A 114,835-nucleotide genomic window follows, 5' to 3' on the forward strand; every position below is an offset into this window, starting at 1 on the left:
CTGGCGGGCGGGGAGGCCGCCGGCGGGCGCGCCGGCGCCGTCGCGGCGCTGGTGCGGGAAGCCGCCGCGGCGCGGGACCTCGCGGCGGCGACCGTCGCCGCGCGCGCCCTGGCGTCGTTGTAGCCAGTCCGAGGGCCTTTCGGCCCTCGGTCGGGGAGGAGGAGGGGGCGGCGCCCCCTTGCAACCGTCAGGCCTGCGCCGGCACCGCGCCGCGGCCGAGCAGCCGCTTCGCGTCCAGCGCATGGGCGCCGGCGCCGAGCCCGGCCTGCACCAGCAGCGCGACCGTCCAGAAGGCCGGGAATTCCCAGCCGCCGCCCTGGCCGCTGAACATCCAGCCCGCCGGCCAATGCTGGATCGTCGCGCCGATCAGGATGGGCAGCGCGAGCAGGCTGACCACGCGCACACCGACGCCGGCGATCAGCGCGATGCCCGCGCCGATCTCGGCGAAGGTGACGATGGCGCCGAAGACCGGCGGATAGCCGAGCGAGCCGAAGAACCCCATCGTGCCGGCGAGCCCGAAGGTGCCGAGCTTCAGCAGCGCGCCATGGGCGAGGAACATCACGCCCAGGCTGACGCGAAGCAGCAGGGCGGCGTAGGGGGTGGTGGTGCGGGTGTCGAGCATCGTTCGTGTCTCCGTTGCGCGGCATCGTGCCGCTGCGATGGGCGGACCATGCGCCCGGGTCCGGGGGCGCTTCCAACGGAGCCTCCGAACGTCCATCATCACGCCTGCGAATGGCGGACCTCTCCACCCTCGACCTGAACCTGCTGCGGGTCTTCGACGCGGTGGCGCGCGAGCGGCACGTGACGCGCGCGGCGCAGCGGCTGAACCTGTCCCAGCCCGCGGTGTCGAACGCGCTGGCGCGGCTGCGCGCGGCGCTGAACGACGAGCTGTTCCTGCGCCGGCCCGGGGGCGTGGAGCCGACGGAGCTCGCCCTCGCCCTGGCCGGCCCGGTCGCCGAGGTGCTCGACCGGCTGCGCGACACGCTCGCCGCCCATGCGCCCTTCGATCCCGCGACGAGCGACCGCGTCTTCACCCTCGCGCTGAGCGAATACGCCGAGGCGGTGCTGGTCCCCGCGCTGCTGGAACGGCTGGCGAAGGACGCGCCGGGCTGCCTGCTCGCGGTGCGGCATGCGGACCGCACCAACTGGCAGGCGCTGCTCGACCGGGGGGAAGCGGAACTCGCCATCGGCGTGCTGCCCGAGCCGCCGGCGATCTACACGCGCATGCGCCTGCTGCCGGAAGGCTTCCTGACGCTGATGCGCCCGGACCATCCGCTGGCCAGGGGCGTGCTGGACGAGGACCGGCTGATCGCCTTCCCGCACCTGCTGCACTCGCCGAACGGGTCGCGCGACGGGGCGGTCGACGTGGCGCTGGCCGCGCGCGGGAAGAAGCGGCGGCTTGGCGCGGTGGTGGCGCATCTGTCGGCGGTGCCGGAGATCCTGCTACGGACCGACATGGTGATGACGCTGTCGGCGCGGCTGGCGCGGCTGCTGTCGGCCGCGCATGGGCTCGCACTGCGCGAATCCCCCTTCGGCATGCGCCACACGCGGCTGTCGATGATCTTCCACCGGCGCCTCGACGGCGATGCGGGGCATGCGTGGGTCCGGCGCACCATCCTCGCCATCGCGCGGGACGTGCCGGCGGTGGAGGTGGGGGAGACACCGCCGGGCGATGACGACTGACACCTTCGACCATGTGATCGTCGGCGCCGGCAGCGCGGGCTGCGTGCTGGCCAACCGCCTGTCCGCCGATGGACGTGCGACCGTCGCCGTGATCGAGGCCGGCGGGCGCGACCGCCACCCCTACATCCACATCCCCGCCGGCTATGCGCGCATCCTCGACCATCCGCGCCTGACCTGGGGCTTCCGCACCCAGCCGGATGCGGCGACGGGCAATCGCGCGCTCGACTATCCGCGCGGGCGGGTCTGGGGCGGGTCGTCCTCGATCAACGGGCTCGGCCATGTGCGCGGGCATCCGTCGGACTATGACCTCTGGGCGCAGAAGGGCTGCACGGGCTGGGGGTGGGACGACCTGCTGCCGTACTTCATGCGCCACGAATCCTTCGCCGGCGGCGGGGAAGGGCGCGGCACGGCGGGCCCGCAGCCGATCGAGCACCTGGCGGAGACGCCCGCGCTGCTCGACGAATTCGCCCGCGCTGCGGAAGCGATCGGCTTGCCGGTCAACGCCGACATGAACGGCCCGCGGCGCGAGGGGTTTTCGACCTTCCAGCAGACCCGGCGGGGGCAGCGGCGCGTCTCGGCCGCGCGCGCCTATTTGGTGCCCGCCCTGTCCCGCCCGAACCTGACCGTGATCGACGAGGCGCTGGTGCTGCGCGTGATCGTCGAGGAAGGCCGCGTGACCGGCATCGCCATCCGCCGCGGTGGCCAGGAGCGGGTGCTGCGCGCGCGCTTCGGCGTGGCGCTCGCCGCCGGCGCGATCGGCTCGCCGCATCTGCTGCAACTGTCGGGCATCGGGCCGGGGGAGGTGCTGGCCGCGCAGGGCATCGCGCCGCTGCTCGACGCGCCGGGTGTGGGGCGCAACCTGCAGGACCACTACATCGCGCGGCTGACCTTCCGCCTGGCCGATCACCGCTGGTCGGCGAACCGGCGCATCGTCTGGCCGCGCCTTGCGGTCGAGGTGCTGCGCTGGGCCTTCACCGGCAAGGGCGTGCTGACCTGGTCGCCGGGGATGATGTCGCTGTTCGCCCGCACCGAGGAGGGGCTCGAGGCGCCGGACGTGCAGATCAATGGCGGGCCCTTGTCCTGGCAGGACGGGCGCATCGGCGTGCCGGAGACGGAGCCCGGCTTCACCCTGGGCGTGTGGCAGTGCCGGCCGCAGAGCCGCGGCACGGTGACGCTGCGATCCCCGCGGGCGGAGGACGCGCCCGCGATCGCGCCACGCTTCCTGACCGAACGCGCGGACGAGGCCTGCGTGGTGCGCGGCCTGCGCCTGGCCCGTCGCTGGATGGCGGCGGAGCCGCTGCGCGGGATCGTCGCGCATGAGGTCCGCCCCGGCCCCGATGTGGACAGCGACGCGGCGCTGCTTGACTTCGCGAAGGCCACCGGGGGGACGGTCTACCACCCCTCCTGCACCGTGCGGATGGGCGGGGATGCCGCCGCGCCGCTCGATGCGCGGCTGCGGCTGCGCGGGATCGACGGGCTGCGCGTGGTGGACGCATCCGTCTTCCCCGACATCCCGGTGTGCAACATCAACGCGACGGTGCTGTCGGTCGCGGAGAAGGCGGCGGATCTGATCGCGGAGGATATGCGGGGGTGATGGTCGGGGGAGGGGATGCTCCCCCGCTTCGCCCGTGAAGGCTCACCGCCAAGGTGACAAAGGATGTTGAGGCGGGTTCGGGGGGCCTGGATCCCTCTATACCGAACTCGAATCTCCGCCGCTAAGCACTCTTTAGCCCCATGACAGGATCAAATCGGGGACACGCATCGGCTTATGCCGAACACGGCTGGGATGACATTGGGCAAGACGCGTACGCTCGCCTCGAACGCCCACCGGTCCGCCAGTTGCCATGCGAGGCGTGCTCTCCGCTAGACCGACCGCCGCCCTGAGTGGCAGGTTTCCTGGGGTTTTCGGGGCGGACCTGTTGACTGGCTGGACGCGGAGACGCCCAGAAATCGCTCTCCGGAGGCCAATTCTCTCCGCCCCCCGACTTGGGCGCTTTAGTACGGAACTCAAAAACCTAGGTAAAGGAACGGTTTCAGCGAGGTCGACTCTTGCCGTGGTTCGAACCCCACTTGCCCGAATCCGTACTTCGAGAGCGAACACTTTGGTACGGCGGAGGCAACGGTCAGCGGCGCGCTGATAGTCACCGACATCGACACGGGCGATCCGCTGCTGAAGACGATCCGGCGCACCCCGGCGTCAGCGGCCAGTGTGAGCAGGAAAACGGGCCAAGTCCTGGTTGAGACCATCTGAAACCATTGACGGATCCGCGCTCCGCGTTTTCGTCACCGAGGCTACCTCTATGACTCTCTGCCTTGCCAATGTGCATGTGCTCTCCCCAGACGCTGAGCCGGCCGGGTCACGGTGCCGACGGGCTACAGCGGTCTGGGGAATGCGAGCCTCCGGACGACCCATTGACCCACAGCGATGGTGAGCAGCCACATGCCGAGGACCACGATGTCGGCGGTCAGCCCCGTGGGTGGCTCTCCACTGATCAGGTAGACCGGGAACATAACCGGCGCGACGGTTCCCGACCCCATGCCGATGGCATATGCGCGGATCATCCAAGCGCGGTGTTGAGGCGTGGCGCGCGCCCGCGCCGCCACCACCCCCAGCACGAGCATTGCGATCAGCGCCAGCCCAAAGACCCCGCGTGCGGCATCCAGAAGCCCGGTCGCGATGCTTGACCTGACCCCCTAGAAGCGGTCCGCCGGTGATGTAGTCCGGCGGCAGCGATGGGAGGTTGTGGGATGGGGCGGAAGAAGGCGCACACGCCTGAGGAGATCGTCGCGAAGCTGCGGCAAGCGGAGGTGCTGGTCGGCCAGGGCAAGACGGTGGCCGATGCGGTGCGCGCGATCGGCGTGACGGAGCCGACCTACTATCGCTGGCGGACGGAGTTCGGCGGCCTGAAGCTGGACCAGGTGAAGCGGCTGAGGGAACTCGAGCGGGAGAACGCGCGGCTGCGCAAGGCGGTTTCTGACCTGACGCTCGAGAAGGTCATCCTGAAGGAAGCCGCGTCGGGAAAATGGTGAGCCCCGCGCGGCGGCGGGCCTGCGTCGAGCATGTGGTGCGCGAGATCGGGATCTCCGAGCGCAAGGCCTGCGCGGTGCTGGGGCAGCACCGCTCGACGCAGCGGAAGGCGCCGCGCGGGGCGGACGACGAGGCCCGGCTGACGGCCGACATGATCGAACTGGCGAAGCGGTACGGACGATACGGCTATCGCCGGATCACCGCCTTGCTGCGGGACGCGGGCTGGGCGGTGAACCGCAAGCGGGTGGAGCGGATCTGGCGCCGCGAGGGGCTGAAGGTGCCGCAGCGGCAGCCGAAACGCGGCAGGTTGTGGCTGGCGGACGGGTCCTGCATTCGGCTGCGGCCGGAGCGGGCGAACCACTTCTGGGCCTACGACTTCGTCGAGGACCGGACGCGAGAGGGGCGGAAGTTCCGGATGCTGTGCGTGGTGGACGAGTTCACGCGTGAGGCGCTGGCGATCCGGGTGGCGCGCAGGCTGACCTCGTCGGACGTGATCGACGTGCTGGCGGAGCTGTTCCTCGCGCACGGGACGCCCGCATATATCCGCTCGGACCAGGGGCCGGAGTTCATCGCCGAGGCGGTGAAGGCGTGGATCGCCGGCGTGGGCGCACGGACGGCCTACATCGAGAAGGCGAGCCCGTGGGAGAACGGGTACGTCGAATCCTTCAACGGCAAGCTGCGCGACGAGTTGCTGAACGGGGAGGTGTTCAACACGCTGAGGGAAGCGCAGGTGCTGATCGAGGAATGGCGGCGGCACTACAACCAGGTCCGGCCGCACTCGTCGCTGGGTTACCGCCCGCCAGCCCCCGAGACGCTGCCAATGGCCAGGTCGCAGATCAGCTCAGGAGCAGGCGCGGCTGGGATGGCCCACTAAAATTCCGCCTGGATCACTCGATGGGGGCTGGTCAATCACGCAGCAGGACCTCACCGGCGCGGCGACCGAGGCACCGACGCCCGCGGATAACCTCGTCGACAGCGGCGTCATCCGGTTCTCCGACGCGGACCTGGCCGACGTCCACCTAGTCTCGGCGGCGGGCACGCCCATCGGCGTCGTCCTCGGCGCGCTCGCGCTCGCGAAGGACAGCGACACCACCGGCAGCGGCACCGGTGGCCAACTGACCTGGACCTATTCCGTGGCCGCCTCGGCGGTCGAATACCTCGCGGCCGGCCAGACCAGGGTCGAGAGCTTCACCGTCACGCTCGACGACCAGCAGGGCGGGGCGGTCACCCGGCAGGTCGACGTGACCATCACCGGCACCAACGACGGCCCCGTGATCACGTCGCAGGACCTCTCGGGCGCGGTGACCGAGCAGGGCAGCCCGGCCGGGCTCATCCAGGACGTCGGCACGATCGGCTTCGGCGACGTCGATGTCTCGGATGTGCACCTCGTCTCCAGCGCGCCCGTCGGCACCACGCTCGGCACGCTCACGGCCGTCAAGGACAGCGACACCACGGGCAGCGGCACCGGCGGCCAGCTGTCCTGGACCTATTCCGTGGCCGCCTCGGCGGTCGAGTACCTCAAGGCCGGGGAGACCAGGGTCGAGAGCTTCATCGTCACGATCGACGACCAGCAGGGCGGCGTGGTCACCCGGCAGGTCGATGTCACCATCACCGGCGCCAACGACGCCGCCTCGATCACCGGCACCGCCACGGGCGCGGTGGCGGAGGACGGCGTGCAGGCCGCCACCGGCACGATCATGGTCGACGATGCCGATGGCGGCGAAGCCCGCTTTGCCACGCCCGCCTCGCTGGACGGCACCTATGGCAGCTTCGCCCTCGACGTGAACACGGGCGAATGGACCTACACGCTCGCCAACGGCGCGGCGAACGTGCAGGCGCTGGCGCTGGGCACGACGGCGACCGACACGCTGACCGTCGCCTCGCTCGACGGCACCGCGACCCAGTCGATCTCCGTCGCCATCGCAGGCACGCTGGACGGGCCGCGCATTGAGGTCGAAGGGGCCAGCGGCACGGCCGCGAGCACCGCCATCCCGCTTTCGATCTCGGCGAGCCTCGTCGATGTGGGCGGAAACGCCACGCTGCAATCCTTCGTTATCACCGGCGTGCCCTCCGCCTATGTGCTGTCGGCCGGCGTGCAGGACGAACTCGGCAACTGGGTGCTCACGCCCGCGCAGCTGGTGGGTCTCGCGCTCCTCCCCGCCGATGGCGCGATCGGGCTGGCCGGCGACTTCGATCTGCAGGTGACGGGAACAACTCAGTCGGGCGCCGTGCTCGCCTCGGCCACGGTCGAACTGCCGGTCAGCATCGCGCCCGCCGCCGGCCAGCAGAGCGGCCAGGTGATCGACGGCTACATCGCCGGCGCCACCGTCTTCGCCGATGCGAACGACAACGGCATTCGCGACCAGGGCGAGGCCTTCACCACCACCAATGCCGATGGCAGCTTCACGCTGACCGGCGGCAGCGGCCAGCTGGTCATGACCGGCGGCATCGACACGTCCACCGGCAGGAGCTTCGCCGGCACGCTGACGGCGCCCGCGGGGTCCAGCGTCATCACGCCGCTCACCACGCTGATCGCGGCCATCGCCGGGCCCGGCGCCAGCGCCACCGACATCGCCAACGCGCAGGATGCGGTGCGCGACAGCCTCGGGCTCGCCCCGGGCGTGGACCTGACGAGCTTCGACCCGGTCGCGGCCGCCGTGGCCGGCGATCCGGACGCCATCGCCGTGCTCGCGGCCGGCGTGCAGGTGCAGGCGACCATCACGCAGATCGCCGCCGCCACCGGTGCCGGCGCCGAGGATGTCGTGGCCAGCCTGGCGGGCGCGCTTGCCGCACCCGGCACGGTCGACCTCACCTCGGCGGCGACGCTCGGCGCGCTCGTCACCGATGTCGCGCCTTCGGCCGACCCCGCCGCCATCGTCCTGGCGAGCGAGGTGATCGCCGCGGCGAATGCCAGCGTGGCCGCCGCCGCGGCCGAGCCCGACGGGCTCACCGCCATCGCCCAGGCCGCGCAGGTCGCACTCGGCAGCACGACCCAGGCCCTCGCGACATCCGGCCTCGATGCCGGCGCGCTCACCACCGTCGCCGCGGATTTCACCGGCACCGCGCTGGACAGCCAGGTGGATGCGGCGACGGTCGGCGACGTGAATGGCCCCACCCTCGGCACGATCGGCGCCGACACGCTGACCGGCGGGGCGGGCGTCGATGCCATCGACGGTCTCGACGCCAACGACCTGCTGGACGGCGCCGGCGGCGACGACCTGCTCTATGGCGGCAATGGCCGGGACACGCTGATCGGCGGCACCGGCGACGACGCGCTCGATGGCGGCACCGGGCTCGATACGGCGTCCTACCGCCTCGCCACGGAGGGGATCGTCGTGGGCCTCGCAGCGGGCAGCGTCACGGGCGGCGCCTCGGCCGGGACGGATGCGCTGCGCAGCGTCGAGGCCATCCGCGGCACCGACCTCGCCGATACCTTCAACGCGGCCGGCTACACCGCGACCACGGGCTACGCCACGGGCGTGAACGACCAGGGCAGCTTCAACGCCTTCCAGGGGCATGGCGGCGACGACACCATCACCGGCAACGGCTTTACGCTGCTGAGCTATACCGAAGCCGCCTCCGGCGTGTCGGTGAACCTCAGTGTCGGCGTTGCCAGCGGCATCCTGGCTGGCGACGTGGCCGGCATCGGCACGGATACGCTGCTGGGCGGCATCCTGCAGATCCGCGGGTCGGCCTTCGACGACAGCCTGGTCGGTTCGGCCAACGGGAACACCGGCGAAGCCTATGAGGGGATGGGCGGCAACGACTTCATCGACGGCGTGTCGGGCTTCGACCGCGTGCGCTACGACAACCTGAACTTCGGAAGCCTCGGGATCGACGTGAACCTGGGCGCGGGCACCGTCACCGGCCGGGACGCCGCGGCCACGGCGCTGGCCGGCACGGACACGCTGCGCAGCATCGAGGCCATCCGCGGCACCAATGCCGCCGACAGCTACAACGCCGCGACCTTCACCGCCGCCGCCAGCGCCAACAACGGAGGCGACCAGGGCACCTTCAACGAATTCGAGGGGATGGGCGGCAACGACACCATCACCGGCAATGGCAGCACGCGCCTGAGCTTCGGCAATGCGACGGGCGGGGTGACCGTGATCATGTCCGGCCCCGTGGCGGGCGCCGGGACGGCGACGGGCGATTCCTCCGTCGGTACCGACACCTTCACTGCCGTGAACGCCCTGCGCGGGTCGGCCTTCAACGACAGCTTCACCGGTTCCGACAACGGGCAGTTCGCCACCGAGGCCTTCGAGGGCTGGGGCGGCGATGACCTGATCAACGGCGGCCTCGGCTTCGACAGCGCGCGGTACAACAACAACGGCCTGAACGGCGTCACGCTCGCAGTTGGCATCAGCGTGCAGATGGCGGCTGGCACCGTCACCGGGCGGGACGCGACGGCGCTGCTGGCGCACGGCACGGATACGCTGCGCGCGATCGAATCCGTGCGCGGCACCAATGCCGCTGACATCTACGACGCCACGGGCTTTGCGCAGGCGGGCGCGCTCAACATCGGCAACAGCGGCGCCGCCGGCGCACTCGGCGGCACCCTCAACGAATTCGAGGGGATGGGCGGGGACGACGCCGTCACCGGCAGCGGGACCACGCGCCTGTCCTTCATCAGCGCTACCGGCGCGGTGAACATCAGCTTCACGGGCCTGGTCCCGGGCCTTGGCGGCGCCTCGGGCACCGCCGCGGGCGGCGCCTCTGTCGGGACGGACACGTTCACCGGCGTGAATGCCGTGCGCGGGTCGAACTTCGGGGACACCATTTCCGTCGGCGTCACCCAGGTGCTCACGCTCGAGGGGCAGGGCGGCAACGACACCATCGATGGCGGCGCCGGATCCGAGAACATCTCCGGCGGCGCCGGCAACGACGCGATCAACGGCGGCGGCGGAACGGACATCGCCATCTTCGCCACGAATCGCGCCGCCGGCACCCTCACCTTCTCGGGCGGCGCCGTCACGCAGGTCGTAAGTTCTGATGGAACCGACGCGCTGACCGGCGTCGAAGTTCTGCGCTTCAACGACGGCGTCGTGCTGGGCGTCTCGACGCTAAGCCTCGTCGGCTTCTTCGGCATCCCCAACGGCAACGGAATCTTCGGTACGGACAATGCCGAGACGGTGACCATCGGCAACAACCTGCCCAATAGCCTGTTCAACCTGGGCGGCGGGGCCGACACGATCGTCCTCGGCACCGCCGGCACGGGCTACACGCTCAACGCCGTCAATGTGGAGGCGATCACTGGCGCCGCCGGCAATGAGAACCTGATCCTCTCCTCCACGCAGAACGGCACATCGATCGACCTCGGCGCCGGCGCGGACACGCTGACGCTGAACGGCATCAACAACACCGTGACCACGAGGAACGTCGAGACCCTGACCGGGTCGGGCGGCAACGACATCGTCACCCTCTTCCAGACCGTCGGCGGGCCGGCGGCGACGATCAGCCTCGGCTTCGGCGTTGACTCGCTCACGCTCGGCGACAATGGCGGCACGGGCAACATCGTGTCGGTCGGTAGCGCAGAGACGATCATCGGATCGTCGCTGGACGACAGCGTCAGCCTGGTCGCGCTGGCCAGCGGCGCGTTCACCAACATCGACCTAGGCGGCGGCACCAACACCGTGACGCTGGCCATTTTCGGGGCGAACACCTACAGCCTGGCCCTAGCGAATGTGGGCTTGGTCACCAACTTCGGGGGCGGCTCCGATACCCTCAATCTCATCAACGTGGCGAACGGCCTGGCCGTGGACCTCGGGACCGGCGTCGACTCGCTGAACCTCGCCACCGGCAACAACACGATCACGGTGTCGAACACCGAGAGCCTGACCACCGGGGGCGTGGGCAATGACGTGGTCAACTTCACGGTCGACCCCGCCATCGTCAACCAGAGCATCTACCTGGGGCTCGGCACGGATGTGCTGAACCTGGTCGGCGATGCGACGACCATGTCGATGTCCATCGGCGGCGGCGGCGGCTCGGGCCTGACGGTCAACCTCGCGACCACGGGCGGCAACGAGGACCTCAACCTGCTCAACCAGCAGTCCAACGCCACCTACGATTTCGGCGCGGGCAGCAACGACATCCTGCGCCTCGCCAATATCGCCGGCAATGCCGTCACCGTGCGCAACCTCGAGAACCTCTTCGGCTCGGGCGGAAATGACGGCGTGGTGCTCCACCAGGACCCGACCGGCGCGCGCGCCATCGTGGACCTGGGCTTCGGGACGGACACGCTGACGCTGATGGGCGGCGGCGCCGCGGCCAATTTCGTCACCGTCGGCAATACCGAGTTCATCACCGCCTTCGCGGCCGACGACGTCGTCACCCTTTCGACCACCGGCATCGCCACACTGAACCTGGGCGGGGGCACGAACACGGTCTCCCTCGAAGGCGGCGGCGGCACCTACAACCTGACCCTCGTCGACGTCGCGTCGGTGACCGCGATGGGGGCGACGGCGGAGACGATCTTCCTCGGCGATTCGGCGATCGGCCTCTCGATGGATCTCGGGGGCGGCTCCGACACGGTCAACCTGTCGGGCCTCAGCAACGTCATCTCGCTCACCAATGTCGAGGTGGTGAACGGCACCGCGGGCAACGACGTGGTCAACCTCGCCGTCGATCCGCTGCTGTCGAACCAGGCAGTGAGCCTCGGGGCCGGGACGGATGCGCTGAACCTTGTGGGCATCGACGGCACGATGGCCCTGTCCATCGTCGGCGGCATTGGCGGCAGCCTGGCCGTGACCGTGAACACGGCGCAGGTGAATGACGACCTCACGCTGCTCAACGTGCAGTTCGGCACCGTCTTCGACTTCTCGACGGGGGCGAACGACACGCTGCGCCTCGCATTCGACGGCGTCGGCAGCAACGTGGTCACCGTGCTCAACACCGAGAACGTCATCGGGACCGCTGGCGCCGACACCATCACCATCGGCGGCAGCAACCCCAACGTCACCACCGTGACGGGCGGCCTGGGCGCGGACATCATCGGCGCCGGCGTCGGCAGCGACCAGTTCCGCTTCACCGCGATCCAGGATTCGGCTGTCGGACCGGGGAGCGACCAGGTCACGGGCTTCGATGCGGCGGCCGACGTGCTCGTCTTCCAGGGCATTTCCGGCTTCACCGGGCTGGTTGCCTACGTCGGCTCCGATGCCTTCGCCAACACTGGCGCGTCCCAGGCGCGGCTGGACGGCGCAGGCATCCTGCAGATCGACGTCAATGGCGACGGTGCCATGGACGGCAACGACATGGAGATTCGGCTCGCCGGCCTCACGGGAACGCTGACGGACACGAACTTCCTGGTGCTGTGATTCGTTCGATGACTTGCCGCCCGAATCCTGGACCGCCCTTAACTGGAGAATTCCAGTCTAGAGTTGGGCCGGGAGACGAAGGGGTGGCGATGAAGAAGTCGAAATTCACGGATGCGCGGATTGCGTTCGCGCTGCGCCTCGCGGAGTAGGGGACGGCGACTTCGGAGGTCTGCCGCAAGGCGGGCATTTCGGAGGCGACGTTCCAAAATTTGCGCAAGAAGGACGGTGGCCTGATGCCCTCGGAAATGCGGCAACTGAAGTAGCTCGAGCGACCTGCCCCTGGTCGGGAGTCCAAGGGCCATGAGAGAGTTGGTCTACGTGGTCCTGACTCCGGCTCTGGTCCGGGGTCTACGCAAGTTCTCGAGTTGGTTGACCTTGGTTGGCGAAAGCCGTCGTGGTCAAGTTGCCGAAGCCTGAATGCGGTCGCTCCTCGTTGTAGTGGCACCTCCATTCTTCGATGCGTTGCTTGGCGTTGGCCACCCACGCAACGATCAGGAAGGCGAAGCACCCCATGAGAGGCATCGCGCGTCGGTCCGCCATCACCCTTGGCTTCGACTTGGCCGGCGATCCCCTCCGTCCCGCCCGTGCGCAGGAGCCGCCGGCCTGGCCGAGCCGGACGGTTCGGCTTCTGGTGGGCTTCGCGCCCGGCGGGTCGCTCGATTTCGCGGCCCGCGCCGTGGCCGAGCGGCTCACCCAGCGGCTCGGGCAGTCCTTCGCCGTCGAGAACCGGGCCGCTGCGACGGGCAACATCGCCGCCGAGGCGGTCGCCAGCGCCGCTCCACCGCGCGACGGGCATCTGCTGCTGATGGGCAACGTGCAGAACATCGCGGTCAACGCCGCGCTCCAGCGCGACCTCGCCTTCGATCCCGCGCGCGACCTACTGCCCTTGGCGCAGGTCGCCACGGTGCCCTACGTCCTCGTCGTGCCCGCCGAATTGCCGGTCCGGTCAATGGCGGAGCTGATCGCTCTGGCGCGGCGGGAGCCGGGCCGACTGAACGCCGGGACGCCCGGCATCGGCTCGCTGCAGCATCTCGCGCTGGAACTGCTGAAGGCGCGCGCGGGTGCGCTGGACATCACGCATGTCCCGTTCCGCGGCGGCTCCGAGGTGGCACGCGACCTGATTGGCGGCCGACTGCAGATCGGCATCGACACCTTGGTGAGGTTCGGCCCAGGCATCGAGGCCGGGCATATCCGCCCGCTCGCGACGCTGCATACGGAACGCCTCCCGGGACGCCCCGGCCTGCCGACGATCGCCGAGACACCGGGTCTTGAGGGCGTGGAGGCCGCCGGCTGGATCGGCATCGCCGGCCCGTCCGGCATGCCGTTCCCCGCGCTGGCGCTGCTCGAGGCGGCGACCGCCTGGGCCATGCGCGAGACGGACCTGCCCGCGCGCATGGATACGCAGGGCCTGCTGGCGCGCTTCGCCGACGCCGAGGCCTTCGGCGCGCTGGTCGCCGGCGAGCGCGAGAGATGGGCGCGCGTCGTGCGCGCGGCAGGCATCACCCTGGCTGAGCGGCAGGGGGCCGCCGCGCGCTCGTCCCAGAATGCACGCGAGACCGCGGGCATTTACGATCGCTCCGGGTCGAAGGCGGTCGTACGGCAGCATTGACACGGTTCGGCAAAGGCCGATGCCGGGTCTCTGGAAGGGGTTGATTTGCCGAGAACTTCAGGATGCGGGGACGCGCAGCCACCGAGGGGCACCCACTATGCTCAGGGCGTGAGGCGTACACGAGATAGGTGGACATCGCGTTCCAGCCGACGGGCAAGATTGTCCCCTTAGGAATTACCGTCTACGTCGCTCTCCCAGTGCGTCGCTAGTGGTATTCGGCTTCGTAGGAGAGTGCTTTTGCCTTCGATAGCCGAGCTGCGGATAGACACCGGGAGCTAGCGAACTGTGGGCTTCCTGAACTGCCACCTCGGATCGATCGGGCACGGTCGCTGGTTCCCGTTGGGGGTTGGCCTGCTACCCATCTCCGGACGGTCCAGGCGGGCGTCTTCCAATTCAGCGCGATCCAGAAAGCGGGCCGCAGGTCAGGGTGGCGACGGCACCGTCTACGGTCGCCGCGGGGTTGATGCGGTGTCAGGGGGGGCACGCAACGACCTGATCGATGGCGGCTAAGCGGAGACGTGTCGGTTACGTCCACAGCCACCTGAACGACGAGAAAGGCAACGACACGCTGATCGGCGGTTTCGGCCGAGAGAATGTCAACGGCGGTACCGGCAACGACTCGCTGTTTGGCGGCAGCAATTTGAACCTGGCGGACTCCGTGCTGGACGCCGGCGATGGTGCCCACCAGATCACCGCCTGTGGCACGGGAGCGTCAACGCTGACCGGCGGCAACGACGCAAACCGCTTCGTCTTTGGTTGAAGTGGACACGGCTCTGTGGACACCCCGAGGCTCGAGATGGAGGTGTCCGAGATGATCAGGTTCAGGGCGCGCTAATCACCAGCTTTTCGGCGGCAGATATGGCGGAGTTGGCCCGATAGGCGCGAATGCTGCAGGACCTCGCTCAAAAGTTCGAGCCGAGTGCGCAATAGTTTGCATCGGGTTCAGCGGATGGGGCGGAATGCCCGTCAGCGCCGCGATAGCGCCACGGTCATTGCTGAGAGCAAGGTGTCTGGGGGGCCTGCGTGAAGACCTGCAAGCGCGACTACGTCCGTCGGAAGTTAAGGTGCGACGCAATCTCCGTCTTGCGGCGCATCGCCGAACGGTTCGACGACGACAACCCCATCCCCACTCGAAGCGGCTTGCGCATGCGCTAACACCTGAGTTCATCGCTACGCAGTCATTAACCCAAGCCGCATTTCTGGTTTGATGGGGGCAACTACGCCTCCGTCACATCGTTCTTTCCGGGGCGGCGGCCGCACGACTGGCGCGATCGTCCGGCATTGCCGCGATGCCGTTCGGATTTCGATCATCGGACGTGGCGAAGTGCTGGCGCCGGCGCCCTTGGGACAGAACTGCGTGGGCGATACGACCGTATAGGAAGATGAGGAGCCATGATGTCGTCCGACTCAGCGCCGCGCTCCTCAGCCTCGGAGCATGATGGCGCTTTGCTCCCACGGACAGCGGTGACGGCGACAGCCGCGACGGGAAGCCTCGTGGATGGCCCGCCGACGGAGATTGTGGTGACGCCCCCGCGCATCGGCAGGCTCGTCGGCGTGCGGCTGTGGAGCTGGCGTTGGCGTATCGTTGCCCTTCTGGTGCTGCTGGGCGCGGGCCTCTACCTGGCAATTCCCTGGTTCCTCGGGCCAATGGTCGCTGCGCACCCTGTGGTCCGCGGCGCGCTGGTGCAGAGCGTCGTGGCAAGCGGCCGCATCGCGACGCCACACCGCGTGAATATCGGCAGCCAGATCACCGGCACCGTCGCCTCCGTTCCCGTTACAGAGGGCCAGGCGGTCGCGCTCGGCCAGGTTCTCGTCACGCTCGAGGACAGCGAACTGCGCGCAAGCGTCGAACAGGCGGAAGCGGCGACGGCCCAAGCGGCGGCCCGCCTGCGCCAGATCGTCGAGGTGACGCTCCCCGTGGCGCAGGAGAACCTGAGCCAGGCGCAGTCGACGCTGCTCAACGCGCAGCAGCAATACGCCCGCGCTGAAAGCCTGCGCTCGGGTGGCTTCGAAACGCAGGCGCAACTCGAGAACGCCCGGCGCGCCCTCAACATCGCGCAGGCGCAGGTACGGGCCACGCAGGCGCAGGTTGCCGGCAACGTCCCTGGCGGGACCGAATACGTCGCTGCAGAAGCCACGCTGCGGCAGGCGCGCGCAAGCCTGCTCGTGGCGCTCTCGCGGCTCGACTACACGCAGATCAGGGCGCTCGAAGCCGGCACGCTCATTGCCCGGAACGTGGAACGCGGCTGGGTCGTGCAGCCGAACCAGGTCCTCATGGTGCTGTCACCGATCGGGCAGATCGAGATCGTGCTGCAGATCGACGAGAAGAACCTCGGCCTCATCGTCATCGGCCAGCAGGCGGTCGCCTCCGCGGACGCCTATCCGGATCGGCGCTTCGCCGCGGAGCTCGCCTACATCAACCCATCCGTCGATCCCGATCGCGCCGCCGTCGAGGTGAAGCTGCGCGTGCTGGCCCCACCGGACTATCTGCGCCAGGACATGACGGTATCGGCGGACATCTCCGTGGCCCAGCGCGCGGATGCGCTTGTCCTGCCGGTCTCGGCCGTGCGCGACGCGGCGGGCGCGGCGCCCTGGGTGCTGCGCATCGAGGACGGGCGGGCACGACGCCGCCCCGTCACGATCGGCCTGCGCGGTCCGCAGCGGGTCGAGATCCTGGATGGGCTGCGCGAAGGCGACCTGGTCGTGCCGTCCGGCGCGCCGGTCGCCGATGGCGGCCGGGTTCGGCCCGTGGCAGCGCGATGAGGACCTGGCTGCCCTTCGAATGGATCGCTGCCATCCGGTTCCTGCGCGACGGGTGGATGCAGACGATCTTCATCCTCGCCGGTGTCTCCATGGGCGTCGCCGTGATCGTGTTCATGTCGGCGTTGCTCACCGGCATCCAGGCGAATTTCCTCAATCGCGTCCTGAGCGCGCAGGCACATCTTGTCCTGCTGCCGCCGGACGAGGTCGCGCGACCGCTGCGCGCCGCGGAAGGCGTGATCCAGGATGCGGTGGTTCAGCGGCCGCCGCAGCGTATCCGCTCCATCGACCAGTGGCAGACCGTATTGCGTCAGATGCGTGACCTGCCGCAGATCGCCGTGGCGACGCCTGTCGCCGCCGGCGGCGCGCTTGCGGTACGCGGCGAAGCGAGCCGCTCCATCACGCTGACCGGCGTCGAGCCGGAAGGCTACTTCCGCATCGTCAAGCTGCCGGACAATATCGTGGCGGGACAGCCGCGACTGACCAGCGAGGATATCGTCATCGGCACCGACCTCGCGGTCGAACTCGGCGTAGGCGTTGGCGACAAGCTGCGGGTGACGACAGCGACGGGTCGCGATGCGACGCTTACGGTGACGGGCCTCTTCGACCTCGGCAACCGTGGCGTCAACGAACGCAGCACCTTCGTCGCCCTGCGCACGGCGCAGAGCCTGCTCAGTCTCACCGGCGGCGTGACGAGCCTGCAGGTGACGCTGCACGATCCCTACGCGGCGGAGATCCTGGCTCGGCTTGCCCATGGCATGACCGGCATCCGCGCAGACAGCTGGATCAGGACGAATCTCCAGTTCTTCACGGCGGTCAACGCGCAGCAGACATCGAACACGGTGATCCGGCTGTCCGTCGGCCTGTCCGTGGCGCTCGGCATCGCGAGCGTGCTCGTGGTGTCGGTCGTGCAGCGCTCGCGCGAAATCGGCATCCTGCGCGCAATGGGCGCGCGGCGCGGGCAGATCCTGCGGGTGTTCCTGATCCAGGGCGGCGTGCTCGGGCTGTTGGGTTCGCTGATCGGGTCCGCCGCAGGCGTCGGCGCGCTGGTGGCGTGGCATGCCTCGGTGCGCCAGGCGGATGGGAGCCCGCTGTTTCCCCTGATGATTCAGCCGCAGCTCTTCGTCATCGCGGCGGTCGTGGCCGCATCGACCGGCGTGCTCGCGGCGATGGCGCCCGCGTTGCGCGCCGCGCGGCTCGATCCCGTCGAGGCGATCCGTGGCTGACGCCCCCGCGCCGGATGAGCCCGAGGTCCTCCGCCTCGAAGGCGTGCGGAAGTCGTTCGGCACGAGTACGCCGCGCGAGGTCGAGGTGCTGCACGGCATCGACCTGGTGCTGCGACGCGGTGAGTTCTGCGCCCTGATCGGTCCCTCCGGATCGGGCAAGAGCACGATGCTCAACCTGATCGGCCTGCTCGACCGGCCGACGGCGGGAACGCTGTTCATCGAGGGGCGCGATACGCGCGACATGGACGACGCCTCGCTGACGCAGTTGCGGGGCCGCAGCATCGGCTTCGTGTTCCAGCATCATCACCTGATCGGCGCCTTCACAGCCGCCGAGAACGTCATGATGCCGCTACTGCTCTACCGCAACCGCCCGGACGTGGCGATGCGGCGCCATGCCGAGGCCCTGCTCGACCGCGTCGGCCTGCTGCCCTGGAAGGACAGCCGCGTCGGCAACCTTTCCGGTGGCCAGCAGCAGCGGGTCGCGATCGCCCGCGCGCTCGCCATGTCCCCGGCGCTGGTGCTCGCGGATGAGCCGACCGGCAATCTCGACACGAGGTCCGCCGATGGCGTCTTCGACCTGCTGCGGGAGATGAACCAAACGAGTCGCACCACCTTCCTGATCGTCACGCACGACCCGCGCCTGGCGCAGCGCTGCGACCGCATCATCGAGGTGGTGGACGGACAGATCGTCGCCGATGAAGCGGTGCTGGCTCCAGGACGGATCGGCACGGCGTAACGGATGCGGCGCGACGCCGCGTGACACGAGGCCGCGTCTCCCGCCCCGATGTCGCGAAGACTGTCCGCAACGGAGATGGCTCGTCCGCTGCCGTCTACGAACTGCCGGCAAGCATGGCCCCATTCCGCCCGGCTGGCGGAACGCTGCCGCGCGGGCGAGCCGTACCGGCTTGGCCGCGGACCATTCCGTCGGATGGCGTTGAATCAACATCGCAACCGAGGTGCCGATCGGGCGTCACCGCGGACGGCGTGACACCGTCGATGGATGGCCGTGCGCATTTCGCGACGCTGGACGAGATCCCTTGCCGCGGAACCTTCCGGGCGACGGATGCCGTACGCCCGCAAGGAAGGACCGGTCATGAACAACATCGTCTACATCGTCGGCGCCGTCGTCATCGTGTTGTTCATCCTGGGCTTTCTCGGCTTCCGCTGACCTCAATACCATCCGTCTTGCCGCGGCGAAGGCTTGGCGCCGCCAGGCACAATGCTGTGACGGGCACGATGCGGAATGCGCGGCATCGCGGCGGAAGACGCTCCGGTCCCGCGCACGGGACGTGACGGCTCGCACGCACGCGAAACTCATTCGACCGTCGCGCGTTATCGGTCGGAGTGGCAGGGCTCCGCCTTGCCCATTGCGTGGTTCGGCGCGCCACAGGCAAGGAGGCCATCATGACCGAGACTACCCGGCGCCAGATGCTTCCCTTGGGCGCGGTGATCGCCAGCGCGCCCACCATGCTTGCTTTTGCGTCACGCGCGGCCCTGGCCGTAACGCGGGCGGAGATCGACGGCGAGGTGGCGAACGCGCTCAGCGCGCTGCGGACGCTGGACATCACGCGGCCGCTGTTTGCTGGGGCGAAATCCATCCTCATCTTTCCGCGCATCCTCAGCGGCGGCTTCATCGTGGGTGGCCAGTACGGCCAGGGTGCGCTCATCGCCGGTGACCGGGCGGTCGGCTACTACAACATCGCCGGCGCATCCTTCGGCTTCACGATGGGCGCGCAGGTTGCCGGCCTCGCCATGTTCTTCATGACGGATGCGGCCTGTGCGGCGCTCGACGCCGAGAGCGGCTGGGAGATCGGCACCGGTCCGGCGGTCGTGGCACTCGACCAGGGCATGCAGGCCGACATCACCTCGACGACGCTGGCAGCGCCGGTCTACGCGATCAGCTTCAGCCAGCAGGGGTTGATGGCGTCGCTCTCGATCAATGAGTCGAAGATCACGCGCATCCAGCCGGAGTGACCGCGCACGCCATGCCGGCACCGGCATGGCGTATTCCCCGTTAGGCGCCTTTATGACTGGAGATGTCCATGACCAAGCTTCCCGAAGCCCCCAGCGCAGACGTGGCGGCGGACCTGGCCGCCCTCCGGCAGGATGTGGCCCGCCTGGCGGACTCCATGACCGCGCTGATGCAGGGCCAGGCACAGGGCGCAGCACAGCGCGTCTCGGATATCGTCGATGATGCAAAGGCCAAGGTCACGAGCACCGCGGCCGACGTCAAGTCGCGCGTCAATGCGGCCGGGGGCGAGATCGAGGCCAGCATCGAACGCAACCCGCTCACCGCCATGCTGATCTCCTTCGGTGTCGGGATGGCGCTCGGCATGATGAGCCGCTCGCGGCACTGACAGCCCATGTTCCGCGGGCTGCATCGCCTCCTGGTCGCCGCGGCGGATTGGCAGCCGCGCGACTTCCTGATGAGCATGATCGGCGCCGAGGCGGTGACGCTGCTCGCCGCCGTCAGCCTGGGCTTCGGAACCTTTGCCGCCTATGCGCATCTCAGCGCGGTCGAGGGGCCGGTCTTCGCGGCGGTCGTTATCTCTACGGCCTATGGCGTCGTTGCCGTCGTTGCGGGCGTCGCGCTCGCTCGTTGGTATGCGGGTTCGTCCAAAGCGCGCCCTGCCGAGGCGCCATCGGCCGAGAACCTTGAGGCCCTGCTGCGATCCCTGGCCGCGGCCGGCACCCCACAGGATCAGATGGCGCTGATCGCGGCACTCAAGGTGGGGCGAGACCTGTCACCAATGGAGCTGCTCGCGATCTCGCTGATCAGCGGTTTCTTCGCAGGCAGAACTGCGGGAAAGTAGGCTCCGCCGCGTACAAGCCCCGGGGCGATGGGCGCGCTACACCTGATCTCCATCACCCACCGACCAGCGCATGATCGCAACGCGGAGAACCGCCTGAAGCGGAGCCGCAAGCGCGATGCCGACGGCACCGAACAGCGTTCCCATCAGCATTTGCATGCCGAGGGCGTGCGCGGGTTGGATATGGACCGTGCGTCGCTGGACGAGAGGCGTAAGCACATACCCTTCGACGATCTGGATCACGAGATAGATCGCGATCACCCAGACGACCATGGTGCTGCCTTGGGAGGAGGCGGCGATCGCGATCGGAACGGCGCCGACGAAGGCCCCGAGGTAAGGAATGAAGTTGAGAAGACCCGCCAGGAGGCCAAGAACTAGGGCTCCCGGCGTACCCAGGGCCATCAGCGCGAACGCGATCGAAAGTGCTACGACAACGATGGTGACGACCTGGCCGACAAGCCACCACCGCAATGTCTCGGCCATGTCGTCGAAGACATCGAGCACGAGGTCGCGGCGCTCGCGCGGCAGGATGCTCCCGAGCCCGCGGCGATAGGCGGCTGGATTGAGACCGACGAAGAAACCGATGAAGAGCATGAGCAGGACGTCGCCCGCGGTGCCGAGCGCCGAGCGCGCCTGACCGAAGAGACCGGCGGGATCCGGCAGGAGGATGCGAGCGATCTGTTCGTCGGTGATGCGCCCTCCGCGCGGACCGGGCGTCTGCACGCCCATCTCGGCAAGCCGGTTCCCGATGTTCTCCAGCTGGCTGCGAAGGACGTGATGCAACTCATCCCATTCGTGGACGATCGTGTACCCGCCCCAGGCGACTCCCATCAGGATCAAGCCCGCCGACAGCGTACAGACGATGGCGAAGCAGACCCCGCGGCCAAGGGGAAGCAGGTGCTGCAGCCCACGCGTCGCGGCGTCGAGAAGTGCGGCCAGAAGTAGACCGCCGAAGATCATCAGCAGCGTGCCGGCCGTCTGCCACGCCATGAATGCGCCCGCGGCCAGGGCGAGCGCGACGAGCAGGAGGCCATACTTCGAGCGCGCGCCGCGCTCCGCTGATCCACCGCCCGGCTGATCGACTACGGCCATGATGCTTCGAGAGCGCGGCGCCTGCCGGACTGCCGCTGGCCGGCCGGCAGGCGGCACTCCCGAGGACCTCTACTGCGCCCGGTGCGGCGCGGCAGGATTGTTCGGATCGAGCCCGAGCGCCTGCAGGGTCGCCGGGTTGACCTGGCCAGTCGTCTGGAGGCCTCTGCCTTGCTGGAAGCGCTCGATGGCGTTCTGCGTCCCGGGTCCCCAGAGGCCATCGACCGCACCGCGATAGAATCCGAGCGATCGCAGGTGCTGCTGGACGTTCCGCACCGCGCCGGCGCTCAGTGGATCCGGCACGGCCGCGCCGGTCGACGCTGCCGCGGGCGGCGGCATGGTCCGCGCCGCGAGCAATTCACCGGGCGCCACGCCGAGCGTCGCGACCGTCGCCTCGTTCAATTGGCCAGTGACCTGGAGATTGCGCGTCTGCTGGAAGCGTTCCAGCGCCGCCTGGCTGTCAGGGCCCCAGATGCCGTCGGCCTGGCCAGCGTAGACGCCCGCCTGCTGCAGCCTGCCCTGGATCAGGACCGTCGCCGCGGGCGACAGGGCCTGGGTGTAGAGCAGGATGGTTGGGGCTTGTGCGTGAAGCGGCGGCGTCCCCAACGGCATGGCGAGGATCGATCCGACGAGAAATGCGTGTGACCGCTTCATCCTTCGCGCTCCCTGACGGCATGCTGCATGCGAAGAACGTCGAAGCCGCCGCGTGGTTGCATGGCGTTTCTCGTCACGCGCCACTCAGGCGGACTGCCCTGCGACCTGCTTCAGCGCGATCCCCAACCTCTACTCGCTGCCGCCGACTTACCTCATGGGCGGAGCGGTTCTGCGGGGTCATGGCTAAATCGGCCGACACATCCGGAATCGTCGACAGACGCAGAAGGATCCCTTGAGTGGCCGGGTACACCGTCGGCCGAACGACGAAGGTGCCGTCATTGTCCAAGATGTTCCGGACCTGCGCATCGTCGAGCAGGCGACCCGGGACGCGGTCCAGGCACGCCTTGTCCGGGATGCCACCCCAAGGATGGACCCGGCGCGGCCGCACTTCTGGGACTGCCGTCGTCCCCAGCATCTTCTCACCGGCAAGGTCGTCTGCGCTCGCTGCGGCGCGCTCTTTGCGCCGACCGGCCCGGATTACCTCGCCTGCTGAGGTTGTAAGGTCGGCGGCTGCTGGAACGGGGCTTCGGTTCGAAGGGACCCTCTTGAGGGAGAGGTCCTGGAAGCGTTCAGCAATCGGCTCGTGGGCCCGGAACTAGTCGCGAGATTCGCGGACGAATTCGTGGCGACATGGAAGCGTCCATCGAAGGAGCAGTCGGGGGCGTCTGAGGCACATCGGACGGAACTGGCCGCGGTGGAACGCAAGATCGCGAACCTCGTCGAGGCGCTTGCGGAGGGCGTGGCTCGGGGAAGCCAACCTTGTCTGGGCGGCTTCGCAGGTCGCCCATCAGCGCCGTCTCAATGCAAAACGCCAAGGCTGCGGGCAAGCATGTATCCCGCAACCGCGAAAATGAGCCCGGCAAACACACGGGTCAGCGCCCCACGACGCCGCGACAGCGCCCGACCGGCGCGCGCACCGACCAGCCCGCCCAGCACTCCGCCCGCGACGAACACCGTCGCCAACGGCCAATTCACCAAGCCGGCGGCGGCATAGGTTCCGGCTGTTGTCACACCGAATGCGGTGACGGCGACGAGTGAGGTGCCGATCGCCTGCAGCATCGGCATGCCCGTCGCGAAGATCAGACCTGGCACGATCAGAAACCCGCCGCCGATCCCGAAGAACCCGGACAGCGCACCGACGCCGATCCCGGTGCCGACCAGCGCCGGCGCATTGCCGCGGTTCAGGCGGACCCTTCGATCCACGCCGTCATCGCGCCGCCGCAGCATCAGCACGGCCACAACCACCATCAGCATCGCGAAGGCGGCCAGCAGCGCCTCGCCATCCACCCGTCGACCCAGCGCCGACCCCGCAAAGGCTCCCCCAACTCCAGCGGAGGCGAAGACCGAAGCACAGGGCCAGCGGACATTCCCTGCGCGGGCGTGGCCCACGACGCTCGCCGCGGCGTTAACCGCGACCGCGACCGCGCTGGTGCCGATCGCAACATGGGCATTTGGCACACCCACCAGATAGACCAGCAGCGGCACCGCCAGGATCGACCCTCCACCGCCCACCAGGCCCAGCGTGAAGCCGACCAGCGATCCGGAAGCACCACCGAGCAGCGCCTGCAACATTGAGAGATCGAACATGACGTGGCGCCCGGTGAGCTATTCTGCGCCTACGACGTGAGATGCGGCCGGCACACGGTTCCAGGGCATCATCCGGAGCAGTCGCGCCATGCCGCAAGTGCCAGTCGCGCCGGCGAAGACAAGCCCGGCGCCGACGAACCCGGACAGCGCGTAGAGCCACGGTGAGACCAGCGCACCGAGCACGACGCCAAGAACCACCAGGCTGCCTGCGGCGATCTGCACCTGGCGCATCAACTCAAGCGGCTGGCGGCGATCGGCTGCGACCGGAAGGCCAGCCTGCTTCCAGGCATCCAGCCCGCCCTCGACGATATAGGCCTCGCACACACCAACCTTTGCGCTCAGCCGATCTGAATGTCCGGCGGTGCGGGCACCGCTGCGGCAGTGGAACAGCACCGGCTTGCCGTCGTGCACGGCCAGTTCCGCCTCCTCCAATCGCGACAGCGGCAGGCTCCGCGCGCCGGGGATCCGCTCGCGCGCATGCTCGTCCGGCTCGCGCACATCCACCAACGTTGCCCCGCCTTCGCGTAGCAGGGCGGCTGCGGCTGCGGGAGAAATCGTCTTCAGCATGGTCGTCGTCCTTTCGCGATCAGGTCAGTGGCCGGGTGGGCAGTAGAGGTCGCGCAGCAGCGCCAGGACGCTGACAGCCTTGGGATCGGCCAGGCGGTAGAACACCGCCTGCGCCTCCTTCCGGGTCGCCACCAGGCCATCCTCGCGGAGCATGGCGAGATGCTGGGAGAGGGCCGGCTGGGAGAGGCCGACAGCTTCCGCCAACGCGCTCACCGTCATCTCGCCCTCCCCGACCAGGTGACAGAGCAGGAGAAGGCGATTCGCATTGGCAAGCATGCGCAACAGCCGCGCCGCTTCCGTCGCCTTCTCCTGCAGGGCCCCGAGATCGCCGGGCGCTTCCATGGTTGCTGCACTCATCTCCGTGACCACTTTCAATAAGCTTGTGCTAATTAAGGGATACGTTATATGAAGTTCAAGCCCCGATGTTCGAGATCACGGAGGACACCATGCAGACCCCTGAGATCCGCGCTTTTTTCGACGAGCCGACCAACACCGTCAGCTATCTCGCCTGGGACCCTGCGACGAAGATCGCTGCCGTCATCGACCCTGTGCTCGACTGGGATCACAAGTCCGGTACCGCCGACACGGCCTTCGCAGACCGCATTCTGAAGGCTGCCCAGCAGGAAGGCCTCGCCATCCGCTGGGTGCTGGAGACGCACGCGCATGCCGATCACCTGACGGCGGCGCCCTACATCAAGGCGAAGACCGGCGCGCCGATCGGCATCGGCGAGCACATCAAGGACGTGCAGCGCATCTTCCGCCCGGTCTTCGACGCCCGCGACGTCAAGCCCGAGGGCGGCGATTTCGACCGCCTGTTCAAGGACAACGAGCGGTTCATGCTCGGCTCGCTGGAAATCGAGGTACTGCACGTGCCCGGGCACACCCCGGCAGACGTCGCGTACCGCATTGGTCAGGACGTCCTCGTCGGCGACACCATCTTCATGCACGACTACGGCACGGCACGCGCCGACTTTCCGGGTGGCGATGCGCACCAGCTCTGGCGCTCCATCCAGCGCCTGCTTGCGCTGCCGCCGGAAACCAGGCTCTGGATCTGCCATGACTACAAGGCGCCGGGCCGCGACCAGTTTGCGTGGCAGAGCACCGTAGCCGAGCAGCGGGCTCACAACCCGCACGTAAAGGACGGCACGACGGAGGCCGCATTCGTCGCCTTCCGCCAGCGGCGAGACAGCACGCTGGCCGCGCCGACGCTGCTGCTGCCGTCAATCCAGGTGAATATCCGTGCCGGCCGCTTCCCGGAAGCGGAGGCGAATGGCGTTCGCTACCTGAAGATCCCTGTGAAGACGAAGGCGGGACACCCGGCAGTCTTCGGCGAGGAGCCGGCACGATGAACGGCAGATTCCAAGTGCTTTGCCCGGGGTGCGATGCCAGGAACCTGGCATCCGGCCCAGCACGGGATCGGTCGGCGACGCCTACCCTTCGGCATCCACCCCGACATGCGCCTTGAAGCCATGCACCGAGGGGCGATTGGGATGCTTCACCCAGCGCGGGGTGAGCAGCCCGGAGACCGGGTGTCAGTCGATCAGAAACGATAGGCGCTCCAGGGCCGCGCCGCTTCGCGAGGTACCGTCCGGCGCCAGGGCCTCCTGGCCGATGGTTCGATGTGCCATGCCCCCCGCTTCCTGCCTTGTGAAGCACAGAGAATCGCCCAGTACGCCACGCGACAAGGCTTCCGCATACAGGTCTCATCATTGGTCCGCGCCGGCCAGCGGGCTTCCGGCGCCTTGATCAAGCGGGGCACGGCCATGCCGTACACCCGGCTGCGCCCGCGCCGGCAAGTCGGCCCACTTACCTAGCGCAGGCTGCGTCTGCCCGACCTACGGGTTCATGGCTACTTCGGGCCATGCCCCAATGAGACGACGCGTGCCGACCGCCACGGACACAGCTAAACGCCAGCGCGCCACCGGCGGGGGCAGGTTGCCGAGGGAAGAACGACGCGCGGTCCGATCATGAGGCCGCCCAGAGGCGAACTTGCCATGGGCCCGACGAAGAAGAGGCCGGTCTCGGGATCGGCACGCAGGAAGTCGAGAAGCATCAGGCCGCCGGCCCCCGCCCGGTCATCCACACAACGAGCATGGCGAAGCCCACCATCAGCGGCAGCCCGAGCACCACCATGATCGCCGCCTGCTGGTCAGGCTCCGGCACGGCCAGCAACGGCGCGATGGCAGCCCCGATGTTGCGCGTGGTCAGGCCGATGCTGAGCACGATCCTCTCCTCGTGCGGCAGGCCGAAGGCCAGCAGGTAGGTCACCGTGGCGACGGTCGCGAAGAACAGGCACTGCGCGGCAACGGCGAATGTGCCACCCAGCCCGAGCAGGCCATTGCCATAGATGACGACGCACAGCACCACCACGACCAGCGTCGCGACGCCGGTCACCTTCTTGACCACCGGCTGCAGCGTGCCGGCGCGCGCGACCGATGCACGACGGATCGCCATGCCGATCATCATCGGTATCAGCACCATGACCAGCAGCGGCCTGGCGACCGACCAGGCGCTCACGGTCAGGCCGGAGGTCAGCAACGGCACCGCCACGGGCATCACGATGACGGTGCCGACCGCCGTCAACAGCATGAAGGCCGCGGTGGAACCAAGGTCGCCATGGCCCTTGGCGACCAGCATCGGCACGAAGGGCGCGCACGGCGCCAGCCCCATCAGGATCAGGCCGAGCGCATAGGGCGCGTCGAGCGGCATGGCATGGGCGATGCCATAGGCCAGCCCGGGAATGAGCAGGAAGGCCCAGAGCAGCGTCAACACGACGAAGCGCAGGTTGCGCAAACCCCGCAGGGCGTCCGCGATCTCGAGCCGCAGCCCCATGTCCATCAGGTTGCCGGCCATGAAGATCACCAGCGAGATCTTCAGGGCGGGCATCAGCAGGTCTGCCATCGCATGTCCTCGCCGCGGTCAGGATGTCGCGGGGTGTCGCCCCCATCGCGGACGGTCGGCCCGGTCACGCGCGCAGGCCTGGCAGAGCTCGCGATCGAGCAGCGCCGCCATATGCTCGGGCAGGCGCGCGCGGATGAAGTCGCGATGCGCTGGCGTGCGCGTCGGCGCGCCGCACTCCACGCAGGTCAGCAGCGGCTGCGCCTTCACCACCGTGCCTGTGATGATAGTACGGCGGATGCCGTCGCGATCTTCGATCCGGATCGCCCCGGTCGGGCAGACCTGGGTGCAGGCGCCGCAGCCGATGCAACGATCCTCGGGCCGCTGGAAGTCGAAATAGGCGAGCCGCCCGGCGCCGGTGTCGCCAAGGCGCAGCGCCTCGATGCCCATCTCGCTGCACGCCGCCATGCACAGGCCGCAGCCGATGCACATGTCGCAGCGCAGGCAGCGGCGCACCTCGTCCTGTGCCTGGGCGACGGTCAGGCCCTCCTCGATCCGGATGTAGTTGCCTTCGCCGAGCACCTCCTCGACGCTCTTCGAGGCCATCACGGCGCGGGGGCCATGGCTGCGATCGGCGGCGGCGACCGGAAGCGGCGCCACCTCGCCGCGGCGGACGGGCCGGGCGACCGAGCCATCGGCGCTGCCGCCGCGCAGCCAGGCATCGATCCCTGCCGCGGCGATCTTGCCGGCGCGGATCGCCTCGACGACGGTGCGCGGCCCCTGCTGCGCATCGCCGCCGGCGAAGACGCCCGGGACCTTGGTCATCAGCGTCTTCGGATCGGCGACGATGTAGCCGCGGGTATTCTCGACCGCGCTGCCTTCGAGAAGGCCGAGATCGGTGCCCTGGCCGGCAGCGAGGAGCACGTCGTCCGCCGCGAGCGTCATCGGCCGCGCCGTGTCGAAGACCGGGGCGAAGCGGCCCGCCTCGTCCTTCACGCGCTCGCAGTAGTGGAAGACGACCTCGCCCTCCGCCTCGATACGGACCGGTCCCCAGCCGGCGCGCAGATGCACGCCTTCGGCGACGGCCTCCTCGATCTCGTGCGGGCTCGCCGGCATCTCGCGCCGCTTTTCGAGGCAGACGAGGTCGACATGCGTGGCGCCCTGGCGCAGCGCGGTCAGCGCGACGTCGATCGCGACGTTGCCGCCGCCGATCACCACCACGCGCGGCCCGACCCGAACCTTTTCCCCGCTGCGCACCGCCCGCAGGAAGTCGATGCCGCCGCGCACGAGGTCATGGTGCACGCCCTCGATCGGAAGCAGCCGCGCCATCTGCGTGCCGAGGCCGAGATAGACGGCGTCGAATCCGCCTCGGAAATCCTCGAGGCTGCCGATCTTCGCCCCGGTGCGGATCGGGATGCCAAGCCGCTCGATCTCCCCGAGCTCCTGGTCCAGCAGTTCGGGCGGCAGCCGGTAGGCCGGGATGCCGTAGCGCAGCATTCCGCCGGCCTTCTCCTGCGCCTCGAAGACCTCGACCTGGTGGCCGTGGGTGCGCAGGTAGTAGGCGGCCGTCAGCCCGGACGGGCCCGAGCCGATGACGCCGATGCGCTTGCCCGTGTCGGGCGCGATCTCCGGCAGCGGATATCCGCCGTTCGCAAGGCAGTGTTCCGCCGCCGTCGCCTTGAGCGGCCGGATGAAGACGGACCCGTCATGGCTGCCGCGGACGCAGGCGGATTCGCAGGGCGCCGGGCAAACCAGCCCGCAGGTCAGCGGCAGCGGATTGTCGCGCCGGATGACCTCGATCGTCGCGCGATAATCGCCATGGCCGAGATGCGCCATGAAGCTCGGGATGTCGATATTGGCCGGGCAGGTGCCGTGGCAGGGCGCGGCGGGCAGCGACAGGCACGCGCCCTCGGGGCAGGATTCCCGCCGCGCGTGGCTTTCCCACTGCGCCCGGAAATGCCGCAGCGAGGAGGCGAGCGGCCAGGCCGCGGCGAGCCCCTGCGTGGCTAGCTTCAGCGCGAGTTCGTCGAGCGCCTTCAGATGCCCGGCATCGCCGCGGCCGAGCGTGACCTCGGTGGCGAGGCGTGCCGCGCGCGCGAGCATCCCCCGTACCGGCGCAGCCTCGTCCTCCGCCAGCTGCCAGTGGCGATAGAGCGCGCGCCGCGTCTGCTTCACCATGCAGGTTCCTGGCGGCAGCACCATCGCGGTAGAGGGCACCGGCACGATGCCGGCCGCCGCCAGGGACAGCGGATCGGCGGCGATATCGGTGGCCGAGAGCGGCAGCGTGCCGCCGAGGCCGTCGTCGAAGACCAGGATAGGATCCTCGCCCTGGCCCTTGATGCCGCCGGTCCAGGACTCGATCTGCCGGCGCAGATTACTCGTGCGATCGAGTTCGACCAGGCCGCGCTGCTTCACGCCGCGCCGCAGCGTCAGCAACGATCCGTCGCGATCGCCGGCGCCGGCGAAGAGCCGGGCGATGCGGCACCATGTCTCGGGCGTGTGCACCAGGCGCGATGCATCGCCGTCTGGGCCTTCCGCCCAGCAGCCCGGCTTGCGGTCCCGAAGCACCTCGATGCGCTTGCGGGGGCCGGAGACCTGCGCCAGCGCGCGGATCGCATCGACGGCGTTGAGGAAGGGCGCTTCCCTGCCGGTGAGCTCGGGCGGCACGCGCAGTTCGATCGTGCCGCTGTCGCGCAGGCCTGCGGCGATCAGCAGCCCCTCGGCCAGCAGCCAGGGCGCGCGGGCGAGGACGGTCGCGGCGGCTTCGGCGCGTTCGTCGAAGGCGGTGGCGTCCACCACCAGGGTCGAGGGGCCATGGCCGCGCAGGAAGCGACGCCATTCCAGATGCACCGGTTCCCCGCCGCCGCCACATTCGGCCAGGGACGCCCCCTGCAGCACCTGCAGCCGCTGCAGCGGTGACAGCGCGCGCGCATGCGCATAGCCCGGCAGCGCCGCATCGAGCGTGGGTGCCGGCGGCGCGGCGCCGGACAGGCCGGCATCGCCGGCGGCGAGCCAGGCCGGCAGGGACGGCAGGTCGCTCATCGGGTCATCCTCCGCGCGATGCGCCAGGTGCTACTCGCCACCGAGGCCATCCGAAGGCTCGGCCAACAGCATCCTCGCGTAGCGTTCGCGGCGCGGATCGGGCAGTTCGGTCGCAGGGCCGAAGGACAGGCAGCCGGTCACGCATTTGGTGACGCAGGCAGGCTTCAGCCCGGCATCGACGCGGTCCATGCAGTAGTCGCACTTGACCACCTTGTTGGTGGACGGATCCCATTGCGGCACGCCCCAGGGGCAGGCGGCGATGCAGCTCTTGCAGCCCACGCAGAGGCTCGCCTCGACATGGACGATGCCGTCCTTCTCGCGCTGCTGCATTGCGCCCGTCGGGCAGGCCCGGACGCACCACGCATCCTCGCAGTGGAAGCAGGGCATGAAGACGTGGCGCATGCGCGGTTGGCCATCGACATCCACGGGGCCGAGCGAGATGATCTTGCAGGGCGACGGGCCGGGTCCGAGGTCCTTGTTCGTCTTGCAGTGTACCTCGCAGGCCTGGCAGCCGATGCAGTTCGCCTCGTCGTGTCGCAGCGCGTACTTGCTCATCGCTCAGGCTCCTTCCGCCGCGGCGGGCCGGACACGGACGATGGTCTCGGTCAGCGTGCAGCCGCCGCCGGCCGGGTCGAAGGCGTAGAGCTTGCCGTGCTGCAGGCGCTGGTCGGCCACGCCGACGCCCCTGGCGCGCGTCGCGACCGGCACGGTGGCGCCATAGCCGTGCAGCATGAACACCGCGTCCGGGTGGATCCAGGGCGTGACCTTCGCCGGCAGGCGCCCGACATAGGCGCCCCCGCCGCTGACCTCGACCTCCTCGCCGTCGTTGATCGCGAGCGCGGCCGCGCGGTCGGGATGGATCCACAGCTCCTGTCTCGGCGCCGCTTCCCGCAGCAGCGGATTGTTCAGGGACTGGCCATGCGCCAGCGTCGCCGGCCGGCCGAACAGCAGGGTGAAGCTGTCGCCTTCCGGCGCGGCCTTCGGTTCATAGGGCGGCATGAAGGGCAGGTCCGCCTGCCGAAGAACCGCGCTGTCGATCTCGATCTTGCCCGAAGGCGTCGGGAAGCGCAGCGCGTCGCGCGGCATCAGCTTCGGCGCGGTGGCCAGGGCAACCACGCCGGCCTTGCGCATCTCCGCCACCGTGACGCCGGTGCCTTCGAGCTGGTAGTTCCAGATTTCCTCGACAGTCTCGAAGTCGAGCGCATCCTTCACGCCCATCCGGCGCAGGATCTCGCGGAAGATCCACCAAGCGGGCCTGCTGTCGAAGCGCGGCGCGACCGCTTGGTCGCGCATGAGGAAGACAGGCACCGGGCCGGGCATACCGGCGAGGATGTTGGCGCGTTCGAGATAGGTGGATTCCGGCAGGATCACATCCGAGTACCAACCCGTCTCGGAATAGCGGACGTCGATCGAGACCAGCAGGTTCAGCTTGTCGAGCGCGCTCTTCAGTGCTTCGGCATCGGGCAGGCTGGTGATGGGATCGTGCCGGTAGGCGAAATAGGCGCCGACGCCGTAGGGCTGGCCGGTCTCCATGGCGGCAAAGAGCTGGTGCACCATGCCGATCGACGGATCCCAGGACGGGCGCGTCGTGCCGGCGCCGTCCACCCGAGCCTCCGTCACCTTGGGCACGCGGGCGGATAGCGGCTTGAGGCTCTCGCGGCCAAAGGCCTCGGGCGACTTCGCGATGATCAGGCCGCCCGGTACCTCGATGCTGCCCATCAGCGCGTTCAGGATCAGCGCCGTGCGGGTGACGTGGAAGGATTGCCGGTGGCGCGCCGTCATCCAGCCCGGATGAAAGATCACGCGCGGCGCCTGGGCCGCGATCTCCCGCACCAGCGCGCGCAGCTCGGCGGCGGGTACGCCGGTATGCTGTTCCTGCCACTCCGGCGTGGTGTCCCGTACCGCCTCCCGCAGCACGTCCATGCCGCTGACGAAGCGCGCGACGAAGTCCTTGTCATGGACGTCCTGGGCCAGCACCTCATGGATCAGCGCGAGGTTCAGCGCATAGTCGCTGTTCGGCCGCACCTTCCAGTAGCGGGTCGCCTTGCAGGCGGTGCCGCTCGCGCGTGGATCGATGTAGGTGACGCGCAAGCCGTTGGCCACGGCGTCCATGAACGCCTTGGCTTCCTTCACCATCAGCGATTCGACGATGTTGCGCCCGTAGAGCACCAGGTGGCGCGCATTGCGGTAGTCCGGGATCAGCCCCGCGTGGCTGAAGCCGAACATGCTGCGCGCCGCGTTGTGCGCGTTCCCGCCGCAGGTTGCGTCATGGTTGAAGTAGTTGGGCGAGCCCAGCGCCGCCAGGAACGTCTTGGTCAGATCCGAGAAGGGGCCGCCGCGGTCCGACAGGGCGATGCCGCGCGGGCCGTGCGCATCGATCGTCTCGCGCAGCCTGTCGGCGATGTGGTCGAGCGCTTCCTCCCAGGACACGCGCCGCCAGCGGCCGCTGCCGCGTTCGCCGATGCGCATCAGCGGCGTCTGCGGCCGCTCGTCATCGGCGTATTCCAGCGGCAGGCCGGCCGACCCCTTGGCGCAGAGGCTCGCGCCGATCGCCGCATCGTGCCGGTTGCCCTGGATCCAGGTGGCCTTGCCGTCCTCGACCGTCACTTCGATCGGGCAGCGGACCGAACACATGCCGCACATGCTGTAGACCGTGCGCCGGCCGGGCGTTCCGACTCCGCGGGCGTTGGGTGCCGTGGTCGCGTTCATTGCGATCTCCCTGCGCGGGCTCCGTGCGCTCGCCATCCAGTAGGGCCCGCGGCCCGGCGCCGGCGATGATCTGCGTCAAGCCGACGCACCGCGCCGCATGGATCCCGCGCAGCACATGCTGCTCCCTTGCCGCTCGGACGACGACGGACGACGACGCACCTGGCATGTCATGCGGCGCGTTCTGGCGCGGGCCCGACAGGCCGGTCGCGGCGGAACGCCTCCAGCACATAGAGCGCGAGGATCGCGTAGATCGCCGCCATGCCGAGCTCGCCGAGCCGATCGACGAAACCCGCGCTGGCATTCTCGTCCGTGGGGCTCATCGCGCCCCCGAAAAGGATCAGCATGACGCTCAGCGCCGCGCCGGCGAGCGGCGCGACCCTGGTGCCCGACGTCATCACGCGCGCGAAGACCAGATGCACCGGGAGCATCAGCGCCGCCAGGAAGACGAACAGCGGCACCATGGCGACCAGCTCGTAGAGCAGCAGCGCGATCACGCCACCTGCGACGTTCGCTGCCAGGATCGCGCCACTGATCGAGAGGGTGCGCGCCAGGCTGAGATGCAGCGCGAAGATCGCGATGTAGAGCGGCGTGTGGATGTTGGTCCAGTCGAAGGCGAAATAGGCGACGCTGTAGGACCAGGTGATCAGCGCGACCTGCCAGCCGCGCCAGGCGGCCTCCTCGGCCGGCAGCGGTTCCCGCGGCCCGGGCGCGGCCTCGCCGGGCGCCGGCGGCATCAGCGCGAACATCGCAGACGCGACCACCAGCGAGAGCCCGATGTTCCACACGAAGGACGCCGCGAGCTGCCGCGCGACCTCCGGCGCCACCTTGGCACCCAAAGGCACCAGCAGCACGGCGCACAGGATCACCACCACGATCAGGGTGTTGCCTCCGCGCAGATGGGTTCGAAGGGTCCAGACCAGCACCGGCAGCAGGGCCGCCATGAACAGCACCGGGTAGATGCGCGCGACACCGCCGGCCAGGAGGCAGGCGAGGGCGATGAGGCACGTCGCCGCCATTACCCCCGCGGCTTCCCGCAGCGTCGGCGCGCGCGACCCCTGCAGCAGCGGCGCGGCGAAGACCGGCGCGAGGTAGGCCAGCAGCCAGTTGATGTAGATCGCCACCAGGAAGACGACGGTGATGCCGAAGCCGAGCCGCAGCGCGCGCCGGTCGGCCAGCCGCGGATCCGGCGAATCAGTAGGCATAGGAGATCCAGCTCATGAAGCGGATCCAGGCGGCGGCGAGCCCGTTCAGGACCGCATTGCCGCCGGTATAGACGACGACATCGGCCTGGCCGTTCACCTGGCGCCGGATGTCCGCTGCCTCGCTGCCACCGCCATAGCCTTCCATGCGTATCCGAACCGGGAAGCGCTGCGGGTCGCGCATCCAGCCCGAGACCTCGGGCGGCTTCGGCAAGCCGTCGGAGGACGTGCCCGCATGCGGTGCCGCGGCGGCGATGGTGATGCTGGTGACGGTGCCCTGGAAGATCCGGCCCGGATAGACGTCGAGCGAAAGCTCCGCCGCGTTGCCGACGGCGATGCGGCCGAGGTTGTTCTCGGTCATGTAGGCCTCGACCCAGACCTCCTCGAAGGAGACGAAGGTCATCAGCCGCTGGCCGGCCGGTGCGAAGGTTCCTTCGGTGATCTGAAGGTCCACCACGGCACCGCGGCCAGGCGCGCGCAACTCGGTCCAGCGCAGGTTGATCTCGGCGAGGCCCAGCGCCGCGATGGCCGCCTGGATCCGCGCATTGTCCGCCCCTGTGGCGCCAAGCTGCTGGCGCGCGCGCTCCAGCTCCGCCTCGGCGGCCGTGACCCGGCCCTGCGCGCTCAGCAGCTGCGCCTGCGCCTGGTCGGCGGCGGCGCGTGTTGCGATGCCCTGGCGCGCGAGTGTGAAGGTGCGTTCACTCTGCGACTGGGTGTTCTCGAGCTGGGCGCGCGCCTGCGCGAGTTCGGCCTGCGCCGCCTCAACCTGGGCGGAACTCGCGCCCACCTCCTGCGTCGCGAGCTGGAGATCCGAGCGCGCCTTCTCGACCTGCAGCAGGAAGGGTTGCGGGTCGATCCGCGCGAGCAGCTGCCCGGGCTCGACAACCTGCCCGTTGGTCACCGGCACGGCGGAGACGTAGCCCGCGACCTGCGGCACCATCGCGACCACCAGCGCCTTCACGCGTGCATTGCCCGTGTAGGGCGTGATGCGGTCGGCGACGATGTACCAGGCGAAGATGGCGATCGCGACGGCGGTCGAGATTCGGATGGCGGTCTTCATGGCGGCTTTGGCCTCGAGGCGTGCGTCGGCTGGGTGATCGGCAGGCGAAGGCCCGACTTTATGGGAAGGGGTCCGCTGATGCCGCTGCGTTCGCCACTGTAGCGCGAACCGACACGTGTTCCTGATAGCGTTAGGGGCGGCGTTGCTCGGGCGGCGCTGCGCTGCTCCTGCCATTGGCCTTAGCGAGCGTGTCCGTCGGCGTCTCCCCGAAGAGCGTACGGTATTCCCGAGTGAATTGCCCAAGGTGCCAGAAGCCGAGGTCGAGCGCAGTGGTCTTGACCAGCGCGGTCGCGCCCTGCGGCCCGGCCAGCGCGCAGCGCACCAGGTTCAGCCTGCGGACGCAAAGATAGCGATGCACGCTCATGCGATAGACGGCGGCGAAGGCAGACGTCAGGAACCGTTCGCTGACGCCGAGCGCGGCAGCAATCTCCTGCGTGTAGACGGCGCAGCGGAGCGCGGCCGAGAGGACATCCTCCGCCGCCTTGACTACGCGCACGCGGCGGTGGAGCAGCAGGGCGCGATGCCGACCCTGCTCCATACGGCAGGCACGCATTGCCGATGACTTGGCCCAGGGCCTCGATCAGCGCATCCGGCACCGTGCCGGCGCGCGCCGCAGAAGGTCCGGCAGGGCGAAGAACCCCGCCTCGGCGCGGAGCCAGGCCTCGCCGCCGAAGGCCGCGAAGGCATCGTCGTCCATGATGATCCCGGACCAGCGCTGGGGGCCGTCCATTGTCACATGCATTTCCGCCCCGGGCTTCACGAAGACGCCCTGTCCTTCGGAGAAGGCAAGGCCGTTCACCCGCAGCCCCGATGTGAGGCTACCCCAGGGAAACAGGATTCCGCAGGCGCGCGGGAGCATCGCGCCGCGCGCAATATGCGCGTCGTCCGTTGCGTCATGGACCCGGAAGCGGCCGAGATCCACGAAGGCGAGACGGCTCCGGTAGCTGTCGTCCCGCGCGATGGGGATCGATTCGAGATTCGCGTCGCGTTGCGCTTCGGCCATGTCCTCGGGGCAGGTGAAGCGGCCCGCCCAGACGCTGGGCGCGGGCGGCAGGGAGTACGCCTCTCTGGATGAGATCACTGTCGAGGTCATGTCTGTTGAGTGTAGCGGTTGCCGCGCATCGGCAGAACGGCGTCACCAGAATATGCATGTGACCGAGGCATCGGTGGCGTACGGCGCGCTCAGCCCGACCGGGTGATCAGGCCGATGATCTGCACCGCGATCAGCTTCACGATGGTGGCCGAGGGGAAGATCATTTCGCAGCCGATGTACGGCTGCTCCGTCGGCGCCATCCGTGTGGCAAATACGAGGATGGCCGGGTTGCCCTTCGCCCCGGAGGCGACGCCGAGAATGTTGTCACAGGGCAGCCGCAACAGGTAGTCGCCGATGCTGAGGATGATCACCGCCGTGGTCAGCACCACCAGGGCGAAGATGATCAGCAGCAGCGGCCCTTGCGAGGCCACGGTAGTGACGAAGGTCTGCATCGATTTGATGTCGGCAAGGGCTATGGCGGCGGGCGGATGAATGTGCGCGACGCCGCCCTGCTTGGCCTGCTCGCCGCGCATGCGCCCCGTATCCGCTCCATCGCGGCGATGGAGATCGGGTAGCACATCCGGCGCACCGATACCGGCTACCAGATCCATTTCGGCGAGCAGGACACGAAGACCGAGGGGTACGTGACCTACGACATGCACCCCGAGCTTGTTCCAGTGTTCGATCGCTACCTCTCGTCCGTTCGCCCGACCCAGCCGGGCAGCGCCTGCACCGCCGCGCTCTGGATCGGGACCAGGGGCAAGGCGCTGTTCACGCTCGACCTCGGCAAGGTTGTCCGTCGCCGAACGAAGCGCTGGTTTGGGCGCGCGGAGGGGCCGCACTGGTTCAGGAAATGCCTCCGCACGACGGCCTCCATGCTGTCTCCGGAACTGGCGCTCGATGCCGGTGTTGCCCTTGGCCACAGCCCTCAGGTCTCGATCGACCACTACCTCAAGTCGCGCGGCACGGAGGCGCTTCGCCGTCATGGCGCACGGATCTCTCGGCTGCGGCGCGAAACGCGCGTGCTCGCCGAGCGGTTCTACCGGGAACGCGACGACACCAACGGGCAGCGGGTGGGGCATGATCGGCCCGGGCGAATCGTCAGAGGGGCTTCGCCATGAGTCAGCACGTTGCCATCTACGCCCGGTACGCTCGGAGAACCAGCGCGAGGCCTCGATCGAGGACCAGTTGCGCATCTGCCGCGCCCGCGCCGCGCGCGAGGGCTGGACCGTCGTGGGGGAATTCTCCGACGCGGCGATCTCAGGCACCAAGGAGAAGCGCCCGGGTTTCGTCGCCCTGCGGGATGCCGCCCGCGCCGGCAAGTGCGACGTCATCCTCGCCGAGAGCCTCGACCGCTTCTCCCGCGACCTCGAGCACGTCGCGGCCTTCTATAAGCAGGTGACCTTCTGCCGCGTGAAGCTCGTCACCCTCGCCGAAGGCGAGATCTCCGACTTCCATGTCGGGGTGAAGGGCGCCATGGGCGCGCTCTACCTCAAGGACCTCGCGGCCAAGACCCATCGCGGCCTGGAAGGCAGGCTGCGCAAGGGACACTGCATCACCACGCCCGCCTACGGCTACCGCGTCGTCCGGCGAACCGGCGCATCGTCTGGCCGCGCCTTGCGGTCGAGGTGCTGCGCTGGGCCTTCACCGGCAAGGGCGTGCTGACCTGGTCGCCGGGGATGATGTCGCTGTTCGCCCGCACCGAGGAGGGGCTCGAGGCGCCGGACGTGCAGATCAATGGCGGGCCCTTGTCCTGGCAGGATGGGCGCATCGGCGTGCCGGAGACGGAGCCCGGCTTCACCCTGGGCGTGTGGCAGTGCCGGCCGCAGAGCCGCGGCACGGTGACGCTGCGATCCCCGCGGGCGGCGGACGCGCCCGCGATCGCGCCACGCTTCCTAACCGAACGCGCGGACGAGGCCTGCGTGGTGCGCGGCCTGCGCCTCGCCCGCCGCTGGATGGCGGCGGAGCCGCTGCGCGGGATCGTCGCGCATGAGGTCCGCCCCGGCCCCGATGTGGAGAGCGACGCGGCGCTGCTCGACTTCGCGAAGGCCACCGGGGGGACGGTCTACCACCCCTCCTGCACCGTGCGGATGGGCGGGGATGCCGCCGCGCCGCTCGATGCGCGGCTGCGGCTGCGCGGGATCGACGGGCTGCGCGTGGTGGACGCATCCGTCTTCCCCGACATCCCGGTGTGCAACATCAACGCGACGGTGCTGTCGGTCGCGGAGAAGGCGGCGGATCTGATCGCGGAGGATATGCGGGGATAGTACGGCGTCTAGCGCTGGCCCATTCGCCGAAGCCCGTCCGGTTCGCGGCGGCGGCGGCGCAGCGTGACAAGATCGCCGGCGGCGAACCATCCAGTCAGTGCCGCGATCAGTGCCCCGCCGAGGATCAGCCCGACGCTTCCCTCGCGCAAGCCCACCATCGCGACAAGAAGCATCAGCGTGGTGACGAGAACCAGCATGGCGAAGCGTCCGCGGATGACGCGCTTCCCGAGCCTCGGCATGCCCGGCGCATCGGCGTCCAGCGGCGTCAGCAATTCGCTCACGCGCGAGGACCGTGCCGTGGCAAGCGAAGCCATCAGCGCGGGCCATTCCAGCACGGCCCAGGCGAGCGCGAAGCCGATACCCGCCCCGCTCGCCACCACGTCGCCGCTCAGCGGCGCGGGATCGACCCAGCGCCAACCCGCGACCCAGACGCCGGTCGCGGTGGCGCCGAGGATGCCACCCAGCACCGCGCGCACCTGCCGGGTCATCGGGCCCTCACTCGTCGAACCGCAGCCCCTTCGCCCGGATCAGCGCGCTCCACTTCTCCGCCTCGGTGCGCATATGCGCCTGGGCCGTCGCGACGTCCGAGCCATCGGTCCCGACGAAGCCGACTTCCGCGACCCGCGCCTTCACGTCCGGCTGCGCCAGGGCGTGCCGCGCCGCGGCGTTCAGGCGGTTCACGACCGCGTCGGGGGTCGCGGCGGGCACCCACCACATCACCCAGGAATTCGCCTCGAAGCCCGGGGCGACGGTCTCGGCCATGGTCGGCACGTCGGGCAGGGCAGGCACGCGCTGCGGCGTGTTCACCGCCAGCGCCTGCAGCGCGCCGTCGCGCACTTGGCCCATCGTGGCCGGCATGTCGGCGAACATGAACTGGACAGACCCGGCGCGGATGTCGGTCAGGCCCGCCGCGGTGCCGCGATAGTTCACCAGCGTGAAGTCCGCCCCGCGCATGGACTGGTACAGCACGGCGGCCAGCTGGTGCGGCGTGCCCGGCCCGCCCGTCGCGGCCGAGAAGCGGCCGGGATTGGCGCGCACGGCCGTGTCCCAGGCGCGCACATCGGCGAACAGCCCCGGCCGCGCCACCAGCACGAAGGGCGTCGTCGCCAGCAGCGAGACCGGCTTGAAGTCCGACAGCGCGTAGCCCGGGTCGCGCATCATGAAGGGCGCGATGACGGAGGAGATGGGCGCCAGCAGCACCGTATGCCCATCCGGCGCCGCGCGCGCGACGGAACGCGTGCCGACCGCGGCCCCCGCGCCGGGCCGGTTCTCCACCACCATGGGCTGGCCGAGGAAGGCCTGCATGTGCGGCGCCATGACGCGCGCGAGGATGTCGGGCGACCCGCCGGGGGCGAAGGGGTTGATCAGGCGGATCGTCTCCCGCGGCGCCCAGTCCTGGGCGCGCGCGGCGAAGGGAAGCGTGAGGCCGGCGGCGAGCGTCGCGCGGCGCGTGGTGCGGATCATGCAAACATCCCCGGATGGACGTGAAGCGGTGCGGGCGTTCTTGGCCGGGCGGCCGGCGGAGCGGACTTTGGCATGGCGGGGGCGCGGGACAAGACGGGGCGGCGCCCCTCCAGACCAGGACATCACCTGGAGGGGCTCCGCCCCTCCAGACCACCGGGCCGCGGGCCGAAAGGCGCTCGGAACCCGATACACGGCATCGCGCCGGATCGAGCGGCGTGATACGCCTGCGATCAATGCCCCGTGCCGTCGCGCCGCGGGCGCGGCGTGCCCCCTCCGCCGTCCCTGCACGACCCGCACCCCCCGCCCCCGCGCGACGCCGCCAGGCGCCGCGCCTGCTGCGTTGGGGCATCTCCCTGCTCGTCTGGGGCATGGTGGCGGGCTTCGCCGCGCTGCTCTGGTTCGCCTGGGACCTGCCGCGGCCGGAAGAAGCGCTGGGGGCGACGCGCCGCCCTTCCATCACGCTGACTGCCGCGGACGGGTCGCTGCTCGCGACCAGCGGCGACCTGTATGGGGAGACGTTGCGCCTGGCCGACCTGCCGGCGCATGTGCCCGCCGCCTTCATCGCCATCGAGGACCGCCGCTTCAGGGACCATGGCGGGCTTGACCTGGTCGGCGTGGCGCGCGCCCTGGTGGCGAACGTCACCGCCGGGCGCGTCGTGCAGGGTGGCTCGACCCTCACGCAGCAATTGGCCAAGAACCTGTTCCTGACGCCGGAACGCAGCCTGCGGCGCAAGGTGCAGGAAGCGCTGCTCGCGCTGTGGCTCGAATACCGCTTCAGCAAGGACGAGCTGCTGACCATCTACCTCAACCGCGTCTATCTCGGCGCCGGGACCTTCGGCGTGGATGCGGCGGCGCGGCTGTATTTCGGCGTCTCGGCACGGCGGCTGACGGCGGGGCAGGCGGCGGTCATCGCGGGCCTGCCCAAGGCGCCGTCGCGGCTCAATCCGCGCGTCAATCCCTCCGCCGCCGTGGCGCGCGCGACCGAGGTGCTGGAGGCGATGGCCGAGACCGGCGCGCTCAGCCCCGCGGCCGCGATGCAGGAAGCCGAGCGCCTGCGCTTCCCGCCCGCCCCGTCGCGCGACGCCGGCTGGTTCGCCGACTGGGTGCGGGACGCGATCGGCGACCGCGCCCCGCGCCATGCCGACCTGCTGCTGCGCACCACGCTCGATGCGCGGCTGCAGGCGGCGGTGGAAGCGCGGATCGACGCGCTGCTCGCCGGCCCCGGCCGCGCGGCGGGCGTCGCGCAGGGCGCGGTGGTGGCGCTCGATGCGCAGACCGGCGCCGTGCGCGCCATGGCCGGCGGGCGGGACTACCGCAGCAGCCCCTTCAACCGCGCGACCCAGGCGCGGCGGCAGCCGGGCTCGGCCTTCAAGCCCTTCGTCTTCCTCGCCGCGATCGAGGCCGGCGCCCGGCCGGAGGACATGGTCGCGGACGGGCCGATCACGCTCGGCGGCTGGTCCCCCGGCAATGGCGCCTGGCGCCCGCGCGGGGAGATCACGCTGGAGGACGCCTTCGCGCAATCGGTCAACACCGCCGCGGTGCGCCTGCTGCAGCGCGCCGGCGGGCCGCGCCCGGTGGCGGCGGTGGCGCAGCGGCTCGGCCTGCCCGGGCCCTTCCCGCGGGAGGCCTCGCTCGCGCTTGGCACCACGGAGGTGACGCTGCTCGACCTCGTCGCCGCCTATGCCGCCTTCGGCAATGGCGGGCATCGCGTCACGCCGCATGGCGTGGCGGAAGCGCTGGCGGAGGGGCGCGCCATCCCCTGGGCGGCGCCGCCGCGCGCGCAGGCGATGGCGCCCGAGGCGGCGGAGGCGATGCGCCGGATGATGGCCGCGACGGTCGCGCGCGGCACCGGGCGCGCGGCGGCGGTGCCGGGCCTCGCGGTGGCGGGCAAGACCGGCACCACGCAGGACAATCGCGACGCCTGGTTCGTCGGGATCGCCGGCGGGCTCGTCATGGGCGTCTGGCTCGGCAACGACGACGCGACGCCGATGGACGGCGTGGCCGGCGGCGGCCTGCCCGCGCGGCTGTTCCGGGAGATCCTCGAGACCGCGCGGGCGCGCTGAACCTCGTGCCGAGGCCGCGAAGGCGGCCCGCCGGTTGCCCGGCGAAGCCAAACAGCCTGGGAGTTCGCGCCCGGCCTTCGAGGGCACGAAAAAACAGGCCTACCGGCGGTCGATGCGGTCGACCACCGGCCTCAGTCGATCTGCGCGCCGGAGGCACGGACCACCGGCGCCCATTTCGCCACTTCCTCCCGCATGAAGGCGTCATAGGCGGCGGGGCCGAGCGGCCAGGGCTCGGCGCCGTAGTCGCGGACGCGCTGGGCGATGGCGGGGTCCTCCAGCGCGTTGACGATCTCCGCCCCCAGCCGCTCGCGGATCGCCTGGGGCACGCCCGACGGCGCGACGACGCCGTACCAGGACGCCACGTCGAAATCCGGCACGCCCTGTTCCTGCAGCGTCGCCAGTTCCGGCATGGTGCTGGCGCGCCTGGCGGTCGAGACGCCGAGCGCGCGCAGCATCCCCGCCAGCACCTGCTGGCGCGAGGCTGGGGCGTTGTCGATCGCGAACAGCACCTCCCCGTTCAGCACGGCGGCCATGGACGGCGCGGTGCCGCGATAGGGCACATGCGTCACCTCGACGCCGGTGCGCATCCCGAACAGCAGTCCCGAGAGGTGGGAGGATGTGCCCGACCCGGCCGAGGAGAAATTCGCCCGCGCCGGATTGGCGCGGCAGAAGGCGATCAGCTCCGCGACCGTCTTCACCGGCCCGTCGCCCTTGACGATCAGCACGTTCGGCATGGCGGCGATGCGCGCCACCCCCGGCAGGTCGCGCAGCGGGTCGAAGGACAGCCGGCGATAGAGCGTCGGCCCGATGCCGTGGGAGGCGATGTGGTTGACGTAGAAGGTGTAGCCATCGGCCGCGGCGCGCGCCGTCACCTCCGCCCCCACCATGCCGCCGGCGCCGGGGCGCGGGTCGATCACCATGGGCTGGCCGAGCCGCTCGCGCAGCCGGTTCTCCATCATGCGCAGGAAGATGTCCGAGACGCCGCCGGCCGCGCCGCCGATCACGTAGCGGATGGGCTTGTCGGGCCAGCCCTGCTGGGCGCGGACGGCGGGCGCGGCGAGCATCGCGCCGGCGGCGCCGGCAAGGGCGCGTCGGGTGATCATGGGCGTGTCCTCCTCGGCTCTGCGGCCGTCGGGGGAACACTAGGCCCGTTCGGCGCCCGGACGGAACCGGGACCCGCGCGGTCAGGGGGCGGCGAGCAGCATCCGGTTCACCCGCTCCATTTGCCGGGCGAGCGCCGCGATGTCGCGCGCGAAGGCCTCGCGGGAGACGCCGTTGGCCGCCAGCTCGTCGCCGATCGCGCCGATGCTGCGCCGCCCGTCCACCCGCGCGAGGATCGCCGCGGCGAGGCGCGGCAGGGCCAGCGGCACCTTGAGCCCGTCGAAGGCGATGCGCAGCACGCCGTCGGGCGGGATCTGCGCAGCGACCTTCGCCCCGTCGAGCTCGCGCAGCACGGGCACGGCGGCCGGATCCTCCCAGGGCGGGGGCGGCGGGGCTTCGCCGGCGCGCACCACATAGGCGATGTGGATGCCCATGTTGCCGCAGGCGGCCTCGGCCAGCGCGGCGCGCTGCACGGCATCGAGCCCGGCGATGCGCTCGCGCAGCCTCGGGTCGGTGAAATAGGCCTCGGGGTCGTAGCGCAGCGGCTCGACCAGGCAGCGGATCTCGAGCCCCGCGGCGGCGAGCAGGGCGGCGAATTGCGGGACGGTGAAGGCGACGTCGCGCGGGTTCAGCAGCAGGTCGTACAGCCCGGCATCGCCGCCCTGCACATGGTCCGTGATCCAGGGATTTCGGCGCAGCCAGGCGGTCTCCGGCGCCTGGCGCCAGACCCGCTTGGCGATCTCGACGCGCTGCGCCGGCGGCAGGTCGGCCGGCGCGACCAGCCGCAGCGCGTCCTGCATCATGTAGACGCCGGTCCGCCCGTGTGGCGCATAGACCATCAGCCCCAGCCCGCCCCCGGGCGCGAGGACCGAGACGAGCGCCTTCAGCCCCGCCAGCGGGTCGGGCAGGTGGTGCAGCACGCCGCAGCAATCGATGTAGTCGAAGGGGCCGAGGCCGCTGCCCGGCAGGTCGAGGATCGAGCCTTCCTCGAACACCACGTTCGAAAGCCCGCGCGCGGCGACGCGCGCGCCCGCCACCTTGCGCGCGCCGGCGGAACGGTCGAGCCATGTCACGGTCCCGGAACGCCCCAGGTCGGTCATCTGCTGGGCGATCATAACGGTCGCGTCGCCCGACCCGCCGCCGGCGACGAGCGCGCGCAGCGGCGCCGCGGCGGGCCGGCGGGCGCCGAAGATCCAGTGGTCGACCTCCCGCAGATGGCTCGGGCTGCCGACGACGAGGCGCTTCGCCTCGTCGCGCGGGTCGCGCTGCGGATAGGGGTAGGCCTCGTATTGGGCGGCGAGGGCGGCGTCGGCGGGGTCGCTCATGCCGGCCTGTTACGCCGGACGCGCGCGCCGGGCCAGACGGGCGGCGGTTGCCCCGCAGGGCCGGGCTTCGTATCTAGGGTCCCATGCGAGCCGTTCTCATGATTCCCGCCCTCCTCGCCCTTCTGGCCGTGCCGGCCCTGGCGCAGCAGCGACCGGCCGCGCCCGCGCAGCCGGGCCCGCGCAAGCTCGGCGACTTCCAGGACTGGACGGCGGCCGTCCACACGGAGAACGGGCAGAAGGTCTGCTACGCCTTCACCCGCGCCTCCCGCACCGACCCGCAGCGCGACGGGGTGATCCTGACGGTGACGCATCGTGCCCAGGGGCGCGACCAGGTCGCGATCACGGCGGGCTATGCCTATCCGCGCAACGCGAATGTGACGGTCGCGATCGGCAACACCAACCTCGCCTTCTACACCAACGCCAATTCGGCCTTCGCCAATGACGGCCGCGCCGCCGTCGCCGCCTTCCGCGGCGGCGCCCAGGCGGTGGCGCGCGGTCCGCGGGCGGGCGGGCGCGGGACGGCGACGGACACCTTCAGCCTGTCTGGCTTCTCCGCCGCGCATGAGGCGATCAGCCAGGAATGCCCGGCCTCGCGCCGATGACCGACGCCGCCGCGACCGACGGGCTCGCCGCGGCGGAGCGCGAGCGCATCCTCGCCAAGGCGGCGATTTTCGCACCCCCGCCGGCGACGCTGGCCGACGGGCGGCGCGACCTCGTCGGGCTGTCGCGCGACGAACTCGTCGCCGAAATGGCCGCGATCGGGGAGAAGCCCTTCCGCGCCAAGCAGCTGTGGCACTGGATCTACCACCAGGGCGCGACCGACTTCGCCGCGATGACGACGATCGCCAAGCCGATGCAGGCGAAGCTCGCCGAACGCTTCGTCGTCGGCCGGCCCGATGTCGCGACGCAGCAGGACAGCGCCGATTCGACGCGCAAATGGGTCTTCGCCTTCCGCGACGCCCAGCGGGTCGAGACGGTCTACATCCCCTCCGCCGAGGAGGATCGCGGCGCGGTCTGCATCTCGACCCAGGTCGGCTGCACCCTGTCCTGCCGCTTCTGCCACACCGGCACGCAGAAGCTGGTGCGCAACCTCGGCGCCGCCGAGATCGTCGGCCAGTTCATGGCGGCGCGGGATTCCTACGGCGAATGGCCATCCCCCAAGGACGGCGCGCCCCGGCTGCTGTCCAACATCGTCGTGATGGGCATGGGGGAGCCGCTCTACAACTACGAGAACGTCGCCAAGGCGCTGCGCATCGTGATGGACCATGAGGGCATCGGCCTGTCGCGCCGGCGCATCACGCTGTCCACCTCCGGCGTCGTGCCGATGATGGACCGCTGCGGGACGGAACTCGGCGTCGGGCTGGCCGTCTCGCTGCACGCCGTGACGAACGAACTGCGCGACGAGATCGTGCCGCTGAACCGGAAATACCCGATCGAGGACCTTCTCGCCGCCTGCCGCCGCTATCCCGGCGCGTCCAACGCGCGGCGCATCACCTTCGAATACGTCATGCTGCGCGGCGTGAACGACAGCGAGGCCGAGGCGCGCGAGCTGGTGCGCCTGATCCGCGGCATCCCGGCCAAGGTGAACCTGATCCCGTTCAACCCCTGGCCGGGCAGCCCGTACAAGACCTCGACCAGCGAGGCGATCCAGCGCTTCGCGCAGATCGTGAACGATGCCGGCTATGCGAGCCCGATCCGCCGGCCGCGCGGGCGGGACATCCTTGCCGCCTGCGGCCAGCTCAAGACCGAGAGCGAGCGGCAGCGCCGCGCCTAGCGCGGCATCCGGCCAGCCGGACGCGGCCGGGCGGACACTGCTTCAGCGCGGCGTGGCGGCGGCGATCCGGGCCGTCGCTGCATCGGCCGACATCGGCCGCGCCACGCCGTAGCCCTGCACCGCGTAGACGCCGGCCGTCGCGGCGAGCGCGAGCTGCCCGGCGGTCTCGATCCCTTCCGCCACGATGTCGAGGCCGAGGCCCTGCACCGCCTGGATCAGGCGCGTGAAGAAGGCCGCGCCGCGCGCATCCTCGGCCCCGGCGGGCAGCAGGCTGCGGTCGAACTTCACGATGTCCGCGGGCAGGCTGCGCAGCGTCGACAGCGAGGTATAGCCCGAGCCGAAATCGTCGAGCGCGACGCGCAGGCCCCGCCCGCGCAGCGCGGTCAGGATCCCGGGCGCGCCGGCGCCGGCCGCGACCGTCTCCGTCACCTCGATCACCAGCGCCTGGGGCGGGAGGTCCGCGCCATCCAGCGCGCCGAGGACGAGCGCCGTCACGTCGGCTTCCTGCAACTGCCGGCCGGACAGGTTGACCGAGACATAGGGCGCGTCAGGGGTGCCGCTGCGCCAGCGCGCGGCCTGCGCCGCCGCGGCCTCCAGCGCCCAGACGCCGATGTCGAGGATCGCCCCGCTCTCCTCGGCGGCGGGGATGAATTCCCCCGGGCCGATCGGGCCGAGCACGGGATGCGTCCAGCGCATCAGCGCCTCGAAGCCGAGCAGCGCCGACAGGTCGGGCGTCATCAGCGGCTGGTACATCAGGGACAGGTGCCCCGCGGCCGCGGCGGCCGGCAGGTCCTGCGTCACGCGCAGGCGGCGCGCGGCGTCGCTGTGCATGCGCGCGGAATAGGTGACGAGCCGCCCGCTGCCCTGCCGCCCGGCCTCGGCCGTGGCGACCTGGGCGCAGACATCGAGCGGCGCGGTGCCCGCGCCCTCGCGCGTCGCGAGCCCGACCGAGGCGGTGAGCGCGAGCGCCTGGTCGCCGGCGCGCATCGGCTCCGTCGTCGCGGCGAGCAGCGCGCGGCCGACCGCCTCGGCCTCCAGCGCCGAGGCGCCGTCGAGCAGCACGGCGAAATGCGCCGCGTCGTGCAGCGCATAGAGTCTTTCGCGCCCGGCCACGGCGGCGAAGCGGCTGGCCGCGTCGGCGAGCAGCCGGTCGTGCAGCGCGCGCCAGCCCGCATCCGTCACCACATGCAGGCCGTCGAGCCGGATCATGAGCAGCGCGACGCGCATGTCGCCCAGCCCGACGATCGCTTCCTGCAGCGCCTGCACGTTGGGCAGGCCGGTCACCTGGTCGCGCCGCCGCATCCGCGCCGTCTCGGCTTCCGCCTTCATCAGCCTTGCGCGGGTGAGCTGCGCGTCCTGGTGCCCCTTGCGTTCCGCCGCGGCGGAATCCGCCGCGCGGGTGACGATGAGCACGAGGTCGTCGAGCGAGAAGGGCTTGCGCAGGTAGTCGAAGGCGCCGGCGCGCAGCGCCGCCGAGGCGTCGTCGAGCGTCGACTGGCCGGTCATGATGACGACGCGCCGCGCCGTCTCGGGCCGCGCCTCGGCCACCAGGCGGCTCGCGAAGGAGAAGCCGTCGCTGCCCGGCATGCGGACGTCGGTGACGATGACGCCGATCTCGGGCGAGGCGGCGAGCAGGCGCAGCGCCTCCTCCGCCGAGCCGGCGATGCGCGTGGGCAGCCCTGCCTCGGCCAGGCCGTCGGCGAGTTCCTCGGCGAGATCCCGCTCGTCGTCGACGACCAGGACCGAGAGCGCCGCCGGGGCCGGGTCGGCCGCCGGAAGGCGCGCGGCCGTCATGCGCCTGTGGCCATGCGCGCCGCGGCCCGTGCATGCGCGGATTCCAGCGGCTCGATCAGCTCGTTCCAGCGGAACGGCTTGCGCACGACGCAGACGCGGTCGCAGGGCAGGGCCTGCGCGATCTCCCGCGGCACACCGTGGCCGGTGACGAGGATGACCTCCGGCCGGCGCGTCTCATCCGTCATGGCGAGAATGTCGCGCGCGAGCGCGACGCCGTCCATGCCGGGCATGCGGATGTCGGTCACGACGACGCCGAAGCGCCCGGGGGCCAGTTCGATCCGGTCGAGCGCCGCGCGGCCGCTCGTGACCACCTCGACGACATAGCCGTCCGAGCGCAGGCCGTCCGCGATCTCGAGGGCGACTTCCTCCTCGTCATCGACGATCAGAATCGCCAGGGGAGCGGGGGCGGGTGTCCCGGCGCCGGTCTCGCTCATGCCATCTCCACAACGGGGGCGGGCTTGTGCCCGCCATGCCCAACGCTCGCCGCCCCCGGCGGGGCGAACGGATAGGCAAGGGGCGCGAAAGGTTCACCTGTCGAATTGTCGGCTTTTGTCATATTCTTGCGTGCGGTCACCGGTTCCGGCGCATTCGGCCGGACCGTGTCGAAACTTTCCATGAATGGTTGCTATGCTAAGCGACCCTGATTGCACGGAGCGCGAGCAAGCCTTGAACGGAGCCGAGAGCGCCGGCCGGGTCATCCTGGTGGTCGAGGATGACCTCGATCTGGCGCGGGAAATCGCCGACACGCTGTCGGATTACGGGATGCGTCCGGTGGTCGCCACGACCTGGGACGCGGCCCTGGCGGAACTCGCCGCGGGCAAGCCGGACCTCGTGCTGCTGGACCAGCGGCTCGGCACGGTCGACACCGTGCCGCTGCTGCCGCGCCTCAGGGCGCTCACCGCCGCGCCGGTGCTGTTCCTGACCGGCAACCGGGCCGAGGCCGACCGCATCGTCGCGCTCGAGATCGGCGCCGACGACTTCCTGCTGAAGCCGACCTCGGGGCGGGAACTCGTGGCGCGCATCCGCGCCCATCTGCGCCGCGCCGGCGCCGCCCCGGAAGCCGCCACGCCCGCCGAATGGCGGCTCAACATCGGGGAACGCCGCCTTACGCGCCCGGATGGCAGCGAGGTGCCGCTGACCGCGGCCGAGTTCGACCTCGTCGCGGTGCTGGCCGAACATGCCGGCCGCGCGCTCGACCGCGACGAGCTGACGCAGCGCGTGCTGGGCCGCCCCTGGCGCCCGGACGACCGCGCGCTCGACAACCTCGTCCTGCATGTCCGCCAGAAGCTCGGTCCGGGCTGTGAGCGCACGATCGCGACGGTGCGCAACCGCGGCTACGTCTTCACCGCCTTCCCCAAGGCCTGACGGGCCGCGCGCCGGTGTCCCCGGGCGACAATCCACGACAGGCGGCGACACGTCGCCCCGCGCCGGACGTGGTATCGCGACAGGCCATGGCATGGCGATCGGACACCTCGCATGACCGATGACCCCAACGGCCCGGTCGCGGCGGCCGCGCGCGCCGCTCCGATGCAGTGGCTGCAGCGGCAGGGCGCCTTCATCCTGCTGCTGCTCGCACTCACCGCGCTGGCGGTGGCGGTCAGCGAATCCCTCGTCGCCGGCGTTCGCGCGCGCAGCGACAGCGAGGCGCGCGCCCGCGCCGAGGTCGCCGCCGGCGTCGCGCAGCAGGTCGTGATCCGCCGCATCGAGGCGGCCGACGTGCTGCATCGCCTCGCCCAGGCCTGGTTCACGCTGCGCGAGCGGGGCAACATCGAGGGCGCGGCCGCGCTCGAGGACCACATCGCCGCCACCGCCAATTCGGGCAGCTTCGGCTTCGTGCAGGTGGCGCTGATCGGCGCCGATGGCTGGATGGACTGGTCCAGCATCTCCCGCCGCGAGTCGCGCGTCTATCTCGGGGACCGGGAGCATTTCCTCGTCCACGCGCGGGGCATGCAGGACATGTTCGTCAGCGCCCCGGTGCTGGGGCGCGTGTCGAACCGCTGGACCATCCAGCTGACCAAGCCGATGCGCGACGAGGCCGGGCGCTTCGGCGGCGTGGTCGTCGTCTCCCTCGACCTCTACAGCCTGTCGGAAGCGCTGTCGGAACTGACGCCGACGCCGGGCGACGCGGCCCTGCTGCTGCGCGGCGAGACCACCATCGCCGCGCACAGCGAGACGCCGCAGGCCTCGATCGGCCAGGATCTCGCCACCAGCGATCCGCTGCGGCGGCTCATTCCCACCCGGCCGACGGGGTCCTTCACGCGGCGGGACGAAGGGCGCGTCGAATCCTTCGTCGGCTGGCGGCGCCTGCCGGGGACGAACCTCGCCGTCGTCGCGATGCTGGACGGCAACGCGGTGGAGGGCGCAGTATCGACGCTCATCACCTCCACCCGCATGGTCGCCTTCGCCGTGGTGCTTGCCGTGCTCGCCGGCGGCATCGTGCTGATCCTGGCGCGCGAACGCCGCGCCGCGCGGCAGGAAGTCGACAGGGTCGAGGCGGAGCGCCGCCTGTCCGACGAGGCGCACCGCCTGTTCGAGCGCCGCGTGGCGGCGCTGCCCGCGGTGGTCTTCGGCGGCCGCGTCGACCTGGAGGGTGGCTTCACGCTGACCCATGTCAGCGAAAGCCTCGAGCGCATCACCGGCTGGCGGCGCGACCAGCTGGGCGACCGGCAGCCATGGGCGCACCTGGCCGAGGACATGCCGGTCGAGGACCACGGCGCCTTCAAGCGCCAGGCCGTCGCCAACGGCCAGGGCACGCGGGAGTTCCGTGCGCGCCGGCCGGATGGCACCGTGGTGATGCTGCGCGAGCACCTGCGCGTCGTCGAGGCCATGCCCGACGGATCGACCGAGGTGGTCGGCTACCTGCGCGACATCACCGCCGAACGCGACATAGAACTGAAGGCGCAGGCCGCGGGCCGGCTGGCGACGCTGGGCGAGATGGCGGCGGGCCTCGCGCATGAGCTCAACCAGCCGCTCGCGGTCATGTCGCTCGCCGCCGACAACGCCGCGCGCGCGCTGCAGCGGCGCGGGGTGGACGCGCTGCCGGAAGTCCTGCAGCGGCTCGACCGCATCGGCGTGCAGGGGCGCCGGGCGCGCGACATCGTCGACCACCTGCGCGTCTTCGGCCGGCCGCAGGAGGAAGGGGATCCCGAACCCGTCAGCCTCGCTGACGCGGTCGAGGGCGCGATGGTGCTGACCCGCGCGGCGCTGCGCGAGGCCGCGATCGAGGTGACGATCGACCTTCCCGCGGACCTGCCGCCGGTGATGGGCCGCCTGATCGCCTTCGAGCAGGCGATCGTGAACCTGCTGCTCAACGCGCGCGACGCCATCCACGACCACGCCAAGGAGCCGGGCAGCATCCGCATCGTCGGGCGGGTCGAGGAACCCGGCGTCGTCCTGCGGATCATCGACAATGGCGGCGGCATCCCCGAGGCGGTGATGTACCGCCTGTTCGAGCCCTTCTTCACGACCAAGCCGCCGGGCAAGGGCACCGGGCTCGGCCTGCCGATCTGCCATGCCGCGATGCGCGCCGTGGGCGGCGACATCGAGGCGGCGAACCTCGATGGCGGGGCGTGCTTCACGCTGCGCTTCCGCCCCGCGGCCTGACGCGGGGCGCGAAAGTCGCGCGACATCGCCGACACTTCGAGAGGTTTCGCGACTGGTTGTTCTGCGCCCGGTAAGGGATTTTCCGCCCGTCGAGGCCGGCGCCGCAGCGCGCCGGTCCATCCTGAAAAGCGGACGATCCTTCATGCCCTACGACGCCATCGACTTCCCCGCCGCACGCGATGCCTCCGACCTGCGCCCGCTGCCGAGCGCGGCCGGGATCGTCGATTGCCTGCGCCTGCTCGAGCAGGAGGCCGGGCTGCTCGGCCTCGACGTCGCGCAGCGCCTGCTCGGCGCCGTCGCCGTCGCGGTGATGGACGAGGCGCTCTCGCGCCACGCGGGGCCCTCGCTCGCGGCCTGACCTTTCCCGCATCCCCGCCGACCGGACGCTGCCGTAGGATGCGCCCGGACGACGGCTGAGGAGCGGGCGGGATGCGGCTTGCGGACAAGGTCGCGATCGTGACCGGCGGTGCCTCGGGCATCGGCCGTGCGATCGCGCGGCTCTTCGCGCGCGAAGGCGCGAAGGTGGTGATCGGCGACCTGACGGAGGCGGTGCGCGAAGGCGGCGCCCCCACCGCCCAGGTGATCGCCGGGGACGGCGGCACGGCGCGCTTCCGTATCTGCGACGTCGCCCGCAAGGCCGATGTCGATGCGCTGGTCGCCGCGGCGGTCGCGGAATTCGGCCGGCTCGACATCATGGTCAACAACGCCGCGACGCTCGGCGCCGGCACCGGGCTGCTCGAGACCACGGAGCAGGACTGGGACCACGTCATGGCGGTCAACGCCAAGGGCGTCTTCCTCGGCTGCCAGGCGGCGGTGCGGCAGTTCCTGACCCAGCCGGTGGTGGACGAGGCGCGCGGGCGGATCGTCAACATCTCCTCCCAGCACGGCATGGTCGCCGCACCGGGCAAGATCGCCTACGGCACCGGCAAGGCGGCGGTGGTCTACCTGACGCGCCAGATCGCGGTGGACCACGCGAAGGACCACATCATCTGCAACGCGGTGGCGCCGGGGCGGATCCTGACCGGCAAGCCGCTCGGCGGGCCGGGTTCGGACCCGCTGGAGTATTCGCGCATGCGCACGCCGATGCCGCGGCTCGGCCGGCCGGACGACGTGGCGCGCGCGGCGCTGTTCCTCGCCAGCGCGGAAGCGACCTACGTGACCGGCCACAACCTCATGGTCGATGGCGGCTGGATGGCCTACTGACCCGCGCCGAGGCAGTCGGCCAGCGTCACCGCGTCGAGCGTCGCGAGGAAGGCGTCCCGCGCCGCGCCGAGATGCCCGCGCAGTCGGCAGCCCGACGCCATGCAGCAGGCGCCGCCATCGGCGCGGAAGCATTCGACCAGCGCCTGCCCGGCCTCCAGCCGCCGCACCACGGGGCCGAGCCGTATCTCCGCCGGCGCGACGGCGAGCAGCACGCCGCCCTGCGCGCCGCGCCGCGTACGCACCAGTCCTGCCTCGGCCAGGTCCTGGACGATCTTGTGCACGTGGTTGCGCGGCACGCCGATGCCGGCGGCGAGCGCCTCCGTGCTCTGCTGCCGGGCGGGGTCGACGCCGAGATGGAGCAGCACGCGCAGCGCGAAATCGGTCGAGGCGAGGAGGCGCACGATCGGTCTCCTGAAATTGGCATTGACGATACCACAATTACGGGACAAGGTAATTGGTATCCGGAATGCCAATTCAGGCCCCGGCCGCAGCGCGAAGGGAACCGCCCCGCATGTCCGCCACCGAAACCGGCTTCGCCGCCCGCCCGATCGGCGAGATCGCCGCCAGCCTGCCCGGCGCGACCGCCATCTTCCGCCGCCACAAGCTGGATTTCTGCTGCGGCGGCGCCGCGCGGCTGGCCGATGCCGCGCCCGCCGCGGCGCTGCCGGACATCGAGGCCGAGCTCGCCACCCTCGCCCCCGAGACCGAGGACGCGCCGCAGGCGACGGAGGCGCTGATCGACCACATCCTGGCGCGCTACCACGCCGTGCACCGGCGCGAACTGCCCGAACTCGCCCGCATGGCCCGCCGCGTCGAGGCGGTGCATCGTGACCATCCCGCCGTACCGCAGGGCCTCGCCGTCCTGCTCGAACGGATGGCCTTCGAGATGGAGGCGCACATGATGAAGGAGGAACAGGCCCTGTTCCCGATGATGCGCGCCGGCGCCCCGACGCTGTCGGTTCCCATCGGCATCATGCGCGACGACCACGACGACCACGGCGCGCGGCTGCGCGAGCTGGAGGCGCTCACCAACAACCACCTCCCGCCCGAAGGCGCCTGCACCACCTGGCGCGCGCTGTACAACGGCACCGCGAAGTTCGCGTCGGACCTGGTCGAGCACATCCACCTCGAGAACAACGTGCTGTTCCCGCGCTTCGGCGGATGAGCGCGGCGGTCCCGACCGGCCCGCTGGCCGGGCCCGCGTGATGGAAGGCTGGGGCGAATACGCCCTGGCCTGGGCGCTGTTCCTGGCAAGCAACGTGCTGCCGGCGCGCCCCGCCCTGCGCGGCCCGCTGGTCCGGCGGGTGGGGGAGGCGCGCTTCGCCATTGCCTACAGCGCCGTCTCCCTCGCCATCCTCGCCTGGCTTGTCGCCGCGGCGGGTCGTGCGCCGGCCTGGCCGCTCTGGGGCTGGGCGCCCTGGCAGGCCTGGGTGCCGAACCTGATGATGCCGGTCGCCTGCGTGCTGCTCGCGCTCGGCGCCGGCATCCCCAATCCCTTCTCGATCGGCGGCGCGCGGGCCTGTCTCTACGATCCGGCGCGGCCGGGCGTGCTCGCCCTCACGCGCCATCCGGTGCTCTGGGCAGTCACCTTGTGGGCCGGGGCGCATGTGCCGCCCAATGGCGACCTCGCGCATGTGCTGATGTTCGGCGGCTTCGCCGCCTTCGGGCTGGCGGGCATGCGTGCCCTGGACAGGCGCCGCCGCCGCGCCTGGGGTGCCGCGCGATGGGCCGAGATGGCACCGCGGCAGCGGGTGAACCTGCCGCCGTGGCGCGTCGCCGCGGGCCTCGCGGCCTGGGGCGTGCTGGCCGGGCTGCACGCCGACATCATCGGCGTGCCGCCCTGGCCTGTCGCCTGACGCGGCGGGTCAGGCCGCCTGGCGGCGCAGCCGCGCCGTCAGCTCCTCCACCGCGCCGCGCAGCGCCTCGCCCTGCCGGGCGACGTCGCCGCTCGCGCCGCGCACCTCGCCGATGGCGCGCGCGGCCTCGGATGCCGCATCCGCCACGCGCTCGATGCCGCCCGAGACGGTCTGCGTGCCCTGCGCAGCCTCGCCCGCCGCGCGGGCGATCTCCTGCGTCGCCGCCCCCTGTTCCTCGACCGCGGCGGCGATGGCGCTGGCGATGCCGCTCGCGCGCTCCACCGCCCCGGCGATGCCCTGGATGGCGTCGATCGCGGCACGCGTCGCACCCTGCATGTCGGCGATCTGGCGGCTGACCTCCTCGGTCGCCTTCGCCGTCTGGGCGGCGAGCGCCTTCACCTCGCCCGCCACCACCGCGAAGCCCTTGCCGGCATCGCCCGCGCGCGCCGCCTCGATCGTCGCGTTCAGCGCGAGCAGGTTGGTCTGCCCGGCGATGCTGCCGATGATGCGGGCCACTTCCTCGATGCGCCGCGCGCCGTCGGCCAGCGCGCCCACCGTCTGGTCGGTGGCGCGGGCCTGCGCCGCCGCGTCGCTCGTCGCCTCGCTCGAGGCGACGATCTGCCGGGAGATCTCGCTGACCGTCGCGGTCAGCTCCTCGGCCGCCGCGGCGACGGTCTGGACGGAGGCGCTGGCCTTCTCCGCGCCCTCGCCGGCCGTTGCCGAGATGGCGCGGGTGTGTTCCGCCGTCGCGCCGACGGTCGTGGCGGAGCCGTCGAGCTGCGTCGCCGCCGCGGCGAGCGTCGCGGCCACGCCGCCGAGGGAGCGCTCCACCTCATCCGCCAGCGCGAGGGTGGCGGCGCGGCGCTCGGCCTCGGCCTTCTCGCGCAGCGCGGCGCCCTCCGCCTCCGCCGCGCGGCCGCGCAGCGAGTTGTGGCGCAGCACTTCCACCGCCTGGGCGAGGCCGCCGATCTCGTCGCCGCGCGCCTTGCCGGGGACCTCGGCGTCGAGCCGCCCCTCGGCCAGCTCGCCGACCGTGCCCGTCAGGCGCAGCATCGGGCGGACCACGCCGAGCAGGACGAGCAGCACCGAGCCGATAAGGCCGATCGGCAGGGCGACGCCGAGCATGATGTAGGCGACGAGGCGCGTCTGGTCGAAGGCGCCGTCCATCGCGCCCCGGGTCTGCTCGACGAGGCGCATCGCGCGGTCCTCGATGGCGCGCAGGTGCCGGCGCGCGGTGGCGATCTGGCTGGCGGACTCCAGCGCCAGGCGCCCGGCGGCGTCGAACTGGCCCTCGCGGGACAGGGACTCGATGCGCCGCGCGACCTCCCGGTGCTGGCTGATCGCGGCGCGGATGGCGGCGACGTCGGCGTCGTCGCCGTCGATCCGGCGCTGGCCGATCGCGTTCAGGCGACGCTGGAACCGTTCATGTTCGTCGGCCACCGTCCGTTCCATGGCCGCGCGTTCGGCGGCGGGAAGCTCGATCGGCAGGAATTCGACGGCGCGTGCGTAGGACAGCAGGTTGCCCGTCGCGCGCCCGCCTTCGAAGCTGTGATCGTTGGCGGCGCCGAGGCGGTCTTCGAGCGCCTCCAGGTGGTTCAGCGTGTCGATGCTCTTCCAGCCGATCACGCCCGCGATCGCGGCAACAAGGAAGACGGCGCCCAGCAGCTTGGGCGCCAGTCGGATACGCGCAACGAAGTCCAGCATGGTCCGGGATTCCTCAACATGTTCACCCGGCGGACGGTCGTTCCCGACCACCGGTGCGCCAGCCGGCGCGTCACGTTGGGCGCGCGGGTCTGAGCCTTGCCGGCCGCCAGTTGGCGACCGGGAAAGGCAGCGTGCAGGCCCCTTCGCGGGCTCGGACGATGCCGTCTCCGGCGCGGATCATTTGCCGCGCTGACTGAACGGGTGATGAATGCCCAGGCATATGAAAGTCGCCTTTTGTCGCCCGGCGCGCGCATTCACGAAGTGAAAATCCGACATGCCGGCGGCGTGCCCCGACGCGTGCCGGCGGCGCGGTTCACGGGCCGGGCGGGGCCCCGCCGCCGCGCCGGTGCAGCAGCCGGAAGGCCGGCGGCGTCAGCAGCGTGACGAGGAAGATCCGCGTCACGTGCAGCGTGACGATCAGCGCCACGTCGAAGCCGAGCACCTTGCCGGTCAGGCTCATCTCCGCGACGCCGCCGGGCGCGGTGCCGAGCAGCATGGCGCCGGCGGATTCGCCGAACATCCAGGCAAGCGCGACGCCCGCCGCGCCGCAGGCCGCCATCAGCAGCAGCACCTGCGCCACCGCATGCGGCAGGTAGCGGCGCAGCGGGCGGATCGTCTCCCGCCCGAAGGCGGCGCCGAGGCTCGCGCCGAGCGCCACCTGCGCCGCCGCCGAAAGCCAGCCCGGCACGCCCGACGGCGCGATGCCGGCCGCGGCCAGCCCGCCGCTGACGGCGAGCGGCCCGAGCATCCAGCCCGCGCGCACGCCCGCCCTGACCAGCAGCCACCCCGCCGCCCAGGCGACCAGCAGCAGCGGCAGCAGCCACATCGGGCGGAAGGGCAGCAGGGCGGAGATCTGCGGCACCTCGCCGCGCAGTCCCGCCAGCGCAAACAGGTTCGGCACCAGCACCACCACAGCGCAGACGCGCAGCGATTGCGCGAGTGCGACATGGGCGGGCCGCCCGCCATAGGCTTGCGCGAGCATCGCCATATCGGCGACGCCGCCGGGGATGGAGGAGAACCAGGCCGTCGCCATGTCCACCTTCGCGCGCCGTGCGAGCGGCGGCGCGAGCAGCGCGCCGAAGGCGAGCGTGATGGCCGCCGCGACCAGCAGCAGCGGCGCCTTGGCCGCGATCAGCGCCGCCGTCGCCGGCGTGAAGTAGGCCCCCAGCGCGACGCCGATCACGCCAAGGCAGCCATTGCGCAGCGGCGCGGATGCTTCCGCCGGCAGGCCCGAAAGCCGCGCCGCCGCCACCGCGACGAGCGCGCCGATCAGCCAGGGCAGCGGCAGCGACAGCGCGGCGAAGGCCGCGCCCCCCGCGGCACCGAGCGCGAGGCCGAGCGCGAGCCGCCCGGCGCGCATCGGCGTCACGCCGCCGGCGCGGGATGCACCTTCAGCCAGTGCCGCGCGATGTCCACGCGCCGCGCCACCCACACATCCTTGCGGCTGCCGATGTGGTCGAGCAGCCGCTTCAGCCCCATCGCCCGCGCCGGATGGCCGATCAGGCGCATGTGCAGCCCGATCGACATCATCTTCGGCCGACCCTTCTGGCCTTCCTCGTACAGCATGTCGAAGGCGTCGCGGACGAAGGAGAACCACTGGTCGGAGGTGCCCATCCAGCCCGCGTACTTGCCGTCGTTGTTCACGAGCGAATAGGGCACGACGAGGTGCGGCTTGCCTTCCACGCGCACGTAGAAGGGCAGTTCCTCACCATAGTAGTCGCTGTCGTAGAGGAAGCCGCCATGCTCGGCGACCAGGCGGCGGGTGTTCACCGAGGGTCCGTAGCGGCAGTACCAGCCATCGGGGCGGTGGCCGACGGTCTTCTCCAGGCTCGCGACGGCCTTCGCGATGTGCTCGCGCTCCTCCGCCTCGCTCAGTTCGAAGTGCTTCACCCAGCGCCAGCCATGGGAGCAGACGTCGTAGCCCGCGGCGCGGATGGCGGCGGCGGCTTCCGGGTTGCGTTCCAGCGCCAGCGCGCAGCCGAAGACGGTCATCGGCAGGCCGCGTTCCTGGAACAGGCGCATCAGGCGCCACACCCCGACGCGGGAGCCGTATTCGAACATCCCTTCCGCGGCGAGGTCGCGGCCGGACTTCACCTGGTTGAGGCCATGCGCCTCGGTCAGCCCGTTCTCCGTCACGCCGTCGCCGAGCTCGAAGGAGGGCTCGGAGCCTTCCTCGTAGTTCATGACGAAATTCACCGCGACCTTGGCGCCGCCCGGCCATTGCGGGTCGGGCGGATTCGCGCCGTAGCCGATGAAGTCGCGCGTCACTTCGTAGGGCATGCCGTCTCTCCGGGCCGTGTCATCCGCTCATGCGCCGCGCCAGGCCCACGGCGCGGTCCATCACCAGCAGCAGGATGAAGGCAACCGCGACCAGCACGCCAGAGGCCGCCGCGACGCGGACGTCCAGCGCCGTCTCCATCATGCCCCACAGGCGGATCGGCAGCATGTCCGTCTGCGCCGAGGCGAGGAACAGCGAGACGGGCACGTTGTCGAGCGAGGAGACGAAGGCGAGGAAGGCGCCCGCGGCCACGCCCGGCATGATCAGCGGCAGCGTCACCCGGCGGAAGGTGCGCCAGGGCCCGGCGCCGAGCGCGGCGCTGCTTTCCTCCAGCGCCGGGTCGAGCCCCGCCGCGGCCGCGCCCACCGTGCGCAGCGCGAAGGGCGCGGCGATCATGGCATGCCCCGCGACCAGCAGCGCGAGGGAGGGCGGCAGCCGCAGCCAGGAGAAGAACATCAGCGCCGCGAGGCCGAAGGCGATGCCCGGCAGGACGAGCGGCGCCATGAAGCCGCCCTCGGCTAGGCGCGCCCAGCCCGCGCGGGACCGCGCGATGGCCAGCGCCGCGGCGGTGGCGAGGGCGGTCGAGACGATGGCGGTCAGCGCTGCGACCAGCAGGCTGTTGCCCGCCGCCACATGGATCTGCGCCGAGCGCACCGGGTCGAACAGGTCCCGGTACCATTGCAGGGTCAGCCCCGGCGGCGGGAAGCGCAGCGCGCGGGAGGAGGTGAAGGAGGTGACGAGCACCACCAGCACCGGCCCGACCAGGATCAGGAAGCCGATCCCCGCCAGCGCGACGATCAGCAGCACGAGCAGGCGGTCGCCGCCCGAATACCTATGCATGGCGCACCCGCGAGCCGAGCAGGGAGAGCGCGCCGGCCACCATCAGCACCGAGGCCATCAGCGTGATGGCGAGGGCGGCGGCAAGCGGCCAGTCGAACACCACCATGGCCTGCTGCCAGACCAGCGCTGGCAGGTAGTTGAGCCGCCCGCCCCCGATCACGCCCTGGGAGATGAAGGCGGTGGATGCGCTGGCGAAGACCAGCGTCGCGCCGGCGACCAGCCCCGGCATCGCCATGGGCAGCACCACCTTCCACAGCGTGCGCGCCAGCGACCCGCCGAGCGAGGCCGAGGCGTCGAGCAGGGCGGGGTCGATCCGCGCCAGCGCCGCCAGCAGCGGCAACAGCATCAACGGCATCTCGATCTGCGTCAGGGCCAGGATCAGCCCGTGTTCCGTCTGCAGCAGCGCGACCGGCGCGGTGATGATGCCGGCGCCGAGCAGCGTCGCGTTGATCACGCCTTCCCGCCCCAGGATGACGATCCAGGCGAAGGTGCGCACGACGACGGAGGTCAGCAGCGGCAGCACCGCGGCCATCAGGATGATGCGCCGGAGCGTCGGCCCCGCCGCCATGTGCACCAGCGCCAGCGGCACGGCGAGCAGCGCGGTGGCGAGCACCGTCAGCGCGCCGAGCCGCATCGTGTTCAGCACCGATTGCAGGTGGAAGGAGTCGGCGAGCGCGTCGCGCCAGCCGCGCATCCCCCAGTCGCGAAGATTCTCGTCCGTCGCGAAGGAGGTGGCGACCAGCAGCAGCAGCGGGGCGACGAAGAACAGCACCTGCGCGAGCGCCAGCGGCAGGGCAAGCTTCCAGGGGCCGTTGCCCGTCGCCATCGCCGTGTCAGCCCGCCATCTCGCGGTTGAAGCGCGCGATCCACTGCGCCCGCACCGGGTTGATCCGCGCCCAGTCATGGGTGACGAAATTGCCGATCTCGCTGATCGAGCGCATCGGCACGTCCGCACCCGGCGTGACGTCCTTGTTCACCGGCACGAAGAAGTACGGATCCTGGGCGAGCGCCGCCTGCACCGGGGTCGCGATCATCTCGTCGATGTACTTGTACGCGGAATCGAGGTTCCGGCTGCCCTTGGCGATGTGCATCGTCGTCACGAAGGCGGCGGCGCCGGTCTCCGGCACCGCGAAGTCGATGTTCACCCCGCGGGAGCGCAGCAGCGTGACCGTGTAGGTGTTGGTGTACATCACGTCGATCTGGCCCTGCTGGAACATCCCCGGCATGGCGGCGGGCTGGCCGACCGCGGCGACGTTCGGGCGGATGCGGCGCAGTTCGGCGAACAGCGGATCCATGTTCGCCTCGGACCCGCCGAGCGCCTTGGCCATCTCGATCAGCGAGATGGTGCCGAAGGTGGTGCCGAAGCCCGTCAGGCCCAGCTTCGGCACGTATTCCGGCTTGAACAGGTCCGCCCAGCCCTTCGGCTTGGCGACCTTGGTCGGGTTGTAGGCGATGCCGACCACCTGCGCCGCCACCGCCGCGCCATGCGCATCCGCATAGCCGTCCGGCAGCAGGGCGCGGTTGGTCAGCTTCGCCGGGTCGAAGGCCTCGAAGAGCCCGAACTCGATGCCCGAGACGCGCGGGCCGGGGTCGAGCACGAAGACGTCGAAGGGCGGGTTGCCGCGCGCCGCGCGCGCCTTGGCGATCTGGTCGACGGCGAAGAGCGGCTCGAAGGCGACGCCGATGTTGTGCCGTTCCCGCAGCCGGGGCGCGAGCACGGCGCGCAGCGCCTCGTCCCAGCCGCCGGGATAGACGGCGGCGGTCATGGCGGCCTGGGCGCGGGCCGCGTCCCAGGGCAGGGCGGCGCCGGCCAGGGCGGCGCCCAGCAGGTGGCGACGGCGGAACTCGGTCATGTCGTGTCTCCTTCGGGAAAGAGGGCCGGCGTCGCATCCGGCCGCAGCGCCACGCGCACCGTGCCGGGGGTCGGCGGCGCGCCGTGGCGGGCCGCGTGCAGCTTCAGCTCCGTCGCGCCGGCCTCGATGTCGTGGATCAGCGCGGGGCCGAGCGGCAGGGATTGGCGGAGCCTGGCGGGGAAGGCGTCCGGCGCCTCCGCGCCCTCGCGCAGCGCCAGCTGCTCCGGCCGTGCGCAGAGCACGACGCGCGCGCCGATGTCGAAGCCGCGCGTCGTCTCGACCGCGAAGGTCGCGCCGGCATCGAGCCGTACGCGATATCCCGTGCCGTCCCGCGCCTCGATCCGGCCGGGCAGGCGGTTGGTGGTGCCGACGAAGCCCGCGACGAAGGCGGTGGCCGGGCGGTCATAGACCTCGGCCGGCGGGCCCACCTGCTCGACCTGGCCGGCATTCATCACGGCCATGCGGTCGGCCATGCTCATCGCCTCGTCCTGGTCGTGCGTGACCAGCACGGCGGTGACGCCGAAGCGGCGCTGGATGCGCTTGATCTCGAGCTGCAGGTCGAGCCGGAGCGAGCGGTCGAGCGCGGCGAAGGGCTCGTCGAGCAGCAGGATCGAGGGTTCGATCGCCAGCGCGCGGGCCAGCGCGACGCGCTGCTGCTGCCCGCCGGACAGCGCGCGCGGCCGGCGGTCGGCGAAGCCTTCCATGCGCACGGCGGCCAGCGCGGCTTCCACCTTGCGGGCGATCTCGGCCCTGGGCAGGCGCCGCGCCTCGAGCCCATAGGCGACGTTCTCGGCCGCGCTCATGTGCGGGAACAGGGCGTAGGACTGGAACACGATGCCGACGCCGCGCCGGCCCGGCGGCAGATGGTCGATCGCCGCGCCGTCGACCAGCACGCGGCCGGCCTCGGCGCGGATGAAGCCGGCGACGGTGCGCAGCAGCGTGGTCTTGCCGCAGCCCGAAGGTCCGAGCAGGGCGAGCATCTCGCCCGGCTCGACGCTCAGCGTCACGTCGCGCACGGCCAGGGTCTGGCCGTAGCGCACGCGCACGCCGTCCATGTCGAGTCGGTGGCCACGCATGCGCGCCGCCGCGTCCGGGGCCGAACCGGCCGAGCGCGAATCATCCAGCATGGCGCAGGTATCGCAACGCCCGTGCCAGCGACGTTTCGGCGGGCGGTGGCGCGGGCGGGCGTCGCGCATGCGGCGCGCACTGCCTATTCGCTGTGCGGTCTGCCCCGCGGGCTCGCAACATTGCCGCGCGCGCCGCGATGCGCGAAGCAGGGCGCATGACACGCGACCTGATCGGCTATGGCGGCGCCTGGCCCGAGATGCGGTGGCCGAACGGCGCGCGGCTCGCCGTCTCGGTGGTGGTGAATTTCGAGGAGGGCGCCGAACAGCAGGTCGGCGACGGCGACCCGCAATCGGAACGCATGGGGGAGGTGATGAGCGTCGTCGCCCCCGGCACGCGCGACATGGGGCAGGAGCAGATCTTCGCCTATGGCCTGCGCGCGGGGCTGTGGCGGATGCTCGATGCGCTCGACCGGCACGCGCTGCCGGCGACCTTCCTGATGTGCGGCCGCGCCGTGGCGCGGGCCCCCGCCCTGGCGGCGGAGGTCGCGCGGCGCGGGCACGAGGCCGCCGCGCATGGCTGGCTCTGGCGCCCGCATGCCGACTACGCGTCCGCGGCGGAGGAGGCGCACGACCTCGACCGCTGCATCGAGACCATCGCGGCGGCGACGGGGGCGCGGCCGCGCGGCTTCTTCTGCCGCGGATCGGAAAGCGCCTGGACGCGCGGATTGCTGGCCGAGCGCGGGTTCGGCTGGGTGTCGAACGCCTTCGACGACGACCTGCCCTATCGCGACCCGGATCATCCGGCGCTGCTGGTGCTGCCCTATGCGCTCGACAGCAACGACATGAAGTTCTTCCACCCTAACGGCTTCGTGCGCGCGGCGGAGATGGTCGAGTATGTCGGCGATGCGCTCGATGTGCTGCTGGCGGAGGCGGAGGCCGGCAGGCCGCGATTGCTCAACATCGGCTACCACCTGCGCATCTGCGGGCGGCCGGGGCGGTTTCCGGCCTTCGACCGTGTGCTGGCGCGACTTGCCGCCCTGGGTGACCGGGTGTGGGTGGCGCGTCGGGGCGAGATCGCCGAGGCCTGGGCCGCCGCGACGCGTTGAAGGGCCGCCGGGACGGTGACGCATGAGGCCTGGCGGCGCCGGGTCCTGCGTTAATCGAACGGAAACGAGAATGGCCCAGTTTCGGAACGATGTCGCAGTCTTCGTCCGAACGGGCCCTGAGCGAAGCGGGCGCGGCCGTGCCGCGCGCCGATGCGCGGGGCGTGCTGCCGGATCCGCACGATCCCGCGGTCGAGATCGACCAGAGCATCGCGGGCGCGCTGCTGCGCCCGAAGCTGGACGGCGACGTGGCGGCCAATGTCCTCGGCAAGCTCGCGGCCTTCCAGCGGCCCGACGATGTGCTCGCCCGGCCGCATGACGCGCCCACGCATGCCGGCGCCGCGGGGAGCGCCACGCCGGATCCGGGCGCCCCCGCAACGCCGAACGCTTCGTCCGTTGGCGCCATGCCCGCCGGCGCGCCCGACCGGGCGCGGGGCGAAGTTGTGGAGGCGGGCCCGTTGCCCGGCGGCGCGGCTGGCGTGTCCGCGCCGATCGTCGCGGCCGATGGCGAAGGTCGCGAGCGCGGCGTCGATGAGCAGGTCGCGCCTCCTCCCGCCTCGATGTCCTGGGTTCCTGCGCCGGCCGAGGAGACGCCCGCGATCTCCGCGACCGCCGCGAAGGATCCGGGCGATGAGGTGCTGTTCGCCGAGGCTGCCGAACCGCCGGCCGCGGAGGAGCCGCGCGAGGACGGCCAGGCCGATGGGACGCGGGAGTCGGCGCCCGACACCGGGGATGATGGTGGCGAGGACGCCAACGACGCGCCTGTCGTGGCCGCGACCCTGCCCGATGCGGTGGCGACCGAGGACAGCGCCTTCAGCTTCACGGTCCCCGCGGGCGCCTTTGCCGATGCCGATGCCGGCGACGCGCTGACCTATGCGGCGACGCTGTCGGATGGGTCGCCGCTGCCGTCCTGGTTGCGTTTCGACCCAGCGACGCGGACCTTCTCCGGCACGCCCGGGAACGGCGATGTCGGGACGCTCCATGTCCGTGTCACGGCGACGGATGGGAGCGGTGCGGCCGTCAGCGATGATTTCACGCTGACCGTCGCGAACGTGAACGATGCGCCGACAGTCGCGTCTCCGCTGGTCGACCGCGCGGCGACCGAGGATAGCGCCTTCAGCTTCACAGTCCCCGCCGGCGCCTTTGCCGATGCCGATGCCGGCGACGCGCTGACCTATGCGGCGACGCTGGCGGATGGGTCGCCCCTGCCGTCCTGGCTGTCCTTCGACCCGGCGACGCGCACCTTCTTCGGTACGCCCGTGAACGGCGATGTCGGGACGCTTGCCGTGCGCGTCACGGCGACGGACGGCAGCGGTGCTGCCATCAGCGACGACGTCACCCTGATCGTCGGGAATACCAATGACGCGCCGACGGTTGCATCACCACTGGCCGACCGTGCGGCGACCGAGGATAGCGCCTTCAGCTTCACGGTCCCCGCCGGCGCCTTTGCCGATGCCGATGCCGATGCCGGCGACGCGCTGACCTATGCGGCGACGCTGGCGGATGGGTCTCCGCTGCCGTCCTGGCTGTCCTTCGACCCGGCGACGCGGAGCTTCTCCGGCACGCCCGCCAATGGCGACGTCGGCGCCATCTCCATCCGGGTCACCGCGACCGACGGCAGCGGTGCAAGCATCAGCGACGACTTCACGCTGACGGTCGGAAACACCAATGACGCGCCGACAGTCACGTCTCCGTTGGCCGATCGCGCGGCGACCGAGGGAACCGCGTTCAACGTTACGGTCCCCGCAAGCACGTTCGGCGATCCGGACACTGGCGACGGACTGAACTACACGGCGGCGCTGGCGGATGGCTCGCCCTTGCCGTCCTGGCTGTCGTTCGACGCAACGACGCGGACCTTCTCCGGCACGCCCGCAAACGGCGACATCGGCGCCATCTCCATCCGGGTCACCGCGACCGACGGCAGCGGTGCGAGCGTCAGCGACGACTTCACGCTGACCGTCGGGAACACCAACGACGCGCCGACGGTCGCATCGCCGCTGACCGACCGCGCAGCGACCGAGGACAGCGCGTTCAGCTACCAGGTCCCGGCGAATGCCTTCGCCGATCCGGACATCGGCGACGGCTTGACCTACACGGCGACGCTCGTCGACGGGTCGCCTCTGCCGTCGTGGCTCAGCTTCGATCCGGCGGCGCGGACCTTCTCCGGCATGCCGGGGAACGACGATGTCGGGACGCTTGCTGTCCGTGTCACGGCGACGGACGGCAGCGGCGCGAGCATCAGCGACGACTTCACGCTGACCGTCGGGAATACGAACGACGCGCCGACGGTCGCATCGCCGCTGACCGAACGCGCAGCGACCGAGGACAGCGCGTTCAGCTACCAGGTCCCGCCGAATGCCTTCGCCGATCCGGACGTCGGCGACGGCTTGACCTACACGGCGACGCTCGTCGACGGGTCGCCTCTGCCGTCGTGGCTCAGCTTCGATCCGGCGGCGCGGACCTTCTCCGGCACGCCGGGGAACGACGATGTCGGGACGCTTGCTGTCCGTGTCACGGCGACGGACGGCAGCGGCGCGAGCATCAGCGACGACTTCACGCTGACCGTCGGGAATACGAACGACGCGCCGACGGTCGCGTCTCCGCTAGCTGACCGCACGACGACCGAGGACAGCGCGTTCAGCTACCAGGTCCCGGCGAATGCCTTCGCCGATCGGGACGCCGGCGACGGGGTGACCTACACGGCGACGCTCGTCGACGGGTCGCCTCTGCCGTCGTGGCTCAGCTTCGATTCGGCGACGCGGACCTTCTCCGGCACGCCGGGGAACGACGATGTCGGCGCCATCTCCATCCGTGTCACGGCGACGGACGGCAGCGGTGCAAGCGTCAGCGACGACTTCACCCTGGCCACCTCGAATACCAACGATGCGCCGGTGCTGGCCAACGCGATTGCCGACCGCACGGCAAACGAAGACGCTGCATTCAGCTACCAGATTCCCGCGCACGCCTTTGCCGACGCCGATGTAGGCGACATGCTGACCTATGTGGCGACGCTGGTGGACGGCTCCCCCCTGCCATCCTGGCTGACCTTCGACCCGGCGACGCGGACCTTCTCCGGCACACCGGATGACGGGCAGGTCGGCACGACCTCGGTTCGTGTCGTTGCCACCGACAGCGCCGGGATGCGCGCCAGCGACAGCTTCGACATCGTCGTCGCAGGCGTGAACGACACGCCCACGCTGGCCAATGCGATCGGCGACCGCGCGGCGACCGAGGACAGCGCCTTCAGCTACGAGGTCCCTGTGAACGCCTTTGCCGATGCCGACGCAGGCGACCAGCTGGCCTACACGGCGACGCTCGCGGATGGGTCGCCGCTGCCGTCCTGGCTGGGCTTCGATCCGGCGACGCGAACCTTCTCCGGCACGCCGGGCAATGGTGATGTCGGGACGCTCACCGTCCGGGTCACCGCGACCGACGGCACCGGCGCCAGCGTCAGCGACGACTTCACGCTGGCCGTCGCGAATTCCAACGATGGGCCTGCGCTGGCGAACGGGATCGCCGATCGCGCGGCGACCGAGGACAGTGCCTTCAGCTACCAGGTGCCTGCGAACGCCTTCGCCGATGCCGACAACGGGGACTCGCTTACCTACACGGCGACGCTGACCGACGGCTCACCCCTGCCGTCCTGGCTGGGCTTCGACGCGGCGACACGCACCTTCTCCGGCACGCCCGCGAACGGCGATGTCGGGGCGCTCTCCGTCCGGGTCACCGCGACCGACGGCGTAGGCGCCAGTGTCAGCGACGACTTCACGCTGACCATCGCCAACACCAACGACGCACCGCATGACATCACCCTGACCGGCACCACCACGGGCGCCGGCCTTTCCGCAGTCTACAACGCCACCTTCGACAAGTACTTCGCCGTCGTCTCCACGCACCAGACCTGGGATGCCTCGATGGACATCGCCCAGGCATCCTTCCTGGGCGGCGTCGCCGGCACCATGGCAACCCCCGGTTCGGCGGCCGAGGATGCCTTCGTCAGGTCGCTCACCACGGGCCACTACTGGCTTGGCGGCAGCGACCGGAATGCCGAGGGCGTATGGCGGTGGTACCAGGGCGACGTCGCCGGCCAGCAGTTCTGGTCGGGCGGTTCCGCCGGCAGTGTCGTCAACGGCCAGCATGCGGCATGGACCCCGGGCGATCCGAACGGCGGGACTGGCGAGAACTTCCTGCTGGCCAACCTGATGCCAGGCAGCACGCACTGGCTGGACTATGGTGGTGGCAACTCCAGGACGATCGTCCAGTGGGATGGTGCCAGGGTCCGTGCCGCCGCCGCCGTGCAGGATGGCGGCGCCGTGGCGAGCGTGACCGAGAGTGCTGCGAGCGGCACCCTCGTGGGCACGCTGTCGCGCAGCGATGCCGATTCCGGTGACACCGCCACCTTCGCCATCGTGGGAGGCGCCTCCGCCGCGAAGTTCGCCATCGTCGGCGGAAACCAGCTACGGGTCGCCGCCGGCGCCCAGTTCGACGCCGAGACCAGCCCGACCGAGACGGTCGTCCTGCGCGTCACCGATGCGACCGGCGCCAGCCGCGACGAGACCTTCGTCATCGGCGTGGAGAACATGAACGAAGCGCCGGTCGTCGCGACTCCCATCGCCGACCAGGCGGCGACCGAGGATGCCCCGTTCAGTTTCCAGCTTCCCGCGGGAAGCTTCGTCGACGCAGATCCCGAGAGCAGGCTGACCTATTCGGCTTCTCTCGCCAGCGGCGCGCCGCTGCCGTCATGGCTGAGCTTCAACGCGGCCACACGGACCTTCAGTGGCACGCCGACGAACGACCACGTCGGCACAATCACCGTCCGCGTCAGGGCATCCGACGGAACCCTGACGACAAGCGACGACTTCGTCCTGACCATCGCCAACACGAATGATGCTCCGACCGTGGCGAACCCGATCGCCGACCGGACGGCGACGGAAGACGCGACCTTCCAGTTCCAGGTTCCGGCAAATGCGTTCCGCGACGTCGATGCGACGGATGCGCTGAGCTACACGGCGACGCTGGCGGACGGCTCGCCCCTGCCGTCCTGGCTGGGGTTCGATCCGGCAACACGGACCTTCTCCGGCACGCCGGGGAACGGCGATGTCGGGACGCTTGCTGTCCGTGTCATAGCGACCGACGGCAGCGGCGCGAGCGTCAGCGACGACTTCACGCTGACCGTCGGGAATACGAACGATGCGCCGACGGTCGCGTCTCCGCTGGCCTACCGCACGGCGACCGAGGACAGCGCGTTCAGCTGCCAAGTCCCGGCGAATGCCTTTACCGATGCCGACGCAGGGGACGCGCTGACCTACACGGCGACGTTGGCGGATGGTTCCCCGCTACCATCGTGGCTGTCTTTCGACGCGACGACGCGGACCTTCTCCGGCACGCCCGAGAACGGTGATGTCGGCACCATCTCCGTCCGTGTCTCCGCGACCGACAGCAGCGGCGCGAACGTCAGTGATGACTTCACCCTGACCGTCGGCAACACGAATGACGCGCCGACGCTGACCAACGCGATCGCCGACCGTACGGCGACTGAGGACAGCGCGTTCAGCTGCCAAGTCCCGGCCAGCACCTTCGCCGATTCCGATGCCGGCGATACGCTGACTTACACGGCGACCTTGGCGGCTGGTTCCCCGCTACCATCGTGGCTATCTTTCGACGCGACGACGCGGACCTTCTCCGGCACGCCCGGGAACGGTGATGTCGGCACCATCTCCGTCCGTGTCTCCGCGACCGACAGCAGCGGCGCGAGCGTCAGTGATGACTTCACCCTGACCGTCGGCAACACGAATGACGCGCCGACGCTGACCAACGCGATCGCCGACCGTACGGCGACTGAGGACAGCGCGTTCAGCTACCAGGTCCCGGCAAGCATCTTCGCCGATTCCGATGCCGGCGACACGCTGACTTACACGGCGACCTTGGCGGATGGTTCCCCGCTACCATCCTGGCTGTCTTTCGATGCGACGACGCGGACATTCTCCGGCACGCCCGGGAACGACGACGTCGGCGCCATCTCCGTCCGTGTCATCGCGACCGACAGCAGCGGCGCGAGCATCAGCGACGACTTCACCCTGACCGTCGGCAACACGAATGACGCGCCGATGCTGACCAACGCGATCGCCGACCGCGCCGCGACCGAGGACAGCGCCTTCACCTACCAGGTCCCCGCGAACGCCTTCGCCGATGCCGATGCGGGCGATACGCTGACCTACACGGCGACGCGCGCGGACGGCGCCCCCCTGCCGTCCTGGCTGTCCTTCGACGCGACGACACGCAGCTTCTCCGGCACGCCCGCAAACGGCGACGTCGGCGCCATCTCCGTCCGCGTCATCGCGACCGACAGCAGCGGCGCGACCATCAGCGACGACTTCACGCTGACCATTGCGAACACCAACGATGCGCCGACGCTGGCCAACGCGATCACCGACCGTACGGCGACTGAGGACAGCGCCTTCAGCTATCAGGTCCCAGCAATTGCCTTCGTCGATCCGGACGCCGGCGACACCCTGACCTACACCGCGACGCGCGCGGACGGCTCCCCCCTGCCATCCTGGCTGTCCTTCGACACGACGACGCGGACATTCTCCGGCACGCCCGGGAACGGCGATGTCGGCGCCATCTCCGTCCGTGTCATCGCGACGGACGGCAGCGGTGCAAGCGTCAGCGACGACTTCACCCTGACCATCTCGAACACCAACGATGCGCCGACGCTGGCCAACGCGATCGCCGACCGCGCGGCGACCGAGGACAGCGCCTTCACCTACCAGGTCCCCGCGAACGCCTTCGCCGATGCCGATGCCGGCGACACCCTGACCTACACGGCGACGCGCGCGGACGGCTCCCCCCTGCCGTCCTGGCTGACCTTCGACGCGACGACGCGCACATTCTCCGGCACGCCGGGCGATGGCGATGTCGGGACCCTCTCCGTCCGCGTCACTGCCACCGACCGCGCCGGTGCGAGCATCGCCGACAGTTTCGACATCACCGTCGCGGCTTCCGCCCCGGCCAACACGGCCCCCACCGCCATCGCGCTGGCCACGACCAGCGCGGGGGAGCGCACCGCGCCCGGTGGCGCCATCGCCACGCTCAGCACCAGCGACGCCGACGCGGCGGACAACCATACCTATTCGATCGTCGGCGATCCGGACCAGATGTTCGAGATCCGCGGCAATACCCTGGCGCTGCGCTACAACACCGCCTTCGATCGCGAGGAACAGGCCTCGCACAGCGTCACCATCCGCAGCACCGACGGCTCCGGCGCCAGCGTCGACCGCACCGTGACCATCAACGTCACCAACTTCGCCGAAACGCAGCGCACCGGTACCGCGGCCGACGAGAACCTCTCCTCCGCCGGCGGCAACGAGGACATGCGCGGCCGCGGCGGCGACGACAAGCTCGACGGCAACAACGGCCAGGACCGCCTCTGGGGCGAGGACGGCAACGACGAGCTGAAGGGCGACAACGGCAACGACCAGCTCTGGGGCGGGGCGGGGCGGGACTCGCTGCGCGCTGGCGACGGGGCCGATTACGGCTTCGGTGGCGCCGGCGACGACAGCATCGAAGGCGAGAACCACAATGACAGCCTCTGGGGCGAGGCCGGCAACGACACCATCGACGGCGGCAACGAGAACGACATGCTCTGGGGCGGCGCCGACCAGGACAGCCTCTGGGGCGGCAACCACGACGACACCCTGATGGGCGAGGACGGCAACGACACGCTCGAAGGCGGCAACGGCGCGGATGTCCTGCAGGGCGGGGCCGGCAACGACCGGCTGGTCGCGAACAATGACGGCTTGTCCGACACCTTCTCCGGCGGGGCCGGAACCGACACGATCGCGCTTGACCATGTCGGATCCCATGGCGGCGGCAGCTGGACCCTCCAGCTGACCTCGGAGGCGGTCGTCAGCCAGGGCGCCGGCTTCCTCGAACTTTCCGCCGACGCCGACGGCCATATCGTCTTCGCCGACAATTCCCAGATCACCTTCCAGGATATCGAACGCCTGACCTGGCAGTAGGACCGCGACCCGGCACGGCGCCTTCACGCTTCTTGAACCTCACCCGTGCTAGCCGTCGGATGCGCGGACCCGGAACGGTCCGCATCCGACAGGATGTCATGATGGAACGGGCTGCGACATATCGCCTGCCGGGCCTGGTCTCGGCACGCATCGACACGCTGGCCGCGTCGGCGCTGCTGAACATCGTCGCGCTGGCGGTGCCCGTGCTGTTGCTGCAGGTATACGATCGCATCATCCCCAACGCAGCCTATGGCACGCTGGCCGCGCTTCTGATGGGCGTGGCCGTCGCCGTTGCGATCGAGGCTGCGCTCCGGCACGCCCGGGCGAGCATCACCGCTTGGTCCGCGGCGCAGGAGGAACATGCCCTCACGCGCCTCGCCCTGTCGCGAATCCTCCACGCCCATCCGCGCGCCGCGGCGACGTCCGGCGCGCAGGCCGACGGGCTGGCGGCGATCGCGGAATGGCGTGCCCACCGCACGGGCCAACTCGCCTTCGCGCTGGCCGACCTTCCCTTCGCGCTGGTCTATCTCGGCTTCCTCGCCTGGCTGTCGCCGCTGCTCGCGGGCATTGCCATGCTGGCGGGCCTGCCCGGCCTGCTCGCCGCCGCGGCGGTCGCGCCGCTCGCCGCGCGCGCCATCGCCGATCGCACGACGGCGGAAGCCGCCCGCCACGACCTGACCTTCGAGGCCGTCGCCGCCATCGAGCCGCTCAAGGCCATGGGCGCCGAAGCCGCCATGCTGCGCCGGCACGAACGCCTCGTCGCGACGAGCGCCGCGGCGGGCCGGCGTACCGCCTTCGCCGTCCAGCTCTGCCAGTCGCTGTCCATGGCCGGCAGCCAGTGCGTCACCGCGGCCGTCGCGCTCGCCGGCGCCTGGCTCGTCATGCAGGACCAGCTGGCCGGCGGCGCGCTCGCCGCCGCCATCCTGCTCGCCAGCCGCGGGCTGGAGCCCGTCGCGCGCCTCGCCGCATCGACGCCCACCCTCGCTCGCGCCAGCGCCGCCCGCGCGCGGATCGGCGCCATCCTCGCCACGCCGCAGCAGCCCCGGGGCGGCGCCACCGTCGAGGACATCGGGGAACTTTCCATCGAAGGCCTCCGCCTCGCCGCGCCGCATCGCGGCCTGCTGCTGCGCGACGCCGACCTCACGCTGCGCCGCGGCGAATGCGTCGCGCTGCGGGGGCCGGGCGGGTCGGGCAAGACCCGCCTGCTGCTGGCCATCGCCGGGCTGATTCCGGCCGATGGCGGCACGATGCGCGTCGACGGGCGGGACCGCGCCACGCTGGACGAGGCGTCGCTCCGCCGCCATGTCGCGCTGCTGCCGCAGCGGCCCACGCTTCTCCCGGGCCGGGTCATCGACAATCTCTGCCGCTTCGACCCGGCGCTGGAGGAGGATGCGCTCGCCCTGGCCGCGGAGCTCGGCCTCGACGAGCATTTCCACCGCCTGCCCGCGGGCTACGCCACGCAGGTCGGCCGCGGGGACGCGCAGGAACTGCCGCCCTCCGTCGCCGAGCGCGTCGCCGCCGTCCGCGCCCTGGTCGCGCGGCCGCGGATCATCCTCTTCGACGATGCCGCCGCGTCCCAGGACCGCGACGGCGAGCGCCGGATGCGCGAGCTGCTGCGGCGCCTGAAGCCGGGCGCCGCGATCCTGATGGTCACCGACCGGCGCGACTGGCTCGCCATCGCCGATCGCCGCCTGCGCATCGAGGAATGCGCGCTGGTCGAGGACGCGCCATCGTGAACGCGCCGCTCGCCGCGCTCGCCCGGCCGGCCGGCCCGGTCGGCTTCTCCGACGGGCCGGCGCGGGAGGGCGCGCCCTGGGTGCTGCGCGAGCTCGCGGCCCGGCTCGGCCACCGCCTCGGTGACCGCGCGCTGCTCGAGGCGCTGCCCCACGCCATGGCCAACGACACCGGCCCGGCGGTCCTTGCCGCCGCGACGCGCCTTGGCCTCGCCCCCCGCCGCTGGGAAGGCGCGAGCGGCCGCCTGCCCGCGACGCTGCTGCCCGCGCTGTGGATCGCGCCCGGCGGGCGGCTGTCGATCGTCGTCGGGCGCACGGACCGCTTCCTCCTCGTCGCGCGGGAGGATCGCGCCGAGCCCGAGCGCGTCCACGCCGTCGCCCTACCCGGGGAACTGCACGTCTTCGCCGGCCGGGACGAGGCGCTGGAAGGTGCCGACCGCCCGCTGCTGCCGCGCCTGCTGTCGGAGCATGCCGGGCCGATCGCCGGGCTCGCCGCGCTCTCGGTGCTTTCCTCCCTCGCCTCCATCGCGCTCGGCCTCGTCGTGATGATCGCCTTCGACATGGTGATCCCCGGCGGCCAGGCGGCGCCGCTGCTGGCGCTCGGCGCCGGCTTCCTCGGCGCGCTCGCCTGCGACGTCGCGCTGCGCACCATGCTCGCCCGCGGCATCGGGCGCATCGGCGAACGCGCGGAACGCCAAGTGCTCGGGCTGGTCTTCGGGAAGGTGCTGCGCCTGCCGCTCTCGGCCGTCACCTCGCAGGATCCCGCGGCGCAGGTGATGCGCATGCGCGACCTGGAGGCGAGCCGGGAGGTCTTCACCGGCCCGCTGCCGCAGCTCATCCTGCAGGTGCCGCTCGTCATCGTCTTCCTCGGCGTGATCTGGGCGCTGGCCGGGCTCGTCGTCGTCGTGCCGCTGCTGATCCTGCCGGTGCAGGTCGTCTTCGCGCTCTTCCTCGTCCCCCGCGCGCGGGAGAAGGAGCGCCGCGCCGGGCTGCTCGCGGCCGAGCGCCGCCGCCTGATCCTCGAGACCCTGTCCCATGCCGGCACGCTGCGCGCGACCGGCGCGGAAGCCGCCTGGCTCGCGCGGTTCCGCGACATCTCGGCCGCCGCCGCCGCCGCCCATGCCCGCGCGGCGCGCGCCAGCCACGCGGTCGAACTCGTCGCGCAGCTCGGCCTGCCGGCCGCGGCCTGCGGCGTCGCGGCGCTGGGCGCGAGCCTGGTGATCGAAGGGCGCATCACCGCGGGCGCGCTGGTGGCGGCCATCATGCTGTCCTGGCGCGTCATCGTGCCGCTGCAATCCTTCTTCCTCGCGGTCAGCCGCGCCCGCCAGGTGGCCGATTCCGTCGCGCAGCTGCACCGGCTCCAGGCGCTGGCCGAGGAACCGCGCCCCGCGCCGGACGCGCCGCGCGCCAAGGGCCAGGGCCGCACGCTGCGCCTGGATGGCGTGGTGCTGCGCGCGCCGGGCGGCGCGCCGCTGCTCGCCGGCGCCTCGCTCGCCCTGCCGCAGGGCGCGCGCGTGGCGCTGACCGGGCCGTCTGGGGCGGGCAAGTCCACGCTGCTGCGCTGCGCGCTCGGCCTCGTGCCGCCGCAGGGCGGCATCGTCACGCTGGGCGGCGTGAACATCGCGCAGCTGGATCCCTCCGCGCTGCGCGCGCGCATCGGCTACCTGCCGCAGCGCCCCGCGCTGATCTACGGCACGGTCGCGCAGAACCTGCGGCTGGCCGCGCCGGGGGCCGAGGATGCCGAGCTCGCCGATGCCTGCGAGGAGGTCGGCATCCTCGAGGACATCCTCGCCCTGCCGGAAGGCTTCGGCACGCGACTCAACGACCTCGACAAGGCGCGGCTGCCGCAGAGCCTGCTCCAGGGCCTCGCGCTCGCCCAGGCGCTGCTGCGCCGGCCGGAGATCCTGCTGCTCGACGATCCGACCCGCGCCCTCGACCGCGCGCGGGAGGAACGGCTCGCCGCCCTGCTGCGGCGGCTGCACGGGCAGGTCGGCGTGCTGATCGTGACGCATCGCCCGGACCTGATCCGCAGCTGCGACCGCGCCTTCACCCTTGGCCAGGGCGTGCTTCGCCCGCTCGCCCCGCCCGCCGCCGCGCCCCGGCCGGAGACCACGCCATGACGCCGAACGAAAGCCCGTCGCCGCCCGCGATCCGTCCGCCGGCGCCCGCCGCGCGCCGCTACACGCTGACGGTGCAGGAGCTGGAGGAATGCCCGCCGCCCGCCTCCGCGCGCGCGGCGATCCTGCTCGGGCTCGTCATGCTCGGCGGCTTTCTCGGCTGGGCGGCGCATTTCCCGGTGACGCAGCGCGCCGCCGGGCAGGGGGAAATCATGCCGCAGGGCTTCGTGCAGCCCGTGCAGCATCCCGATGGCGGCCGCGTCACCGCCATCCTCGTCGCCCCGGGCGACCGCGTGGCGGAAGGCCAGGCGCTGCTGTACATCGACACCGCCGAGGCACGGGCCGAGGCCGAGGCCGCGCGCGCGCGCCATGCCGCGCTCAGCCTCGCCGCCGAACGCCTCACCGCCGCGGCGGAGGGACGGCTCGCCGCGCTCGGTCCCGCGGCCTCCGACGCGCTGGCGCCGATCCGCGACAGCCAGGCGGCGATGGCCGAGGCCGCGGCCCGTCTGCGCGCCGCCCAGCTCGCCGTGCTGGATGCCGAGATCGCCTCCCGCGAATCCGCCGTGGCGCGGGAGACGGCGCTGCTCGCCTCGACCGCCGAGGCGCGCGACCTCGCGCGGCAGGAGGTCACGGTCATGTCGGCGATGCTCGAGCGCGGCCTCGCGCGCCGCAACGAGGTCTTCTCCCTCCGGCAGACGCATCTGCGCGCGGAGGGCGAGGTGGAGCGCAGCGTCTCCGACATCGCCGCCGCGCGGCTGGCGGTCGAGGAAGCGCGCGCGCGGCGGGACGAGCTCGCCGCGCGCGCGCGCAACGAGGCGTTGGCCGAACTCGTCCGCGTCGAGTCCGACCGCGCGGAGGCGCATCAGGCGCTGCTGCGCGCCGAGGCGCGGCTCGCCCGCAGCGTGCTGCGCGCACCCGCCGCGGGCGTGGTGAAGGAGATGGCGCCGCGCGGTGTCGGCAACGTGCTGGAACCCGGCGCGATGGTGGCCGAGATCGTGCCCGAGGATGCCGGCGTGCTCGCCACCGTCGAACTTCCCGCCGACCAGGTCGGCGGCGTCCGCCCCGGCAGCCGCGCGCGGGTGAAGGTGCTGGCCTACGATCCGGCGCGCTTCGGCAGCATTCCGGGGACGGTGCGGCACGTCTCCGCATCCTCCTTCCGCCGGCAGGACGGCAGCATGTTCTTCCGCGCGGAGGTCGCGCTCGATTCCGAGCATGTCGGCGACCCGCGCCGCGGCATGCGCGTCTCCCCCGGCATGAGCGTCTCGGCCGAGATCGCGACGGGGGAGGTCACGCTGCTGCAGTGGCTCGCGCGGCCGGTGCGCAACATCCTCGACGGCGCCTTCGCCGAGCGCTGAGCGCGCGCGGCGGTGCCATCCGGCCGGCCGTTCCCGGCTGACCGGAACCGGCCCTAGCCGGCGGCGTCCGGCAGCACGACCTCGAAGGGCGGCACGTCGACGAACTCGTCATCCTCCGGCCCGCCATCCTTCCACATGAAGATGGCGAAGCGCGCCGGGCGGTCGATCACGGTGAAGGGGTGGTGCCAGACATCGGCGCCATAGGTCACGCCCTGGTCGGGGCGCGCGAGGAACGCCCTGGCGCGCGCCATGTCGGGCCTGCCATCCGCGCCATGCGGCGCGACGATGGCGAGCCACCGCCCGGCATCCATCGGCACGAAGGATTGCGAGGAATGCAGGTGCCGCTCCATCACCGTGGAGGCGAGCGGCAGGCTGGCCGGCGCCTTGAAGGTGAAGGACAGGCTCGGCTTCGCATGCGCGCGGCGGTTCGCCAGCGCGGCGTCGATGTAGCCGCGGCCCGGGGCGTCGGGGGCGGACAGCACCTCCCCAAAGGGCGCGAAGGCTTCCGCGGTCAGCGGTTCGACGGTCAGGCGCATCGCGGTCTCCGGCATGGTGGGCGGGGATGATCGGGCCGCGCGCCGCGTCGCGTCCAGGGCGGGTCGATCGGGCGCCGACTGTCGGTGCGTCAGGCCGGCGCGGCAGCCATCCTGTCGGGCGCGTGTCGTGCCCCCGGCGCCATCGATCCCGCGCGACGCAGTCCGACAGGAGCGGATCAGGACGGTCGGATGTGGCCGTCGGCGGTGCCCCCTTCGCCGGCCAGGCAGGCCTCGTAGGCCGGGCCGAGCCGGTCGAGCCCGAAGGCCGCGGCGCGGGCGCGGCAGGCCGCTTCCGTGCCGGGGCGCGCGGCGAGGTCGGCGGCGGCGAGGATCGCCTCGGCCAGCGCGGCGTCGTCGGTCGCGGCGTGGTCGCGGATCGGGCCCGGGGCGAACAGCCGTCCGATCGCCGGGTCGTCCACGATGTCGCCAACGCCGCCATGGTCGCAGGCCACCACCGGCGTGCCGGCGGCCAGCGCCTCGACCAGCACCATCCCCTGCGCTTCCCAGATCGCCGGCAGCACGAAGACCGAGGCGCTGGCATACAGCGCCGGCAGGTCGCCGACCGCGCCGACGCCGTGGAAGGCGATGGCGGGGATCAGGTGCGGCGGCACCGCGGCGCGGATCGCCGCCTGCACCGTCGCATCCGCATGGCCGGAATAGTCGAGCCGCGTCCCGGGCCGCGCGGCTGCGACGCGGGCGAAGGCGCGGGCGAGCAGCAGCGCGCCCTTGCGCGGCTCGTTCAGGTCGGCGGCGAACAACAGGCGCGGCGCGCCGCCGGGCGGCGGCTTCGGCGCGGCGAGCAGCGGCGCGAGATCCGTCGGCGCGTGCAGCAGCCGGCTGTCCCGGCCGAACTCCGCCGCGAGCAGGCCGCGCGCGAAGCGGGAGATGGTCAGCACATCCTCCGCGCCGCGCAGCACCCGGCGGAACATCCAGCCATCGAGCGGGATGCGCCGGAAGTAGCGGCGCATGGGGATGCCGACCGCCTGGTAGACGAGCCGCGTGCGGGCACCGCGGCGGCGGGCGCGCAGCACGCCCCAGGCGTCGTGGTAGTTCAGCGAGAGCACCGCGTCGGGCGGGTCGGCCGCGATCTCGGCTTCGACCTGGAAGGCGAAGCGGTGGAAGAAGTTCAGCGCGCGCAGTTCGAGCCCGAGCGGGCCGCGCTGCGGCAGCAGGATGCGTCGGACCGCGCCGTCCGCCTCGACGCGTCGCTCGCCCGGCGCCGTCGCGATGACCGTGACGTCATGGCCGCGCCCGGCGAGCCAGTGCGACAGGTCGTGCAGCAGCCGTTCCGACCCGCGCCGGCGCTGCGGCCAGCAGAATGGGCTGGTCAGCGCGATCCGCATGGCGGCGCGGCTGTGCTGTGGCGGAGGCGCGGCGGCGGGTATCGCATCGATGACGAAACGATACCCGAACGGCAGCGCGATGCCATGGCGCCGCGCGCTTCATCTTCGGCGCCTGCGCCCGGCGCGAACCGGGGCTGTGGCCCCGGCCCCCGGCGTCAGTGCGGCCGGCGGCCGCCCGGGATCAAGTCGGCCAGCGCGGCGACGGCCTGGGCCGAGGCATAGAAGCCCGCGCGCGCGAGGTCGCCGGCGACCATCCCGAGGATGTACTGCGCGGCGGCGAGGGCGGCTTCGGGCGGGACGTCGATCGTCCCCGCGTCCTGGGTGTCCTCGTGGCTCTGCTGGATGGCACGCATGTGACCGGATCCTTCGCGGCGGCGCCATTGCCGCCGGATGGTGACAGTTTCGCGACCGTGCCACGCCGCGTCTGCCCCGGCATTGCGCTGTGGTGGAACTACGGGCTGCCGGCGGCCAGCGCGAGGCGGACCAGCTCGGCGAAGGAGCGCAGGCCGAGCTTCGACATGACGGTCGCGCGATACGCCTCGACCGTTCGGACGCTGATGCCGAGCTCGGCGGCGACGATCTTGTTCTGCTTGCCGGCGACCAGCCCGTCGACCACCTCGCGCTCGCGCACCGTCAGCCGCGCCATGCGCGCGGCGGCGTCGGCGGCGGGCGCCGCGGCGTCCAGCGCCTCGGTGACCACGTCGAGCAGGGTTTCGGCGGTGAAGGGCTTCTCGATGAAGTGAAAGGCGCCGAGGCGCATCGCGCGCACCGCGAGCGGCACGTCGCCATGCCCGGTGATGACCACGATGGGCGTGGCGAGCCCGTTGCGCTTCAGGTCCGCCATCAGGTCGAGCCCGTCATCGCCTTCGCCCAGCCTGACGTCGAGCAGCAGGCAGGCGGTGCCGGGCGGGATGCCGCGGGCGCGCAGGTCGGCGGAGGAGATGCGCGTCTCGGCCTGGTGGCCGCCGGCTTCGAGCAGCGCGACGAGGGAGTCGCGCACGGCCTCGTCGTCGTCGACGACCAGGAGCCGCGCGGGTCGCGCCGTGGCGTCGGCGCGCCTCATGGAGATGGGTCCGGCCCGGCCTGCCGCGCCTGCCTGCCGGGGAGATCTTTCGTCAGTGGCACGTCCGGACTCCGTAGTTTTCCTAGTCGAAAAATAGCGAGCGAGCGCGCATTTTTGGATTGTGCGAGGCTGCTCAATGTACAGCCTCGCGCGTCACGGGCGCGATCCCGGGCTGCGATCAGGAAGTAACATAAATGCGAGGTCTTCCCAACAACCCCCCCGCCGGCCAGGGCCGGCCCGCCGCCTGGCGACGGGGGCCATGGCTGGCGGCGAGGGCCGCGCCGTGACCTCGGCCTGCGCCCTGCCCTGCGCCCAGGAAGGCCCGAACTGCGCGCTGTTCGGCCGGCGCGCGCTGCTGGTCGCCGCGCATGCCGGCGAACGGGACAAGCTCTCGGCCGCGCTGCACCTGCTGGGGCTCGAGGTGATCCCGATCGCGCCCGCCCGCCGCGACGGGGTGGTGTTGCCGCCGCGGATCGACCTTGTCGTCTGCGGCAGCCTCGCGGACCTGCATGGCGCCGGGGATATCGTCTCCCTGCTGCGGGAGGAACGCCCCTGGGTGCCGCTGATCGCCGCGACCGCCGGCGGCCATGCGGTGCGGGTGGACCTCGACCGCGGGATCGATGCCCCGGCTCGCTGCGCCGGGGACCTCGCCACGCTGGTCGTGCGCGCCGGCTGCCGCGTGGCCCGCCACAGCCGGGTCGCGCCGGCACCCGGCGCGGCCACCCGCGCGTCCCCCCCGGCCGGCTGAAGGCCGAAGGCCGGCGCCGCGGCCTGCCTCAGCTGGGCAGAAGCCCCTTCTGGCGCGCCGCCCGCAGCAGCGCGACCGGCCCGGGCACCGCCAGCGCCGCGACGGCATCCGCCACCAGCGCGTCGAGATCGGGCAGGCGCATCGCGAGCGCCCCGGCGATGGTCCGCCGGCTGCGCCCGCCCAGCATCATCCCGAGCGCCCGGCGCGCCAGCGGCGAGAGCGGCGCATCGGCCGGCTGCACGACGCCTTCGGCCAGCAGCCGCAGGGCGGACAGCACGGTCGGCGTCGCGGAGAGGTTCTCCAGCACCTCGGCCTCCCCCATCGCCAGCAGGCGGCAGGCGAGCGCGGGTTCCACCGGGCCGGGCACGAGCATGAGGACCGGCGCCGCGACGCCGGCCGCGCGCAGCGCCGCGACCGGGGCCGCGGCATGGGGCAGCCGCCCGCGGGGGCCCATGGTCAGCGCGACGCGCCGTGGCGCGGTCGCGAAAGGCGGCAGCAGCAGGTCCTCCGGCGCGGCGAAGCCATCGCAGGGCAGGCCGGCCGCGCGCAGCATCAGCACGAGGGAATCCTGCCAGTCCGCGTCCGGCACCTGCACGGCGACGAAGGGTTCCGCAGCGTCAGCCGCGCGCATGCAGGACAGTCCCTCAGTCTCGACGGACATCGCTTTCCGTGATCGCACAGCCTCGACATGATAATGTGGTGCCGAAGGCCAGGACGTTTCACCTCCGTAGAATTGCGGGGGTGCATGCCCTGGCGCAGCCGGCCACGCCCGCCTTAGGAATCCCCGCATCCAAGTGAGCCCGCCCGTCCCCCCGCCGATCCGGCTGTCAGGGCCGCCGCCCTTCTGGTCGAACCCGGTCCCGATGTGGATCTTCGAGCAGGGGAGCCTGCGGTTCCTCGACGTGAACGAGGCCGCGGTCGAATCCTATGGCTGGTCGCGCGACGAGTTCCTGCGGATGACGATCCGCGACATCCGCTCGCCCGCGGAAGCCGAGCGGCTCGATCGCTGGCGGGCCGTGCAGCCGCGGCACGATACGATGTCCGGACCCTGGGTGCATCGCGATGCCCATGGCCGCGAGCGGATGGTCGAGATCAACGCCGCGCCGGTGATCTTCGAGGATCGCGCCGCCATCCTCGTCTCCGTCCTCGACCGCTCCGCCGAGTACGACGCCCATGCGGCGGTCCTCGCGCGCGAGGCCGAGTTGCGCGAGCGCGCGGAGATGCTGCGCCTCGCCATGGCCGCCGGCGGCGTCGGGACCTTCCGGCGCGACCTCGTCGCGGGCACGGTCGAGGTCTCGGACGAGGCGCGGGCGGTGCATGGCAGCCCGCTACCCGCCAACCCCATGCTGATGGGCGACTGGCTGCGCCACATGGTCCCCGAGGACCGGGCCTGCGTCGAGGAGACGGTCGTCGCCGCGCTGGCGCGCCGTGCCCAGGGCGTCACGGTCGACTACCGGCTGCGCGACCCGGACACCGGCGAGATCCGCCACATGGAGGCGCGCGCCGACTACCAGTACGCGGCGGACGGCACGCCGCTCACCGCCATCGGCGTCATCATCAACGTCTCGGCCCGCAAGGCGGCCGAGAAGGCGCTGACCGAGAGCGAGCAGCGCTACCGGTCGGTGGTCGAGACGGCGGCGGACGGCATCGTCATCGCCGATGCGCAGGGCCGCATCGTCGCCGCCAATGGCGCGACGCTGCGCATGTTCGGCTATGCCTCCCTGGCCGAGATCCTGGGCTGCGACATCGCGTTGCTGATGCCGCCGGCGGATGTCTGGCGCCAGGCCGGCTTCGTCGCGGCGCAACGGCCCGGCGCGCTGCCGCGCGTCCTCGGCCTGGAAGGGCGCGCCATGGTGGCGCGGCGGCGCGACGGGTCGCAATTCCCGGTCGAGCTGTCGATCGGGTCCTTCACCTCGGACGGCCAGGCCCACCTGACCGGGATCATCCGCGACGTGAGCGAGCGGCGCCGCGCCGAGGCCGCGCTGGCCGAGAGCGACATGCGCCTGCGCCTGACGCATGAGGCGGCCGGCATCGGGATCTGGGAGATCGACCTGATCCGGGGCGTGACGCGCCTCGCGCCGGATACGGCGCGGCTCTACGGCCTGCCGCCCGACCATCCGCTCGAATTCCCGCGCGAGCACTGGCAGCGCATCGTGCATCCGGACGACGCCCCCCGCGCCAAGTGGCAGGCGCATGAGAAGGACGGACCCTTCGCGCCCTTCGACGTGACCTTCCGCGTCCCGCAGCGCGACGGCAGCCTGCGCTGGCTGCAGGGCATCGGGCGGGCGATCCCCGGGCCGGATGGCGGGCCGGCGCGCATCCTCGGCGTGAACTTCGACGTGACGGACCGGCGCATGCTCGAGGAACGCCTGCGGGAGAGCGAGGAGCGGCTGCGCCTGACGGTCGAGGCGACGGGCGAGGGGATGTGGGACGTGCACATTCCGAGCGGCCGTGCGACCTTCACGGCGGCATTCGCCGCCATGCTCGGCTATGCGCTCTCCGAGATCGAGCAGGACGTGTCCTTCTGGGAGAGGCGGGTCCATCCCGAGGATATGCCGGAGGTGCGCCGGCAGCTCGATGAGCATCTCCGCGGCGCGACCAGCGCCTATGTGAGCGAACACCGGCTGCGACATCGCGACGGGCACTGGATCTGGGTGCTGGATCGCGGCCGGGTGGTCGAGAGGGAGGCAGACTGGCGGCCCGTGCGCATGCTCGGAACCCTCCAGGACATCACCGCGCGCAAGGCGCTGGAGACCGCGCTGGCAGATGGGGAGGCGCGCATCCGCGCCATCCTGGAGGCGGTGCCGCTGGCCGTGGTCAAGATCGGGCCCGATGGCGCGATCAGTGCAACCAACGCGGCCGCCGCCGCCCTGATTGGCGACGAGCCGCGCCTGCTCGACCGGCTGACGCCCGAGGACCGGACTGCCTGGCAGGCGGCGCATGCGCGCGTCTGCGCGGGTGAGACGGTGCAATGGGAGGTCGACCTGGCGGGGCGCGACGGCGAGCGCCACCGCGTTGAGGCGAGCGGCGTACCCTTTCCGCTGGCCGGCGGCGGCACCGGGCACCTTGCCGTGCTGCGCGACGTGACCGCGATGCGGGAGGCCGAGGCGCGGCTGCGCGGGCTGGAGGCCGAGGCGATGCGCGCTTCCCGCCTCGGCGCGATGGGCGCGATGGCGGCGGGCCTCGCGCATGAGCTGAACCAGCCGCTGGGCGCCATGATGAACTACACGGGCGCGGCGGCGATGCTCGCCGGGCGCGTCGGCGTGGCCGAGGAGGAGCGCGCGCGCCTGGCCGGGCTGCTGGAGAAGGCATCGGCCCAGGCGCTGCGCGCGAGCGGGATCGTGCGCCGGCTGCGCGACTTCATCGGTCGCGCCGACCGCGAGGTGACGACGCTGCGCGTCACCGACCTGTTCGAGGAGGTCCGCACCGAGGCGCTGCAGCGCGGGCACGCCGAGATCGGCCTGTCGGTCACGCCGCCGGGGCTTCAGGTGTTCGGCGACGCGGTGCAGCTGCGCCAGGTCGTGGCCAACCTCCTCAGCAACGCGATCGAGGCCGCGCCGCCCGGCAGCGTGCCCCGCGTCTTCATGTCGGCGCATCGCGGCGACGGCGGCGAGGGCGTGGAGATCGTGGTGCGCGATTCCGGGCCGGGCATTCCGCCGGAGGTGCGGCGGCGGCTGTTCGAGCCGGTGGTGTCGAGCAAGCCCGAGGGCATGGGCATCGGGCTTGCCATGTGCCGCGCCATCGTCGAGGCGCATGGCGGCCGCATATGGGCGGCGTCCGAGGCGCTGGGCACGGGCGCGGCATTCCATGTGATGGTGCCCGACGAGGAGCGCGCGCTGCTCGGCAGCCTCGAGCATTCGGCGTCGTAGAAATACGGTCACATCTGCGCAACGAAGTTCAACGATCCGTTATCGCCTGGAGGCGCATCATCCTCCTACGCGCCGCGATCCGCCCGGCGCACGATACGGAGTGGGCCATGTCTGTCACGAGACCGACGCCGACCGGCCGGGAAAGTCCGCTCGGCGAGGACGAGATTATCGTCACCAAGACCGACCCGCGCGGCCGGATCACCTACGCCAACGAGGTGTTCCTGCGCGTCTCGGTCCTGACGTGGAAGGACGCGATCGGCGCGCCGCACAGCCTGGTGCGACACCCCGCCATGCCGCGCTGCGTCTTTGAGCTGATGTGGAAGACGATCCAGTCGGGCGGGGAATTCTTCGGCTACGTGCTGAACCTCGCGACCAACGGCGACCACTACTGGGTCTTCGCGCATGTGACGCCGAGCTTCGGCCCGGACGGCGCCGTGCTGGGCTTCCATTCCAACCGTCGCAAGCCCGAGCCGAAGCAGGTGGCGAGCGTCTCCGCGCTCTATCGCGACCTGCTCGCCGTCGAGCAGCGGGAGGAAGACCGCAAGCGCGGCCAGCAGATGGGCGCCGCCGCCCTCGCCGCCATGCTCGCCGAGAAGGAGATGAGCTATGACCGCTTCGCCTTCGCTCTCTGACCGGCTCCTCCAGCCGGCCCTCGGCGCCGCGGTGCTCGCGGGGCTGCTCGGCAGCGTGGCGGCCTCGGTGCTCGAGGCGGGCATGCTGGCGAGCCTGCTGCCGGCCTGCTGCGGCGTCGCCGCCTGGGTGGCGCTGCGCATCCGCGACAGCCGCAGCGCGGCGCTGATCCGCGCCGTCGCCGAGGCCTGCGAGCGTGCGCGACGCGGCGACATGGAAGCGCGCGTGCTGGGCGCGCCGCGCGGCGGCATGGCCGGCGACCTGCAGCGCTCGGTCAACGCGATGCTCGACGTGACCGACGCCTTCGTGCGCGAGGCGGGTGGCGCGATGCGCGCCGCCGCCGAGGGACGCCACCATCGCAAGGTGCTGATGCGCGGGTTGCCGGGCGCCTTCGGCGCCGCCGCGCGCGACATCAATGCCGGCATCGCGACGATGGAGCGCCAGGCGGAGGAATTCCACGGCTTCGCCGCCACCTTCGAGAGCGAGATGGGCTCCTCGGTCGGGCGCGTGACGCAGGAGGCCGACGGCATGCGCCTGCAGGCCGACACGCTGCTGGCGCGCGCCGAGGAGGCGATCGCCGCGTCGCACGAGGCCGGCACGGCGATCGGCGCCACGTCGAACGAGGCCCAGGCCGTCGCGGCCGCGGCCGAGGAACTGTCCGTCTCGGTCGCCGAGATCACGCGCCAGGTGACCAGCGCGTCCACCATTGCCCGGCGCGCCGCGCAGGACGCGCAGAACACCGACCCGACGATCCAGGGCCTGTCGGACGCGGCGAACCGCATCGGCGAGGTGGTGCGCATGATCGGCGCCATCGCCGAGCAGACCAACCTGCTGGCGCTGAACGCGACCATCGAGGCCGCCCGCGCGGGGGAGGCCGGCAAGGGCTTCGCCGTGGTGGCGAGCGAGGTCAAGGCGCTCGCCACCCAGACCGCGAGCGCCACGGGCACGATCGGCGAGCAGATCTCCGCCATGCGCACCGCGACGGGCGAGGCGGTGGCGGCGATCCGGTCCATCCGCGCCACCGTGGAGGAGACCGACGAGGTCGCCGCCGCGATCGCCGCGGCGGTCGAGGAGCAGGCGGCGGCGACGCAGGAGATCGCGCGCAGCGTGCATCGCGCGGCCGAAGGTGCCACGACCGCGGCGCGCAACGTGCAGGCGCTGCGCGAATCCTCCGAGAACACCGCCGCGACCGCGCGCGCGGTGCGCGACGCGGCCGCCGGCGTGCAGGCCGAGGCGGGCCGGATGGAAGGCGAGGTCAGCGGCTTCGTCCGGCGCGCCCGCGCGCGCTGACGCCCAGCCAGGATCCGACACGGCCGGCGCGCGGGGTTCGCCCCGCGCGCCGCGCCCGCTTGCGTCCCGGGGCGAAGGGGTGAAACATCCCGGCCGACCGGGAGTGAGATGCGATGCCTCGCCTGACCCGCCGCGCCGGGCTTCTCGCGCTGTCGGCCATGCCGGCCGCCGCGCTCGCGCAGACGCGCTTCCCCGACCGCCCGATCCGCCTGATCGTGCCCTGGACCGCCGGCGGGCCCGCCGATGTGGGCTACCGCATCCTCGCCGAATCCGTGCAGCGGCAACTGGGCCAGCCGGTGGTGGTCGAAAACCGCGCCGGCGCCGCGGGCATCCTGGGCGCCGTCGCGCTGCAGGAAGCGCGGCCGGACGGGCACGCCGTGTCGCAGATGCATGTCGGCGTGGTGCGGCAGATGCTGCTGAACCCGCGCCCGCCCTACAACCCGATCGACGACCTGACCTACATCCTGCAGATCACCGGCTTCACCATGGGCGTGGTGGTGCGCGCCGACGCGCCCTGGCGCACGCTGCCCGAATTGCTGGACCACGCGCGGGCCAATCCCGGGCGGCTGAACTACGGCACGCTCGGCATCGGTTCCACCCAGCACCTGGTGGTGGAACGCATCGCCGCGCAGCGCGACCTGTCCATGACGCATGTGCCCTATCGCGGCACCTCGGACACGCTGCGCGCGCTGCTGGGCGGGGAGATCCACTTCGCCTCCGAATCCTCGGGCTGGGCGCCGATGGTGCTCGCCGGGCAGCTGCGGCTGCTGGCGATCTACACCTCGGCCCGCGCGCGGCGCTTCCCGGACGTGCCGACGCTGCGGGAAACCGGCATCGACATCGTGGTCGACAGCCCCGGCGGGCTGATCGGGCCGCGCGGGATGAACCCGGACACGGTGCGCATCCTGGCCGACGCCTTCCGCGCGGCGGCGCAGGAACCGGCGCATCTGCAGTTCCTGGAACGGCTCGACCAGCCGCTGTTGCTGCTTGACGGCGAGGCCTATCGCGAGGCGATGCGCCGCACCATGGAGGAGGAGCGGGAGGTGCTGCGGCGGCTGAACCTCCTGCCAGCCTGACGCTTCCGCCACGAGGAAGGAATGCCGAGATGACCGACACGATCCCCGTCCTTGACCTTGGCCCGCTGCGCGCCGGCGTGCCGGGGGCGCTCGACCGGCTGGGCGCCGAGCTGCGCCGCGCCTTCACCGAGGTCGGCTTCTACTTCGTGCGCAACCACGGCATCGGCCAGCCCCTGCTGGACGAGACCTTCGAGGCGGCGGAGCGTTTCCACGCCCAGCCGCTCGACGCCAAGCTCGCGATGCGGATCAACGAGCACAACATCGGCTACATGCCGCTGCGCGGCGCGACCACGCGGGTGAACGCGGTGGGCGACGTGGCGCTGCCGAACGCCAACGAGGCGGTGTTCTTCAAGCGCGAGCTGCCGGCCGACCATCCGGACGTGCTGGCCAATGTGCGCTTCCGCGGCCGCAACCAGTGGCCGGCGGGCCTGCCGGGCTTCCGCGAGCAGGTGCTGCGCGCGATGGACGCCTTCGAGGGCCTCGCCCTGTCTCTGCTGCCGATCTACGCCCGCGCGCTCGACAAGCCGGCCGACTTCTTCGCGCCCTTCTTCACCGAGCCGATGTACACGCTGCGCATGTCGCACTACCCGCAGCAGGAACCGACGGCGCCGGAGAACGAGTTCGGCATCGCGCCGCATCTCGACACATCCTTCATGACGATCCTTGCGCAGAACCGCATTCCCGGCCTGTCGCTGCGGCTGTCCACGGGCGAGTGGGTCGATGCGCCGGCGCCGGAGGGCGCGCTGCTGATCAATGGCGGGATGATGCTGCGTCGCTGGACCGACAACCGCTTCATGGCGACGCCGCACCGCGTCATCAACCGTTCGGGGAAGGAACGCTACGCCATCCCCTTCTTCTTCGACGCGAGCTACCGCGCCGTCATGGCGCCCATCACCGCGGATGGCAGCCCGGGCCGGATGGAGCCGATCACCTATCCCGACTTCATGACCGGCTACCAGCGCAGCAACTTCCACCACGCCGCGGAAAAGGAAGAGAAGATCGAGCTGCAGGGCGCCTGACCGGCGCCCGAGCCGACGATCGCGCGCGGCGCGGCCGAACCGCCCGACGCGCCCCAGCCGGAGAGACGCACCATGATCCCTCGCCTTGCCCTCGTGCTCGGTGATCCCGCGGGCATTGGCCCCGAGATCATGACGCGCCTGCTGTCCGACCCCGCGAACCGGGAGAAGGCGGCGCTGCTGCTGGTGGCCGACCCGGACGAGCTGGCCGAGGGCATGCGCATCGCCGGCGTCGACCTGCCCATCCTGCGCGCGAACGACCCGGGCGCCCTGGCGCCGGGCCGCATCGCGCTGCGGGAAGTGCGCCGGCGCGCGCCGATCCCGCGCGGCGTCTCGAGCGCCGAGGGCGGGCAGCACGCGATGGACACGCTGCGCGAATGCCTGGCGCTGGCGCAGGACGGGACGGTGGACGGCATCTGCTTCGCGCCGCTGAACAAGGCGTCGCTGCACATGGCGCGGATGGGCCACCCCGATGAGCTGCACTGGTTCGCCGAGGTGCTCGGCCACGGGGGCGCGACCAGCGAGTTCAACGTGCTCGACGGCCTCTGGACCTGCCGGGTCACGAGCCATGTCGCGCTGCGCGAGGTCGCCGAGCTGATCACGCCCGCGCGCATCATCGAGGCCATCGCCCTGATCCATGGCGCGCTGCTGCAGGCCGGCATCGCCGCGCCGCGCATCGCGGTCTGCGGCCTCAATCCCCACAATGGCGACAACGGCGCCTTCGGGCGGGAGGAGATCGATGTGATCGGCCCCGCCATCGAGGAATCCCGGCGCCGCGGCCTGCCCTGCGAGGGGCCCTATCCGGCGGACACCATCTTCCTGCGCGCGCAGCCGAAGCCGGACGGGTCGCGCGACGTCGACGCCATCGTCACCATGTACCACGACCAGGGGCAGATCGCGATGAAGCTGATGGGCTTCTGGCGCGGCGTGACCGTCGCGGGCGGTCTGCCCGTGCCGATCGCCACCTGCGCGCACGGCACCGGCTTCGACATCCAGGGCCGCGGCATCGCGCGCATCGGCGCGCTGCAGGCCGCCTTCGACCTGGCCTGTGCCATGGGCGCGCAGCGCCGCGCGCGGGGCTGACGCGCATGTCCGCGAAGAAGCCGCTGCGCAGCCAGGCCTGGTTCGGCCGGCAGGACAAGATGGGGTTCTACTACCGCTCCTTTCTCAAGAACCATGGCACGCCGCAGGACCAGTTCGACGGCAGGCCGGTGATCGGCATCTGCAACACCTGGTCCGAGCTCACGCCCTGCAACGCGCATTTCCGCGACCTCGCGCGGCATGTGCGCGACGGCATCCTGGAAGCGGGCGGCTATCCGCTGGAATTCCCGGTCTCCTCGCTCGGCGAGGTGACGATGCGTCCGACCGCGATGCTCTACCGCAACCTCGCCGCGATGGATGTGGAGGAAGCGCTGCGCGCCCACCCGCTCGACGGCGCGGTGCTGCTGATGGGCTGCGACAAGACCACGCCCGCGCTGGTGATGGGCGCGGCGAGCGTGGACCTGCCGACCATCGGCGTCTCGGGCGGGCCGCAGCTGCGCGGCGTCTATCGCGGCCAGATCATCGGCTCGGGCACCAACATCATCTCCATGAGCGAGCAGCTGCGCGCCGGGGAGGTGACGCTCGAGGAATTCCACGAGGCCGAGGCGGGCATGAACCGCTCCGCCGGGTCCTGCATGACGATGGGCACGGCCTCAACCATGGCCTCGCTGGTCGAGGCGATGGGCCTTGGCCTGCCGCAGAACGCCGCGATCCCGGCTGCCGATGCGCGGCGCAACCTGCTCGCGCGCATGGCCGGCCGGCGCATCGTGCAGATGGTCCATGAGGACCTGACCATCTCGAAGATCCTCACCCGCGCGGCCTTCGAGAACGCGGTGCGGGTGCTGGGCGCGATCGGCGGCTCGACCAATGCGGTGGTGCACCTGCTGGCCATCGCGCGCCGGCTCGGCGTGCCCTTCACGCTGGACGACATCGACCGGCTCGGCCGCGGCGTGCCCTGCCTGGTGGACCTGATGCCCTCCGGCCGCTTCCTGATGGAGGATTTCTTCGAAGCCGGCGGCCTGCCCGTGGTGCTGAAGACGCTGGGGGAGGCCGGGCTGCTCGATCGCGACGCCATCACCGCGAACGGCAAGCCCATCTGGGACAATGTGAAGGACGCCCGCTGCTGGCGGCCGGATGTCATCACCCCCTGGGACAAGCCCTTCAAGCCCGAGGGCGGCATGGCGGTGCTGCGCGGCAACCTCTGCCCCGACGGCGCGGTCATCAAGGTCTCCGCCGCCTCCCCCAACCTCATGCGCCACACCGGCCGCGCCGTGGTGTTCGAGAGCATCGAGGAACTGCACGCGCGCAAGGATGACGAGGCGCTCGACATCGACGCCGACTGCATCATGGTGCTGAAGAATTGCGGGCCGAAGGGGTATCCCGGCATGGCGGAGGTGGGGAACATGCCCATCCCGCAGAAGCTGCTGCGCCAGGGCGTGCGGGACATGATCCGCATCAGCGACGCGCGCATGTCCGGCACCGCCTACGGCACCGTGGTGCTGCACGTCGCGCCGGAAGCGGCGGCGGGCGGGCCGCTCGCGCTGGTGCGCAGCGGCGACCTCATCACCCTCGACGTCGCGGGCCGCGGCCTGCACCTGCATGTCGAGGAAGCGGAGCTCGCCGCGCGCCGCGCTGCCTGGACGCCGCCGCCGCCCGCGGCGACGCGGGGCTATGTGAAGATGTACATCGACCACGTTCAGCAGGCCGACCAGGGGGCGGATCTCGACTTCCTCGTCGGCGGATCGGGCGCGCCCGTCGCCCGCGACAACCACTGAGGACCCCGTGATGACGCAACCCTATCGCGGCGTCTTTCCCGTCGTGCCGACGATCTTCCACGCCGACGGCACGCTCGACCTCGATGGCCAGCGGCGCGCGATCGACTTCATGATCGACGCCGGGTCGCAGGGCCTGTGCATCCTCGCCAACTTCTCCGAGCAGTTTGTGCTGACGGACGAGGACCGCGACACGGTGATGAAGGCGGCGCTGGACCACGTCGCGGGCCGCGTGCCCGTCATCGTCACCACCAGCCACTTCGCGACCCACATCTGCGCCGAGCGCAGCCGCCGCGCGCAGGAGATGGGTGCCGCGATGGTCATGGTCATGCCGCCCTACCACGGCGCCACCATCCGGGTAGGCGAAGCGGGCATCTACGACTTCTTCCGCCGCGTCTCGGACGCGATCTCGATCCCGATCATGATCCAGGACGCGCCGGTCGCCGGCACGCCGATGTCCGCCGCCCTGCTCGCCCGCATGGCGCGGGAGATCGCGAACGTCTCCTACTTCAAGATCGAGGTGCCGCAGGCCGCGGCGAAGCTGCGGGAGATCATCGCGCTGGGCGGCGACGCAATCCTCGGCCCCTGGGACGGGGAGGAGGCGATCACGCTGATGGCCGACCTCGACGCCGGCGCGACGGGCTCGATGACCGGCGGCGGCTTCCCCGACGGCATCCGCCAGATCACCGATGCCTGGTTCGCCGGCGACCGGGCCGGGGCGATGGACGCCTATTGCCGCTGGCTGCCGCTGATCAACCACGAGAACCGGCAATGCGGCCTGCTCGCCGCAAAGGCGCTGATGGAGGAAGGCGGCGTGATCCGCTGCGGGGCACCGCGCGCGCCGATCGCGCCGCTGCATCCGGCGGCGCGGGCCGGCCTCATCGAGATCGCCCGCCGCCTCGACCCGCTGGTGCTGCGCTGGGGGCGGTGAGTCGCACCCGGGCTCCATAGTCACCATCTATCGACAGGCGCGGATTCGGGGGGTTCTTTCCATCCTCCGTTGCCGCTAGGTTCCGCCCGCTCGCACAGAGGGGTCCCGCGCGCTTCGCGCACCGGGACTCCGTCCGGGTTCGTCACGGACGCAGCCCGGAAATTCGCGTCGAACAACGCAGTCGAGAACGGAGAGAGAGATGGACGGAAACAGCTCGAGCGCCGGCAAGTGCCCGGTGATGCACGGCACGCCGACCGCCGCGCGCTTCACCACCCGGTCGAACCGCGACTGGTGGCCGAACGCGCTGAACCTGCGGATCCTCAGCCAGCACTCCGCCAAGTCGAACCCGATGGGCGAGGCCTTCGACTACGCCGAGGCGTTCGGGAAGCTCGACCTCGAGGCGCTGAAGAAGGACATCTTCGCGCTGATGAAGGTGAGCCAGGATTGGTGGCCTGCGGACTACGGCCATTACGGGCCGCTCTTCATCCGCATGGCCTGGCACGCTGCGGGCACCTACCGCACGGCCGATGGCCGCGGCGGCGCCTCCAACGGCGCGCACCGCTTCGCGCCCGAGAATTCCTGGCCCGACAACGGCAACCTCGACAAGGCGCGCCGCCTGCTGTGGCCGATCAAGCAGAAGTACGGCAACAGCATCTCCTGGGCCGACCTCTTCATCCTCGCGGGCAACTGCGCGATCGAATCGATGGGCCTGAAGCCCTTCGGCTTCGGCGGCGGCCGCGTGGACATCTGGGAGCCCGAGGAGGACATCTACTGGGGCACCGAGGACACCTGGCTCGGCGACAAGCGCTACTCGGGCGACCGCATGCTCGAGAACCCGCTCGCGGCCGTGCAGATGGGCCTCATCTACGTCAATCCGGAAGGGCCGAACGGCAACCCCGACCCGATCGCCTCCGGCCGCGACATTCGCGAGACCTTCGCGCGCATGGCGATGAACGACGAGGAGACGGTCGCCCTGGTCGCCGGCGGCCACACCTTCGGCAAGGCGCATGGCGCGGGCCCCGCGCAGCATGTCGGCCCTGAACCGGAAGGCGCGCCGATCGAGCAGATGGGCCTGGGCTGGATCAGCAGCTGGAAGTCGGGCAAGGGCGGCGACGCCATCACCTCCGGCATCGAGGGCGCCTGGAAGCCCAACCCCACCACGTGGGACATGGGCTATTTCGACATGCTGCTGGGCCATGAGTGGGAGCTGCACAAGTCTCCCGCCGGCGCGCATCAGTGGCATCCGAAGGACCGCGCCGCCTGGACGCTGGTCGAGGACGCGCACGACCCGTCCAAGCGCCACCCGCCGATGATGACCACGGCGGACATGGCGATGAAGATGGACCCCGAGTACCGCAAGATCTCGGAGCGCTTCCACAAGAACCCCGACCAGTTCGCCGACGCCTTCGCCCGCGCCTGGTTCAAGCTGACGCACCGCGACATGGGGCCGAAGGTCCGCTACCTCGGCTCGCTCGTGCCGAAGGAAGACCTGATCTGGCAGGACCCCGTCCCGCCGGTGACGCACAAGCTGGTCGGCGCGGCCGAGATCGCCGCGCTCAAGGCGCAGATCCTCGCCACGGGCCTGACCGTCTCGCAGCTGGTGCAGACCGCCTGGGCCTCGGCCTCGACCTTCCGCGGCTCGGACCGCCGCGGCGGGGCGAACGGCGCGCGCATCCGCCTCGCGCCGCAGAAGGACTGGGAGGTGAACCAGCCCGCCCAGCTCGCCGAGGTGCTGGCGAAGCTCGAAGGCGTGCAGAAGGCGTTCAACGCCTCGGCCACCGGCGGCGTGCAGGTCTCGCTCGCGGACGTCATCGTCCTGGGCGGCTGCGCGGCGATCGAGGCGGCGGCGAAGGCGGCCGGCCATGACGTGACGGTGCCCTTCGCGCCGGGCCGGACGGATGCGACGGCCGAGCAGACCGACGCGGCGTCCTTCGCCGTGCTCGAGCCCGAGGCCGACGGCTTCCGCAACTACCGCAAGGCCCGCTTCACCATCTCGGCCGAGGAGCAGCTGGTCGACAAGGCACAGCTGCTGACCCTGACCGCGCCGGAGATGACGGTGCTGGTCGGCGGCCTGCGCGTGCTGGGCGGCAACCATGCCGGGTCGCCGCACGGCGTGCTGACGACGCGCCCGGGCAAGCTGACGAACGACTTCTTCGTCAACCTGCTCGACATGGGCACGGCCTGGGCCCCGACCGACGAGACGGCCGAGGAGTTCCAGGGCCGCGACCGCGCGACGGGCACGGTGAAGTGGACCGGCACGCGCGTGGACCTGGTGTTCGGCTCGAACTCCCAGCTGCGCGCCCTGTCCGAGGTGTACGCCCAGGCCGACAACCAGGCGAAGTTCGTCAGCGACTTCGTCGCGGCCTGGACGAAGGTGATGAACCTCGATCGCTTCGACCTCGCCTGATCCAGGCGGCTACAGCACTATCCGGTCACACCGATTCAGTGTGACCGGATTTCGTGCTGTAGAAGAAATGGCTGCCCCCGGGCGCGGCGCGAATGTCGCACCCGGGGCGCCTATTGGACGCCGATGCGCCCGAGCCCCGGCAGCTTGATCGCCGGCCGGCGCAGATCGATCCCGGCCACCCCGCCGAGGATGTTGACCTCGATCCCCTCCACCCAGCCGATCGTGACGCCGGCATAGCCGCCGAGCGTCAGCCGCAGCCCCGTGCCCGATCCGGTGGCGCGCAGCCAGCGCCCGTCATGGGGAAAATCCTTGCCGATCGCGGTGGGCGGCAGCACGGCGCCGGCGTCCGGCACCGCTTCCAGCAGCGCGGCGACGAAGGTGTTGGAATTGGGCCCGGGCCAGACGCGGTAGTCGCCGCGCTGGCGCCAGGGATAGGCCGCGACCGCGGCCTCGATGCGCGGGATCATGCGCGCCGCCGCCTCCCCATCCGCCGCGAAGACGACCTGCGGCGCGCGGCCGAACCAGCGCCCATCGGCCGCGAAGCCGTTCACGCGGATCGGGTCGCCCCAGGCGGTGACGTCGTAGCGCGTGTAGTCCTCCGTCCCCTCAGGCTTGACCACCACCCAGCTGTGCACGGCGACGATGCCGCGCCAGCGCACGGTGGGCGCGGCGAAGACGCGCAGCAGGGCGGGCGCGTGCGCGGCGGCGGGCGGCAGTTGGCCGGCGCTCGACCGGTCCGCCTGCCACCAATCGGCGCCGACATCGTCGCGCAGGTGCAGCCCCGCGGCGACCCCGATCGGCAGCAGGTAGACCAGGACGAACAGCACCAGCAGGCGTCGCAGGATCTTCATCGTCCCGTCGCATGTGCACGCCGCGCGACCGTGGGCAAGGGCGCGGTCGCGGCCCGCCCCTGGCGCGGCGCGCGGGAAGGCCCCACCTTTCGGGCACACCCCATCCACGAAGCCACCAGGAGCCCGTCGCATGAGCTCGACCGACGACTACGTGCCGCCCAAGGTCTGGACCTGGAACAAGGCCAGCGGCGGGCAGTTCGCCAACATCAACCGCCCCATCGCCGGCGCGACGCATGAGAAGGACCTGCCGGTCGGCCGCCATCCGCTGCAGCTCTACTCCCTCGGCACGCCGAACGGGGTGAAGGTGACGGTGATGCTCGAGGAGCTGCTCGCGCTCGGCCACGGCGGCGCCGAATACGATGCGTGGCTGGTCCGCATCCGGGACGGCGAGCAGTTCGGCTCCGGCTTCGTCGCGGTGAACCCGAACTCGAAGATCCCCGCGCTGCTCGACCGCAGCGGGCCGACGCCGGTGCGCGTGTTCGAGTCCGGCGCGATCCTCACCTACCTCGCGGAGAAGTTCGGCGCCTTCCTGCCGCGCGAACCCGGCCCGCGCGCCGAATGCCTGTCCTGGCTGTTCTGGCAGATGGGCAGCGCGCCCTATCTCGGCGGCGGCTTCGGGCATTTCTACGCCTATGCGCCGTCCAAGATGGAATACCCGATCGACCGCTTCGCGATGGAGGTGAAGCGGCAGTTGGACGTGCTCGACCGCCGGCTCGCGGAGAGCGAGTACGTCGCCGGGCCCGACTACACCATCGCCGACATGGCGATCTGGCCCTGGTATGGCGGGCTCGCCAAGGGCTGGCTCTACGGCGCGGGCGAGTTCCTCGATGTCGGCTCGTACCGGAACGTGCAGCGCTGGACGGAGACGATCTGGCAGCGCCCGGCGGTCAAGCGCGGCCGCATGGTCAACCGCGTGCAGGGCGACCCGTCCGAGCAGCTGCGCGAGCGCCACGACGCGAGCGACTTCGAATTGCGCACCGAGGACAAGATCGGCGGCGGCTGACCCCCGCCTTCCTGGCCGCGGCGCCTTCGCCTAGGCTCCCCCGCAACGACAAGCGACTTGCGGAGGAAGCCATGGGCATCACCGGGACCGGCGCGACGCGCCGCGGCGTCATCCTCGGCACGGCGGGCACGCTGCTCGCCGCGCCGGCCATCGCGCAGCAAGGCTATCCCGACCGGGCGGTCCGCCTCGTCATCCCCTTCGGCGGCGGCGGGCAGACGGACATCGTCTCCCGCGTCACGGCGGAAGCGCTGTCGCAGCGCCTGGGCCAGCCGGTGGTGGCGGACAACCGCCCGGGCGGGGCGGGCAACCTCGCCGCCGAGGCGGTCGCGCGCGCGCCGGCCGACGGCTACACGGTGCTGGTCGCGACGCTGGGGACCAATAGCGGGCTGAACGCGCTGCTCTACCGCAACGTCGGCTACGATTCGGCGCGGGACTTCACGCCGGTCGGCATGTTCTGCACCACCTCGAACCTGCTGATCGTGCACAACTCGATCCCCGGCAATTCCTTCGCCGACATCGTCGCCTGGATCCGCGCCAATCCCGGCCGCTTCAACTTCGCATCGGCCGGCGTCGGCGCCATCACGCACCTGGTCATGGAGGATGTCGGCGCGCGGCTGAACCTCGACATGACGCACGTCCCCTATCGCCAGACGACGAACGCGATGACCGACCTGCTGGCCGGGCGCGTGCATGCGCGCTGCCTCGGCCTGCCGGAAGGCGAGCCGCTGCGCACGGCGCAGAGCGTGCGGCCCATCGCCGTCACCACGCCGGGCCCGCGCCCGGAATGGCCCGGCGTCGAGCCGATGAGCAACGTGATCCCGGGCTTCGAGGCCTCGAGCTATTTCGGCCTCGCCGTGCCCTCGCGCACGCCGCCCGAGATCGTCGCGCGGCTGAACGCCGCGCTGCAGGACGCGCTCAAGGACGAGACGGTGCGCGCCGCCTATCGCCGCGTCGGCGCCGACCCGGCCGACCCGCACCCGCCGGAGGTCTTCGCCGATCGCGCGAAGCGCGAAGGGGAACGCTGGGCGACGCTGATCCGCCGCCTGAACCTGGTTGCCGAATAGCGCGCCGCGGCCACATCGAAGCCGAAGCAGGGGAGCCCGCCGGATGGACCAGGACGACACCGCCGCGCGCATCGCGCGCCACCTGCCGGCGCTGACCGCGATCCGCCGCGACATCCACGCGCATCCCGAACTCGGCATGGAGGAGACGCGCACGGCCGCCCTCGTCGCCGAACGCCTGCGCGCCTGGGGGCTCGAGGTGACGGAAGGCGTGGGCCGGCTCGGCGTGGTCGGCACGCTGCGCGGCCGGCGCCCGGGGCAGGGCGCGATCGGGCTGCGCGCGGACATGGACGCGCTGGCGCTGACCGAGCGCACGGCCCTGCCCTATGCCTCGGCCCATGCCGGGCGGATGCATGCCTGCGGGCATGACGGGCACACGACGATGCTGCTGGGTGCGGCGCAGGCGCTGGCCGAGGCGCCGGACTTCGCCGGCACCGTCCACTTCATCTTCCAGCCCGCCGAGGAAGGTCGCGGCGGGGCGGAAGCGATGCTCGCCGACGGGCTGTTCCAGCGCTTCCCCTGCGATGCCGTCTACGGCATGCACAACATGCCCGGCATGCCGGTCGGCAGCTTCGCCACGCGGGAGGGCCCGCTGATGGCCGCATCCGGCCGCTGGACCGTGACCTTCCGCGGCACCGGCGGGCATGGCGGCAATTCCCCGCACCTCGCCAGCGACATCACCGTCGCCCAGGCCGTCTTCATCCAGGCGCTGCAGACCATCGTCGCGCGCAACGTGCCGGCCTCGGAAGGTGCCGTGGTCAGCGTCGGCCACATCGCCGGCGGCGCGCCGGAAGCGCTCAACGTCATGCCGTCGGAACTGCTGGTGGGCGGGACGATGCGTGCCTTCACCCCGCCCGTGCAGGCGCTGGTGGAACGGCGGATCGGCGAGCTCGCGGCGCAGGCGGCGGCGATGGTCGGCGCGACGGCCGAGGCGAAGCTGTGGTGGAACACCGTCCCGCTGATCAACCATGGGCGGGAGACGCAGGCGATGCTCGCCGCCGCGCGCGCCGTCGCGGGCGATGCGGGCGTCGATCCCGCCACCACCCCGGTCACGGGCGGGGAGGATTTCGCCTACATGCTGCGCGACAAGCCGGGCGCCTTCGTCTTCATCGGCAACGGCACGGCGCCGGACGGCCAGGTGCACGAACTGCACACGCCGATGTACGACTTCAACGACGCGGCGCTGCCGCACGGCATCGCCTTCTGGGTCGGGCTGGTGCGGCAGGAACTCGGCATTCCCGCCGCGGGCTGAAGCGCCGCCGCGGCCGATGCCGCGAAGCCGGGGGCCGCGGATGCGGCCCGCCCGGTATCAGCCATGCCCGGCATTGGCCGGCGCGCCGCGCGGCCACAGATGCGCCCGCCAGCGCCAGGCGATGCCGGCCGTGCAGGCCAGCGCGAGCCCCGCATAGGCCAGCCCCGTCGCCGCGAAGCCGAACCAGGCGACCAGCGGCCCGGACGCCAGCAGGCCGAGCGGCAGCCCGTAGACCGCCAGCATCCGCAGCCCCATCACCCGCCCGCGGAAGCGGTCCTGCGCCACGCGCAGGATCAGCACCGCCATCGGCACCATGCAGAAGGACTGCACGAAGCCGGCCAGCGCCAGCACCGCCATGCCCGCGCCGGGGCTGCGCAGCACGGCGAAGGCGAGCAGCAGCGCGAACCAGACGAAGGCCGCGAACAGCATGGTGCGCGCCGGCGGCATGGGCCCGCCGCGCGCGCTGAGGAAGACCGAGCCTGCCAGCGCGCCGGCCGCGAAGCTCGCCACCAGCGTGCCGAGCCCGGTCTGCCCGATGCCGTAGATGTCGCGCGCGACATGCGCGAGCAGGCCGCCGGTCAGCGGATAGGCCAGCGCATTGGCCAGGAAGGCGAGCACCATCGCCGCCATCAGCGGCGGCGTGGCGCGCACATGCGCGACCCCTTCGGCCAGTTCGGTCCACACCGCGGGCGCGCGGCCGGTGGCGCCCTCCGGCCGCGATTCCTCGACGCCGGCCAGCAGCGCGAGGCTGATCAGGTAGAAGCCCAGCACCGCGAGATAGGCCGGCCCGATGCCGATCCAGGCGACCAGCGCCGCGCCGGTCAGCGCGCCCACCACGCGCGCGGCGTCGGCGCTGGTGCGCTCGATGCTCATCGCGCCCATCAGCAGCGGCGCGGGCATGGTCGCGCCGATCAGCGCGTTGCGCATCCCCATGTCCGACGGCCGCACCAGCCCCGACAGCATCGCCACGCAGAAGACGGCGACGATGCCGAGCGTCCCGGTCAGCGCCAGCGTGGCGAGGATCGCCGCCAGCGCCGCATAGGTCGCGCGCATCGCGACCAGCACGCGCTTGTGCCCCGCCCGGTCGCCCATCACGCCGAACAGCGGGGAGATCAGCGTGCCGAGGAACTGCAGCGCGCCGAAGGTCGTCAGCCACACCACCGACCCCGTCTCGCTCAGCACGAACCAGGCGAGGATCAGCGTCTCCATCTCGAACGCCCAGGAAGTGGCGAGGTCCGCCGGCCATTGGCGGCGGAAGGAACGCTGGCGGAAGGGCGCCAGCATCGTGGCGCGCGGAACGCTGCTCACCTGGCGCGGCGGCCCTGCATGGATCGTTTCCCCCGCGGCGGAGCGTCCCGCCGCCCCCCGACTATGCTGCCGCCGGCCGGCGCTGCGAAGGGGGGCATGCGGGGCGCGGTGGGCTTCCGCGCCGGGGGATGGCAGAAGGGGCGCGGCGCATGCCAGGGAGCGGCGCAGCAGATGGCGAACGACGAGACCTTCGAGATCTTCCTCTCCGCGCCCCCGGGCCTCGAATCCGTGCTGGCCGAGGAGGTCGGGCTGAAGGGATTCAAGCGGCCGCGGGAGGTGCCGGGCGGCGTCGTCACGCGCGGCCTCTGGCCCGATGTGTGGCGCGCGAACCTCTGGATCCGCGGCGCGGGGCGCGTTCTCGCGCGGCTCGACGCGTTCCGCGTGGTGCATCTCGCGCAGCTCGACCAGCGGGCGCGCCGCGTGCCCTGGGCCGCCGTGCTGCGGCCGGACATCCCCTTCCGCGTCGAGGCGACCTGCGCGACGTCGCGCATCTACCACAGCGGCGCGGCGGCGCAGCGCATCGCCACCGCGATCCGCGAGACGCTGGGCGCGCCGGAATCGCCCGAGGCCGGCATCCTGGTCCGCGCCCGCATCGAGGACGATGTCTGCACCATCAGCGTCGACACGTCGGGGGAGCCGCTGCACAAGCGCGGCTTCAAGGAAGCGGTGAACGCCGCGCCGATGCGCGAGACGATGGCGACGCTGTTCCTGCGGCAATGCGGCTTCGACGGCAACGAGCCGCTGCTCGACCCGATGTGCGGCTCTGGCACCTTCGTGATCGAGGCGGCGGAGATCGCCGCGCGGCTCAACCCCGGCCGGGCGCGGCGCTTCGCCTTCGAGGACCTCGCCACCTTCGACGCGGAGGCCTGGTCGCGCATGCGCGCGCCGCGCAACGCGCGCGAGCCCGCGCATCGCTGCCACGGCCTCGACCGCGACGCGGGCGCCGTGGCGATGAGCCGCGCCAATGCCGAGCGCGCCGGCGTCGCCGCCTGGACCGAGTTCCGCCAGGCGCCGATCAGCGAGGCCCGCCCGCCCGAGGGCCCGCCGGGCCTCGTCATCGTCAACCCACCCTATGGCGCGAGGCTGGGCGACGGCCGCGACCTGCTGCCGCTGTACCAGGCGATGGGCCGCGTGCTGGCGGCGCATTTCGCGGGCTGGCGCGTCGGCATGGTGGTGAGCGAACCGCGCCTGGCCCATGCGACAGGCCTGCCCTTCCTGCCGCCCGGCCCGCCGGTGCCGCATGGCGGGCTGCGCGTCCAGCTGCACCGGACGCCGCCGCTCGCCTGATCCGGCGCGTCAGCCGACGTCCGGCGCGTCGAGCCCGTACTTCGTCATCCGGTAGCGCATGGTGTCGCGGCTGATGCCGAGGTCCCGCGCGGCGCGGGAGACGTTGCCCGCGGTGCGCTGCAGCGCGCGCAGCAGCACTTCCCGCTCCATCTCCGGCAGGGTCTGCTCCCCGATCGCCATGGGCGCGGCGGGCGCGGCCATGGCGACGGCCACGGCGGGCGCTGCTTCCCCGCCCATGCGCGCGAAGGCGAGATGCGCCGCGCGCACCACCCCGTCAGGGCCGGCCGAGAGCACCGCCTGCTCCATCACGTTGCGCAGTTCCCGCACATTGCCCGGCCAGTGGTGGCGCCGCAGCGCGGCGGCCGCGCCTTCGTCCAGCGTCAGCGCATCCCGCCCGTAGCGGCGCGCCTGCTGGGTGAGGAAGTGGCGCGCCATCAGCTCCACATCCTCCTGCCGCTCGCGCAGCGGCGGCGCCGTCAGCGTCACGACCGACAGGCGGTAGTAGAGGTCGGCGCGGAAGCGGCCCTCGCGCACGAATTCCTCGAGCGGCCGGTGCGTCGCGGCGACGATCCGCAGGTCGACCTGCCGTTCGCGCACCGCGCCCAGCCGGCGCACCGTGCGGTCCTCCAGCACCTTCAGCAGCTTGGCCTGCACCGACGGCTCGACATCGCCGATCTCGTCGAGGAACAGGGTGCCGCCATGCGCCGCCTCGATCAGGCCGATGCGCTTCTCCCGCGCATCGGTGAAGGCGCCGCGCTCATGGCCGAACAGCTCGCCTTCGATCAGCTGCGCCGGCAGGGCGGAACAGTTCAGCTCGATGAAGGGGCGGGCGGCGCGGGCGCCGTCGAAATGCAGCGCTCGGGCGATCAGCTCCTTGCCCGTGCCGGTCTCCCCGCGGATCAGGACGGGCGGCGGCGCCTCGTCCGGCGGCAGGCTGCGCTCGGCCTTGATCAGCCGGACGATCTGCTCCCGCAGCGCGGCGATGGGCGCGGAGGCGCCGAGGATGGCGCCGAGGCCGCCTTCGCGCGCCTCCCGCCCCTGGAAGTAGCTGAGCGCCTCCTCCATCCTCTCCTGGCCCAGCACGCGGTCGAGCAGCAGCCGCAGCTCGCCGAGGGCCACGGGCTTGGTGAGGTAGTCCACGGCGCCGGAGCGCATCGCCTCCACCGCGTTCTCGATCGTGCCGTGGCCCGTCAGGATGATGACCTTGGCGTTGCGATCCTGGCCGCGGATGCGCGCGAGAAGGTCGAGCCCGTTGCCGTCCGGCAAGGCGAGGTCGAGCAGCACGACATCGGGACGGAACTCGTCGAAGGCGGCCCAGCCCTCGCGCAGCGTGGCGGCGAGGCGCACCTCGAAATCGGCGCGGCTGAGGTAGCGGCCGATGTTGCGCGCGAGCGTGCCCTCGTCCTCGATCACCAGGACGGCGTGACTCATGGCCTTCTTGTCCTCAGGCAGCGGCCGGCAGCCGGATCACGGCGCTGGTGCCGCCGCCCCGGCGTGGGCTGAGCGTCAGCCGCCCCTCATGCCGTTCCACGATGCGCCGCGTCAGCAGCAGGCCAAGGCCCGTGCCGCGCGCCTTGGTCGAGTAGAACAGGTTGCCCGCCTTGTTGCCGGCGGGCAGGCCGACGCCGGTGTCGGCGATGATCACCTCGATCTCCCGCCCGCCGGCGACGAGGCCGGTATGCAGCCGCAGGTCGCCGCCCTCCGGCATCGCCTCGATCGCGTTGGCGAGAAGGTTCTCGATCGCCTGGCCGAGCGCGGCCGGTTCCCCGCGCACGGCGGGCACGGCGGCGAGGTCGGTCGCGACCGTGACGCCCTGGCGCGCCGCGCGCGCGGCGAAGGTGCGCGTGCAGTCCTCGATCAGCTGGTTCACGTCCACCGGCTCCTTCGCCAGCGGCTCCCGCCGCGCCTGGAGCAGCAGGTCGCGCACCCAGGCGTCCATGCGGTCGGCCTCCCGCTCGATATCGGCGAGGCAGGCGGCGGCGCCCTCGGCATCCTCGGTCGCGGCGAGTTCCGCCGAGGAGCGGATCGAGGCGAGCGGGTTGCGGATGCCATGCGCGACGGCGGAGGCGACGGCCCCGATCGCGGCGAGGGATTCGGATTCCACGATCACGCGCTGCTGCTCGCTGATGATGCGCCGCGCGCGAAGGCCGATCCAGAGAAGCGAGGCGTAGAGCAGCGCCGCCATCAGGAAGGCCGCGATCCAGACGAGGCTGATGGTCCGGTCGAGCCATTGGAACAGCGTGTCGGGCAGGCGATACACCTCGACGACGCCGATCACGTGCCGCCGGTCGTCGTCCCAGACGGGGATATAGGCTTCGACGAAGCGGCGGGTTCCGACGCTCGCGTCGAGGTCCTCGTGCTCCGCCTTGCCCGCCGTCCCCGTCTCGATCACCAGCCGCCCGGCCAGCGCATCGTCCAGATGGGGGTTGCCGGCGAAGCGGCGGCCGATCATGGCGGCGTTGCTCGACCACAGCACGGAGCCGTCGCTGGCGAAGACGTTGGCGCGCACGACGTTCGGCAGGTTGGCGACGTGGTTGAAGAAGTATTCGAGCGGCTCGCGCGATTCGGCGGCGGTGGGGTCGGCGAAGTAGGTGCGGATGCGGTCCGCCACCATGATGCTGTCGAGGTACTGGGCGCTCAGCTCCGTGTCGTGCTGGAGCATCTGCCGCGTCAGGAAGCCCGACAGGAAGGTCGCGGTCCCGACCCCGAAGACGATGATGCACAGCAGCGTCAGCACGGCGAACCAGTGCAGCACGTCGAACCCGCGCGTGCGCGGCGTGAGGAGGCTGAGGCGGGATGCGATCGACATCGAATTATTATGCGGTATGTGCGTCGAGGCGAACAGGCTCGACCGGCGCACGCCGGGCGGCGGAAGGCAGCATCCGGGTCAGCACCGCGTCGCGGCGGGCGAAGTGGTGCCAGAGCGCGGCGGCCACGTGCAGCAGGACGAAGGCGGCGATCGCCCAGCCGATATAGGTGTGCGCTTCGCGCCAGATGCGCCCGCCGCCGATCGGGAAGGGCGGCGGGATGACGATGTCGAAGACCGCGAGGCGGCGTCCGCGCGCCCAGCGGTCGAAGGCGCCGGTGACCGGCAGCGCCAGCATCATGGCGTAGAGCGACAAGTGCATCGCCGTCGCCGCCCAGCCCGCGAGGCCGGGCTCCCTCGCCTTGAGCGCCGGCACCAGCAGCCGCCGCACCAGCCGCACCAGGAGCAGGCCGAGCACCAGCGTGCCGAGGCTGTAGTGAATCATCATGACATAGTCGCGCTGCGGGCCGCGCGGCCAGTCCTCGAGCATCAGGCCGAGGCCGAAGGCGGCGGCGACGAGCAGCGCCCCCGCCCAGTGGAGCGCCCTGGTGACCGGCGAGTGTGGGGCCGTGTCCTGGTCGTGCATGGTGCTGCCCGCTTCTCCCCCCGGCGATGCCGGATCCTGGCCGGGCAACGCATGGCGTGTGCCAGCGGGCCGCGCCGCCCGGGGTGCCGGCGAAGTCATTGAAAAGAAGGGAATCGCCTTCGGGCGCCATGTCCTGGCCTGGGGAAATCCCCCGATGTCGGGTCCGGCCCGCCTGGGACCATTCCCCCACTGCCCCGCCCCGAGATGCCCCGCGTCATCGAAGATTCATCCAGCTGGCATTTCAATTCGAATAACATCGAATCATGGAAACGACGGATGCGGCCTTCGCCTTCGGGGCGCTCGGGCAGGCGACACGGCTCGACCTTCTCCGCGCGCTGCTCGGCGCCGGGCCGAGCGGCCTCGCCGCGGGCGAGATCGCCGCGCGGCTCGGCGTGCCGCCCTCGACGCTGTCCTTCCATCTGCGTGCGCTGGACCAGGCGGGCCTCGTCGCCGCGACCCGCCAGGGGCGCAGCCTGATCTACGCGGCGCAGGTCGAACGGCTGCGCGCCCTGCTCGCCTTCCTCGCCGAGGCCTGCTGCGACGGCGATCCCGCCCGCTGCGGCGGCCTGCACCGTATCCTCGAACCCCTGGGGGAGACCGTCCGGATGACCCCGGCGACCTTCAACGTCCTGTTCCTCTGCACCCGCAACTCGGCGCGCTCGATCATGGGCGAGGCGATCCTGAACGACATCGGCCGTGGCCGCTTCCGCGCCTTCTCGGCCGGCTCGGACCCGTCGCCGGGCGGCCCGCTGCCGGAGGTGCTGTCGCAGCTGAAGGCGCTCGGCCACGATGTCGCGGCGCTGCGCTCGAAATCCTGGGACGAATTCACCGGGCCCGGGGCGCCGCGGATGGATTTCGTCATCGCGCTCTGCGACACGCTGGACCTGCAGGCCTGCCCGGACTTCGAGGGCACGCACGTCACCGCCGCCTGGCCGCTGCCGGACCCTGCGAAGTTCTCCGGCGGGTACACCGAACGCGCGATGCTGCTGAACGAGCTCTACGCCGCGCTGCATCGCCGCCTGTCGATCTTCACCAGCCTGCCCTTCGGCACGCTGGACCGGATGGCGCTGAAGGCGCGCATCGACGAGCTGGCGCGGCCGCTCGCGGCGGGGGCACGGGCATGAAAGTCGGCATCAACGGCATGGGCCGCATCGGGCGGCTCGCGCTGCGCGCCGCGACGGGTGCGGCGGAACGGCAGGCGGACGACCCGCGCGCGGGCAACCGGCTGGAGGTTGTCCACCTGAACGAGGTCAAGGGCGGCGCAGCCGCCACGGCCCATCTGCTGGCCTTCGACAGCGTGCAGGGCCGCTGGCGCGCGCCGATCGCGGCCGAGGGCGCCGGGGCCATCCGCATCGGCGACCGCCGGCTCGGCTTCAGCGAGCAGGCGCAGCCCGGCGCCATCCCCTGGGGCGAGCTCGGCGTGGATGTGGTGCTGGAATGCACAGGGAAGTTCCTCAGCCCCGAGACGCTGCAGGGCCATCTCGACCGTGGCGCGAAGCGCGTCATCGTCGCCGCGCCGGTCAGGTTCGACAGCGTGCTCAACGTGGTCGTCGGCGTGAACGAGCACCTGTACGACCCGGCGCGGCACCCGATCGTCACCGCCGCATCCTGCACCACCAACTGCCTCGCCCCGGTGGTGAAGGTGGTGCACGAGGCGATCGGCATCCGCCACGGCCAGATCACCACCATCCACGACCCGACCAACACCAATGTCGTGGTCGATGCGCCGCACAAGGACCTGCGGCGGGCGCGCTCGGCCATGCTGTCGCTCCAGCCGACCACGACCGGCAGCGCGACCGCCATCGCGCTGATCTATCCGGAGCTGAAGGGCAAGCTGAACGGCCATGCCGTGCGCGCGCCGGTGCTCAACGCCTCGCTCACCGACTGCGTCTTCGAGATGCGGCGGGAGACGAGCGCCGAGGAGGTGAACGCGCTGTTCCGCGCCGCCGCGGCCGGGCCGCTCGCCGGCATCCTCGGCTATGAGGACCGCCCGCTGGTCAGCGCCGACTACGCGCGCGACACCCGCAGCAGCACCGTGGACGCGCTGTCCACCATGGTCACCGACGGCACGCTGCTGAAGGTCTATGCCTGGTACGACAACGAGATGGGCTATGCCTGCCGCATGGTCGACCTCGCCTGCCACATGGCGGATGTCGGGATCTGACGGCATGAGCAGCGCCGCCGCCGCCGCATCCCAGGGCACGCGCAACTACGTCATCGTGACGCTCGCCTATTGGGGCTTCACGCTGACCGACGGCGCGCTGCGGATGCTGGTGCTGCTGCATTTCTTCCGGCTGGGCTATTCGCCCTTCACCCTCGCCTTCCTCTTCCTGCTGTACGAGGCGGCGGGGATCGGCGCGAACCTGGTCGGCGGATGGCTCGCCGCGCGCTTCGGCATCGCGCGCATGCTGGCGGTCGGGCTGGCCACGCAGATCGCGGGCTTCCTGCTGCTGTCCTCCGTCTCGCCCGATTGGGGCGCGGCGCTGTCGGTCGGCTGGGTGGTGGTCGCGCAGGGTGTCTGCGGCATTGCCAAGGACCTGACCAAGACGGCGTCGAAATCCGCGATCAAGCTCACGGCGGGCGATGCCTCCGGCCGGCTGTTCCAATGGGTCGCCTTCTTCACCGGCAGCAAGAACGCGATGAAGGGGGCGGGGTTCTTCCTGGGCGGGCTGTTGCTCGAGGCGCTCGGCTTCCGCGGCGCGCTCTGGGCGATGGCGGCCGCGCTGGCGATGGTGCTGGCCGGCGTCGCGCTGTCCCTGCCGCCGCTGATGGGCAGGGCGCGCGCGTCGACATCGGCGCGCGAGCTCTTCGCGAAATCCACCGGCATCAACCTGCTCGCCGCCGCGCGGGTGTTCCTGTTCGGCGCCCGGGATGTCTGGTTCGTGGTCGGCCTGCCCGTGTTCCTCTACGCCTCGGGCTGGACCTTCACGATGGTCGGCGCCTTCCTCGCGGCCTGGACGATCGGCTACGGCGTGGTGCAGGCGAGCGCGCCCGCCCTGGTCCGGCGCAGCGCGGACGGGCTGTCCGCCGAGGTGCCGGCCGCGCGGGCATGGTCGCTGGCGCTGGCCGCCGTGCCCGCCGCGCTGGCGGCGATGATGCTGGCCGGCATCCCGCGCGCGGATCTTTTCGTAACGGCCGGGTTGTGCGTCTTCGGCGTGTTCTTCGCGGTGAATTCCTCCGTCCATTCCTACCTGGTGCTCGCCTATGCGGGCAGCGAGAAGGCGGCGGAGGATGTGGGCTTCTACTACGCCGCCAATGCCGCCGGGCGGTTCGGCGGCACGCTGCTGTCTGGCCTGCTGTTTGGCTGGGGCGGGCTCGTCGCCTGCCTGGCCGGCGCGGCCGCGATGCTGGCGCTGTGCTGGGCCTTCACCCTGCGCCTGCCGCGGCGGCGGGAAGGCTGACGCGCCTCGTCACAGGCCGTGGGCGAGCACCCCGGCCACCGCCGTCGCCGCCACCACCGCCCAGGCCGGCAGCTTCCACAGCACCAGCGCGGCGAAGGCGGCGAGCACGATGGCGAAATCCGCCGGCGCCTTGACCCCCGCGGTGAAGATCGGGTCGTACAGCGCGGCCAGCAGGATGCCGACCACCGCCGCGTTCACGCCGCGCAGCATGGCCTGCGCCAGCGGCCGCGTCCGGAACCCGTCCCAGAAGGGCAGCATGCCGTACATCAGCAGCAGCCCTGGCAGGAAGATCCCGACCAGCGCGATCGCCCCGCCGAGCACGCCGTTCGGGAAGGGCGAGGCCGCGGCGCCGAGGAAGGCCGCGAAGGTGAAGAGCGGGCCGGGCACCGCCTGCGCCACGCCATAGCCGGCGAGGAAGGTGTCCGCGCTCATCCATTCCGGGACGAAGCTCGCCTCCAGCAGCGGCAGCACGACATGCCCGCCGCCGAACACCAGCGCGCCGGCGCGGTAGGACGCCTCGAACAAGGCCAGCGCCTGCGGTCCGCCGACCGCGACCAGCGGCAGGCCGAGCAGGATGCCCAGCGCGAGCAGCAGCGCCACGGCCCCCGCCCAGGCGGGCACGGTGAAGCCGAGCCTCGTTTCCGTCGCGGGCGCGCCGTCGCGCAGCAGCGCGACGCCGACCCCCGCGCCCGCCAGGATCACGCCGATCTGCGTCCAGGCGCTCGGCAGCAGCATCAGCGCGATGGTGCCGGCCACGGCGAGCGTCGCGCGCGTACGGTCGGGGCAGAGGCTGCCCGCCATGCCCCAGACCGCCTGCGCCACGACGGCGACGGCGACCAGCTTCAGCCCATGCACCACCCCCGCGCCCGTCCCGCCGGCGGCGAGATCCACGCCATAGGCCGCCAGCACCATCACGATCGCCGAGGGCATGGTGAAGCCGAGCCAGGCGGCGAGCCCGCCGGGCAGCCCGCCGCGCATCACGCCGATGGCGAAGCCCGTCTGGCTGCTGGCCGGACCCGGCATGAACTGCGCCAGCGCCACCAGGTCGGCGTAGGATTGTTCGGTCATCCACTTGCGGCGGGTGACGAATTCCTCCCGCAGGTAGCCGATATGCGCGACCGGCCCGCCGAAGGAGGTCAGGCCGAGGCGCAGGAAGATCATCAGGATCGTGGCGAAGCCGTCCCGCTGCGCGGCGGCGGGCGGCGATGTCTCGGTCATGGTCGCGTCTCCGGCTCGGCGCGGTCCTGACAGAATGCTGCGCGACCGCGGGGGCGCAAGTGGGAGGGGCGCGGCAATCCTCATCGCCGGTCGCGACGCGCGCGCGGGCCTCCGGCGGGGGCTGACGAAGCCTGGTCTCAGCCGAATTCCCGGTAGCGGAATTCGGTCGTGCCCGCCTCCGCCACCGCGGCGAGCAGCAGCGCCCGGTCGGGCGACAGCGCGCAGGCGGGGTCGGTCGCGGCGGCGTCGCCGGTCAGCGCGAAGGCCTGGCAGCGGCAGCCGCCCCAGTCGCGCTCGGCATGCTCGCAGCCGCGGCAGGGCTCGCGCATCCAGCCGGTGCCGCGGAAGCGGTTGAAGGCGTCGCTGTCCTCCCACGCTGCGCGGAGCGAGGTCTCCCGCACGTTCGGGAACGCCATCCCGGCGATCGATTCCGCCGCGTGGCAGGGCAGGATGCGGCCGGAGGGTGCGACGGCCAGGAAGCGGTTGCCCCAGCCGCCCATGCAGGCCTTGGGGCGCGCGGCGTGGTAGTCGGGCACGACGTAGTCGATGACGAGCCGGCCGCGATGTGCGTCCCGCGCCGCCTGCACGGTGCGCGTCGCCTCGTCCAGCTGCGCGCGCGTGGGCAGCAGCGCGTCGCGGTTCGCCAGCGCCCAGCCGTAGTACTGCACATGCGCCACTTCCAGCCGCGCCGCGCCCCATTCCAGCGCGATCTCGACCAGCCGCGGCAGGCTGTGCAGGTTCTGCCGGTGCACCACGGCGTTGAGCGTCAGCGGCAGTCCCGCATCCCGCACCAGCCGCGCCGCCGCTTCCTTGCGCGCATGGGCGCCGCGCATGCCGCCGATGCGTTCCGCCCCGGCCGCGTCCGCGTCCTGCACCGACAGCTGCACATGGTCGAGCCCCGCCGCCTGCAGCCGCGCGACCAGCGCCGCGTCGAGCAGCACGCCCGCGGTGATCAGGTTGGTGTACAGCCCCGCCGCGCGCGCAGCCGCCGTGATCTCGACGATGTCCCGCCGCGCCGTGGGCTCCCCGCCCGACAGGTGCACCTGCAGGCAGCCGATCTCCGCCGCTTCGCGGAAGACGCGCGCCCATTCCCCGGTCGCGAGTTCCTCCGAGGCGCGGGTCAGCTCGACCGGGTTCGAGCAATAGGGGCAGCGCAGCGGGCAGCGATGCGTCAGCTCGGCCAGCAGCGCGAGCGGCGCGTTCACGTCACCAGCGCCCCGCGCACGACCAGGTCGTCCAGCAGCGCGCGCACGTCGCCGGCGATCACCTCCCGTGGCGCGTCGAACTTCTCGGCCAGGGCGTCGATGATGGCGTCCAGGTCGCGCGCGCCATCGACCATGCGCAGCACCTCGAGCGCCGTCTCGTCCGGTACGAACATGCGTTCGGGCGCCATCACCACCCAGCGGCCGCGGGCGACGTCATGGTGCAGGCGCACGCCCGCGGCGAAGCGCGGGGTCATGGCCGGTACGCCCCCGGCGGCGGCAATCCCGGTTCGACATACGCGAAGTGCAGCGCATCCAGCTGCGACCAGAGCAGGTCGCACTTGAAGCGCAGCGCGGCCAGCACCTGCTGCTGCTTTTCCGCCGTGTCGGCGTGTTCCTTCACATAGGCCAGCGCGAAGGCGACGTCCTGCGGCGCCTGGGTCAGCCGCGGCGTGAAGTAGGCGAGGGTTTCCGCCGTGACGAAATCGTAGTTCCGCAGCATGCCCGAGACGCGCTGGGAGATGATGTCGGGGGAAAACATCTCGGTCAGCGAGGAGGCGATCGCCTCCAGCAGCGACTTCTCCCGCACGAAGCGGACATAGGCATCGACCGCGAAGCGCGTCGCCGGCAGCAGGCCGGCGAGCGAGGTCACGTAGTCGCGGTCGAGCCCCAGCCCGTCGGTCAGCGCGAGCCAGCGCTCCACGCCGCCCGGATGCACCCCGTCGCCATCGTGGTCGACCAGCCGGCGGCGCCATTCGCGGCGGAGGTCCGGCGTGGGCAGCCGCGCGAGCAGGGAGGCGTCCTTCGCCGGGATCGAGGCCTGGTAGTAGTAGCGGTTCAGCGCCCAGGCGCGGACCTGGTCCTTGGTCAGCTTCCCGCCATGCAGCAGGTGATGGAAGGGATGGTGGACGTGGTAGCGCTCGGCGCCGATCGCGCGCAGCGCGGCTTCCAGCGCCTCGGCCGACATCATGTTCAAGGCGTGATCTCCATGCCGTCCTGCGCGACCTCCCAGCCGGCGTCGCGCAGGATCGCGCGTTCCGGGCTGTCGGCCAGCAGGGCGGGATTGGTGTTGTTGATGTGCACGAAGACGCGGCGGCGGACGGGGATCGTGGCGAAGGCCTCGACCGTCGAGCCCGGCCCGGTCATCGGCATGTGGCCCATGCGCCGACCGGTCTTGGGGCCGGCGCCGAGGGCGATCATCTCCTCGTCACGGAACAGCGTGCCGTCGAACAGCACGCAATCCGCCCCGGCGAGCCGCGCGCGCAGCGCGTCCGTCATCGCCGCGCAGCCCGGGATGTAGTGCAGCGCCCCGCCGCCGGCCGAGAAGGCGACGCCGAGCGCCTCCCCGTCCTCGGCCAGGCCCGGATCGGCGCCTTGCTCGGCAAACAGAGGCACCTTGCCCGGCACGGCATAGGGCGTGACCGTGATGCCGAGCGCCTCGAAGGCCTGCCCGGGCCGGATCGCGCGGCGGCTGACGAAATCGGGGTTCAGGGCGCGGAAGATCGGGTTGGCGTCGAGCACGGCGAGGCTCTGCGGCGCCGCAAGGATCTCGAAGGGCTGGCGTTCGCGCAGGTGCAGCAGGCCGGCGATTGCATCGACCTCCGCGCCCGTGAGCAGCACGGCCCCGATCGGGGAGTTGCGCAGCGTGCCGGGGCGGGGGTGCAGGGCGGGGGTGGCGGCGATCTGCTGCCGCAGGTCCGGGCTGGCATTGACCAGCAGCCAACGTTCCCCATCCGCCGACACGGCGATGCTCGCCTGGGTGCGTGGGGGCGCGGCCGGGTCGCCGGCACGCGCGCGCAAGCAGCCGGCGCCGGCGGAATTCCATTGCGGAAACCCGCCGCCGGCGGCGGCCCCAAGGACGATCACCCGGAGCATGAAGCGGCCCCGGGCGGCCTGGTCAGCCGATCTCGGCGCAGGCGTAGCTGTTGATCTCGAGGGCGAGGGAGATCTCGACGATCTTGGGCGTCTTCCAGGCCATGAAGGAATCCTCCGTTTGGGCCGGCCCAGCGCCGGCTGCCCCTAGGATGGCCCCGACGCGCCGCGACATCAAGCGATGCCCCCCCGGGGCGGAGGGGCCCGGCTATTGCGACAGCGCCGTCCGGTCCGCCACCAGGGCCCCGGTGGCCGAGCGCCGCAGCTTGCCCTTCTGCTCGAGCGTGGCCAGGGCGCGGGAGAGCGTCTCGGGCGTCATGCCGAGCCGGGCGGCAATGGCCGCGCGCGGCTCGGGCATCGCGGCGGTGCCGGTGCCCGCTTCCTCCGGCACCCGGTGGGCGAGGAAGCGCGCCACCCGGTCCTCCGCGCTGCGCAGCTTCAGGTCCACCACCTGGTCGACCATCAGGCGCCAATGCCGCGCCAGCAGCTGGGTCGTCGCCTTGCACAGGTCGTGCGACCGGTTCACGCCTTCCCGGAAGGCATCGGCCGGGATCATCAGGACGCGGATCTCGGTGAGGGCGACGGCGGTCGCGAGATAGGGCAGGCGGAGCATGACGGCGGCGGCGAGGAAGACCTCCCCCGCGCCGAACAGCTCGATCATGGTGCTGTCCGTCCCTTCGACCTGCGCCTGCAGGCCGACGCTGCCTTCCAGCAGCATGTGCAGGAAATCCGGCTCGTCGCCCTGCTCGAACAGCCGCGCGCCGCGGGGCAGGATCTGCGTGAAGCTGGCGCGCAGCACCTCGGACATCGCGGCGGCGCCGGCCGCCTGGAAGAAGGGCGAGGTCTCCAGCAGCGTGCGGGTGCGCGAGGCGTTCGGCATGACGGGTCCCCCATCGGTGCCGCATGAGGCCGGAAGGGATCATCGACCGCCTTGATTTGAATCAACGGCCGTTCCCGCATCCGTCATCGCGGCCCTTGTCCTGCTTGGCATTGGCGCGAAATCAGCGCCCGCCCGCGCGACTTGCTTGATCAGGATCAATCGTCCCGCCCGCCTGCGATCCGATGAGTTCGCCTGCCTCCAGCGGATGAGAGGGCAGGGCATGTCACAGCAGAGCGTCACGCCGGCGGGGTTCGCGCCCGATCCTGGCGCACAGTCCCGGGCATTGTGGTTGTCCACGATCGCCTTCACCGTCTGCTTCGCGGTCTGGACGATCTTTTCCATCATCGGCGTCCAGCTGAAGCGCGACCTCGGCCTGAACGAGACGCAGTTCGGCCTGCTGGTCGGCACCCCCATCCTGACGGGCAGCCTGATCCGGCTGATCCTCGGCATCTGGGCGGACCAGTATGGCGGCCGGGTGGTCTACACCGGCACCATGGTCGCGGCCGCGATCGCGACCTTCCTGCTGGTCTTCGCCTACGACTACCCGACCTTCCTGCTGGCCGCGCTCGGCGTCGGCATCGCGGGCGGGTCCTTCGCCGTCGGCATCGCCTATGTCTCCAAGTGGTTCCCGAAGGAGAAGCAGGGCACCGCGCTCGGCATCTTCGGCGCGGGCAATGTGGGCGCGGCGGTGACGAAGTTCCTCGCGCCCGTGATCATGGTGGGCTTCGGCTGGAAGACGGTCGCGATCGTCTGGGCCGTGGCGCTGCTGGTCACCGCGGCTGCCTTCTGGTTCATGACGCAGGACGACCCCGACCTCGCGCGCCGCCGCGCCACGGGCCAGAAGCCCGAGCCGATCTCGGCGCTGATGGAGCCGCTGAAGAACGTCCAGGTCTGGCGCTTCAGCCTCTATTACTTCTTCGTCTTCGGCGCCTTCGTCGCGCTGGCGCTCTGGCTGCCGCGCTACATCATCGACACCTACGGCTTCTCGATCACCACCGCGGGCATGATCGGCGCGGCCTATTCGGTGCCGGCATCGATCTTCCGCGCCTATGGCGGCGTGCTGTCGGACCGCTACGGCGCCCGGCGCATCATGTACTGGACGCTCGGCGTGTCGGTGCTGGTGAGCTTCATCCTCTCCTACCCGCCGACCACCTATGTGGTGCAGGGCATCCGCGGGCCGATGGAATTCCGGCTCGAGACCGGCGTCGTGCCCTTCATCGTGCTGGTCTTCGTGCTGGGCTTCTTCATGAGCCTGGGCAAGGCCGCGGTCTACAAGCACATCCCGGTCTACTACCCGAACCGCGTCGGCCCGGTGGGCGGCATCGTCGGGCTGATCGGCGGCCTGGGCGGCTTCGTGCTGCCGATCGTCTTCGGCCTGCTGAACGACCTGACCGGCGTGCGGCAATCCTGCTTCATGCTGCTGTTCCTGATCAGCGCCGTCGCGCTGGTGTGGATGCACATGGCGATCCTGCGGATGGAGCGCGAGGCCGCCGCGCCGGCGCTCGCGAAGCTGCCGGAACTGCCGGAGATGCAGCCCATCCACGGCGCCGCGCAGGAAGGCGCGCTGCGCGGCCACGCCATCGCCGACTGGCGGCCGGAAGACCCGGCCTTCTGGGAGGCGAAGGGCCGCGCCGTCGCGCGCCGCAACCTCTGGG

The 114,835-nt window shown here is 71.5% G+C and carries 96 protein-coding genes and 2 pseudogenes (1 of these 98 cut by a window edge); 49 read left to right on the forward strand and 49 right to left on the reverse strand.

Features of this window, described 5'->3' with window-relative positions; translation table 11 throughout:
• Positions 1–187: 187 nt before the first annotated feature.
• Positions 188–622 (reverse strand): DoxX family protein, encoded by a 435-nt coding sequence (locus J5Y09_RS09660; protein WP_209351556.1) that lies wholly within the window; start codon positions 620–622, stop codon positions 188–190.
• 110 nt (positions 623–732) lie between these two features.
• On the opposite strand from J5Y09_RS09660, the gene J5Y09_RS09665 reads away from it, so the two are divergent.
• A complete protein-coding gene (locus tag J5Y09_RS09665) occupies positions 733–1,683 on the forward strand; it encodes a LysR family transcriptional regulator (RefSeq protein WP_209351557.1) in 951 nt (316 codons plus the stop codon).
• Positions 1,673–3,277, forward strand: coding sequence for a GMC family oxidoreductase (locus J5Y09_RS09670; protein ID WP_209351558.1), 1,605 nt, complete (start codon positions 1,673–1,675; stop codon positions 3,275–3,277). The genes J5Y09_RS09665 and J5Y09_RS09670 overlap by 11 nt, the downstream gene beginning before the upstream one ends.
• Positions 3,278–4,056: 779 nt before the next feature.
• Here the strand turns inward: J5Y09_RS09670 and J5Y09_RS24850 are convergent.
• Positions 4,057–4,362 (reverse strand): DUF2306 domain-containing protein, encoded by a 306-nt coding sequence (locus J5Y09_RS24850; RefSeq protein ID WP_408904055.1) that lies wholly within the window; start codon positions 4,360–4,362, stop codon positions 4,057–4,059.
• A gap of 69 nt (positions 4,363–4,431) precedes the next feature.
• Between J5Y09_RS24850 and J5Y09_RS09680 the strand changes: the two genes are divergently transcribed.
• From J5Y09_RS09680 to J5Y09_RS24305, 3 genes and pseudogenes are all read left to right on the forward strand, one after another.
• Positions 4,432–5,585, forward strand: a protein-coding gene (locus tag J5Y09_RS09680) for an IS3 family transposase (RefSeq protein ID WP_209351560.1) whose coding sequence is annotated in 2 segments (ribosomal slippage) — positions 4,432–4,708 and positions 4,708–5,585 — 1,155 coding nt in all. Because the reading frame shifts where the segments join, the coding sequence is not laid out codon by codon here.
• A 109-nt stretch (positions 5,586–5,694) separates the two neighbouring features.
• A complete protein-coding gene (locus J5Y09_RS09685) occupies positions 5,695–12,027 on the forward strand; it encodes a VCBS domain-containing protein (protein WP_342451450.1) in 6,333 nt (2,110 codons plus the stop codon).
• Between the two features lie 89 nt (positions 12,028–12,116).
• Positions 12,117–12,287: pseudogene (locus tag J5Y09_RS24305) on the forward strand (transposase); the annotation flags it as partial.
• An 88-nt stretch (positions 12,288–12,375) separates the two neighbouring features.
• Here J5Y09_RS24305 and J5Y09_RS09690 read toward each other — a convergent pair.
• Positions 12,376–12,507, reverse strand: a pseudogene (locus tag J5Y09_RS09690) (integrase core domain-containing protein); the annotation flags it as partial.
• A 31-nt stretch (positions 12,508–12,538) separates the two neighbouring features.
• On the opposite strand from J5Y09_RS09690, the gene J5Y09_RS09695 reads away from it, so the two are divergent.
• The 8 genes from J5Y09_RS09695 to J5Y09_RS09730 all read left to right on the forward strand — a co-directional run bounded on the left by J5Y09_RS09695 (position 12,539) and on the right by J5Y09_RS09730 (position 20,435).
• Positions 12,539–13,636 (forward strand): Bug family tripartite tricarboxylate transporter substrate binding protein, encoded by a 1,098-nt coding sequence (locus tag J5Y09_RS09695; protein ID WP_245216997.1) that lies wholly within the window; start codon positions 12,539–12,541, stop codon positions 13,634–13,636.
• Between the two features lie 499 nt (positions 13,637–14,135).
• A complete protein-coding gene (locus tag J5Y09_RS09700; RefSeq protein WP_209351564.1) occupies positions 14,136–14,396 on the forward strand; it encodes a calcium-binding protein in 261 nt (86 codons plus the stop codon).
• A gap of 761 nt (positions 14,397–15,157) precedes the next feature.
• Positions 15,158–16,399 carry an efflux RND transporter periplasmic adaptor subunit gene (locus tag J5Y09_RS09705; RefSeq protein WP_209351565.1) on the forward strand — a complete coding sequence of 414 codons (1,242 nt, stop codon included), beginning with the start codon at positions 15,158–15,160 and terminating at the stop codon, positions 16,397–16,399.
• Entirely contained in the window at positions 16,396–17,622 is a 1,227-nt protein-coding gene (locus J5Y09_RS09710; RefSeq protein ID WP_209351566.1) for an ABC transporter permease, read from the forward strand. Before J5Y09_RS09705 ends, J5Y09_RS09710 begins: the two co-directional genes overlap by 4 nt.
• On the forward strand, positions 17,615–18,358 hold the full coding sequence (locus tag J5Y09_RS09715) for an ABC transporter ATP-binding protein (RefSeq protein WP_209351567.1): 744 nt from the start codon (positions 17,615–17,617) through the stop codon (positions 18,356–18,358). Before J5Y09_RS09710 ends, J5Y09_RS09715 begins: the two co-directional genes overlap by 8 nt.
• 668 nt (positions 18,359–19,026) lie before the next feature.
• A complete protein-coding gene (locus tag J5Y09_RS09720; RefSeq protein ID WP_209351568.1) occupies positions 19,027–19,596 on the forward strand; it encodes a lipid-binding SYLF domain-containing protein in 570 nt (189 codons plus the stop codon).
• Positions 19,597–19,664: 68 nt separating this feature from the next.
• Positions 19,665–19,979 carry a DUF883 family protein gene (locus tag J5Y09_RS09725; protein WP_209351569.1) on the forward strand — a complete coding sequence of 105 codons (315 nt, stop codon included), beginning with the start codon at positions 19,665–19,667 and terminating at the stop codon, positions 19,977–19,979.
• Positions 19,980–19,985: 6 nt separating this feature from the next.
• Positions 19,986–20,435 (forward strand): hypothetical protein, encoded by a 450-nt coding sequence (locus tag J5Y09_RS09730; protein ID WP_209351570.1) that lies wholly within the window; start codon positions 19,986–19,988, stop codon positions 20,433–20,435.
• A 36-nt stretch (positions 20,436–20,471) separates the two neighbouring features.
• Here J5Y09_RS09730 and J5Y09_RS09735 read toward each other — a convergent pair whose 3' ends face one another.
• From J5Y09_RS09735 to J5Y09_RS09755, 5 genes are all read right to left on the reverse strand, one after another.
• The gene (locus tag J5Y09_RS09735; protein ID WP_209351571.1) at positions 20,472–21,524 is read right to left on the reverse strand and encodes an AI-2E family transporter; all 1,053 of its coding nucleotides are present in this window, start codon (positions 21,522–21,524) and stop codon (positions 20,472–20,474) included.
• A gap of 69 nt (positions 21,525–21,593) precedes the next feature.
• A complete protein-coding gene (locus tag J5Y09_RS09740; protein ID WP_209351572.1) occupies positions 21,594–22,175 on the reverse strand; it encodes a peptidoglycan-binding domain-containing protein in 582 nt (193 codons plus the stop codon).
• Positions 22,176–22,973: 798 nt separating this feature from the next.
• The gene (locus J5Y09_RS09745) at positions 22,974–23,762 is read right to left on the reverse strand and encodes a sulfite exporter TauE/SafE family protein (RefSeq protein WP_209351573.1); all 789 of its coding nucleotides are present in this window, start codon (positions 23,760–23,762) and stop codon (positions 22,974–22,976) included.
• An 18-nt stretch (positions 23,763–23,780) separates the two neighbouring features.
• Positions 23,781–24,329 carry a rhodanese family protein gene (locus J5Y09_RS09750; RefSeq protein ID WP_209351574.1) on the reverse strand — a complete coding sequence of 183 codons (549 nt, stop codon included), beginning with the start codon at positions 24,327–24,329 and terminating at the stop codon, positions 23,781–23,783.
• Between the two features lie 24 nt (positions 24,330–24,353).
• The gene (locus J5Y09_RS09755; RefSeq protein ID WP_245216998.1) at positions 24,354–24,686 is read right to left on the reverse strand and encodes an ArsR/SmtB family transcription factor; all 333 of its coding nucleotides are present in this window, start codon (positions 24,684–24,686) and stop codon (positions 24,354–24,356) included.
• Between the two features lie 65 nt (positions 24,687–24,751).
• On the opposite strand from J5Y09_RS09755, the gene J5Y09_RS09760 reads away from it, so the two are divergent.
• Positions 24,752–25,678, forward strand: coding sequence for an MBL fold metallo-hydrolase (locus J5Y09_RS09760; RefSeq protein ID WP_245216999.1), 927 nt, complete (start codon positions 24,752–24,754; stop codon positions 25,676–25,678).
• Positions 25,679–26,381: 703 nt separating this feature from the next.
• On the opposite strand, the gene J5Y09_RS09765 is transcribed toward J5Y09_RS09760, so the two are convergent.
• From J5Y09_RS09765 to J5Y09_RS09805, 9 genes are all read right to left on the reverse strand, one after another.
• Entirely contained in the window at positions 26,382–27,230 is an 849-nt protein-coding gene (locus J5Y09_RS09765; protein ID WP_209351575.1) for a bile acid:sodium symporter family protein, read from the reverse strand.
• 18 nt (positions 27,231–27,248) lie between these two features.
• A complete protein-coding gene (locus J5Y09_RS09770; RefSeq protein WP_209351576.1) occupies positions 27,249–30,209 on the reverse strand; it encodes an FAD-dependent oxidoreductase in 2,961 nt (986 codons plus the stop codon).
• A 30-nt stretch (positions 30,210–30,239) separates the two neighbouring features.
• Positions 30,240–30,764, reverse strand: a complete 525-nt coding sequence (locus tag J5Y09_RS09775) for a 4Fe-4S dicluster domain-containing protein (protein WP_209351577.1) — start codon at positions 30,762–30,764, stop codon at positions 30,240–30,242.
• Positions 30,765–30,767: 3 nt separating this feature from the next.
• A complete protein-coding gene (locus J5Y09_RS09780; RefSeq protein WP_342451448.1) occupies positions 30,768–32,954 on the reverse strand; it encodes a molybdopterin-containing oxidoreductase family protein in 2,187 nt (728 codons plus the stop codon).
• A 131-nt stretch (positions 32,955–33,085) separates the two neighbouring features.
• Positions 33,086–34,120, reverse strand: a complete 1,035-nt coding sequence (locus tag J5Y09_RS09785) for a DUF2955 domain-containing protein (protein ID WP_209351579.1) — start codon at positions 34,118–34,120, stop codon at positions 33,086–33,088.
• Positions 34,110–35,177 carry an HlyD family secretion protein gene (locus J5Y09_RS09790; RefSeq protein WP_209351580.1) on the reverse strand — a complete coding sequence of 356 codons (1,068 nt, stop codon included), beginning with the start codon at positions 35,175–35,177 and terminating at the stop codon, positions 34,110–34,112. The genes J5Y09_RS09785 and J5Y09_RS09790 overlap by 11 nt, the downstream gene beginning before the upstream one ends.
• Positions 35,178–35,307: 130 nt before the next feature.
• The gene (locus tag J5Y09_RS09795; protein ID WP_209351581.1) at positions 35,308–35,673 is read right to left on the reverse strand and encodes a helix-turn-helix domain-containing protein; all 366 of its coding nucleotides are present in this window, start codon (positions 35,671–35,673) and stop codon (positions 35,308–35,310) included.
• A gap of 84 nt (positions 35,674–35,757) precedes the next feature.
• On the reverse strand, positions 35,758–36,258 hold the full coding sequence (locus J5Y09_RS09800; protein ID WP_209351582.1) for a hypothetical protein: 501 nt from the start codon (positions 36,256–36,258) through the stop codon (positions 35,758–35,760).
• A gap of 101 nt (positions 36,259–36,359) precedes the next feature.
• Positions 36,360–36,743, reverse strand: coding sequence for an aspartate-alanine antiporter-like transporter (locus J5Y09_RS09805; protein WP_209351583.1), 384 nt, complete (start codon positions 36,741–36,743; stop codon positions 36,360–36,362).
• A gap of 111 nt (positions 36,744–36,854) precedes the next feature.
• Between J5Y09_RS09805 and J5Y09_RS09810 the strand changes: the two genes are divergently transcribed.
• From J5Y09_RS09810 to J5Y09_RS09820, 3 genes are read left to right on the forward strand one after another with little or no spacing between them, the layout of a single operon-like run.
• Positions 36,855–37,331, forward strand: a complete 477-nt coding sequence (locus tag J5Y09_RS09810) for a hypothetical protein (RefSeq protein WP_209351584.1) — start codon at positions 36,855–36,857, stop codon at positions 37,329–37,331.
• Positions 37,291–37,875, forward strand: coding sequence for a recombinase family protein (locus tag J5Y09_RS09815; RefSeq protein WP_209351585.1), 585 nt, complete (start codon positions 37,291–37,293; stop codon positions 37,873–37,875). The genes J5Y09_RS09810 and J5Y09_RS09815 overlap by 41 nt, the downstream gene beginning before the upstream one ends.
• The gene (locus J5Y09_RS09820) at positions 37,839–38,477 is read left to right on the forward strand and encodes a GMC family oxidoreductase (protein ID WP_209351586.1); all 639 of its coding nucleotides are present in this window, start codon (positions 37,839–37,841) and stop codon (positions 38,475–38,477) included. Before J5Y09_RS09815 ends, J5Y09_RS09820 begins: the two co-directional genes overlap by 37 nt.
• Before the next feature lie 8 nt (positions 38,478–38,485).
• On the opposite strand, the gene J5Y09_RS09825 is transcribed toward J5Y09_RS09820, so the two are convergent.
• Positions 38,486–38,965, reverse strand: coding sequence for a hypothetical protein (locus J5Y09_RS09825; protein WP_209351587.1), 480 nt, complete (start codon positions 38,963–38,965; stop codon positions 38,486–38,488).
• 7 nt (positions 38,966–38,972) lie between these two features.
• Positions 38,973–39,941, reverse strand: a complete 969-nt coding sequence (locus J5Y09_RS09830) for a Bug family tripartite tricarboxylate transporter substrate binding protein (RefSeq protein WP_209351588.1) — start codon at positions 39,939–39,941, stop codon at positions 38,973–38,975.
• Positions 39,942–40,174: 233 nt separating this feature from the next.
• Between J5Y09_RS09830 and J5Y09_RS09835 the strand changes: the two genes are divergently transcribed.
• Positions 40,175–42,004, forward strand: coding sequence for a transglycosylase domain-containing protein (locus J5Y09_RS09835; protein ID WP_209351589.1), 1,830 nt, complete (start codon positions 40,175–40,177; stop codon positions 42,002–42,004).
• A 131-nt stretch (positions 42,005–42,135) separates the two neighbouring features.
• Here J5Y09_RS09835 and J5Y09_RS09840 read toward each other — a convergent pair whose 3' ends face one another.
• Both J5Y09_RS09840 and J5Y09_RS09845 read right to left on the reverse strand, forming a co-directional pair.
• A complete protein-coding gene (locus J5Y09_RS09840; protein ID WP_209351590.1) occupies positions 42,136–43,107 on the reverse strand; it encodes a Bug family tripartite tricarboxylate transporter substrate binding protein in 972 nt (323 codons plus the stop codon).
• An 81-nt stretch (positions 43,108–43,188) separates the two neighbouring features.
• Positions 43,189–44,430 carry a class I SAM-dependent methyltransferase gene (locus tag J5Y09_RS09845; protein WP_209351591.1) on the reverse strand — a complete coding sequence of 414 codons (1,242 nt, stop codon included), beginning with the start codon at positions 44,428–44,430 and terminating at the stop codon, positions 43,189–43,191.
• A 98-nt stretch (positions 44,431–44,528) separates the two neighbouring features.
• Between J5Y09_RS09845 and J5Y09_RS09850 the strand changes: the two genes are divergently transcribed.
• Complete coding sequence (locus J5Y09_RS09850; protein WP_209351592.1) at positions 44,529–45,032, forward strand: invasion associated locus B family protein; 504 nt, start codon at positions 44,529–44,531, stop codon at positions 45,030–45,032.
• Entirely contained in the window at positions 45,011–46,204 is a 1,194-nt protein-coding gene (gene rlmN, locus J5Y09_RS09855; RefSeq protein WP_408904054.1) for a dual-specificity RNA methyltransferase RlmN, read from the forward strand. The genes J5Y09_RS09850 and rlmN overlap by 22 nt, the downstream gene beginning before the upstream one ends.
• 42 nt (positions 46,205–46,246) lie before the next feature.
• Here rlmN and J5Y09_RS09860 read toward each other — a convergent pair whose 3' ends face one another.
• From J5Y09_RS09860 to J5Y09_RS09870, 3 genes are read right to left on the reverse strand one after another with little or no spacing between them, the layout of a single operon-like run.
• Positions 46,247–47,998 (reverse strand): EAL domain-containing protein, encoded by a 1,752-nt coding sequence (locus J5Y09_RS09860; RefSeq protein ID WP_209351593.1) that lies wholly within the window; start codon positions 47,996–47,998, stop codon positions 46,247–46,249.
• The gene (locus J5Y09_RS09865) at positions 47,995–48,432 is read right to left on the reverse strand and encodes a response regulator (protein ID WP_209351594.1); all 438 of its coding nucleotides are present in this window, start codon (positions 48,430–48,432) and stop codon (positions 47,995–47,997) included. Before J5Y09_RS09865 ends, J5Y09_RS09860 begins: the two co-directional genes overlap by 4 nt.
• A complete protein-coding gene (locus J5Y09_RS09870) occupies positions 48,429–48,614 on the reverse strand; it encodes a hypothetical protein (protein ID WP_209351595.1) in 186 nt (61 codons plus the stop codon). Before J5Y09_RS09870 ends, J5Y09_RS09865 begins: the two co-directional genes overlap by 4 nt.
• 50 nt (positions 48,615–48,664) lie before the next feature.
• On the opposite strand from J5Y09_RS09870, the gene J5Y09_RS09875 reads away from it, so the two are divergent.
• The 4 genes from J5Y09_RS09875 to J5Y09_RS09890 all read left to right on the forward strand — a co-directional run bounded on the left by J5Y09_RS09875 (position 48,665) and on the right by J5Y09_RS09890 (position 52,804).
• On the forward strand, positions 48,665–49,363 hold the full coding sequence (locus J5Y09_RS09875) for a response regulator transcription factor (protein ID WP_209351596.1): 699 nt from the start codon (positions 48,665–48,667) through the stop codon (positions 49,361–49,363).
• Positions 49,364–49,474: 111 nt separating this feature from the next.
• Entirely contained in the window at positions 49,475–51,601 is a 2,127-nt protein-coding gene (locus J5Y09_RS09880; RefSeq protein WP_209351597.1) for an ATP-binding protein, read from the forward strand.
• Between the two features lie 142 nt (positions 51,602–51,743).
• Complete coding sequence (locus J5Y09_RS09885) at positions 51,744–51,959, forward strand: hypothetical protein (protein WP_209351598.1); 216 nt, start codon at positions 51,744–51,746, stop codon at positions 51,957–51,959.
• 71 nt (positions 51,960–52,030) lie between these two features.
• Entirely contained in the window at positions 52,031–52,804 is a 774-nt protein-coding gene (locus J5Y09_RS09890) for an SDR family NAD(P)-dependent oxidoreductase (protein WP_209351599.1), read from the forward strand.
• Here J5Y09_RS09890 and J5Y09_RS09895 read toward each other — a convergent pair.
• The gene (locus J5Y09_RS09895; protein ID WP_342451449.1) at positions 52,798–53,205 is read right to left on the reverse strand and encodes an RrF2 family transcriptional regulator; all 408 of its coding nucleotides are present in this window, start codon (positions 53,203–53,205) and stop codon (positions 52,798–52,800) included. The two genes, J5Y09_RS09890 and J5Y09_RS09895, sit on opposite strands and share 7 nt — an antisense overlap.
• Before the next feature lie 110 nt (positions 53,206–53,315).
• On the opposite strand from J5Y09_RS09895, the gene ytfE reads away from it, so the two are divergent.
• Together ytfE and J5Y09_RS09905 are read left to right on the forward strand one after the other, a co-directional pair.
• The gene (gene ytfE / locus J5Y09_RS09900; protein WP_209351600.1) at positions 53,316–53,969 is read left to right on the forward strand and encodes an iron-sulfur cluster repair protein YtfE; all 654 of its coding nucleotides are present in this window, start codon (positions 53,316–53,318) and stop codon (positions 53,967–53,969) included.
• Positions 53,970–54,009: 40 nt separating this feature from the next.
• Entirely contained in the window at positions 54,010–54,660 is a 651-nt protein-coding gene (locus tag J5Y09_RS09905; RefSeq protein WP_209351601.1) for an NnrU family protein, read from the forward strand.
• Between the two features lie 9 nt (positions 54,661–54,669).
• Here J5Y09_RS09905 and J5Y09_RS09910 read toward each other — a convergent pair whose 3' ends face one another.
• The 7 genes from J5Y09_RS09910 to J5Y09_RS09940 all read right to left on the reverse strand — a co-directional run bounded on the left by J5Y09_RS09910 (position 54,670) and on the right by J5Y09_RS09940 (position 62,411).
• Positions 54,670–56,364 (reverse strand): methyl-accepting chemotaxis protein, encoded by a 1,695-nt coding sequence (locus J5Y09_RS09910; RefSeq protein ID WP_209351602.1) that lies wholly within the window; start codon positions 56,362–56,364, stop codon positions 54,670–54,672.
• Positions 56,365–56,677: 313 nt separating this feature from the next.
• Complete coding sequence (locus J5Y09_RS09915) at positions 56,678–57,724, reverse strand: AbrB family transcriptional regulator (protein WP_245217011.1); 1,047 nt, start codon at positions 57,722–57,724, stop codon at positions 56,678–56,680.
• Between the two features lie 5 nt (positions 57,725–57,729).
• Positions 57,730–58,644 (reverse strand): allantoinase PuuE, encoded by a 915-nt coding sequence (locus J5Y09_RS09920; RefSeq protein WP_209351604.1) that lies wholly within the window; start codon positions 58,642–58,644, stop codon positions 57,730–57,732.
• A gap of 19 nt (positions 58,645–58,663) precedes the next feature.
• Entirely contained in the window at positions 58,664–59,482 is an 819-nt protein-coding gene (locus J5Y09_RS09925) for an ABC transporter permease (protein ID WP_209351605.1), read from the reverse strand.
• A complete protein-coding gene (locus J5Y09_RS09930; protein WP_209351606.1) occupies positions 59,475–60,308 on the reverse strand; it encodes an ABC transporter permease in 834 nt (277 codons plus the stop codon). Before J5Y09_RS09930 ends, J5Y09_RS09925 begins: the two co-directional genes overlap by 8 nt.
• A 7-nt stretch (positions 60,309–60,315) precedes the next feature.
• Complete coding sequence (locus J5Y09_RS09935; RefSeq protein ID WP_209351607.1) at positions 60,316–61,335, reverse strand: extracellular solute-binding protein; 1,020 nt, start codon at positions 61,333–61,335, stop codon at positions 60,316–60,318.
• On the reverse strand, positions 61,332–62,411 hold the full coding sequence (locus J5Y09_RS09940) for an ABC transporter ATP-binding protein (RefSeq protein ID WP_209351608.1): 1,080 nt from the start codon (positions 62,409–62,411) through the stop codon (positions 61,332–61,334). Before J5Y09_RS09940 ends, J5Y09_RS09935 begins: the two co-directional genes overlap by 4 nt.
• Before the next feature lie 206 nt (positions 62,412–62,617).
• Between J5Y09_RS09940 and J5Y09_RS09945 the strand changes: the two genes are divergently transcribed.
• From J5Y09_RS09945 to J5Y09_RS09965, 5 genes are all read left to right on the forward strand, one after another.
• Entirely contained in the window at positions 62,618–63,508 is an 891-nt protein-coding gene (locus J5Y09_RS09945; RefSeq protein ID WP_245217002.1) for a polysaccharide deacetylase family protein, read from the forward strand.
• Between the two features lie 137 nt (positions 63,509–63,645).
• Positions 63,646–71,526 carry a putative Ig domain-containing protein gene (locus J5Y09_RS09950; RefSeq protein ID WP_209351609.1) on the forward strand — a complete coding sequence of 2,627 codons (7,881 nt, stop codon included), beginning with the start codon at positions 63,646–63,648 and terminating at the stop codon, positions 71,524–71,526.
• 98 nt (positions 71,527–71,624) lie between these two features.
• Positions 71,625–73,262, forward strand: coding sequence for an ATP-binding cassette domain-containing protein (locus J5Y09_RS09955; protein ID WP_209351610.1), 1,638 nt, complete (start codon positions 71,625–71,627; stop codon positions 73,260–73,262).
• Complete coding sequence (locus J5Y09_RS09960; RefSeq protein ID WP_209351611.1) at positions 73,259–75,379, forward strand: peptidase domain-containing ABC transporter; 2,121 nt, start codon at positions 73,259–73,261, stop codon at positions 75,377–75,379. Before J5Y09_RS09955 ends, J5Y09_RS09960 begins: the two co-directional genes overlap by 4 nt.
• Entirely contained in the window at positions 75,376–76,731 is a 1,356-nt protein-coding gene (locus J5Y09_RS09965; RefSeq protein WP_209351612.1) for an HlyD family type I secretion periplasmic adaptor subunit, read from the forward strand. Before J5Y09_RS09960 ends, J5Y09_RS09965 begins: the two co-directional genes overlap by 4 nt.
• 53 nt (positions 76,732–76,784) lie before the next feature.
• Here the strand turns inward: J5Y09_RS09965 and J5Y09_RS09970 are convergent, their stop codons facing one another.
• The 4 genes from J5Y09_RS09970 to J5Y09_RS09985 form a co-directional block, all read right to left on the reverse strand.
• Positions 76,785–77,267: an ureidoglycolate lyase gene (locus tag J5Y09_RS09970; RefSeq protein ID WP_209351613.1), complete on the reverse strand. Its 483-nt coding sequence runs from the start codon at positions 77,265–77,267 to the stop codon at positions 76,785–76,787.
• A 176-nt stretch (positions 77,268–77,443) separates the two neighbouring features.
• On the reverse strand, positions 77,444–78,610 hold the full coding sequence (locus J5Y09_RS09975; RefSeq protein ID WP_209351614.1) for a glycosyltransferase family 4 protein: 1,167 nt from the start codon (positions 78,608–78,610) through the stop codon (positions 77,444–77,446).
• Between the two features lie 155 nt (positions 78,611–78,765).
• Positions 78,766–78,963 carry a hypothetical protein gene (locus J5Y09_RS09980; protein ID WP_209351615.1) on the reverse strand — a complete coding sequence of 66 codons (198 nt, stop codon included), beginning with the start codon at positions 78,961–78,963 and terminating at the stop codon, positions 78,766–78,768.
• A gap of 98 nt (positions 78,964–79,061) precedes the next feature.
• Entirely contained in the window at positions 79,062–79,673 is a 612-nt protein-coding gene (locus J5Y09_RS09985) for a response regulator transcription factor (protein ID WP_209351616.1), read from the reverse strand.
• A gap of 259 nt (positions 79,674–79,932) precedes the next feature.
• Between J5Y09_RS09985 and J5Y09_RS09990 the strand changes: the two genes are divergently transcribed.
• Complete coding sequence (locus J5Y09_RS09990; RefSeq protein ID WP_209351617.1) at positions 79,933–80,421, forward strand: hypothetical protein; 489 nt, start codon at positions 79,933–79,935, stop codon at positions 80,419–80,421.
• 28 nt (positions 80,422–80,449) lie between these two features.
• Here J5Y09_RS09990 and J5Y09_RS09995 read toward each other — a convergent pair whose 3' ends face one another.
• Positions 80,450–81,082: a hypothetical protein gene (locus J5Y09_RS09995; RefSeq protein WP_209351618.1), complete on the reverse strand. Its 633-nt coding sequence runs from the start codon at positions 81,080–81,082 to the stop codon at positions 80,450–80,452.
• A 133-nt stretch (positions 81,083–81,215) separates the two neighbouring features.
• On the opposite strand from J5Y09_RS09995, the gene J5Y09_RS10000 reads away from it, so the two are divergent.
• The 9 genes from J5Y09_RS10000 (at position 81,216) to katG (ending at position 94,453) form a co-directional block, all read left to right on the forward strand.
• Complete coding sequence (locus tag J5Y09_RS10000; RefSeq protein WP_209351619.1) at positions 81,216–84,290, forward strand: PAS domain S-box protein; 3,075 nt, start codon at positions 81,216–81,218, stop codon at positions 84,288–84,290.
• 107 nt (positions 84,291–84,397) lie between these two features.
• The gene (locus J5Y09_RS10005) at positions 84,398–84,922 is read left to right on the forward strand and encodes a PAS domain-containing protein (RefSeq protein WP_209351620.1); all 525 of its coding nucleotides are present in this window, start codon (positions 84,398–84,400) and stop codon (positions 84,920–84,922) included.
• Positions 84,897–86,210: a methyl-accepting chemotaxis protein gene (locus tag J5Y09_RS10010; RefSeq protein ID WP_209351621.1), complete on the forward strand. Its 1,314-nt coding sequence runs from the start codon at positions 84,897–84,899 to the stop codon at positions 86,208–86,210. Before J5Y09_RS10005 ends, J5Y09_RS10010 begins: the two co-directional genes overlap by 26 nt.
• A gap of 113 nt (positions 86,211–86,323) precedes the next feature.
• Entirely contained in the window at positions 86,324–87,286 is a 963-nt protein-coding gene (locus J5Y09_RS10015; protein WP_209351622.1) for a tripartite tricarboxylate transporter substrate binding protein, read from the forward strand.
• A gap of 29 nt (positions 87,287–87,315) precedes the next feature.
• On the forward strand, positions 87,316–88,305 hold the full coding sequence (locus tag J5Y09_RS10020) for an isopenicillin N synthase family dioxygenase (protein ID WP_209351623.1): 990 nt from the start codon (positions 87,316–87,318) through the stop codon (positions 88,303–88,305).
• A 72-nt stretch (positions 88,306–88,377) separates the two neighbouring features.
• Entirely contained in the window at positions 88,378–89,385 is a 1,008-nt protein-coding gene (locus tag J5Y09_RS10025) for a 4-hydroxythreonine-4-phosphate dehydrogenase PdxA (protein ID WP_209351624.1), read from the forward strand.
• Between the two features lie 5 nt (positions 89,386–89,390).
• On the forward strand, positions 89,391–91,118 hold the full coding sequence (locus J5Y09_RS10030; protein ID WP_209351625.1) for an IlvD/Edd family dehydratase: 1,728 nt from the start codon (positions 89,391–89,393) through the stop codon (positions 91,116–91,118).
• A 10-nt stretch (positions 91,119–91,128) separates the two neighbouring features.
• The gene (locus tag J5Y09_RS10035; RefSeq protein WP_209351626.1) at positions 91,129–92,046 is read left to right on the forward strand and encodes a dihydrodipicolinate synthase family protein; all 918 of its coding nucleotides are present in this window, start codon (positions 91,129–91,131) and stop codon (positions 92,044–92,046) included.
• A 199-nt stretch (positions 92,047–92,245) separates the two neighbouring features.
• Entirely contained in the window at positions 92,246–94,453 is a 2,208-nt protein-coding gene (gene katG / locus J5Y09_RS10040; protein ID WP_209351627.1) for a catalase/peroxidase HPI, read from the forward strand.
• Positions 94,454–94,563: 110 nt separating this feature from the next.
• Here the strand turns inward: katG and J5Y09_RS10045 are convergent, their stop codons facing one another.
• Positions 94,564–95,304, reverse strand: a complete 741-nt coding sequence (locus J5Y09_RS10045; RefSeq protein ID WP_209351628.1) for a DUF3750 domain-containing protein — start codon at positions 95,302–95,304, stop codon at positions 94,564–94,566.
• A 130-nt stretch (positions 95,305–95,434) separates the two neighbouring features.
• Between J5Y09_RS10045 and yghU the strand changes: the two genes are divergently transcribed.
• The 3 genes from yghU to J5Y09_RS10060 all read left to right on the forward strand — a co-directional run bounded on the left by yghU (position 95,435) and on the right by J5Y09_RS10060 (position 98,620).
• Positions 95,435–96,307: a glutathione-dependent disulfide-bond oxidoreductase gene (gene yghU, locus J5Y09_RS10050; RefSeq protein WP_209351629.1), complete on the forward strand. Its 873-nt coding sequence runs from the start codon at positions 95,435–95,437 to the stop codon at positions 96,305–96,307.
• Between the two features lie 71 nt (positions 96,308–96,378).
• Positions 96,379–97,371, forward strand: coding sequence for a Bug family tripartite tricarboxylate transporter substrate binding protein (locus J5Y09_RS10055; RefSeq protein WP_209351630.1), 993 nt, complete (start codon positions 96,379–96,381; stop codon positions 97,369–97,371).
• 43 nt (positions 97,372–97,414) lie between these two features.
• On the forward strand, positions 97,415–98,620 hold the full coding sequence (locus J5Y09_RS10060; RefSeq protein WP_209351631.1) for a M20 aminoacylase family protein: 1,206 nt from the start codon (positions 97,415–97,417) through the stop codon (positions 98,618–98,620).
• 57 nt (positions 98,621–98,677) lie between these two features.
• Here J5Y09_RS10060 and J5Y09_RS10065 read toward each other — a convergent pair whose 3' ends face one another.
• Complete coding sequence (locus tag J5Y09_RS10065) at positions 98,678–99,928, reverse strand: MFS transporter (RefSeq protein WP_209351632.1); 1,251 nt, start codon at positions 99,926–99,928, stop codon at positions 98,678–98,680.
• Between the two features lie 171 nt (positions 99,929–100,099).
• Here J5Y09_RS10065 and J5Y09_RS10070 point away from each other — a divergent pair, with 171 nt between their 5' ends.
• A complete protein-coding gene (locus J5Y09_RS10070; protein WP_209351633.1) occupies positions 100,100–101,215 on the forward strand; it encodes a THUMP domain-containing class I SAM-dependent RNA methyltransferase in 1,116 nt (371 codons plus the stop codon).
• 9 nt (positions 101,216–101,224) lie between these two features.
• Here the strand turns inward: J5Y09_RS10070 and J5Y09_RS10075 are convergent, their stop codons facing one another.
• Genes J5Y09_RS10075 through J5Y09_RS10085 form a run of 3 tightly spaced genes read right to left on the reverse strand, consistent with a single transcriptional unit; the run spans position 101,225 to position 104,607 of the window.
• Positions 101,225–102,646: a sigma-54-dependent transcriptional regulator gene (locus tag J5Y09_RS10075; protein ID WP_209351634.1), complete on the reverse strand. Its 1,422-nt coding sequence runs from the start codon at positions 102,644–102,646 to the stop codon at positions 101,225–101,227.
• Positions 102,647–102,659: 13 nt separating this feature from the next.
• Positions 102,660–104,024, reverse strand: coding sequence for a sensor histidine kinase (locus J5Y09_RS10080; RefSeq protein WP_209351635.1), 1,365 nt, complete (start codon positions 104,022–104,024; stop codon positions 102,660–102,662).
• Between the two features lie 7 nt (positions 104,025–104,031).
• Positions 104,032–104,607, reverse strand: a complete 576-nt coding sequence (locus J5Y09_RS10085) for a cytochrome b (RefSeq protein ID WP_209351636.1) — start codon at positions 104,605–104,607, stop codon at positions 104,032–104,034.
• 263 nt (positions 104,608–104,870) lie between these two features.
• Here J5Y09_RS10085 and J5Y09_RS10090 point away from each other — a divergent pair, with 263 nt between their 5' ends.
• The 3 genes from J5Y09_RS10090 to arsJ are packed head-to-tail and all read left to right on the forward strand — an operon-like array spanning position 104,871 to position 108,008.
• Positions 104,871–105,731: a metalloregulator ArsR/SmtB family transcription factor gene (locus J5Y09_RS10090; RefSeq protein WP_209351637.1), complete on the forward strand. Its 861-nt coding sequence runs from the start codon at positions 104,871–104,873 to the stop codon at positions 105,729–105,731.
• Positions 105,728–106,771, forward strand: coding sequence for an ArsJ-associated glyceraldehyde-3-phosphate dehydrogenase (locus J5Y09_RS10095; RefSeq protein ID WP_209351638.1), 1,044 nt, complete (start codon positions 105,728–105,730; stop codon positions 106,769–106,771). The genes J5Y09_RS10090 and J5Y09_RS10095 overlap by 4 nt, the downstream gene beginning before the upstream one ends.
• Positions 106,772–106,775: 4 nt before the next feature.
• Positions 106,776–108,008 carry an organoarsenical effux MFS transporter ArsJ gene (gene arsJ, locus J5Y09_RS10100; protein WP_209351639.1) on the forward strand — a complete coding sequence of 411 codons (1,233 nt, stop codon included), beginning with the start codon at positions 106,776–106,778 and terminating at the stop codon, positions 108,006–108,008.
• Between the two features lie 9 nt (positions 108,009–108,017).
• Here arsJ and chrA read toward each other — a convergent pair whose 3' ends face one another.
• The 7 genes from chrA to J5Y09_RS10135 form a co-directional block, all read right to left on the reverse strand.
• Entirely contained in the window at positions 108,018–109,226 is a 1,209-nt protein-coding gene (gene chrA, locus J5Y09_RS10105; RefSeq protein ID WP_209351640.1) for a chromate efflux transporter, read from the reverse strand.
• A gap of 137 nt (positions 109,227–109,363) precedes the next feature.
• Positions 109,364–110,431, reverse strand: coding sequence for a pyrroloquinoline quinone biosynthesis protein PqqE (gene pqqE, locus J5Y09_RS10110; RefSeq protein WP_209351641.1), 1,068 nt, complete (start codon positions 110,429–110,431; stop codon positions 109,364–109,366).
• On the reverse strand, positions 110,428–110,685 hold the full coding sequence (pqqD, locus tag J5Y09_RS10115; protein ID WP_209351642.1) for a pyrroloquinoline quinone biosynthesis peptide chaperone PqqD: 258 nt from the start codon (positions 110,683–110,685) through the stop codon (positions 110,428–110,430). The genes pqqE and pqqD overlap by 4 nt, the downstream gene beginning before the upstream one ends.
• A complete protein-coding gene (gene pqqC, locus J5Y09_RS10120; protein ID WP_198374629.1) occupies positions 110,682–111,398 on the reverse strand; it encodes a pyrroloquinoline-quinone synthase PqqC in 717 nt (238 codons plus the stop codon). The genes pqqD and pqqC overlap by 4 nt, the downstream gene beginning before the upstream one ends.
• Positions 111,399–111,400: 2 nt before the next feature.
• Positions 111,401–112,303: a pyrroloquinoline quinone biosynthesis protein PqqB gene (gene pqqB / locus J5Y09_RS10125; protein WP_209351643.1), complete on the reverse strand. Its 903-nt coding sequence runs from the start codon at positions 112,301–112,303 to the stop codon at positions 111,401–111,403.
• Between the two features lie 22 nt (positions 112,304–112,325).
• Complete coding sequence (gene pqqA / locus J5Y09_RS24890; RefSeq protein WP_232474646.1) at positions 112,326–112,406, reverse strand: pyrroloquinoline quinone precursor peptide PqqA; 81 nt, start codon at positions 112,404–112,406, stop codon at positions 112,326–112,328.
• 102 nt (positions 112,407–112,508) lie between these two features.
• Complete coding sequence (locus J5Y09_RS10135; RefSeq protein WP_209351645.1) at positions 112,509–113,180, reverse strand: cyclic nucleotide-binding domain-containing protein; 672 nt, start codon at positions 113,178–113,180, stop codon at positions 112,509–112,511.
• Between the two features lie 289 nt (positions 113,181–113,469).
• Between J5Y09_RS10135 and J5Y09_RS10140 the strand changes: the two genes are divergently transcribed.
• Positions 113,470–114,835: the 5' portion of a nitrate/nitrite transporter gene (locus tag J5Y09_RS10140; RefSeq protein ID WP_280845424.1), read on the forward strand. The gene runs 1,316 nt beyond the window's last position; the window shows 1,366 of its 2,682 coding nt (coding positions 1–1,366); the start codon lies at positions 113,470–113,472; the stop codon falls past the right edge of the window.

Source organism: Roseomonas nitratireducens (assembly GCF_017813355.1).
Lineage (GTDB): Bacteria > Pseudomonadota > Alphaproteobacteria > Acetobacterales > Acetobacteraceae > Neoroseomonas > Neoroseomonas nitratireducens.

Bases quoted from the DNA above. Each gene is read 5' to 3' on its own strand.
- J5Y09_RS09660 (WP_209351556.1), bottom strand. From the start codon at position 622: ATGCTCGACACCCGCACCACCACCCCCTACGCCGCCCTGCTGCTTCGC.
- J5Y09_RS09665 (WP_209351557.1), top strand. From the start codon at position 733: ATGGCGGACCTCTCCACCCTCGACCTGAACCTGCTGCGGGTCTTCGAC.
- J5Y09_RS09670 (WP_209351558.1), top strand. From the start codon at position 1,673: ATGACGACTGACACCTTCGACCATGTGATCGTCGGCGCCGGCAGCGCG.
- J5Y09_RS09695 (WP_245216997.1), top strand. From the start codon at position 12,539: ATGAGAGGCATCGCGCGTCGGTCCGCCATCACCCTTGGCTTCGACTTG.
- J5Y09_RS09700 (WP_209351564.1), top strand. From the start codon at position 14,136: ATGGCGGCTAAGCGGAGACGTGTCGGTTACGTCCACAGCCACCTGAAC.
- J5Y09_RS09710 (WP_209351566.1), top strand. From the start codon at position 16,396: ATGAGGACCTGGCTGCCCTTCGAATGGATCGCTGCCATCCGGTTCCTG.
- J5Y09_RS09720 (WP_209351568.1), top strand. From the start codon at position 19,027: ATGACCGAGACTACCCGGCGCCAGATGCTTCCCTTGGGCGCGGTGATC.
- J5Y09_RS09725 (WP_209351569.1), top strand. From the start codon at position 19,665: ATGACCAAGCTTCCCGAAGCCCCCAGCGCAGACGTGGCGGCGGACCTG.
- J5Y09_RS09730 (WP_209351570.1), top strand. From the start codon at position 19,986: ATGTTCCGCGGGCTGCATCGCCTCCTGGTCGCCGCGGCGGATTGGCAG.
- J5Y09_RS09735 (WP_209351571.1), bottom strand. From the start codon at position 21,524: ATGGCCGTAGTCGATCAGCCGGGCGGTGGATCAGCGGAGCGCGGCGCG.
- J5Y09_RS09740 (WP_209351572.1), bottom strand. From the start codon at position 22,175: ATGAAGCGGTCACACGCATTTCTCGTCGGATCGATCCTCGCCATGCCG.
- J5Y09_RS09745 (WP_209351573.1), bottom strand. From the start codon at position 23,762: ATGTTCGATCTCTCAATGTTGCAGGCGCTGCTCGGTGGTGCTTCCGGA.
- J5Y09_RS09750 (WP_209351574.1), bottom strand. From the start codon at position 24,329: ATGCTGAAGACGATTTCTCCCGCAGCCGCAGCCGCCCTGCTACGCGAA.
- J5Y09_RS09755 (WP_245216998.1), bottom strand. From the start codon at position 24,686: ATGAGTGCAGCAACCATGGAAGCGCCCGGCGATCTCGGGGCCCTGCAG.
- J5Y09_RS09760 (WP_245216999.1), top strand. From the start codon at position 24,752: ATGTTCGAGATCACGGAGGACACCATGCAGACCCCTGAGATCCGCGCT.
- J5Y09_RS09765 (WP_209351575.1), bottom strand. From the start codon at position 27,230: ATGGCAGACCTGCTGATGCCCGCCCTGAAGATCTCGCTGGTGATCTTC.
- J5Y09_RS09770 (WP_209351576.1), bottom strand. From the start codon at position 30,209: ATGAGCGACCTGCCGTCCCTGCCGGCCTGGCTCGCCGCCGGCGATGCC.
- J5Y09_RS09775 (WP_209351577.1), bottom strand. From the start codon at position 30,764: ATGAGCAAGTACGCGCTGCGACACGACGAGGCGAACTGCATCGGCTGC.
- J5Y09_RS09780 (WP_342451448.1), bottom strand. From the start codon at position 32,954: ATGGCGAGCGCACGGAGCCCGCGCAGGGAGATCGCAATGAACGCGACC.
- J5Y09_RS09785 (WP_209351579.1), bottom strand. From the start codon at position 34,120: ATGCCTACTGATTCGCCGGATCCGCGGCTGGCCGACCGGCGCGCGCTG.
- J5Y09_RS09790 (WP_209351580.1), bottom strand. From the start codon at position 35,177: ATGAAGACCGCCATCCGAATCTCGACCGCCGTCGCGATCGCCATCTTC.
- J5Y09_RS09805 (WP_209351583.1), bottom strand. From the start codon at position 36,743: ATGCGCGGCGAGCAGGCCAAGCAGGGCGGCGTCGCGCACATTCATCCG.
- J5Y09_RS09815 (WP_209351585.1), top strand. From the start codon at position 37,291: ATGATCGGCCCGGGCGAATCGTCAGAGGGGCTTCGCCATGAGTCAGCA.
- J5Y09_RS09825 (WP_209351587.1), bottom strand. From the start codon at position 38,965: ATGACCCGGCAGGTGCGCGCGGTGCTGGGTGGCATCCTCGGCGCCACC.
- J5Y09_RS09830 (WP_209351588.1), bottom strand. From the start codon at position 39,941: ATGATCCGCACCACGCGCCGCGCGACGCTCGCCGCCGGCCTCACGCTT.
- J5Y09_RS09835 (WP_209351589.1), top strand. From the start codon at position 40,175: ATGCCCCGTGCCGTCGCGCCGCGGGCGCGGCGTGCCCCCTCCGCCGTC.
- J5Y09_RS09840 (WP_209351590.1), bottom strand. From the start codon at position 43,107: ATGATCACCCGACGCGCCCTTGCCGGCGCCGCCGGCGCGATGCTCGCC.
- J5Y09_RS09845 (WP_209351591.1), bottom strand. From the start codon at position 44,430: ATGAGCGACCCCGCCGACGCCGCCCTCGCCGCCCAATACGAGGCCTAC.
- J5Y09_RS09850 (WP_209351592.1), top strand. From the start codon at position 44,529: ATGATTCCCGCCCTCCTCGCCCTTCTGGCCGTGCCGGCCCTGGCGCAG.
- rlmN (WP_408904054.1), top strand. From the start codon at position 45,011: ATGCCCGGCCTCGCGCCGATGACCGACGCCGCCGCGACCGACGGGCTC.
- J5Y09_RS09860 (WP_209351593.1), bottom strand. From the start codon at position 47,998: ATGACGGCCGCGCGCCTTCCGGCGGCCGACCCGGCCCCGGCGGCGCTC.
- J5Y09_RS09865 (WP_209351594.1), bottom strand. From the start codon at position 48,432: ATGAGCGAGACCGGCGCCGGGACACCCGCCCCCGCTCCCCTGGCGATT.
- J5Y09_RS09870 (WP_209351595.1), bottom strand. From the start codon at position 48,614: ATGGAAAGTTTCGACACGGTCCGGCCGAATGCGCCGGAACCGGTGACC.
- J5Y09_RS09880 (WP_209351597.1), top strand. From the start codon at position 49,475: ATGACCGATGACCCCAACGGCCCGGTCGCGGCGGCCGCGCGCGCCGCT.
- J5Y09_RS09885 (WP_209351598.1), top strand. From the start codon at position 51,744: ATGCCCTACGACGCCATCGACTTCCCCGCCGCACGCGATGCCTCCGAC.
- J5Y09_RS09890 (WP_209351599.1), top strand. From the start codon at position 52,031: ATGCGGCTTGCGGACAAGGTCGCGATCGTGACCGGCGGTGCCTCGGGC.
- ytfE (WP_209351600.1), top strand. From the start codon at position 53,316: ATGTCCGCCACCGAAACCGGCTTCGCCGCCCGCCCGATCGGCGAGATC.
- J5Y09_RS09905 (WP_209351601.1), top strand. From the start codon at position 54,010: ATGGAAGGCTGGGGCGAATACGCCCTGGCCTGGGCGCTGTTCCTGGCA.
- J5Y09_RS09910 (WP_209351602.1), bottom strand. From the start codon at position 56,364: ATGCTGGACTTCGTTGCGCGTATCCGACTGGCGCCCAAGCTGCTGGGC.
- J5Y09_RS09915 (WP_245217011.1), bottom strand. From the start codon at position 57,724: ATGCGCGCCGGGCGGCTCGCGCTCGGCCTCGCGCTCGGTGCCGCGGGG.
- J5Y09_RS09920 (WP_209351604.1), bottom strand. From the start codon at position 58,644: ATGCCCTACGAAGTGACGCGCGACTTCATCGGCTACGGCGCGAATCCG.
- J5Y09_RS09925 (WP_209351605.1), bottom strand. From the start codon at position 59,482: ATGCATAGGTATTCGGGCGGCGACCGCCTGCTCGTGCTGCTGATCGTC.
- J5Y09_RS09930 (WP_209351606.1), bottom strand. From the start codon at position 60,308: ATGGCGACGGGCAACGGCCCCTGGAAGCTTGCCCTGCCGCTGGCGCTC.
- J5Y09_RS09935 (WP_209351607.1), bottom strand. From the start codon at position 61,335: ATGACCGAGTTCCGCCGTCGCCACCTGCTGGGCGCCGCCCTGGCCGGC.
- J5Y09_RS09940 (WP_209351608.1), bottom strand. From the start codon at position 62,411: ATGCGTGGCCACCGACTCGACATGGACGGCGTGCGCGTGCGCTACGGC.
- J5Y09_RS09945 (WP_245217002.1), top strand. From the start codon at position 62,618: ATGACACGCGACCTGATCGGCTATGGCGGCGCCTGGCCCGAGATGCGG.
- J5Y09_RS09955 (WP_209351610.1), top strand. From the start codon at position 71,625: ATGATGGAACGGGCTGCGACATATCGCCTGCCGGGCCTGGTCTCGGCA.
- J5Y09_RS09965 (WP_209351612.1), top strand. From the start codon at position 75,376: ATGACGCCGAACGAAAGCCCGTCGCCGCCCGCGATCCGTCCGCCGGCG.
- J5Y09_RS09970 (WP_209351613.1), bottom strand. From the start codon at position 77,267: ATGCGCCTGACCGTCGAACCGCTGACCGCGGAAGCCTTCGCGCCCTTT.
- J5Y09_RS09975 (WP_209351614.1), bottom strand. From the start codon at position 78,610: ATGCGGATCGCGCTGACCAGCCCATTCTGCTGGCCGCAGCGCCGGCGC.
- J5Y09_RS09980 (WP_209351615.1), bottom strand. From the start codon at position 78,963: ATGCGTGCCATCCAGCAGAGCCACGAGGACACCCAGGACGCGGGGACG.
- J5Y09_RS09985 (WP_209351616.1), bottom strand. From the start codon at position 79,673: ATGAGGCGCGCCGACGCCACGGCGCGACCCGCGCGGCTCCTGGTCGTC.
- J5Y09_RS09990 (WP_209351617.1), top strand. From the start codon at position 79,933: ATGGCTGGCGGCGAGGGCCGCGCCGTGACCTCGGCCTGCGCCCTGCCC.
- J5Y09_RS09995 (WP_209351618.1), bottom strand. From the start codon at position 81,082: ATGTCCGTCGAGACTGAGGGACTGTCCTGCATGCGCGCGGCTGACGCT.
- J5Y09_RS10005 (WP_209351620.1), top strand. From the start codon at position 84,398: ATGTCTGTCACGAGACCGACGCCGACCGGCCGGGAAAGTCCGCTCGGC.
- J5Y09_RS10010 (WP_209351621.1), top strand. From the start codon at position 84,897: ATGACCGCTTCGCCTTCGCTCTCTGACCGGCTCCTCCAGCCGGCCCTC.
- J5Y09_RS10015 (WP_209351622.1), top strand. From the start codon at position 86,324: ATGCCTCGCCTGACCCGCCGCGCCGGGCTTCTCGCGCTGTCGGCCATG.
- J5Y09_RS10020 (WP_209351623.1), top strand. From the start codon at position 87,316: ATGACCGACACGATCCCCGTCCTTGACCTTGGCCCGCTGCGCGCCGGC.
- J5Y09_RS10025 (WP_209351624.1), top strand. From the start codon at position 88,378: ATGATCCCTCGCCTTGCCCTCGTGCTCGGTGATCCCGCGGGCATTGGC.
- J5Y09_RS10030 (WP_209351625.1), top strand. From the start codon at position 89,391: ATGTCCGCGAAGAAGCCGCTGCGCAGCCAGGCCTGGTTCGGCCGGCAG.
- J5Y09_RS10035 (WP_209351626.1), top strand. From the start codon at position 91,129: ATGACGCAACCCTATCGCGGCGTCTTTCCCGTCGTGCCGACGATCTTC.
- katG (WP_209351627.1), top strand. From the start codon at position 92,246: ATGGACGGAAACAGCTCGAGCGCCGGCAAGTGCCCGGTGATGCACGGC.
- J5Y09_RS10045 (WP_209351628.1), bottom strand. From the start codon at position 95,304: ATGAAGATCCTGCGACGCCTGCTGGTGCTGTTCGTCCTGGTCTACCTG.
- yghU (WP_209351629.1), top strand. From the start codon at position 95,435: ATGAGCTCGACCGACGACTACGTGCCGCCCAAGGTCTGGACCTGGAAC.
- J5Y09_RS10055 (WP_209351630.1), top strand. From the start codon at position 96,379: ATGGGCATCACCGGGACCGGCGCGACGCGCCGCGGCGTCATCCTCGGC.
- J5Y09_RS10060 (WP_209351631.1), top strand. From the start codon at position 97,415: ATGGACCAGGACGACACCGCCGCGCGCATCGCGCGCCACCTGCCGGCG.
- J5Y09_RS10070 (WP_209351633.1), top strand. From the start codon at position 100,100: ATGGCGAACGACGAGACCTTCGAGATCTTCCTCTCCGCGCCCCCGGGC.
- J5Y09_RS10075 (WP_209351634.1), bottom strand. From the start codon at position 102,646: ATGAGTCACGCCGTCCTGGTGATCGAGGACGAGGGCACGCTCGCGCGC.
- J5Y09_RS10080 (WP_209351635.1), bottom strand. From the start codon at position 104,024: ATGTCGATCGCATCCCGCCTCAGCCTCCTCACGCCGCGCACGCGCGGG.
- J5Y09_RS10085 (WP_209351636.1), bottom strand. From the start codon at position 104,607: ATGCACGACCAGGACACGGCCCCACACTCGCCGGTCACCAGGGCGCTC.
- J5Y09_RS10090 (WP_209351637.1), top strand. From the start codon at position 104,871: ATGGAAACGACGGATGCGGCCTTCGCCTTCGGGGCGCTCGGGCAGGCG.
- J5Y09_RS10095 (WP_209351638.1), top strand. From the start codon at position 105,728: ATGAAAGTCGGCATCAACGGCATGGGCCGCATCGGGCGGCTCGCGCTG.
- arsJ (WP_209351639.1), top strand. From the start codon at position 106,776: ATGAGCAGCGCCGCCGCCGCCGCATCCCAGGGCACGCGCAACTACGTC.
- chrA (WP_209351640.1), bottom strand. From the start codon at position 109,226: ATGACCGAGACATCGCCGCCCGCCGCCGCGCAGCGGGACGGCTTCGCC.
- pqqD (WP_209351642.1), bottom strand. From the start codon at position 110,685: ATGACCCCGCGCTTCGCCGCGGGCGTGCGCCTGCACCATGACGTCGCC.
- pqqC (WP_198374629.1), bottom strand. From the start codon at position 111,398: ATGATGTCGGCCGAGGCGCTGGAAGCCGCGCTGCGCGCGATCGGCGCC.
- pqqB (WP_209351643.1), bottom strand. From the start codon at position 112,303: ATGCTCCGGGTGATCGTCCTTGGGGCCGCCGCCGGCGGCGGGTTTCCG.
- pqqA (WP_232474646.1), bottom strand. From the start codon at position 112,406: ATGGCCTGGAAGACGCCCAAGATCGTCGAGATCTCCCTCGCCCTCGAG.
- J5Y09_RS10135 (WP_209351645.1), bottom strand. From the start codon at position 113,180: ATGCCGAACGCCTCGCGCACCCGCACGCTGCTGGAGACCTCGCCCTTC.